At 46.1% G+C, this 99457-nt stretch carries 80 protein-coding genes and 2 rRNA genes (1 of these 82 only partly in view); 31 read left to right on the top strand and 51 right to left on the bottom strand.

The window, feature by feature from the left end; all coding sequences use genetic code 11:
- The 9 genes from traJ to NBH14_RS03555 all read left to right on the top strand — a co-directional run.
- Positions 1-117: the end of a conjugative transposon protein TraJ gene (gene traJ / locus NBH14_RS03515; protein ID WP_004308926.1), read on the top strand. 888 nt of this gene lie to the left of the window's left edge; only the last 117 of its 1005 coding nucleotides appear in the window; the start codon falls outside the window, past its left edge; it ends in the stop codon at positions 115-117.
- Between the two features lie 31 nt (positions 118-148).
- The gene (gene traK, locus NBH14_RS03520; protein ID WP_004308925.1) at positions 149-772 is read left to right on the top strand and encodes a conjugative transposon protein TraK; all 624 of its coding nucleotides are present in this window, start codon (positions 149-151) and stop codon (positions 770-772) included.
- 6 nt (positions 773-778) lie between these two features.
- Positions 779-1087, top strand: a complete 309-nt coding sequence (locus tag NBH14_RS03525; protein WP_004308924.1) for a TraL conjugative transposon family protein — start codon at positions 779-781, stop codon at positions 1085-1087.
- Positions 1068-2423 carry a conjugative transposon protein TraM gene (gene traM / locus NBH14_RS03530; protein ID WP_032595739.1) on the top strand — a complete coding sequence of 452 codons (1356 nt, stop codon included), beginning with the start codon at positions 1068-1070 and terminating at the stop codon, positions 2421-2423. The genes NBH14_RS03525 and traM overlap by 20 nt, the downstream gene beginning before the upstream one ends.
- 69 nt (positions 2424-2492) lie before the next feature.
- A complete protein-coding gene (gene traN / locus NBH14_RS03535; protein WP_032588475.1) occupies positions 2493-3551 on the top strand; it encodes a conjugative transposon protein TraN in 1059 nt (352 codons plus the stop codon).
- Between the two features lie 2 nt (positions 3552-3553).
- Positions 3554-4129 carry a conjugal transfer protein TraO gene (locus tag NBH14_RS03540; protein WP_032588474.1) on the top strand — a complete coding sequence of 192 codons (576 nt, stop codon included), beginning with the start codon at positions 3554-3556 and terminating at the stop codon, positions 4127-4129.
- Positions 4130-4137: 8 nt separating this feature from the next.
- On the top strand, positions 4138-5037 hold the full coding sequence (locus tag NBH14_RS03545) for a DUF8464 domain-containing protein (protein WP_004310298.1): 900 nt from the start codon (positions 4138-4140) through the stop codon (positions 5035-5037).
- Positions 5037-5543, top strand: a complete 507-nt coding sequence (locus tag NBH14_RS03550; RefSeq protein WP_032595742.1) for a DUF3872 domain-containing protein — start codon at positions 5037-5039, stop codon at positions 5541-5543. The genes NBH14_RS03545 and NBH14_RS03550 overlap by 1 nt, the downstream gene beginning before the upstream one ends.
- Complete coding sequence (locus NBH14_RS03555) at positions 5540-6067, top strand: glycoside hydrolase family protein (RefSeq protein ID WP_005827312.1); 528 nt, start codon at positions 5540-5542, stop codon at positions 6065-6067. Before NBH14_RS03550 ends, NBH14_RS03555 begins: the two co-directional genes overlap by 4 nt.
- 62 nt (positions 6068-6129) lie before the next feature.
- Here NBH14_RS03555 and NBH14_RS03560 read toward each other — a convergent pair whose 3' ends face one another.
- The 11 genes from NBH14_RS03560 to NBH14_RS03610 all read right to left on the bottom strand — a co-directional run bounded on the left by NBH14_RS03560 (position 6130) and on the right by NBH14_RS03610 (position 10576).
- Positions 6130-6351 (bottom strand): DUF7688 family protein, encoded by a 222-nt coding sequence (locus NBH14_RS03560; protein WP_004310300.1) that lies wholly within the window; start codon positions 6349-6351, stop codon positions 6130-6132.
- A 116-nt stretch (positions 6352-6467) separates the two neighbouring features.
- A complete protein-coding gene (locus NBH14_RS03565; protein WP_004310301.1) occupies positions 6468-6776 on the bottom strand; it encodes a hypothetical protein in 309 nt (102 codons plus the stop codon).
- Between the two features lie 53 nt (positions 6777-6829).
- The gene (locus tag NBH14_RS03570; RefSeq protein WP_004310302.1) at positions 6830-7135 is read right to left on the bottom strand and encodes a DUF6956 domain-containing protein; all 306 of its coding nucleotides are present in this window, start codon (positions 7133-7135) and stop codon (positions 6830-6832) included.
- The gene (locus NBH14_RS03575) at positions 7075-7293 is read right to left on the bottom strand and encodes a DUF3873 domain-containing protein (protein WP_008770680.1); all 219 of its coding nucleotides are present in this window, start codon (positions 7291-7293) and stop codon (positions 7075-7077) included. The genes NBH14_RS03570 and NBH14_RS03575 overlap by 61 nt, the downstream gene beginning before the upstream one ends.
- A 31-nt stretch (positions 7294-7324) precedes the next feature.
- Entirely contained in the window at positions 7325-7582 is a 258-nt protein-coding gene (locus NBH14_RS03580) for a DUF8466 domain-containing protein (protein ID WP_005827305.1), read from the bottom strand.
- 24 nt (positions 7583-7606) lie between these two features.
- On the bottom strand, positions 7607-8872 hold the full coding sequence (locus NBH14_RS03585) for a PcfJ domain-containing protein (RefSeq protein ID WP_004310303.1): 1266 nt from the start codon (positions 8870-8872) through the stop codon (positions 7607-7609).
- Positions 8869-9288 (bottom strand): PcfK-like family protein, encoded by a 420-nt coding sequence (locus NBH14_RS03590; protein ID WP_004310304.1) that lies wholly within the window; start codon positions 9286-9288, stop codon positions 8869-8871. Before NBH14_RS03590 ends, NBH14_RS03585 begins: the two co-directional genes overlap by 4 nt.
- Positions 9289-9311: 23 nt before the next feature.
- Positions 9312-9533 carry a hypothetical protein gene (locus tag NBH14_RS03595; RefSeq protein WP_008019901.1) on the bottom strand — a complete coding sequence of 74 codons (222 nt, stop codon included), beginning with the start codon at positions 9531-9533 and terminating at the stop codon, positions 9312-9314.
- A gap of 11 nt (positions 9534-9544) precedes the next feature.
- Positions 9545-9760 carry a hypothetical protein gene (locus NBH14_RS03600; RefSeq protein ID WP_005643957.1) on the bottom strand — a complete coding sequence of 72 codons (216 nt, stop codon included), beginning with the start codon at positions 9758-9760 and terminating at the stop codon, positions 9545-9547.
- A 7-nt stretch (positions 9761-9767) separates the two neighbouring features.
- Positions 9768-10103: a hypothetical protein gene (locus NBH14_RS03605; protein ID WP_004310306.1), complete on the bottom strand. Its 336-nt coding sequence runs from the start codon at positions 10101-10103 to the stop codon at positions 9768-9770.
- A 62-nt stretch (positions 10104-10165) separates the two neighbouring features.
- The gene (locus tag NBH14_RS03610; RefSeq protein WP_032588465.1) at positions 10166-10576 is read right to left on the bottom strand and encodes a hypothetical protein; all 411 of its coding nucleotides are present in this window, start codon (positions 10574-10576) and stop codon (positions 10166-10168) included.
- Positions 10577-10590: 14 nt separating this feature from the next.
- On the opposite strand from NBH14_RS03610, the gene NBH14_RS03615 reads away from it, so the two are divergent.
- Entirely contained in the window at positions 10591-10746 is a 156-nt protein-coding gene (locus NBH14_RS03615; protein WP_004314171.1) for a hypothetical protein, read from the top strand.
- A gap of 426 nt (positions 10747-11172) precedes the next feature.
- Here NBH14_RS03615 and NBH14_RS03620 read toward each other — a convergent pair whose 3' ends face one another.
- The 8 genes from NBH14_RS03620 to NBH14_RS03655 all read right to left on the bottom strand — a co-directional run bounded on the left by NBH14_RS03620 (position 11173) and on the right by NBH14_RS03655 (position 31890).
- The gene (locus NBH14_RS03620) at positions 11173-17604 is read right to left on the bottom strand and encodes a DUF8694 domain-containing protein (RefSeq protein WP_186958763.1); all 6432 of its coding nucleotides are present in this window, start codon (positions 17602-17604) and stop codon (positions 11173-11175) included.
- 15 nt (positions 17605-17619) lie between these two features.
- Entirely contained in the window at positions 17620-19563 is a 1944-nt protein-coding gene (locus tag NBH14_RS03625; RefSeq protein ID WP_186958762.1) for a fimbria major subunit, read from the bottom strand.
- Between the two features lie 96 nt (positions 19564-19659).
- Positions 19660-21339 (bottom strand): Mfa1 family fimbria major subunit, encoded by a 1680-nt coding sequence (locus NBH14_RS03630; RefSeq protein WP_186958761.1) that lies wholly within the window; start codon positions 21337-21339, stop codon positions 19660-19662.
- Positions 21340-21898: 559 nt separating this feature from the next.
- Positions 21899-23065, bottom strand: coding sequence for a SusF/SusE family carbohydrate-binding protein (locus NBH14_RS03635; protein WP_186958760.1), 1167 nt, complete (start codon positions 23063-23065; stop codon positions 21899-21901).
- Positions 23066-23087: 22 nt separating this feature from the next.
- Entirely contained in the window at positions 23088-24719 is a 1632-nt protein-coding gene (locus NBH14_RS03640; RefSeq protein WP_046146568.1) for a RagB/SusD family nutrient uptake outer membrane protein, read from the bottom strand.
- A 12-nt stretch (positions 24720-24731) separates the two neighbouring features.
- A complete protein-coding gene (locus NBH14_RS03645; protein WP_186958759.1) occupies positions 24732-27749 on the bottom strand; it encodes a SusC/RagA family TonB-linked outer membrane protein in 3018 nt (1005 codons plus the stop codon).
- 57 nt (positions 27750-27806) lie between these two features.
- Positions 27807-30017, bottom strand: a complete 2211-nt coding sequence (locus NBH14_RS03650) for a glycoside hydrolase family 97 protein (protein ID WP_186958758.1) — start codon at positions 30015-30017, stop codon at positions 27807-27809.
- A gap of 16 nt (positions 30018-30033) precedes the next feature.
- Positions 30034-31890 (bottom strand): glycoside hydrolase family 13 protein, encoded by a 1857-nt coding sequence (locus NBH14_RS03655; RefSeq protein WP_186958757.1) that lies wholly within the window; start codon positions 31888-31890, stop codon positions 30034-30036.
- Positions 31891-32096: 206 nt separating this feature from the next.
- Between NBH14_RS03655 and susR the strand changes: the two genes are divergently transcribed.
- Positions 32097-33689, top strand: coding sequence for a SusR family glycan utilization regulator (gene susR, locus NBH14_RS03660; RefSeq protein WP_186958756.1), 1593 nt, complete (start codon positions 32097-32099; stop codon positions 33687-33689).
- 12 nt (positions 33690-33701) lie between these two features.
- Here susR and NBH14_RS03665 read toward each other — a convergent pair whose 3' ends face one another.
- From NBH14_RS03665 to NBH14_RS03720, 12 genes are all read right to left on the bottom strand, one after another.
- Positions 33702-34859 carry a DUF3575 domain-containing protein gene (locus NBH14_RS03665; protein ID WP_186958755.1) on the bottom strand — a complete coding sequence of 386 codons (1158 nt, stop codon included), beginning with the start codon at positions 34857-34859 and terminating at the stop codon, positions 33702-33704.
- A 34-nt stretch (positions 34860-34893) separates the two neighbouring features.
- The gene (locus tag NBH14_RS03670) at positions 34894-35715 is read right to left on the bottom strand and encodes a hypothetical protein (protein WP_186958754.1); all 822 of its coding nucleotides are present in this window, start codon (positions 35713-35715) and stop codon (positions 34894-34896) included.
- 80 nt (positions 35716-35795) lie between these two features.
- Positions 35796-36077 carry an HU family DNA-binding protein gene (locus NBH14_RS03675; protein ID WP_186958753.1) on the bottom strand — a complete coding sequence of 94 codons (282 nt, stop codon included), beginning with the start codon at positions 36075-36077 and terminating at the stop codon, positions 35796-35798.
- A gap of 59 nt (positions 36078-36136) precedes the next feature.
- Complete coding sequence (locus NBH14_RS03680) at positions 36137-38725, bottom strand: leucine-rich repeat protein (RefSeq protein ID WP_186958752.1); 2589 nt, start codon at positions 38723-38725, stop codon at positions 36137-36139.
- A 3-nt stretch (positions 38726-38728) separates the two neighbouring features.
- Positions 38729-39007 carry an HU family DNA-binding protein gene (locus NBH14_RS03685; protein ID WP_186958751.1) on the bottom strand — a complete coding sequence of 93 codons (279 nt, stop codon included), beginning with the start codon at positions 39005-39007 and terminating at the stop codon, positions 38729-38731.
- A gap of 60 nt (positions 39008-39067) precedes the next feature.
- A complete protein-coding gene (locus NBH14_RS03690) occupies positions 39068-39712 on the bottom strand; it encodes an Lcl domain-containing protein (RefSeq protein WP_250817137.1) in 645 nt (214 codons plus the stop codon).
- A gap of 32 nt (positions 39713-39744) precedes the next feature.
- Positions 39745-41337 carry a DUF4906 domain-containing protein gene (locus NBH14_RS03695; RefSeq protein ID WP_250817139.1) on the bottom strand — a complete coding sequence of 531 codons (1593 nt, stop codon included), beginning with the start codon at positions 41335-41337 and terminating at the stop codon, positions 39745-39747.
- 10 nt (positions 41338-41347) lie between these two features.
- Positions 41348-42976 carry a fimbrillin family protein gene (locus NBH14_RS03700; RefSeq protein ID WP_186958748.1) on the bottom strand — a complete coding sequence of 543 codons (1629 nt, stop codon included), beginning with the start codon at positions 42974-42976 and terminating at the stop codon, positions 41348-41350.
- A gap of 26 nt (positions 42977-43002) precedes the next feature.
- Positions 43003-44760 carry an Lcl domain-containing protein gene (locus NBH14_RS03705; RefSeq protein WP_250817141.1) on the bottom strand — a complete coding sequence of 586 codons (1758 nt, stop codon included), beginning with the start codon at positions 44758-44760 and terminating at the stop codon, positions 43003-43005.
- Positions 44761-44802: 42 nt separating this feature from the next.
- Positions 44803-45720, bottom strand: a complete 918-nt coding sequence (locus tag NBH14_RS03710) for a FimB/Mfa2 family fimbrial subunit (protein ID WP_186958746.1) — start codon at positions 45718-45720, stop codon at positions 44803-44805.
- A 231-nt stretch (positions 45721-45951) separates the two neighbouring features.
- The gene (locus NBH14_RS03715; protein WP_186958745.1) at positions 45952-47142 is read right to left on the bottom strand and encodes a fimbrial protein; all 1191 of its coding nucleotides are present in this window, start codon (positions 47140-47142) and stop codon (positions 45952-45954) included.
- Between the two features lie 162 nt (positions 47143-47304).
- Positions 47305-48162 (bottom strand): DUF4469 domain-containing protein, encoded by an 858-nt coding sequence (locus tag NBH14_RS03720; protein ID WP_186958744.1) that lies wholly within the window; start codon positions 48160-48162, stop codon positions 47305-47307.
- 691 nt (positions 48163-48853) lie between these two features.
- Between NBH14_RS03720 and dnaG the strand changes: the two genes are divergently transcribed.
- From dnaG to NBH14_RS03740, 4 genes are read left to right on the top strand one after another with little or no spacing between them, the layout of a single operon-like run.
- Complete coding sequence (dnaG, locus tag NBH14_RS03725) at positions 48854-51019, top strand: DNA primase (protein ID WP_186958743.1); 2166 nt, start codon at positions 48854-48856, stop codon at positions 51017-51019.
- 13 nt (positions 51020-51032) lie between these two features.
- Positions 51033-51959 (top strand): ABC transporter ATP-binding protein, encoded by a 927-nt coding sequence (locus tag NBH14_RS03730; protein ID WP_186958742.1) that lies wholly within the window; start codon positions 51033-51035, stop codon positions 51957-51959.
- Entirely contained in the window at positions 51956-53266 is a 1311-nt protein-coding gene (locus NBH14_RS03735) for an ABC transporter permease (protein WP_186958741.1), read from the top strand. The genes NBH14_RS03730 and NBH14_RS03735 overlap by 4 nt, the downstream gene beginning before the upstream one ends.
- A 1-nt stretch (position 53267) precedes the next feature.
- Complete coding sequence (locus NBH14_RS03740; protein ID WP_186958740.1) at positions 53268-53792, top strand: histidine phosphatase family protein; 525 nt, start codon at positions 53268-53270, stop codon at positions 53790-53792.
- Positions 53793-53804: 12 nt separating this feature from the next.
- On the opposite strand, the gene NBH14_RS03745 is transcribed toward NBH14_RS03740, so the two are convergent.
- The 6 genes from NBH14_RS03745 to NBH14_RS03770 form a co-directional block, all read right to left on the bottom strand.
- Positions 53805-54218, bottom strand: a complete 414-nt coding sequence (locus NBH14_RS03745) for a PaaI family thioesterase (protein WP_007657632.1) — start codon at positions 54216-54218, stop codon at positions 53805-53807.
- 28 nt (positions 54219-54246) lie between these two features.
- Entirely contained in the window at positions 54247-54813 is a 567-nt protein-coding gene (xpt, locus tag NBH14_RS03750) for a xanthine phosphoribosyltransferase (RefSeq protein ID WP_007657631.1), read from the bottom strand.
- Positions 54814-54819: 6 nt separating this feature from the next.
- Entirely contained in the window at positions 54820-56199 is a 1380-nt protein-coding gene (locus NBH14_RS03755) for a nucleobase:cation symporter-2 family protein (RefSeq protein WP_128134959.1), read from the bottom strand.
- A 27-nt stretch (positions 56200-56226) separates the two neighbouring features.
- Positions 56227-58056, bottom strand: a complete 1830-nt coding sequence (locus tag NBH14_RS03760) for an endonuclease/exonuclease/phosphatase family protein (protein ID WP_186958863.1) — start codon at positions 58054-58056, stop codon at positions 56227-56229.
- Positions 58057-58282: 226 nt separating this feature from the next.
- Positions 58283-59308 carry a threonine aldolase family protein gene (locus NBH14_RS03765; RefSeq protein WP_128134960.1) on the bottom strand — a complete coding sequence of 342 codons (1026 nt, stop codon included), beginning with the start codon at positions 59306-59308 and terminating at the stop codon, positions 58283-58285.
- Positions 59309-59445: 137 nt separating this feature from the next.
- Positions 59446-59955, bottom strand: coding sequence for an RNA polymerase sigma factor (locus NBH14_RS03770; protein WP_128134961.1), 510 nt, complete (start codon positions 59953-59955; stop codon positions 59446-59448).
- 263 nt (positions 59956-60218) lie between these two features.
- Between NBH14_RS03770 and NBH14_RS03775 the strand changes: the two genes are divergently transcribed.
- A complete protein-coding gene (locus NBH14_RS03775; protein WP_186958739.1) occupies positions 60219-61604 on the top strand; it encodes an NfeD family protein in 1386 nt (461 codons plus the stop codon).
- Here NBH14_RS03775 and NBH14_RS03780 read toward each other — a convergent pair.
- Positions 61599-62255 carry an AlbA family DNA-binding domain-containing protein gene (locus tag NBH14_RS03780; RefSeq protein WP_186958738.1) on the bottom strand — a complete coding sequence of 219 codons (657 nt, stop codon included), beginning with the start codon at positions 62253-62255 and terminating at the stop codon, positions 61599-61601. The two genes, NBH14_RS03775 and NBH14_RS03780, sit on opposite strands and share 6 nt — an antisense overlap.
- Positions 62256-62325: 70 nt before the next feature.
- Between NBH14_RS03780 and NBH14_RS03785 the strand changes: the two genes are divergently transcribed.
- Complete coding sequence (locus NBH14_RS03785; protein ID WP_186958737.1) at positions 62326-64587, top strand: cation:proton antiporter domain-containing protein; 2262 nt, start codon at positions 62326-62328, stop codon at positions 64585-64587.
- A gap of 28 nt (positions 64588-64615) precedes the next feature.
- Positions 64616-65374: a 3-deoxy-manno-octulosonate cytidylyltransferase gene (gene kdsB / locus NBH14_RS03790; protein ID WP_186958736.1), complete on the top strand. Its 759-nt coding sequence runs from the start codon at positions 64616-64618 to the stop codon at positions 65372-65374.
- Here the strand turns inward: kdsB and NBH14_RS03795 are convergent.
- The 3 genes from NBH14_RS03795 to pyrG all read right to left on the bottom strand — a co-directional run bounded on the left by NBH14_RS03795 (position 65355) and on the right by pyrG (position 69983).
- Positions 65355-66188 (bottom strand): DUF6057 family protein, encoded by an 834-nt coding sequence (locus NBH14_RS03795; RefSeq protein WP_186958735.1) that lies wholly within the window; start codon positions 66186-66188, stop codon positions 65355-65357. The two genes, kdsB and NBH14_RS03795, sit on opposite strands and share 20 nt — an antisense overlap.
- Positions 66189-66468: 280 nt before the next feature.
- On the bottom strand, positions 66469-68367 hold the full coding sequence (yidC, locus tag NBH14_RS03800) for a membrane protein insertase YidC (RefSeq protein ID WP_128135247.1): 1899 nt from the start codon (positions 68365-68367) through the stop codon (positions 66469-66471).
- Between the two features lie 11 nt (positions 68368-68378).
- Positions 68379-69983 carry a CTP synthase gene (gene pyrG / locus NBH14_RS03805; RefSeq protein WP_007657611.1) on the bottom strand — a complete coding sequence of 535 codons (1605 nt, stop codon included), beginning with the start codon at positions 69981-69983 and terminating at the stop codon, positions 68379-68381.
- Positions 69984-70214: 231 nt separating this feature from the next.
- Here pyrG and NBH14_RS03810 point away from each other — a divergent pair, with 231 nt between their 5' ends.
- From NBH14_RS03810 to NBH14_RS03860, 11 genes are all read left to right on the top strand, one after another.
- Positions 70215-71753: a DUF3078 domain-containing protein gene (locus NBH14_RS03810; protein WP_186958734.1), complete on the top strand. Its 1539-nt coding sequence runs from the start codon at positions 70215-70217 to the stop codon at positions 71751-71753.
- Positions 71754-71854: 101 nt separating this feature from the next.
- Positions 71855-72274, top strand: a complete 420-nt coding sequence (locus NBH14_RS03815) for a SoxR reducing system RseC family protein (protein ID WP_128135250.1) — start codon at positions 71855-71857, stop codon at positions 72272-72274.
- 9 nt (positions 72275-72283) lie between these two features.
- Entirely contained in the window at positions 72284-73249 is a 966-nt protein-coding gene (locus NBH14_RS03820) for a Fe-S cluster domain-containing protein (protein WP_186958733.1), read from the top strand.
- Between the two features lie 12 nt (positions 73250-73261).
- Positions 73262-74593 carry an electron transport complex subunit RsxC gene (rsxC, locus tag NBH14_RS03825; RefSeq protein WP_186958732.1) on the top strand — a complete coding sequence of 444 codons (1332 nt, stop codon included), beginning with the start codon at positions 73262-73264 and terminating at the stop codon, positions 74591-74593.
- Positions 74594-74605: 12 nt separating this feature from the next.
- Positions 74606-75565 (top strand): RnfABCDGE type electron transport complex subunit D, encoded by a 960-nt coding sequence (locus NBH14_RS03830; RefSeq protein WP_128135252.1) that lies wholly within the window; start codon positions 74606-74608, stop codon positions 75563-75565.
- 2 nt (positions 75566-75567) lie between these two features.
- Positions 75568-76203, top strand: coding sequence for an RnfABCDGE type electron transport complex subunit G (locus tag NBH14_RS03835; RefSeq protein ID WP_128135253.1), 636 nt, complete (start codon positions 75568-75570; stop codon positions 76201-76203).
- A complete protein-coding gene (locus NBH14_RS03840) occupies positions 76196-76780 on the top strand; it encodes an RnfABCDGE type electron transport complex subunit E (protein ID WP_028728844.1) in 585 nt (194 codons plus the stop codon). Before NBH14_RS03835 ends, NBH14_RS03840 begins: the two co-directional genes overlap by 8 nt.
- Positions 76781-76798: 18 nt before the next feature.
- Positions 76799-77371 carry an electron transport complex subunit RsxA gene (gene rsxA, locus NBH14_RS03845; protein ID WP_007657600.1) on the top strand — a complete coding sequence of 191 codons (573 nt, stop codon included), beginning with the start codon at positions 76799-76801 and terminating at the stop codon, positions 77369-77371.
- 21 nt (positions 77372-77392) lie between these two features.
- Complete coding sequence (gene galE / locus NBH14_RS03850) at positions 77393-78433, top strand: UDP-glucose 4-epimerase GalE (RefSeq protein ID WP_007657598.1); 1041 nt, start codon at positions 77393-77395, stop codon at positions 78431-78433.
- A 298-nt stretch (positions 78434-78731) separates the two neighbouring features.
- Positions 78732-79094: an Hpt domain-containing protein gene (locus NBH14_RS03855; RefSeq protein ID WP_128135254.1), complete on the top strand. Its 363-nt coding sequence runs from the start codon at positions 78732-78734 to the stop codon at positions 79092-79094.
- 12 nt (positions 79095-79106) lie between these two features.
- Entirely contained in the window at positions 79107-81464 is a 2358-nt protein-coding gene (locus NBH14_RS03860) for a hybrid sensor histidine kinase/response regulator (protein WP_186958731.1), read from the top strand.
- A 15-nt stretch (positions 81465-81479) separates the two neighbouring features.
- On the opposite strand, the gene NBH14_RS03865 is transcribed toward NBH14_RS03860, so the two are convergent.
- From NBH14_RS03865 to NBH14_RS03875, 3 genes are all read right to left on the bottom strand, one after another.
- Complete coding sequence (locus tag NBH14_RS03865) at positions 81480-82106, bottom strand: HAD family hydrolase (RefSeq protein WP_186958730.1); 627 nt, start codon at positions 82104-82106, stop codon at positions 81480-81482.
- A gap of 110 nt (positions 82107-82216) precedes the next feature.
- Complete coding sequence (locus NBH14_RS03870) at positions 82217-82867, bottom strand: NAD(P)-dependent oxidoreductase (RefSeq protein ID WP_186958729.1); 651 nt, start codon at positions 82865-82867, stop codon at positions 82217-82219.
- A 69-nt stretch (positions 82868-82936) separates the two neighbouring features.
- Complete coding sequence (locus NBH14_RS03875) at positions 82937-83755, bottom strand: peptidylprolyl isomerase (RefSeq protein ID WP_186958728.1); 819 nt, start codon at positions 83753-83755, stop codon at positions 82937-82939.
- 492 nt (positions 83756-84247) lie between these two features.
- On the opposite strand from NBH14_RS03875, the gene NBH14_RS03880 reads away from it, so the two are divergent.
- Entirely contained in the window at positions 84248-84997 is a 750-nt protein-coding gene (locus NBH14_RS03880) for a DNA-binding domain-containing protein (RefSeq protein ID WP_186958727.1), read from the top strand.
- Between the two features lie 138 nt (positions 84998-85135).
- Positions 85136-88258 carry an InlB B-repeat-containing protein gene (locus NBH14_RS03885; protein ID WP_186958726.1) on the top strand — a complete coding sequence of 1041 codons (3123 nt, stop codon included), beginning with the start codon at positions 85136-85138 and terminating at the stop codon, positions 88256-88258.
- Positions 88259-88282: 24 nt separating this feature from the next.
- Here NBH14_RS03885 and NBH14_RS03890 read toward each other — a convergent pair whose 3' ends face one another.
- The 7 genes from NBH14_RS03890 to NBH14_RS03925 all read right to left on the bottom strand — a co-directional run.
- Positions 88283-90112 (bottom strand): peptidase U32 family protein, encoded by a 1830-nt coding sequence (locus tag NBH14_RS03890; protein ID WP_186958725.1) that lies wholly within the window; start codon positions 90110-90112, stop codon positions 88283-88285.
- Between the two features lie 33 nt (positions 90113-90145).
- Complete coding sequence (locus NBH14_RS03895; protein WP_186958724.1) at positions 90146-91891, bottom strand: PD-(D/E)XK nuclease domain-containing ATP-binding protein; 1746 nt, start codon at positions 91889-91891, stop codon at positions 90146-90148.
- Between the two features lie 48 nt (positions 91892-91939).
- Positions 91940-92872, bottom strand: a complete 933-nt coding sequence (gene metA / locus NBH14_RS03900; protein WP_186958723.1) for a homoserine O-acetyltransferase MetA — start codon at positions 92870-92872, stop codon at positions 91940-91942.
- A 144-nt stretch (positions 92873-93016) separates the two neighbouring features.
- Entirely contained in the window at positions 93017-97531 is a 4515-nt protein-coding gene (locus NBH14_RS03910; protein WP_186958722.1) for a multidrug efflux RND transporter permease subunit, read from the bottom strand.
- Complete coding sequence (locus NBH14_RS03915) at positions 97528-98694, bottom strand: efflux RND transporter periplasmic adaptor subunit (protein ID WP_186958721.1); 1167 nt, start codon at positions 98692-98694, stop codon at positions 97528-97530. The genes NBH14_RS03910 and NBH14_RS03915 overlap by 4 nt, the downstream gene beginning before the upstream one ends.
- Before the next feature lie 333 nt (positions 98695-99027).
- Positions 99028-99138, bottom strand: a 5S ribosomal RNA gene (gene rrf / locus NBH14_RS03920).
- A 102-nt stretch (positions 99139-99240) separates the two neighbouring features.
- Positions 99241-99457: ribosomal RNA gene (locus tag NBH14_RS03925) — 23S ribosomal RNA — on the bottom strand; the annotation flags it as partial.

Below are 99457 nucleotides of genomic sequence, written 5' to 3' on the forward strand. Positions count from 1 at the left end.
GGAAGCTACGGTCGCAACGTGAACCAGACGGCAGGACGAGCCGGAAGTATGGCGGGCAGCGTGGCGGGCGCAGCCGCAGGAAACGTGGTCGGACGTGTCGGGAAGCTGCTGAAATAATCAACTGACAATTAAAAACGAATAAACAACAATGGAATTTAAGTCACTTAAAAACATCGAATCATCGTTCAGGCAGATACGCCTGTTCGGTATCGTCTTCCTCTCGTTGTGTGCCGTAATAACGGTATGGAGCGTGTGGAGTTCCTACCGCTTCGCGGAGCGGCAACGGGAAAAGATTTACGTGCTGGACAACGGCAAGTCGCTGATGCTGGCTCTCTCGCAAGACTTGTCGCAGAACCGTCCGGCAGAAGCGAGGGAACACGTGCGCCGTTTCCACGAGCTGTTCTTCACGCTCTCACCCGAAAAGAGCGCGATAGAGCATAACGTGAAACGCGCCCTGCTATTAGCGGACAAAAGCGTGTACAACTACTATTCGGACTTTGCCGAGAAGGGGTACTACAACCGCATCATCGCCGGGAACATCAATCAGGTGTTGAAGGTGGACAGCGTGGTGTGCGATTTCAACGGCTATCCCTACCGTGCCGTGACCTACGCCACGCAGAAGATCATCCGGCAGAGCAACGTCACCGAGCGCAGCCTCGTGACTACGTGCCGCCTCTTGAACTCGTCCCGTTCGGACGACAATCCCAACGGTTTCACCATCGAGGGATTCACCATCATCGAGAACAAGGATTTACAAACCATCAAAAGGTAAACGGACATGAAGAAAATCAAAAAATCATTTTGGCGTGCGTACTGGAAGCTCCACGACAAAAAGAAAATGCTGGTGGCAAGGCTCAAAGGCTATCTGGACGGTTTGCCCCCGAAGACACGCAGGCGCATCGTGCTGGCGATGCTCGCCGCCTTTGCGGTGCTTGCCCTCTACACCTTCGGCAAAGCCGTCTATGAAATCGGCAGGAATGACGGCAGCCGGATGGTAACAGACCATGCCGGACAGGTGGAACTGTCCATAAAGCCGGACAACAATCATAATGTAATACCTTATTTATATGGAACAGACGAAGAATGAACCTAAAAACGAGAACAAGGCGGCTCCCGACAACGGGAAACCGAAGAAGGAGCGCAAGCCGCTGACCGAAGCCCAAAGGCTGAAACGTCAGAAAATGATAGTGCTGCCCGCTATAGTGCTGGTATTCATCGGTGCTATGTGGCTGATATTCGCCCCGTCTTCCGACAAGGAGCAGCAACCGGGAACGGGTGGTTACAACATCGAAATGCCCGACGCTGACAAGGCGAACCGCCAGATCATCGGCGACAAGGCGAAAGCCTACGAACAGGGAGCAATGGAGGAACGGCAGGAGAACCGCAGCCGCGCCATGCAGGAACTGGGCGATATGTTCGACCGCGAGGTGGCGGAAACGGACGGCGGCAGGGACTTCGACCTTGCTAATCCCGGAAATGCGGAAGATGCAACAGCAAAATCATCCGCTCCGAAAACCATCCAATCCTCCGCAGCTGCCTACCGCGACCTCAATACCACGCTCGGCAACTTCTATGAGCAGCCGAAGAACGACAACGCGGAAATGGACGAACTGTTAGAGCGTATCGCCTCGCTGGAATCGGAACTGGAAACCGAGAAAGGCAAGGCATCCGCTATGGATGACCAAGTGGCACTCATGGAGAAGTCCTATGAACTGGCGGCGAAGTACATGGGCGGGCAGAACGGCACACAGCCACCTGTCGGACAGGCGGCAGAGCCTTACCCCGTGCAGAAAGCCGGAAAGAACACGGCTGCACCTGTCAGGCAGGTAACGCATCAGGTGGTATCTTCGCTCTCACAGCCGATGAGCAACGCTGAGTTTGTCGCCTCCTTCTCGCAGGAGCGCAACCGCAGTTTCAATACGGCGGTGGGTGTCACGACTGTATCGGACAGGAACACCATATCGGCGTGTGTCTATGGGGCGCAGAGTGTGACTGACGGGCAGGCGGTAAGATTACGGCTGCTGGAGCCGATGGCAGTGGCGGACAAAATCATACCCCGCAATGCAGTGGTGGTAGGCACGGCAAAGATTCAGGGCGAACGACTCGATATTGAAATTACTTCGCTGGAGTACGCAGGTACGATTATCCCGGTAGAACTGGCGGTGTATGACACGGACGGACAGCCCGGCATCTTCATTCCAAACTCGATGGAGATGAACGCCGTCAGGGAGGTTGCCGCCAACATGGGCGGCTCGCTGGGCAGCAGCATTAATATCTCCACCAACGCAGGGGCGCAGCTCGCCTCCGACTTGGGCAAGGGGCTGATACAAGGCACGAGCCAGTATATCGCCAAGAAGATGCGTACCGTCAAGGTGCATCTGAAATCCGGATACAAGGTCATGCTATATCAGGACAGAGATTGAAAACAATAACAATCAACGACTAAAAAAACAACAACCAAATTTTTATTTACCACTAAAATCCAAAGTAGAATGAAAAAAGTAATCATCATGTTTGCCCTCGCTATGGGCATCATAACTGCCAACGCGCAGGAGAACGTAACCGTTGGAGAGAACAACGGAAGTGAACCGACGAACGAAGCGAGAGCAGAGACAAGCTCGCTTGACTATGCCTCGCAAGGAGGAGGAAGGCAAAGCCAACAACCGACCTTGACAAAGGAGGTCTATCCGCAGAAGGAGGCGGACGGCGATCTGTATCACGGGCTGACAAAGAAGCTGACCTTCGACCGCATGGTTCCCCCGCACGGATTGGAAGTGACCTACGACAAGACCGTCCACGTCATTTTCCCCTCGGAGGTGCGCTACGTCGATTTAGGCTCGCCCGACCTGATTGCGGGTAAAGCCGACGGAGCGGAGAACGTCATCCGCGTGAAAGCTACCGTGCGTAACTTCCCGAACGAAACCAATATGTCGGTAATCACGGAGGACGGGAGTTTCTATACTTTTAACGTGAAGTACGCCTCCGAACCGCTGCTTCTCAACGTGGAGATGTGCGACTTCATCCATGACGGCGAGAAGGTGAACCGCCCGAACAACGCGCAGGAAATCTACCTGAAGGAACTGGGCAGCGAAAGCCCGATGCTGGTGCGCCTTATCATGAAGTCCATCCACAAGCAGAACAAGCGTGAGGTGAAGCACATCGGCTGCAAGCGATTCGGCATCCAGTACCTGCTGAAAGGTATCTACACGCATAATGGGTTACTCTATTTCCACACGGAGATAAAGAACCAGAGCAACGTGCCTTTCGATGTGGACTACATCACATGGAAAATCGTGGACAAGAAGGTGGCGAAGCGTACCGCCGTGCAGGAGCAGATTATCCTGCCGCTCCGTGCGCAGAATTACGCCACACTCGTGCCGGGCAAGAAGAGCGAGCGCACGGTATTCACGATGGCGAAGTTCACCATTCCCGACGACAAATGCCTCGTGGTGGAACTCAACGAGAAGAACGGGGGGCGTCACCAGTCTTTCGTGATTGAAAACGAGGACTTGGTACGTGCCAATACCATCAACGAACTTCAAGTGCGCTGACCATGAGAAAGTACATCGCAATAATCATCGTGTCGCTTGCCCTGTTCACGGGGCAGGCGCACGCCCAGCGATGCCTGCCGAAGATGCAGGGCATCGAATTGAGAGCTAACCTTGTGGACGGTATGCGTTTAAGTGGCAACAATGGCGGTTACAGTTTCGGGGCGGCTCTCTCCACCTACACGAAGAACGGTAACAAGTGGGTGTTCGGTGGCGAATACCTCTTGAAGAACAACCCGTACAAGGATACCGCCATACCTGTGGCGCAGTTCACGGCGGAGGGCGGTTATTATTTCAAGATACTCTCCGACGCCCGTAAAATAGTGTTCGTCTATGCGGGGGCTTCGGCTCTCGCCGGATATGAGTCGGTGAATTGGGGCGAGAAAGTGCTGCATGACGGCTCCACGCTCCATGACCGGGACGCCTTCATCTACGGCGGTGCGCTGACGCTCGATGTGGAGTTTTACGTGGCTGACCGTATCGCCCTGCTCGCCAACCTCCGGGAGCGCCTGCTGTGGGGTGGCGACACACGGAAGTTCCATACGCAGTTCGGGGCGGGCGTCAAGATAATCATCAACTGACACGTCGCATGGAACGGACGGACATTGAGAATATGAGGCAGATACCCATTGCGGACTTTCTCGCACGGCTGGGACATGAGCCTGTCCGAAGGAGCGGAAACGAGCTGTGGTATCGTGCGCCATACCGCAGTGAACGCACGCCCTCCTTCCGTGTGAACGTGGCGAAACAGCTCTGGTACGACTTCGGCTTGGGCAAGGGCGGCGACATCTTCACGCTTGTCGGGGAGTTTACCCGAAGCGGGGATTTCATGGCGCAGGCGAGATTCATAGCGGAAACCGCCCGTATGCCGCTTGCCGCAGCAGAAAAGCCGTTGTACCTGCCGGAACCGTCCGAACCTGCCTTTGAGGGAGTGGAAGCCGTCCCGCTGCTCCGCTCTCCGCTGACGGAGTATTTGAAGGAAAGAGGCATCCCTTATGCCGTTGCATCCCGCCACTGCTGCCGCCTGAACTACGGCGTGCGTGGTAAGCGGTACTTTGCCGTCGGCTTTCCGAACGTGTCGGGCGGCTATGAAACCCGAAGCCGCCGTTTCAAGGGTTGCGTACCACCAAAGGACGTGTCGCTGGTCAAGGCGGGGGACATCCCGGCGGACGTGTGCAGCGTGTTCGAGGGCTTTATGGACTTCCTGTCCGCCGTCACGCTCGGTTTGGCAACGGGTGACTGCCTTGTGCTGAACTCCGTCGCCAACGTGGAAAAGGCTTTGAAACATCTGGACGGGTACGAGCGCATCGACTGTTACCTCGACCGAGACGAAGCCGGACGCAGGGCAATGGAAGCCCTGCGGACACGCTACGGAGGAAAGGTGACAGACCGTTCCGGCATCTATCAAGGCTGCAAGGACTTGAACGAGTACCTGCAACAAGTATCAAGAAAACAACAAAAGAACAACAATCTAAAAATCAAAGAATAATGAACATACTGAACAACAAGAACAAGAGAACATCAATCTTCAAGGCGTTGGCACTCTGCCTGTTCGCCGCAGTGTCATTCACATTCGTATCGTGCGACGACGATATGGACATCCAGCAATCCTATCCCTTCACGGTGGAAACCATGCCCGTGCCGAACAAGGTCACAAAGGGGCAGACGGTGGAAATCCGCTGTGAGCTGAAGAAAACGGGCGATTTCGCCAATACCCTCTATACCATCCGGTATTTCCAGTTCGAGGGTGAGGGCACACTGAAAATGGACAACGGCATCACTTTCCTGCCCAATGACCGCTACCTGCTCGAAAACGAGAAGTTCCGGCTGTACTACACGGCGCAAGGTGACGAGGCGCACAACTTCATCGTGGTAGTGGAGGACAATTTCGGCAACTCCTATGAGTTGGAATTTGACTTCAACAACCGAAACGTGAAGGATGACGGGGTTATCACTGTTGTCCCCATCGGGAACTTCAAGCCCTTTACACGATGATGCGTGTATTCATGGCTATCCTCTGTTCGCTTCTGGCGGTCTGTTCCGTGTCCGCACGGAACAGACGCCATGAGGGAACGGACGGGCAGGCGGCTATCTACCGGCTGCCACCATTTGAGAGGGCGGTGCGATGCACGAAGTATTTTGAGGGCTGGCATTCGGAAAAACATCACCCGTATGTAGGATATGGACATCGGTTGCAGCCGGGGGAAAGGTATTCGGCACGCACCATGACGAAGCGGCAGGCGGACGCGCTTCTGCGAAAAGACCTGCGGAAGTTCTGCGCGATGTTCCAGCAGTTCGGGAAGGATTCGCTTCTGCTTGCCACGCTCGCCTACAATGTCGGTCCGTACCGTCTTTTGGGGAGTGGGAAGATACCCAAAAGCACGCTAATCCGAAAGCTGGAGGCGGGTGACAGGAACATCTACCGGGAGTATATCGCTTTCTGTAACTATAAGGGGAAACGCCACGCCATGCTGCTCAAACGAAGGAAGGCTGAGTTTGCGCTGCTGTATGTACCATAAAGAATAAGTGTCTGACGAAAGAAACTCCGATGAAGCCGCCAACTTCATCGGAGTTTCAGTTTTCATACATTCGGGATTGTCCCTTTGCCTGCAACCTCACCGTCCCTGCAATGCTCTATGATACCGGGTGAAAATCCCATGCTGCCGATTGCGATATGCCGGATATAGTCTGTATATTCCTGACCTTGAAAATTCCTGCCCGTAAGGTTCTTGAAAACCATCTTTATGCTTATGCCGTCGTTGCTGTACAAGATGGTTTTTCCGTTCTGTCTGATTGTTTCCATGATTAAAACTTGTTTTTGTGAATACTATCGTAGATTGGTACAAAGGTTTCTTTGCCTACTTTCTTATCCGCCATCATGCTCATGAAAGAAAGTAGGCGGCTTTTGCCGCCCACCCCTCAAAAGCGGGTGTAAAGTCCCGTTACCATCGTGAACATTTCCTCCAGCATATCGCAATATATCCCCTCGTGCGTTTCAATGTCCTTCGTCCTGCTCTCGAATGTCTTTTTGCTGAACGTCTTGCGGTAGAAACGCATATTGTATAGGTCTGCCCCTCCGTCATAGATGATGTCAAGGCGGTTGGCACTGGTCTTGTTCCTCGCAAGGCTCATGCGCAAGCCGTTGCCCATGTCTGTGAAGTCTTTGCTTCCCGTCATGGCGGCAAAGCGTCTGCCGCCAATCTGCTCTAAAATTGTCTTTGCTATCATATCCGTTGTCTTTTAGGTTTATGGTTCGGGCGGTGCGGACACCGCCCCAATGTTCAAAATTCTGTTTTCTCGGTTATGGGTGTGCATTTTTCCAGCCACTCTTTCAGACATTCCATGCTATACTCGCTCGTGATGACTGCCGTATGGCTGTCAATGGCAGTGAAACGGCTGCTTTCATAGCTGTCTATCCACCCCTTTAGGGTATCAACTCCCCACGCTTCGGCATCGTCAAAGATGCCGTCCAATGCCGTAATGGGTTCGCTGAATTTGACTATCAGCGTTTGGTAGCCTGCTTCGTTCATCGCTTCTCCTCCTTCCTTTCCTTTGCCGTTAGCCACTTGTCCCGTGCGGCTCGACATTCGTCTAATGTGGGTTTGACACAAGAGAAAAGTTCCCCGTCCGTGTGGCGGTAGTCGTATTGCACAAGGGTGCGTTTGCGTCTGTCGATACCCGTTTGGAATTTCTCGTAGTTCTCCGTTCCTGCCGATTGGCAGGTGCTTACTCCGTTAATTGTCATTTTGTTGCCATAGTCGTTGTTATTTAGATGATTAGAAATGTACAGACAGCACTCTGTGTTGCATCACCATTTCGGGGTCGCTCGTGTAGCGTTGGTGCAGGTAGAAATGATGAGAGCCGAAGCCGTAAAGGAAGAACTTGTCAAGTTCGTGTTTCTCGGCAAAGTCCTTGACGCTCGCCCTTAATTGCTCCTCACTCTGACAAAGAGTGAGGAGGTTCATAAATTCAAGGAACATCGTGGGGATTTTATCATCCCATAGGAAAACCATGCTTTCAAATCTTACTTCCATAATGTTAGTTGTTAGATGTCGATATTATGCCGCTTTCATCCGCTGGCGGATAAGGTTGGCGTTCTTGTTCACAAGGGCGATGATGCGGTCGTGGTATTCGGAGTTCTCGTTGCATACGCCACGACACTGCACCACCTCAAAAGTTTTTAGTGACACCTCTATCGTTTCAATTCGTTTTCCGTCAATGGTGGCGGATAGGATAAGGGAGTCTTTTCGTTTGTGGTAACCGCCCACACAATGGTGCATCGTCCTTCCTTCCTCTGCCATTTCTTCCACGCTCTCTATGACTTTGACGCAAATAAGGCTGTCGGTAAAGGCAAGTCCGAAGAATATGCCCTTAGCTTTCAGATATTGTTTCTCGTCCTCAATCGCTTTCCTGCGTTGCTGTTCAGTCCGCTCATGTTTCCTTTGCAGGTTGCGCTTTGCCACCAACTTGTCGTGTTCAACTTTGAGGTCGGCAGGGCAAACGTATTTCGGGCTGTTTGTGTCCTTGCCGAAATGACGCAGGAGGTCTATGGTGTCACGCCACATTGAGCCGTCCTCAATAGTATAGCCGTTGCGGATACATATCTTGATTGAAGCCCAATACTCTCCAATATTGAAAGAGTGGTACAGATAGTAGCGCAACATGGGATATTGCCCTGCCTTCAACAGCGTTTCCGCACGGCTGTCCGACAATAATGCCGGTATTAGTTTGGTGGGTACAATGTCGTGGAAATTGCCGTTAAAGCCGTTTCTGCGGAGCGTCGGCAACACCTTATATCTTGGATATATCGGGGAATATGAGATATGGCGGTACGCTTCATTGTCATTGCGGATAGCAAAAGGAGAAGCGAATGAGAACGTGTCGATGTAGCATCCCAATGTGCGTGGAATGGCAACAACAGCCTTACGCCCTTGTTCATTCCACCAATACTGCCCGATTTCAAGGGCATAGGACTTGGCATTAACCCCTTTCTCCATACCCACGACAAGCAAGAACATTCGTAGCACTTGGTATTCTCCGCTTGTGGTAAGGGTTGTGAAATACTGCTTTTGTCTTACCTTGCGCTGATAGGTGAGGCAGACTTTCAAACTTGCTCCACATTCGGGACACGTACAATGCTCGGTCTGCTCCGTCATTACCCAACTATGACCGCAATCCATACAAGTGGTACGACCTTTCGGCAAGCGGTGTGCATAATGCTCCACGCAATTACGGAATGCCCAATTTATCTGTATCGGGGTTATCGGGCGTAGTTTCTTGCTTTGGGCAAGAACTGCTTTTTCAAATTTGTTTCTCGGTTTCATAAGCCAAAATCAAATAATGAGGGTTGAACTTGGGTTTCTGTTTTCGCCTTTGTCGGCTTGGTGCGGTTCTGCAACTTGCGGAGTTCCTCGTCTTGGTATCTGCGGACTGCCTGCTGACGTGCTTCTGCTTTTTCCTCTGCCGTGAGTTCCACAATGTGGTTCACCGCCACTTGGCATTGGATAGGCTTGCCCACCTCAATCTCGTTCTCGTCATAGTAGTGTACTGCTTGTCCGTATATCTCTCCGTCCGTGAAGCCGTTACAACCGCTTTTCTGCACATAGTTCAGAATGTAGGTTACGCAATCGTCAATGTTCTTGGCTGGATTGCGGTAGTTCTTCGCAAAGAGCGTGTCTTCCTCCGCACGTTGTTCCAAATACATCTGTATCGTTCTCTTGAAATGGTCTGTTCCTTTCATATCGCTGTCGTTTTTATGAGTTGTCAAATAGTATGTTTCAAAATCTCCCTCCAATAAATCGGCTCAACCTCGCTCAATAGGAAGTCTATAAAGTCCTTCCGTGCGTCCTTGTTCAGTTCGTGGTAGAGTCCACGGAACACGGACATATTGCCGTTGAGGTATGTTTCCACCATGTACTCGAAGATGTTGCCCACCTCGTAGTATCTGCATTGTTGCTCCACTGTCTTGCTTCTTCTCTTTGCCATGTCGGTAGGGATTAAAGGGTGAATAACCAAAGAATGAAGCCGAAGAACAGGATAACGGAAAGAATAGCCACGATTACCCCTATTGCCACTCGGAACACTCCGTTTATTATCTCTCTGACGATGTACCAAAGGATGCCGGACACCCAAAAGGCGGTGCGCATGATTAGGGTGCATATCGCAAGCCCTATGTATTGCGCCATTTGTCTGAAATTTACCGTTGCTGTCATAGCCGTATCATTTGTTAAGTTCCACGATGCTGTCTATCCTGCCGTATAGGAAACTGCGGAGTGCGGTCTTGTCGGTAGCCTTGTATTCCGCCCAATGTCCATACTGCTTTACAATGTAGGTTCGGAGAATGTCGGAAAAGTCAAACATCCAACCTTGCAAGGGTACTGCGCTCTTGAAATAGGTGTTGCTGTTCACGTTGCGTGTAAGCCAATCCTTTTCCTCTCGGCTCAATTTCTCACCATTGTTCAGTTTGGTGCGAAGTCCGTACACCTTGCTGCCTTGCAGGTTCTCCAAACTTGGTACTTCCCATGCCACGAATTTTGTTGCTATTGCCGTTCTCATATCCGTTTTGTTTTTGATTTTTTGTTTTTTAATGCGGATTCAAGAGCTGAGGGAGTTGAGTTTCAAACTATCTTATCTGCTTCTCGTTTATCCGACATTTTTTTTAATGCGTCTTTCTGTCGCATCGGTCGTTTTCGTTTCGGGTGCTTAAAAAGGTAGGGATTAGGGAATGCAAGGTTTTTCGGAAAAATACTACCCGAAAGGCTGGAGATTTTTCCAGAAAACAGGAGGCTTGACCTTGCTTTCCCGTACAATCCCGGAGTTACCTTTGCACCCAGCACGAAAATGACTGCCTGATGCGGCTCACTGAAAGGCGCGAAAATGGAGGTAAACGGAAGTGGAGGCAGATTAGACAGGAAAACTTCAAAAGAGAAATCCGTGAAAAAGACATCCCCAACAGAAAAGAACATAGCCGGTAGCGTGAAACCGAGCAAACCATCGGCAAGGAAGTATGTTTTTATCTGTTTGGCCAAACGTGTTTGGTCGGATGGATAAAATCATTCTTCCCGGTTTGTCTGCCGTGAGTGACGGCTTGTTCCATTTATGGAATGTGCGGTCATACACGGCTTTCCGCTTCCGGCTCAAAAGGACAACGAAAAAAGAAAAATCGTCAAAACCCCGTAAAAGCACCTCTTTGGCATAAGCACAAAAGAAAGGGGCCTTGTCTCATCAGTCTAAACTATTGTTTAGGCGTGAGGCAAAGCCCTTTTCTCCGCTTATGCGGCAGTCGGCACACGTTCGTTCAAAATCTTTTTGGGCGATGGTGTGCTGACGGATAAAATCGCTTTTACGGAAAAACTTGTGTGAGAAGAAAAAATCAGGAGATTCATTTCTAAATCTCCCGTTTTATTGTTACTTTTGCATACGAAGAGTTCTTTGAAGGTTACGCAACGCACAGAAGAATAATGCAGTAGATAACTAACTAATTCGTAACCTATTACTATTATGAGCGATTACCCAATGCTCATTTCCAATAAATTACACTCTTTTCGTAACTTCTTGAAGCAAATATAACAGTTACGACAGTTTCAGATATCACTTTAGCCAATTATTTTACAAAGAAACCCGCCTAACTTTTCAGTTTATAACGTATAATCACCTTTTCGGTTTTCTGCCGGTTGCGAGTGGTTACAGTAATCAGAACCACTCGTTCGGGGATGAATACATTGAGCGAAACCGAACTCTGCCGGATAGCTTGTTTGTTATATATCAATCTACCATTCAAAGCATATATTTTTACTGATTCAATTGGATCGTCAACAGAACTGCCCGCTATGACCCAACCATTGCTGGCAGTAATACGTATATCTGAATCAGGAATGTCATCCTCTTCTATTTCTCCTATTCGCAGGAATAGCCTTCCTTCCACAAGACCAGTCTGGTTATCGAATGTATACTCGGGATTTTCCCTCATATTCTGCAACGTTCCTGTGAAAGTATCCTGCAGATAAATATCCTGAGAAGTATCAATGGTTTCCATTCCGGATAGGCGAAGGGTCAACTTACCTTTGACAGCAGTACGGACACCCAGTTCGATGGGTTTCGATAAATCCCCCAATGTACGGATAGAAGTCGCTTTCCCATCCAGCAATGCATATAAAACAGCCGGTTCCGTATTTTCTTCCGAGAAAAGGGTCCACATATCTTTACGTGCGTTATACCGATTTTCTTCAAACGGGACATATTTCAGGCGAATATAGCTCTGAGCCACCTGATCCCGCAACACATCCATCTTTAATGTCGCCTCTTCCATACTCCGGGTGGAACGCAAGGTGATGTCAGAAGTTGTCATCGACATCGTGAAGTTGAATTGAAGGCTGGATATCTGTCCTTCCTTTTCTACAATAAAGGATTGCATAGGTGCAATGAGATAGGGATCACTTGAAAAGACTCCGGGATTATAGGCTTCAAACGTCTCATTGTCCGTCCATATATAGTAACCACCTGTTATGGCCTGATTGGCTGCTTTAAACTGCCTGAAATCCAGATGCGACATAAATGGATTGCCTAGCAAGGTTGTCGTATAACTGTTTTGATCGTCTTCTATAGTCACATCAAAGCCAGCAATATCCCTGTTTAACGGCAGGTTTCCATCCATATCTATACGCTGTTCATAAGTAAACCGCCCTATACCGGTACGATCCAGAGCCGGTGTTTCACCCAGGTAAACACCATGATAATTCCATATCGAATAAGTGGTACTATCTTTAGGGAAACGGAAAGACTGCAGTTTTGCTTCGATGTCTTCCCCTTCGTAAACTCCGATAGCATATCCAAGCCCCGGAGATAGCTCTTCGGTCAGTGTATTGAAAGGATTTGAAAAGTCGCCTGTCACTTCTGCCGGAGTATCTTTTGTCTGTGGATTGGTGGTATTATATTTCATCATATAGACTGCCGGATTCTGGCGTTTTATACTTCCTTCAACAAAATAATCTCCGGAATACATTGCACGCAGGGGAGCCGAGACAGTATACCAACGACCAGGTTTCACATCGAGATCCACTTCTGCAGATCTGTAGTTCAAATAATTAGTACGGGCCACTCCGCCTCCCATCTTGAAGGTAATTGTATCGCAAGCGGGACGGAGAGAAAAGATTCCATCATTCTGCTTTTCTTTCTGCAAATTCAGATTCAACTGATTTTGAGTATAATTATTTACTATATTTAATGAGTCTATCGTCGGCTTTATCAATAGAGGATAATGATCCAACAGGGTGGTTTGATCCACCGTGATCGACTCATTCGGTATGATTACATTGGTGCAATAACCCGGCACACCGTTGTCCCAGTTACGGAAATCGTTCCAGTTGTTTTCCTCACCATTACCGGTCCAGGTGGTTACCCTGGGGAACAACACAAACTCATGCATAGATGCTTCGGTACATCCCAGGGAATTGTTGGCTGCCAACGAAATGGTATAGAACCCCGGGGCATAGTCGTCCAACTTCAATTTCAGCGCTTTGGCTGTGGTATCGGAGACTACCGTCCCACCAACCATCCAGGTGTAACTTGCGTAAGGGTCATTTTCACTTACTCGCGTATCCTGATTGGTAATAGTTATGTACCCGTCTTTATCCACATCGGAATAACAGAAAGCTGTTTTATTGCCGGCCAGTGAAGGTGCTGGAAGTTCTTCCACGGAAGCGGCAAAAAGCAACTCACGAGGCTCTGATACGGCCATACAAGCATAATTCGGAGTCCCGTTAAAGGCTCCCGACTGGCCCACCACTAAACGATAATATCCATTATTGGCTGCAGTAAAAGGATAGATTTCGAATTTTGATTTATCGGTTGTAATCACTCCGGAAGTCACTTCTCCGATAACGCTGACAATGGGTTGCCATGGACCGTCCTTACCGGTAGGGCTGAACTCCCATCGATAATCAAGGTAATTGCCCAAGGTTCCGTCATCGGTATACGTTCCATGCAGGAAGAGCACTCCCTCATCTTTCCCACAAACATAACCGTCTACAGACGGTACGAGGGTGACGGGTGGGATAACCAGATAGATTTCAATATCATCCATCAATACATCATTTCCACCTGCTGTACCAAAGTTATTATTGACGACTTCGAGGGTTATACCGGTTACTTCGTCCGGTACAAGAAACCTGAATCCGAATTGTCTCCATAGGTTTCCTTCCCCATCGAGCATATTACCGGAAATAAATTCAGCTAACACATCTCCGGTATCCGTATTTGTCAATATAAATTTAAGATTTACTTTTTCCAGTCCGTTCCATTGTACAAAGCTGGTAAACCAACCAGTAATAACTAATTCAATATTACGGCATGCACCCAGGTTCTTTAATTGATGAGTATAGAAACGTCCGGGAGTTTCCGTTGCGTTCACAGCTACCAAATAACCAGGAGTCTCATTCGGTTGGTCTTTATAAATATGGTCCGTCATAGTTTTCCAGCCACCGGTTCCCCCCGGTGGACTCATCTTCGTGATCATATAACCACCTTCCGGCAAATGATCGTCATCTTCCGTATACAGTTCGTAGTCTATTGTAATATACTCTATCGGTTCTTGCTTTACATCCGGATCCCCGGGATTTGTTCCTCCAAAGTTCTCCCTGTGTATCCGGCGGGCATTTGCCGGAGAGATCACAGCATCAACGCTACCGCACAAATAACCGGGTTGCAAATAATATGCGACTCTTTCCTGACCAGAAAGGGGAACTCCGTTTATATCGCATATCTCTACCCAATATGTTCTTGCCTTAAATTGCCCGTCCGTATTTCTTTCATTCAGGACAGATATAGTATGTGTCTCTCCATCGGATATTAATATAGGATCCCTTACCTCTTGCGCAGAAGAATAAGTCTGTTCATAATCATAGTCGTCCAGATCAGGCAACAGATCTTCCGCCCCTCCGTTTTTACTGGTATACCATTTATACGTAATTCCTGATATTTCAGGCGCTTCCATATGGATCAGCGAAGGTAAATAGCCGGGCTCTCCCAAGCTCACCATTCCGGGAAGATATAGATTTCCGCTCCACCTGTATCCCCCAGCCTGCTCATCTACCATATTATCCGGACAGACAAAATAGGTTTTCGATTTAGATGCATCTTCCGATATGAATTTAACTGAATCGGAACAAGCAGAATCAGTATTACCTGTCACTATAAAGCGATAATAGACATTCTCATTTATAGGATTTGTAGTATAATTTGTTTTAAAATCTCCATTCTGAAAAGTCCCGGTAGCCCCGGTTCCACTACAATTGCTCCATATTCCGGTTTCAGTACGTTCCTGCCATTGATAAGTGAGTGTACCTGTTAAATTGCCACATGCATAAGAACCCGTAAGTGTCTCTTTCTGGCCTGATAATACAGTAATTTCAGTCTCTATAGGCACAGATATCTGTGCCGGACTTAACACCTTTATTTCAATATCATCCAACGCAAAAGCCTTACCCCAATCCCAGGCACCTTCCGCTAGTATGGAAAGAGTGGCTGAAGTTGCACCTTGCGGCACAAAAAAGTCAAACCCATATTGTATCCAGGGAGCACTACTTCCCCCACTGATATTTCCGGTTGTTTTTTCCTGTGTACTTCCATCGTCGAAGCTTACAAAAAATTTAAAATTCTGCCTGGTGTTAATGTTTTTCTCCAGATTGGCAATCCAGGCTTTAAACGACAGTTTCGAGCCGGCACATAAACCAGAAATCGTAGTTGTATAAAACTGCATAGTTTCGCCGTTTAATGCTTTCCTGGCATGAACCTGCAGAAAGTAACCGTCTTCGCAACCGGAATGATCCGTTACATCCGTATTCCAGTTTGTCGTCCTTCCTGTGCCACCCTCATCTGTCCAGTAATTCAGATATACCTGATTAGTAATTATATAGTTACCACTTCCTGGATTAGGTTTTACAGTTCCCTCCTCTGCCAAGGTATAATCATATCCGGGAATAACATATGAATTATCGGTTTTATATATAAAATCCTGTGCAGAACCACACCCGCCAAAGTCTTCTCTAATCAGGTAGTTGGCATCCCGAAACAGTTGCACAGGCGTTGAGGTCAGAGCTTCCGTAAAATCCGCACTATCATCACTACCCTTGATTGCCTGGACCCTGTAATAATAGCCGTCTACCACGGCAGATATATTCGTAGTGAAAGTTCCGCTATCACCTGTAGCCGAACTGTCCGATCCGGCAATATCTGTCCATCCGGTACTGCCGTTGGCACTTCTTTGCCACTTGTAATTGATGGAAGGACTGATATATTTATAATCCACAGTCAAGTTCACACTGTAACCGACAACACTTCCCGTTGCGGGAGATTTGATAGTTATATATGATTCATATCCGGTAAGGGAAATGTCATCCAGACCGAGCCATAAATTTTCTCCTACGGATGATATACGTATTTTAATAGAATCGCCCTGATAACTACGGGGGATGTAAAACAATAGTTTTCTTTCTTCCCATCCGTCGCTTACCTTAAATTTAGCAGAGTCTGTCACAGCACCTTTAGCATCTTCCACCTCTAGCTTAAATTGATAGGGTAGAATATCAACCCTTCCCCAAAGGGCTACCTGCCATGCACTGAGAGAAAAGGTTTGTCCTAACATTTCCGTCGTTACCGGAACAACGGTTTTATAAACAGTCTTCTCTGTACTTGTTCGGTTCGCGGCATACATAAAATAACCTTTTGAATTGTCACCAGGGACGCTGTGATCCTCAAAGCCACCTTTATCGTCTCCTTCTCCTTCCGCCCAATTCCATTTTACACCCGGAAAACCAGGAATAGGCAACTTCCATCCGGCCAGTTTTGTGATCGCATAGGTGGCTGCTCCTGCTACATCCAGTTTAATCGGCCTTTCCCCATAAGCTTGTTCAGCTTTGTCTCTGTTGTATCCTCTGTCATCAGGTTCCCCATATTTAAAATCCGTTGTTATGGTTGGTTGTGAACCTGTTGTCATCCACCAGTCGCCCGAAGCTCCTGCCTGATTTGTCGAATCGGTAGAAGGCCAACTTCCGCCAAAGTCCTCCTTAAACTGATATTCGGTCGCGGTGTACTCAACCGTTATTATATCCGAATACAAAGTTTTACTACCGGCAGTGACCTTAAGCCGGTAATAAACGGGACCATCCGCACTTTCTGCTGCCGGAGTAAACTCCGCTGTAAAAGATGTTGCAGTACCCCCTCCTGTCGCTCCCATACCGGTAGTCTCAATCCAGGAACTGCCGTTGTATTTCTGCCATACATAGGTATAAACTTCACTACCTAAAGGATTATTATATTTCGCCTGAAAAGAAGCTGCAACCGGTGTGTTAACTTTCGTATAAGTGTATAAAGAGGCTGGAGATATTATCTGTATTGCCTTCATGTTCACCGTAATGTCGTCCACCCCAAATTTGTGCTTCTTATTTTCATACCCATATTTATCAACAATACTGAAAGTAATCGCGCCATCCTGCGTAGCCGTAACAGAATGCGACCAGAGGATCCATCCACCATTCGAATTAGAATAGTTTGCCGAAGTATTTATCTGACCGCCAAGTCCTGTTCCGGTAGCTTGTATTTCAAAATTATATCCGCCGTCCACATCATCATAATAAACGCCAAATTTAACAATCTCTCCTTTCTTTACATAAGGAACCGTAGCGGCATATATTTTTTTCGGATCGGTACCTGCTTCCTTCACAGCAAAAAGATAATATCCTTCCCCTGTAGTATGGTCAGGATGAGTCCAATCCGGAGGAGTACCATGACCGACCAGGTTTGAATTTTTAGTGATGATGCATTTTCCGGCATCATCGGCCATAGGAACAGAAGTAGCATATGTGAAATTATAGAAAGTCCATATTCCCGGATCAGGATCTATATAATTACCGCTAAATCCGGCTCTCTCAAAATCTTCGCTGACAATATTTACTTTCGTTGCCTGTTGTGCTTTTGCCTGTCCGCCTATCAATAATAGTCCCAGGAATATGATGAGTTGTATCTGTTTAAAGCAGATTGTTTCTTTTGAAATATGTTTCATAACCCTTATACTTATTTAGAATATGATTGACTGATTTCTGATCAGAATATTCGAGTTGCTTTTTGTCTCCGGTGTAGCGGACCGGGTAGCAGTCTCTATAAACTCTGATTGGGGTACCGGTAAGACAGGTAATCCGATAGAGATCATTTTTTCTATATTCAGTTTATACCAGTTATTTCGCACCACACCAAAACGTCCGTATTTTCCAACACCTTGTGCTTCGGCAACAGAAAAATGTTCGATCGGCACCTCATAATACATTTCGCCACCTTTATAAAATGAAAGATTGGCGGACTCTGCCGGTCCTTCGTCTTTCCAATTAGAAAAATTAAATCCAGGATGATCCTTTTTAAACTGACTGATAGCTTCGAGAATACCGTCCCGAAGATATATATGAATATGTTCCGTTGTGGAGGCAGAGGCATAGATCGCCACATCTTCCGGACGGAGAATAAAAAACGTTGTATTATCTTTGTTATAGTTATTGTATTTATAGTTTTCGATATCCGTACTTCCTCCTTTGAATACGAAAAAGCCTTCGATCGGTTTTAACGGAAGTGTCGGATTCCCCTCTGTATCCTTCTCACCAAACTGCTCTCTTTTAAGAACCGCTTTAAAGATAACCCGGGTCACAACATCTTTCTTTTGTTCATTTTGAGTCATGGTGTTTTCAGGTATATACACCGGCTGAGTGTCACCATTGTTCCATGACCAATAGTTATAGTATTTGTAATCGGAGAGTTGTGGATACAATTTTTTAGCCGTGCTACCGGAAGTACCCGGAATTAATTCGTTGCGACTTGATATATAGCTGAAATTATTCTTAAGATTGGTCTCACCTGTCCCTGAAAAACCGGAGAAATTAGGGTCTTCTGCATAAAAATATTCCCGGTCGATATGTCCTTGTTCTTCCATTACAGTACCTCCGGCTTTATATGTAAGATGTCTGAGCCAATGACTTTTTTTATTGACAACATCGATCTCCCACGTAAGGTCAGTCGCAACCATATAACGTACCCGGTCGGAGACGAGTCCCAGGCCGTCATACGTATGAAGATAAGGTTTAGCGCTACACTGTTTCGTTTTCCGGTTAAATTTACCGGTACAACCTTGTACCGGACAATCAAGACAATCTTCCGGTATATCGTATCCTTCATCTCCCCAAGGAGCATCAAATTGGTTATTATAATCCAACAACATCACGAACCGCCCATAGGGAGTTACTGCTGTAGATCTGGTATTTGCAGTACCTGCATAATCACAAGTGACTTTAGCTGCGACACGCTCCAGATTAATGAAAGCCGGATTGTTCTCTGCTTTTTCTTTAGTGGCATAAAAGTTTCCCGGTACCAATTCGACAAGATTTTGGGAATTCAGCATCAGGAAATAAGCCGGTTCTTCGTGCATCCCCTCTCCTCCACTCACCATACGGGAACGATACATACCGGAAGTATTGAATGCAGCATCAAGTGCGGTGACGGATTGTCCTTTTTCCGTTTTTGCTTCGATCGAATCATTGGGATTGATCACGATAAGCATATCATAGTTCCCCCGTTCGAAGGTATGGGCTGTTGTCTGGATAAAAATTCTATTTCCATCAGTGGCCCAATTGTAGAGGTCGTTACCAGTGACTTTAAAATCATTGTTATCAGGTTGTACCTGTATATCCAGATCCAGACAATATTTGACAACGCCACCTTCATAGAAAACCATTCTTACTCCATCTATCAGAACCTCCGAAAGGCTTCCCCTGTCCACTCCTTCATAGGCTTTTGTATTCATATAATTATTGGGCAGAGGTATCCTCATTGCCAACGAAAAGATATTTCCGGTACCACTGGGAATATTTTCTTCGGGTATATCTCCGGGACCATCAAGAATGGTTTCCGTACCCGTACAAGAAGCAAGCCATAAGGCTAACCCCAGCATCAAAAAAATACGATCTACACACTGCTTCATTCTTCTTTCACTAAAATTAATCGCTAAACATGCCCCGGTATAATCAAAACGAACCGGGTTACTGCACTCACTACTTCAAACACTATCTATATTCTGTCAAAGTTCTATCCCCTGTCCCCTTTCCACCCAGGGTAGAATAGTAAATTCAACAGATAACCAAGACTTATCTTTGTCATCCGGTTCGGGTCTGTCTTTCGGTATTTCACCCGTACCATAATTCTTTATACTGGTCAGTAACAGATTATACCAGCTATTACGAACAACGCCATATCGACCATATGCCATAGACTCACTTTGAAGTTCGTCTCTGAAATGACGAATAGGCACATAGTAATAATTAGGTGCGCCTGCTGCAAAAAAACTTACTGTCCCATTCGATTTAACAACATCTTTCGATGTATCGGGAACGGCTGTATATCCATTAAAGTCCTCAGAACCTTTCATTCTTTCCAAAATACCGGGTAAAACAATTATACTGGCATTTGCAGCCTCTTCAGTAAGAACTTTCCATGTTTTACCAGCGCTGGTAATAATTGTTTCCGGATCATTATAAGCAGCATGAATCTGCTGTATATCCGTAAAAGTGAAAGCCATATTACGGAATAAAAAATATTGAGTACCCGGAGGCAGGGATGTTCCAAAATACGTTGTTTTAGGAGTAATAACCGCAGATATCAGGACACAGGTAGTCACATCCTCCCATTGCTCCGATGCAACCATTGTATTTTCTGTAACATACGCTTCAGTTGGCTCATCAGATGTTGAAGGAGTTAAGGGAAGAGCTATAGTTCCGGATTTATAAGTAAATTCATCTGTAAGCGGAGCGATAAGACTCGGATTGCGGTTATGGCTGATCCCATCCCAGTTAGGGTCTGTGGCATACATATATATACGATTCGTAGAAATTGCTATTTCTGGGATTGTTTGGGTAACAATACCGGATGAAATAGAGTTTTTATCAAGCATGGGAGCCGCGTTTCTCATCCAGAATGTTTTCCTGTTAACAACATCAACATCCCATTTAATTTCACCAATATTCGCACCCAGTGTCGCTGAAGCTGTTTTAAGATTATCTGCCACACTCAAAGTCACTTTAGCCACCGCACGTTCAACGTCTAATTTTACCGGTGCAGCCTCAGCCTTGGCTTCGGTATCATAAATATCGTCCTTTGCCACATTAACTAACCCTGCAAAGTTGCTCATCAAAAAGTTGTCTCTTATCTTTTCACCCATAGTAAGCTGGTCGACAGAAACTTCAGCAGCAGCAGTCATTATTCCTAATTTTTCACCTTCGGTCGTTAAGTCCTTCAATGCTGCAGGAGGATTAATAAATACCGCAAGCTTATAATTATCTTTTATAACTTCCTTTGCTTTTGTTCTGTATGTAGTGGTATTCGTCCCCTGTAATATACTGTGGATATCACTACCCGGTGAAGCCGGAGTACCTATATCTGCCAATACAAACCGATATTTCACTTCACTAGTAACAGGATCATCACCATTATACAAAACAATCAGGACAGACTTCACTTTATTCTCATCCGCAGTTCCATAATGCAGAGAGTCCAGAGCTTTTGTCTCCGTACCGCGAACACTGCTGTTGCTCAATATAAGGGATATATAGCCAACCGGACCATCTTTATCTCCTGTTTTACCCTGGTCGCTCATTTCATTAGAGCAGGAAGTAAAGATTGCCCAAGCCGTCAAAATAGCCAAAGCTATTTTTTTGATATATATAGTTTTTAGAAGAATCTTCTTAAATACCAAAGTCATCATATAGTTTTTACTCAATCCAACCGTTCATGGTTATAAATAATCATCGCTCACAGACATGGGAGGTATTTCTCCAGGCGTTCGATAATAAAACTAAAGTCAGGCATATTATGCCCGTACAAATACGCCCCGATACTCTTTCGACTTTTTTAAAATTCTATTAGTGGACTAAAAACAATATTCATTAATGTGGTCTCCACTCCATGTCGCATCCATCAAACACTCATTTCAAATTCTCAACCGAATAACAAATCTCCTCTTTATTTTGTTGAGTTCCAGACAAACTTAGATTTAAAACGTACCTTATGAAAAAAAGAGGTTAATTTATCCTTGTTTGCAATAATGATTAAGACTACTGTCTTAATGTATGCAAAGATAATATATACACATGTAAATAATAGATATATTGAACTTAAAAAAGGCAGAAATTCGGCAATTTAATATCCATTTACTTTTGTTAGGTAAAGCCCTTCCTGTTATTATAAACAAAATTGTCAGTAGCTTTCAGTAATGTTACTGAAAGCTACCGACAATTGATTTATATCATGTAGTATAAAGTTTTTTATTTAATACCCCCTGTCCCGTCCAGGAAGTTCAGATAAGCCTTCTGGCCTGCCGATACGCTTACAGCTTCAGGATCACCTCCGTTCTTCCGGTATTCTATTTTATTGTTCAGGACAATAAACTCACTGCGCCACCAGTCGGTAGACGGCAACTTAACACACATACGTAATGTGCCACCGGCAACAAAAGCAGGTGAAACAAATTCACCTTCCCCGGAAGGTACCATAAATTTACGGGCTTCATCAAACGTATCCCAACCGCCGGATGGATCACCGGTCACATAGACATCGGGAGTAAGGAATTCAAGCGTATAAACCAGATTCTTTCCATCTACAACAGTTGTCACTACCAAAATATACCAGCCGGCATTTTTAACACCGATATTCTGTCCGCCACTGCCGTCATCTACACCGGACACTCCGGCTAAAGAGGCCGATGCAGCCGGAACAAGACCTTCGGAATAAGCGACCTGATTGCCGTCCCACAAAGGCTGCGCATTGAACTTCATTACGTTATTACCGCCAAAATACTGCATGGACCAGAATTTACCCGGAGTATCCGTTACCGGGATCATTTCAACCCATTTACCCCAACTGCTTCCAGAGGCAAAATCACCTACCAGGTACATCTGTCCCGGCAAAGTGACAGGAGGTTCCACATTATAACCCAATACTTTCGGAAGTTCGATAACATTGGACGTGATTTGTCCTGCTCCATTATTCGTAAGGGAAGCGTTCAGACGAATATAAACCGGCATGGGGGTCTCCGGCAATTCGGCATTATCGTTCGAAGCCTTCCACAAATCCAGCAAAGCCATGGCAAAGTCAACGGCGTCTATATTCAGTTCAGGTAGTGGGTAAGCCGGGGATAAGGTGGCATAATTTGCTTTTGTACCGGCTGCCTCATCGGCCTCCTTAAAAGTTTCTTCCAGGGAGAGTTGTACTTTATAGGTGGTAGAAGCCACGTATCCGTAATTAGGTTGCGTACAGGTCAGTTCAATGGAAGAAAGATTCTTCAGATCATATACTTCATTTGCCTGTGCCGGTGTATTCAGGTTGAATTCGGTTGGTTCCTGAAAAACCGGATTATCGTCTCTGTCTTCTCCGCAACCGGTCCAGAATAATGAACCGGCTAAAAGGAGCATATATATATTCAGTTTCTTCATTTGTTTACAGATTTGGAAGTTATTATTTTAATGATTCATATCCCGGGTTTTGCACCAGGTTCGGATTGGCAGTCAGGTCGCGGTCGCTGATCGGATAGATATTAAAGCGACTGTCAATGTTTGCAACGCCTTCCAATGTACCCCCTTTATATGCCCAGGCATAATCCTTGGTAAATTTTCCGAAACGTACGAGGTCGGAACGACGCTGTCCTTCCCAATATAATTCACGGGCACGTTCATCGAGAATAAAATCAAGAGACAGGTCAGAGGCTGTAATATTGGCACTCTTATCACCGTTAGCACGTTCACGCAGTTGGTTTACATACTCAACGGCCTGTTCCTTATTGGTTCCGGCAGCATTGCGTACGGCACATTCCGCATAAATCAGATAGATGTCTGCCAGACGGAACAACGGGAAGTCGGTGTTCGGATCGGGTGTCGGAGTTACCGCTGCGCCGTCCCAGCCCAGGTTCGTAAATTTATGGCACAGATAACCGGTGTTCCAGTCCTGCATTTTCGATTCCGGAGTACGTGTTCCGGCACCATCATAGAAAGCATAACGTTTATCTTTCTTAACCAGGCTACCGTGGCTGTCGGTTCCCGCATCCGGACTTTCGTTGAAGAATCCGATCATCTGCTGTGTCGGCTTCAGGCAAGTCCACGAAGAAGACATTCCAAACCAGGTTTGGTCCATATCACCACCATAGGCAGCGGCTGTCAGCATAATTGTACTGCCATAGCTTTTTGCATTGACATTATCGAAAGGGATCGCGTAGATAATTTCATTCTTATGCATACCCGTCAGATGGTTTTCACCACAGAAGAGGTTGGCATAATTATCTTCCAGGCCGAACCCGGCGTCAATCACTTTCTGGGCATATACAGCAGCCTTGTCATACATCGGTTTGCCTGTATAAACTTCTGCATTCAGATACATTTTGGCAAGAAGCGTGTTAATGACCGGTCTGGTTACACGACCGTACGTTGCCATAGAAGGCGTTTCGTCCAGATTACCGTTTTCGGAAAGATCGATCAATTCGGCAACAATCTTGTCAAACAATGCCTCCGCCCCTATCTGTGACGGTTTCCACGACTTATCGTCTGTCGGGCTGTCATCCCAAACAACACCCGGATTGCGATAAAGGTCGATCAGGTAATAATAATTCATTGCCCGGAGTCCGCGCACCTGGTCACGATATTTCTGAATATCCGGAATATCGCTGTCTGCCGCATAAACGTCCAGGAATTCCTTGCAGTAACGAACATTCAGCATGGCACGCTGGTAGAATGAATAAGCATAAGGCAAGGTATAATCCCAGTTCAGCTGGCATAACTCCACAATACCTTCGTCCGCCCAGTTCCAGATCGCTTCATCGGAAGGGAACAACTGCAAGGAGAGTAATCCGCGGAGAAAAACCAGCGAACCCTGGTCGCCACCCTGCAAGTCCGGTTCGACATTAGTATCGGAAGAGTTTCCCGACAAGCCGAAACCGGAATAGATTTTAGCCAGGAAGGACTGGCAGTCGGCTTCATTATGGATAGAACTGCTGGATTTATCCAGTATCGGCTCCTGATCGAGGTCACCCAGACAGGAAGTGGCCCATACACAACATAAAGAGGCAAGGCCCAATGATATATATTTTTTCAGTTTCATGATAGATGCATTTTAGAAATTGATGTTAACTCCGAATAATACTGTTATCGGACGCGGATATACGTTGTTATCCATACCGTCGTTCACTTCAGGATCGAGACCGTCATACTTGGTTATGATGATCGGGTTCTGCACGGTTGCATAGAAACGGGCATTCCAGCTACTTTTGATAAACTTGTCGACATTATATCCCAATGTAATATTGTCGATCTTCAGGAACGAAGCATTCTGGATATAGTAATCCGACAAACGCTGGCGTGACTGGAATCCGGTTTTCAAAGCTGATGTAGGTTTATTGCTCAACGCATTGTTCCCAAACAATTCGTTGACGCCCAATGCAGCATTGGCGGCCGTCGAGTTGAAATTGTAATTGCCCAGGCTGACACGTCCGTTGAAGCCTAAATCCCACTGCTTATACGTGAATTTGGAATTGAAGCCCATCAACACGTCTGCGGTCGGTTTCTTATAACGATAAAGGTCGTTGTCGGTAATTACACCGTCGCCGTTACGGTCCACATACTCACCTTCGATCGGGTTTCCGTCGGCATCATACACTTGCTGGAAAACATAGAATGTACCCGGAGCATAACCAACGCTATGGATCTTCAGACGCAAACCACCGTCACCACCTGTCGATTCGAAACGTTTACCCGGTGAGTCGGAATTATCGTTATAAGTCAGTTCCGTAATCTTTGTCTTATTGTAAGCGATATTGAAACCCAGGTCCCAACTAAAGTCACGGCTTACTATCGGACGGGTATTGATAGAAAACTCAACCCCTTTGTTTTCGAGCGAACCGATATTCGAAACAACATATTCGGCAAAGTCGGTTCCGGCCGGCACATTCACTTCCGCATTGATAAGGTCTTTTGTCTTACGGATATAACCATCCAAAGAACCGGTAATACGACCGTTCAGGAATCCGTAATCGATACCGACATTATAGGTAGTCGTTGTTTCCCATTTCAGATTCGGGTTGGCGGCTGTCGGTGCCAATACATTTATCCAGGTCACATTTCCGGCAGCATCATAAACAGGATACATGGCTCCCCCTTTTCCTTCCCGGTAAAATGAAAGATACGGATAATCGCCCTGGTTAATATCCTGCTGCCCGGTAACACCCCAGCCTAAACGCAACTTCAATTCATCCAGGCTGCTGAAATCTTTCATAAAGCCTTCTTCATTCATCTTCCATCCCAAAGCCAGCGAAGGGAAGAGTCCCCAGCGTTTATCTTTGGCAAAACGGGAAGAGGCATCATCACGTAAAGTGAATGTCAACAAATATTTATCCATCAGCGAGTAATTCATACGTCCATAGAAAGAGGCCAGTACATATTTGGTATCTGTTTCCTTATATTCGTTGCTTACGGTCGTATTCTGTCCGAACGTTTCCGGCTTGCGCGACAAATAATAGGTCACATTATCCGTCTGCGTCTGGTAACTCTGATAAGAATAACCTGCCATGACGTCGAAGCGGCTGGCTACCGACGGTAGTTCTTTGGAATACTGTGCATAGAAATCAAACAGTTTGTTTTTATGTGTACTATTATAGATACGGTTACTTCCGGTTGCGTCATCGTCCGGCTGATAAGAACCGGGAGCATTCGGGCCTACATATTTCTTTCCTTCCACAGATGTATAATCGATACCCATATTCATATTAAAGCGTAAATCTGGCAAGAAGTGCAGTTTGTAATCGAACTGCGCATTTCCGATAAACGACTTGGCTGTCGAACGGTCATCGACCATTTCCAGCATAGAAACAGGGTTGACTCCGGCTGAGGTCGCTCTGGTGCCGTCCGGTGTGTAATCGCCGGTCCAGGTAAAATAACCTCCGTATTTACTGCCGTTTGTTACCGGCTTGGTCGGGTCGAAGCTAACCGCGCTTCCCAAAGCACCCGTATCGGCAAAACGGTTTTTGATATAAACGCCTTTACCATTCAGGTTTACATTCAGGTGGTCCTGAAAGAAGGAAGGAGTCAATGAAACGCTTCCGGTATATCGCTGGAAATTAGATGTTTTCAGAATACCGTTCTGATCGGTATAACCGAAAGAGACACGGTAAGGCATAAATTCTTTGACAGAGCCGTAAGCACTGATATTATGGTCGGTCGAAATTGCCGTACGCAACACTTCATCCTGCCAGTCTGTGCTGACATTCGGGAAGAGATTCAACGCATTCAACATACCCTCCGTCGTGTTCGGAGCATTTGTGATATAATCACGGTATTCATCCCCGCTCATTACATCTACTTTATTACGTTTCGTGCTGACAGACACATTACCGCTGTAATTGATCTTCACACTGCCGCTCTTTCCTTTTTTCGTCGTAATGATGATAACACCATTCGAGGCACGAGAACCGTAGATTGCAGTAGCCGATGCATCTTTCAGGACTGTAAAAGACTCGATATCAGAAGGGTTTATCGTACTCAGCGGATTGCTTAACCCGTCCGGGGCACTGTTACCCATAATCACACCGTCGATAACCACCAACGGATCGTTTTTAGCAGACAAGGAAGAACCGCCACGGATACGGATCGAAGAAGAGGAACCCGGCTGTCCGGTTGAAGAGGCAACGGATACACCGGCCACTTTACCCATCAACATATCCTGGGGACTGACCTGCAAGCCGCGGTTCTTTTCATCCGGCTTGATGGCGATAACAGAACCGGTAGCATCATTCTTCTTAACCGTACCATATCCGATCACGACAACATTCTCCAACATCTGGGAATCTTCTGCCAGAATGATATTCATATCAGAGGTAGCAGGCAACTCCTGCATCTTATATCCGATAAATGAAACAGAGATAATATCGCCTTTAGAGGCAGACAACAGAAACTTACCGTCTATATCGGTAACGGTCCCGTTCGTTGTCCCCTTTATAATAACATTCGCCCCGATAACCGGTTCTCCTGTAGGATCTTTCACAACTCCGGTCACTGTCATTTGCTGGGCAAAAACAGAAACGGACATACACAAGCCTGCGATCAGCATCAACAGTGCTTTAAACCTTAAACGTTTCATGTGCTTAAATTTAAGTTCTTTACAAGTTTACTTAATAACCTTAACAATCCTTTTACCTTATAGATTTTTTAACCCTTTTATTTCTTTCGGGTCGCTCACTTCCTGAATGCTGATGGCAAAGCCGCCGCCACTGGCTGCGTTCAAATTCAATTTGCTTTTGCTTGTCAACACACCTTTCTTTATAGTATATGCCTGCGGATTATTTTTCCAGTCGGCATCTTTTGCATCGGCATAAACTACGGCCACATATTTCTTTCCCGGATCGAGGAAGTCGAAAGAAAGACGGGATTCGTGTCCGTTCTCATCGGCCGTACAGCCAACGAACCAGTTACCTGTTCCTTTTGCTTTGCGGGCAATCGTGATATAGTCGCCCGGCTCTGCTTCCAGATAAAGAGATTTGTCCCAATCGAGAGCAACGTCTTTAATAAACTGGAAGGCATCGGCATATTGTTCGTAATGTTCGGGAACATCGGCTGCCATCTGGAGTGGGCTATACATCGTTACATAAAGTGCCAACTGGCGTGCCAATGTAGAACGAACCTGTGAAGTGTTCGACGGATTCATCGCGCTGCAATGTGTTTCGAAGATACCCGGCGTATAATCCATCGGGCCACCGATCAGACGAGTGAAAGGAAGAATCGTTGTATGGTCGACATTGTTACCACCAAATGATTCATATTCTGTTCCGCGAGCCGATTCGTTACCGATCAGGTTCGGATAGGTACGGCACAGGCCGGTCGGACGTGTTGCTTCGTGAGCATTTACCATGATCTTGTAGTCGGCTGCTTTCTTTACGGCATACAGATAATGGTTACACATCCACTGTCCGTAATGATGTTCACCGCGAGGAATGATATCGCCTACGTAACCGCTCTTTACACTGGTATAGCCGTTGTTTACCATAAACTGATAGGCTTGATCCATATGACGTTCGTAATTACGGACGGAAGCGGATGTTTCGTGGTGCATCATCATCTTGATACCTTTGCTTGCTGCATAACGATGGATTTCCTGTACATCGAAGTCCGGATAGGGAGTAACAAAGTCGAATACATAATCTTTACTCTTGCCGAACCAGTCTTCCCAACCTTCGTTCCAACCTTCCACCAGGACGGCATCGAAACCGTTGGCGGCAGCAAAGTCGATATACCGTTTTACGTTCGTTGTATTGGCAGAGTGACGGCCGTTAGGTTTTGTTTTTGAATAATCGGTTTCACCTAATTTGACACTGCTCAATTCGTCGGTATAAGCCCATGTTCCTTTGTTGGTAATCATATCCCACCATACACCGATATATTTAGTCGGCTTGATCCAGGATACATCGTCCAGCTTACACGGTTCGTTTAGGTTCAAGGTGATGCGTGAAGCCAGGATATTACGGGCATCATCACTTACGATAACCGTTCTCCACGGTGACTGGCAAGGTGTCTGCATATATCCTTTATCGCCTTTTGCATCCGGTGTCAACCAGGACTCGAACGTCATCGTTTTATCATCCAGATTCAGATGCATGCAGGAATAATCAACTAAAGCGGCCTCATGCAGGTTGATATACAAACCGTCATCCGATTTCATCATTAACGGAGTCTGCACGCCGGTCTGTGAAAAAGGTGTTTGTGATGAGTTGGGAGTAACAGCTTCTTTCATCAAACCACGGATCTCGCTCAGGCGAGAGGTCATGGTACTGTATTCCTGTGTATCGTAATCGCCCGGTAACCAGAATGTCTTATGGTCGCCTGCCATAGCGAACTGAGACTTTTCTTCCTTGATCACGAAGTAGTTCAACTCTTTCTGTTGCGGGAATTCATAACGGAAACCCAGTCCGTCATTGAACAGGCGGAAACGAACCACGATAGAACGGTCGTTGGAAGGTTGTTCCAAGGTAACTGCCAGTTCGTTGTAGTTGTTCCGGATTTCTTTTTCTTCGCCCCAGACCGGTTGCCAGGTTTCATTGAAGCTGGAAGTACGGGTGTCCTTTATCCGGAAACCGTCATACAGATTCGTTTTCTTATCCAGTGCATCCACGTCCTTGCGTTGCTTGAACTCAAAGTCGACGGCGGCATCCGCATCTTCTTTCTTCAATTCCAAGCCCAAATGGCTGGGTTTGATCACTTCTTTCTGTTTATAACTCAGGTCATAAACCGGTGAGCCCTTTTCATCCAACCGGAAATTCATTTCCAGGTTTCCGTCAGGCGACAATAATTGCTGTGCATAACTGATCGCGCTGCATCCGAGCAGGGCGATCCATATTAATACTTTACTTCTCATGGTGTTATTATATGATTTAATTAACTTTTCCGAATTCAAGGATCAGTACGCCTTTACCTTTCAGCGGTAAAGAGGTCTGCAAATCGATCTGCCGGTCGTTCAACAGGTCGTAAGCCCGACGGGCGGGAAGAACTTCCTGATAAGGAGCCAGGTCGACCGTCCGGTCGGCATCAGAACCGTTCAGGAAAACAACAACGGAATGATTTCCGTACTTACGTTCGTAAACGTATACTTCATTCTGCGTAATAAAATGTTTGAACGAACCTTTGGCTATCGCATCATTGCCTTTTCGCCAGTTGAGTAGCTTACTTATATATGTATAGGCTTCGTTCTGCTGAGGGGTGCGACCGGCCGGAGTAAATGCGCTTTGCTTGTCACCTGCCCATCCACCCGGGAAGTCACGACGCAGAACACCATCGCCTTCGGCTTTATCGGCAGCCATCAGTATTTCAGTGCCATAATAAATCTGCGGGATACCACGAACGGTCAGCAGGAAAGCCAAAGCCTGTTTGTAGCGGTTCAGGTCGCCTGTGGGCGGTAATTTATAGAAACGGGAAGTATCGTGGTTGTCAAGGAACACCAACAGATTCATCGGGTCGGCATACACGATATCCTGTGTCAGGTAATCATAGATACGTGCCAGTCCCCTATCCCAGCTATTCGTCTCTTCATCGAATGCCGACGACATGATATTCATCAAAGGGAAATCCATTACCGAAGGCAGGTAAGAGTTCCGGGGATAAGCCACTTTGCTGTCCTTCTGCCAGAAAGAGACACCTACATTATTTCCGATCCACGTCTCTCCTACGATATTAAAATCAGGATATTCAGCATTGACAGCCCTGCACCAGCGTGCCATCATATCGAAATCGGCATACGGATGCGTGTCTTGTCGGATACCGTTGATCCCGGCATATTCAATCCACCAGATACTGTTCTGGATCAGGTAAGAGGCCACGTGCCGGTTGCGTTGATTCAGGTCGGGCATCGACTGGGTGAACCAGCCGTCTATATTTTTCACTTTGTCGTAATCAGAACGGTAGGTGTCGGCCTGCGGCATCGTCTGGTAACCGGTCTGCACGAAATTATCCTGGAAGTTGAACCAGTTATCAGACGGCTTATCGGTAAAGAAGAAATGTTCGCTTCCGCAGTGGTTAAAGATCATATCCATTACGATCTTCAAACCTTTATCATGGGCGGCACTAACCAGTTGGCGAAACTCTTCATTATCACCGAAGCGAGGATCGACTTCATAATAATCCGTAATGGCATACCCGTGATAGGAACCTTCGGCCATATCGTTCTTCAGGATAGGATTCAGCCAGATGGCGGTAACGCCCAGGTCGGAAAAATAATCCAGATGATCGGCTATCCCTTTCAGGTCACCTCCGTGGCGGGCATACATATCCGTACGATCCACTTTCGACTCGCGCATTCCCGGAACGACATCATTCTTCGGATCACCATTGGCGAAACGGTCGGGCATAATCAGGTATAAAACGTCTGAAGCATGGAAACCTTCCCGGGCAGACGAGTCCTTCTCGCGCCCTTTTATCTGATAAGGGATGATTGTTTGTTCCCCGTTCTTTGTCAGTTGAATGTCGAATTGCTGCGGAGCAGTTTCCGACAGATCCAGATAAAGCAGTAAGTAATTCGGATTTTGTAGCTTCACGATCTCTTTCACGCGAATATCGGAAGCTGTTATCGATACACTATCGGTTGCGATATCCGTACCATATAATAGGATTTGCAGTTCGGGATTCTTCATTCCCGACCACCAGAAAGCAGGTTCCACTTTCTGTATTTTTACGCCTGACAAAACAGGCAGGCAAAAGCCAAGACATAATACAAAGGTTACAATTATCTTTTTCATGGAATGATTTGTTGGTGAACGATGCAAATGTAGCGGGAAGGACTACCGGGAAAACGCTTTAGAAAAAAAATCAAAACGCATAAAACATCTTTTCACCTGTAATACAATACCATAGCATATTTCAACCAGGCAAAAAATCAAAACGTATTAGAAGGTATTTCAAATGTATTTCACTATCTTTGCGCTAGATGAATCAAATCAACAACATGAAAAACACGATATATTCTCTTTTTCTACTCCTTTTGTCGATATTGCCGGCACATGCATCCGGCGATGAGCCGACGATCAAATCCCTGCTCAAAGAGCTGGATCGTACTATCGCAATGAAAGCCGACTTTCACAAACAGCGGGAACACGAGATAGACAGTATCCGGAAACTGGCACATACCACTTCTTCGCCGGAGGAAAAATATCACCTGTACAGTTCCCTGTACGGAATCTACCTACATTACCAGGCCGACTCGGCTTTGCATTATCTGGAAAAAAGGAAAGCACTCCTTCCGTCCCTCCAAAATCCACAGTACGAGAACGATTTATGGATCGCAAGAGCCGAAGTGCTGGGAATCATGGGACTTTACAATGAGGTGGCCGCACAACTGGAACAGGTACGCCGGGATCAACTAGACAACCAGACCCTGCTTTACTATTATTATACCTGTCGTACTTACTATGGTTGGATAGCAGACTACACCCGTACCGACGAACGGCACAAGTATATCGAGAAAACGAATGCCTACCGCGACTCCATCTTATCCCTCACACCTAATCAGCTCGACCACAGTGTGGTACTGGCCGACAAAATGATCGTAGACGGACAAGCGGATAAAGCAATCGAACTGATAAATAAAGAGTTGGAAGGTTTGGACAACCAGGAGTCACTGGTCTATCTGTTATATAACCTGTCGCAGGCTTATGCCCAAAAAGGCGACACCGAAAAACAAATCTATTACCTGGCCCAAACCGCCATAGCCGACCTGAAAGAAGCTAAACGTGAATATATATCCCTGCAAAAACTGGCCTTGCTGATGTTTGAAAAGGGAGATATCGAACGGGCCTACAAATACCTGAGTTGCTCGATGGAAGATGCCGTTGCCTGTAATGCCCGTCTCCGTTCTGTAGAAGTAACAGAGTTTTTCCCGATCGTGGATAAAGTGTATAAACTGAAAATCGAGAAAGAGAAACAGATATCGCGCACGTTACTGATTAGTGTGAGCTTTTTATCTTTCTTATTATTGGTAACGATCATCTACCTGTACCGGCAGATGAAGAAACTGTCCCTCATGCGAAAAGCAGTCAGTGCCTCCAATGAGCAGTTACAGGAAATCAATAAAGAGTTGAGCCAAGCCAGTAAAATAAAGGAAGAGTACATTGCCCTTTACCTGAACCAATGTGTCATTTATCTGGACAAACTGGATACGTATCGCCGTTCGCTGGCAAAGCTGGCTATGGCCTCCAAACTGGATGACTTATTCAAAACAATCAAGTCCGAACAATTCATACGCGATGAACGGAAGAATTTCTACAATGAGTTCGATAAATCGTTCCTGAAGCTATTCCCCCATTTCATCAAATCGTTTAACGCCCTGATGACGGAAGAAGGAAAACTAAGCCCTAAATCCGGTGAAATATTATCCACCGAGTTACGCATCTTCGCCCTGATCCGCCTGGGAATCAGCGACAGCAGCAATATCGCCCATTTCCTGGGTTATTCGCTGGCTACCGTTTATTCGTACCGCAGCAAAGTAAGAAGCAAAGCGCTCGACAAAGAACAGTTTGAAGAGCTAGTTGCTTTGCTTTAAGTTTGAAATGATTTAAAACCTATACCCCACCGACAAATTCACCCCCTGCAGAGTAAAGCTGTTAAGGGCATAGGTTGCCAGTTTCCGGGTGCCGCTGCCGGGTGTTAATTCGTAGACATCGACGGTATCGCTACGATAACCCGCCTGCAGCCCTGCTTCGACAAAGAAACCCCGCCAAACCGGTTGAAGCCAACCTACAGAGATCCCGCCACCATAGAACAAACCGGTACTGTTGTCCTCCAACTTCTCTTTTATACGCACATTAAAAGTCCCATACTGCCCGTACACCCCGGCATACAGCCCACGGAAACGATTGTCGCCCCACAACCACCAGCGCGGTTCTACCTCCAGGCAAGTCATGCTGAACAGATTATACTGATCCCCTTTATTGTAAGGCGTTGCATAAGCAAACGACACCTGCGCAGAGAAACGATCCATAAAATACACCTCTACCGCCGCATTTACCACTGGCGAATACATCGCCCCGTCCGGCAACAGTCCGGCAAACAGCAGCGCATTCGTCTTTATCCCCAGCCCGACAGATCCCAGGAGGAAACGGTTGGCTGGTGCGGTTGTTTTCTCAGGTACAGACTTCAGTGCAGGTTTCGACGCTGGTTCCGGTACAGGTTCAGCCACAGTCTTCACCTTCTTCGTTCGGGCTTGCTCCGTTGCAGCCTTCTGTTTGACGGATGGCTTCATATCCTTTTCGGAAGACTTTGAAACAACCGGCTGTTTTTGGGTTACGACCGACTGTTTTTGGGCTACGACCGGATGTTTCCACAATTCCACGATCACGCGGTTATCCAAGTCGGTACGGGCATCGACATCGAGTTCGAACAGGTCCGGATCATCCAGGCAGCAACTCCCCGTCAGATACTCCTGCAGAAAGGTTGCTTGACTCATCGCCAGCTCGCGGGCGGCGGGATCGTAGCGTTTTGACACACTCTGAAGCGCCGTCAATGAGACGGTATATTCGCCCGTTGCCAGTTGGTGGCGGCAGTCCGACAGCAGCACCGTCAGCTCTTCCAGGTTATTGGCTGTTTGAAGCCGCTGGTGGTTAATACGTTCCGTTCCTTTGATAAAATGGATGGTGTAGCTCTGTCCGGCAGCTGTGACGGCCAACAAACAGAGTATGGCCAGCAGGCCGGAAAATCGTGTACGTTGTTTCATTTCCGAATGTTATTTGATTGATTGTTGTTTCTTTTCATTGTTTCGCCAGGCTTTTCGCCATTTGGCAGGCCCGCTGCAGCGATGTAGGTTCAGTGGCATCTATCCCGTAGTCGGACGGACGGGGCAGTTCCAGCTCGATACCTGACGGAAGCGTATCCAACGACGACAATACTCTTATATTCCGATCGTAGATATAGACCCAAAACACTTCGCTGCCGTAGTAAAGCCGCGCCAGTGATCGCAAGGTCATTTCCGGGCGTGTAATGATATGGGTCGGAATACTCGTCACCGTCTTCTTACGAACGGGCTGCACAGCTGTTTTGACAGTCCTTGCCGCTGTCGGACGGGGGGCTATCGGACGGGGGGATGCCGGACTAACAATGGCGGGTACTGTTGCAGGTACAACAGCAGGTACAGACGTCGAAGGATATTCGGTTTGCGTCGGATATTCGTTGGTGTCATCGGTGTTGTCCGTGTCGTCTACATTGTTTGTGTCATCCATATTGTCCGTGTTATCTGTCTCGTCCATATTGTCCATGTTATCCGTGTAGTCCGTGTAGTCCATGTAGTCCGCATCATCCGTGCTGCTCATGCTATCCGATACGTCATCGGCTATCCAGATGCTGCTATCCTCTTCGGCAGGCATAGCAGGCATGGGGTACTGGAAGGCAGTTTCTGCCGGTACAGACTGTTTTATACTCACCTCAAACAACCACAGGATGACAACCGGAAACAACAGGCAGGCACACAGCAGCACACCGCCTAAGATCCTTACTATCCGTCGCTCTTTCCGGATATCACTCAGTTCCTTGTTTACTTTCCGGATGATATCCGGATTACTATTTTCTTCCCCCATCTTTTCAGTCTATTTTGTTATTAATCTTTTTATTTCGGGTTTAATTGTTGTCAGCAGTGAGCTATCTAAAGCCACATCACCTAACCCCGTTTATTGAGAGCATCCAACAACAGTTTTCCGGGACGGAATTTGACACTGGTACGGGCCTGGATGGTGACGGCTTTACCGGTGTTAGGGTTACGGGCCCGGCGGGAAGTCTGATGCCAGGGTTTTAAGACACCGAAACCTTGCAGGTTGATGGAGTTTTCATTTGCCAGTTGTTCCGTGAATACCTCCATAAACATATTCAGTAACCCTTTTGCTTCTGTCATTGTACAACCCCGCGCCTTTCGTATGGCGCAAGACAATTCATACTTATTCATAGTCTATTCCTTTATCTGTATATATCCTTTTCTTCATGCAAATTATTAGAATTCAATCGTTATCTGATATCCTCGATCGTCCATACGATACTACCTCCTGTCAACGGTGTTGCCTGCATCCATGACGAATTTTTTTTGTAGACTTCTATTGATTGAGGATATATCTTTAGTGTGCGCTGGCTTGTATTAACCTCTACTCCACCGAATGTTTCCGCCGGATAGTCGGCATCCAGCATCGGCGGCACCGTACGACGGCAGGTCACGGTCGACAGCTTGCGGCAATTATACAAAGCCCTTCGCCCTATCTCCGCCAGTGTAGCAGGCAGATCAACTTCCGTAAAGCCCGTATCTTCAAAGGCGCTGACAGCGATAAGCGCTACCCCCTGAGGAACCGTCAGCTTACCGGAGACAGATGACAGACTCTCTTTGAATACCTCCGCACCGATCACCGTCAAACGGCTGGCCGACAGATCCAGGCCCTCCAGCGCCGCACACCTCATAAAGGCACGCTCACCCAACTCTCTGAGTGACCCCGGCAGCGCCAGCGTTCCCGTCAGGTTCTTACAATTATAAAAAGCCTCCGCACCGATCGTTATCAGCGACGTAGGTAAGGTCAGCGCACCCGCCAGATTATAACATTCGCTGAAAGCCCCTTCGCCAATCTCTGTGAGATTCATCGGCAATACTAGTTGTGTGAGCGTATTACATGCCCGGAAGGCATCCTTACCAATCGTCCGCAGAGCGGGAACACTCGACAAATTCAGAGAACTCGACTCGCTCTCGGTAAAGGCACCGGCAAAGGCACGATCACCGATCGACTGCAGACTGGAAGGGAAAAGACTGTTTATCTTCAAGCCGGAACACCCCTCGAAAGCCCGGTCGCCGACGGCGGTCAGCATCGGTCTATCGGCTAACACAAGCTCCTGCAGGCGGCTACCGGCAAACGCTGCGTTCCCTATCGACTTCAGTCCCTCGGGCAACACTATCTTCAGCAGTGTCCGGTTTCCTTTGAACGCTTCTTCCGGCATATTCATAAGAGCAACACCGGCCAGATTTATATCCTCGATCGCCAGCGTCGCATTGCGCAACGTATTGATATCATCCGCATTGATCCCATTCCCGGCGACCAGACGGATATGTTTATATCGCTCTTTCCTGGAAAAATCGATGAACGAAGCCAATGTTCCCGGCGTCTCCAATTCGATATAGGCCCCTTCCGTACCGCTCTGGTTGATCCGGATTTCCACCGGCCCCTTATCCTCGGGTGTCAGGTGGATCACGGCACTGCGTTTGCCGTCCGCTCCATTGTCTTCCAGGCGGAAATGAAGTTTTCCGGCGCTGGAATAAATATCTTTTACCCACCCCGAAGGCTCATTGGCATCATAATCGACCGTTGCCCGGAAAGCGCCCAGGTTCACCGGGATGGTTTCTATCACCACTCCCACCTCCGGCAGGTTATACAGCCGCGGGATACGCTCCGTGTCCGTCACTCTGGCAGCCGCCTGTGTAATGGTGACGGTCGCTTCGACAGGGATGTCGCTCTGCAAACGCAGGGTGATCACGGCCGTACGCGGTTCCGGTCGCGTGTTCTCTTCTACTTTGAACCGCAATGTGCCGCCCAATTGTATGCCAGTCGACCCACTCAGCCAGAGAGCATCCTCCGGCAACACTACTTCAAACGGTCCACTAGCAGTCACCGGGATATCGAACATTTCACCCGCCACGGCAGCTTCATACGACTTTATTCCGGGAAGAAGCACATTCTCCCGCCCCCGCTGTACCAGCGTAAAGGTATCAGTCAGCAGGATACCCGTGCTATTATCCCTTATCACCAGGCGTGCCTTGCGCGACTCCGTCTTCGTATTCGGTTGAAGCGACAACTGTAGACGTTCCTCCGCCGGCATTGCTTTGCTACCGGACGGCAGGCTGATCCATGGTGCATAATCGATCACACGCAGACCGTTCAACACTGTATTCTTCATCAACGCCAGTTCATACCGCGTATTGGCAGCATCCACCGTATCGCGACTGATTACGAAATACAGGGCTCCGCGTCCCCCCTGCGTCACCGTCACCTCCGAAGAGAGCGAGCCATTACTGACGGTTACTTTCGCGGTACGTGTATCGTAGGTTTTATTCTCTTCATACACCAGCACCAGCGTCTCTTCCTCCATTGACTTCAGCGCGGAAGGTTGTAGCCATTCGGCATCGCTCGTGACTTCATAGTCCGTCACATTGGTGGTAAGGGTGAACTCTACGGAGCCTGCGGACCAGGGCACCACGGCCGAGTTGCGGTCCAGTCCCAGCGCATCCCGCTGTGCCTGCGACACTTTGATCGTACTGATCTTATGGCCCACCTGTATATCCACCTGTGCCGTTCGTGCCGTCGTTGTGGTATTGGCAGCTGCCGTCAGCGTCAGTTCGTAGGTGCCCGCTCCGCCTTTATCCGGCGATACGGTCAGCCAGCCACCCGACGACACAGCGGTCCAGGCATGGCTTGCCTTGACCTCCACTGTCTGCGTACCGCTGACCTGCGTAAATGACAGATTCTCCTTCCCCGCTTCGATCTGTGCAAATTTAGGTAACTCCTCCTGACACCCTGCCAGCGACAAGGCAGTCAAAAGGATCGTTATTAGCTGTTTTATCATGTTTCATTTCCGATTTATTGTTGCGAAAAGATCTTTACCGGGTTTAAAGCGAACTGTGGTGCGCTCGTCGAGCATGACCGGGGCACCCGTTTTAGGGTTACGCACCGGGCGGGCAAATTGCTTGCGGGGATAAAAACGTCCGAAACGTAAAAATAGAATTTCTTCTTCACGTGCCAGTACTTCAGTGGTAAGTGCAAAAAAGTCATCTACAAATCTGCGTACTTCCGTAACCGGACGGCCCGTACGCACTGCTAACTCGGTAATAAATGTTCCCTTATTCATAAATATTCTGTTTTATTAGTTGCTGATTATTTATTTGCTTATTCTATATAATCGTTGAGATTAATAGTCTCTTACACATCTGTATTTGTAAGTGGAGGTCTTCCTCGAAGCCGTTGATTCCGGTGCCGTTTCTGTGAAATCCAGAGACCAGGCATCACCGGCATCCATCTCTGTTGCACTCCAATACTGGTCCGACAATGCTCCAGCCGGATAAATCGTATTAATCCCTTCCCTGAATAACCACATAAGCATCATCTCCCGTTGAGTGGGAAGCCGCCAGCCGGAAGGGAATTCAGTCGTTGTGTAGTCGGCACATCCGGTTGTCGCTCCTACTCCGTCGGGAGTAAGATTACTATTCGCTGATGTATTAAGACCCATGGCTGCCGCCCAAGTGGACGTTGCACCACTACCACCATCTGCCGGAGCAATGATAAAGCGAAAGGGGACTTTGTCATTTACATTTATATTACTTCCGATTGCATCCAACGAAGTATGGCGTATGGTGCTACCGTTTACCGACAGTTCCATTCCCAGGGGCCAGATGGCACTTTCGGGCATACCTGTGGAGTAGAATACCGCATAAGTGCTTCCAAGATTAGAAGCGTTAGTCCCTTTCAACTGCTCTTTTTTTAATTGCTGGCCGAAAGTGACCGAAGCCGGAAGCAGACATAAAACGATGGCTGTTATAAATAATTTATTTATCATATGTGCTGTTTTTTTAGTGTATACAGGCATTTTTAGTGTATTACGTTTGAACCCTCTAAATCTTTAATACATCTCAGTGTGCTCACACTCGTTGGACCTCCCCCTATGCTTTGACCAGTCCAGACTTTTGTTCCCCATGCGTTTGTTCCGTCGGTGGAAGATGTCCAGTAAGTTCCGCTCGACAATGATTTGAGCGTGTTTGAACCGGCTACATAGATACCGAGCGACTGACCGTAAGAGGGCATATACCATACCAGGCTTTCCTCAGTTAACGGCGTACTGTTTAGCCCGATACACTCCTTTACTGCCGGATATTGCTCTATACCGGCTTGATTCAGTGCCCATGTATTCGCCCGTCCGTCTATAAAGCTGTTTCCTCCTCCGGGCATGCTAGCACCGCCAGCGGAACTCAGCCATACTTTAGGCCCCAGGTCCTTTACATAAACTTCAATCCGCTTCTCATATCTCCAGGTGACAGCTTTAGTCTGGTTGGTTACCGGAGTACCATCCTGACCATACGTTTTCAGGTCACCGCCAAAGTAGCCGGGGATGAATTTGACAACACGCGAGTCGTCGTCGTTTTCGCCTGTTATCCTGATGGTATATTTGTATGTATAATTGGGAGAAACACTGTAATCGTTGGCGAAGTTACTACCCAGGTGGACTTGGTAGACCACAGATTTACTGATTGTGCCATTTGTCACCTCAACTCCCATGATCTGGAGATAGGTAGCACCCGCGGGAGCATTCGTTCCTCGCTTCTCCGGCGTCGTAAACGGAACCGGGTGCTGCAGATTGACCGGTAAGTATTTCTCGATGTTTAAAGAAAATGCAGGAATCACATCCGACTTATAATTAGCATATCCTACATTAGCCACGGGAAAAACAGCTGTATGACCTATCGAATGATAAAAGCTCTTTTTAGGGATATTCATAAACTGACAAGTCCAGTTTGTATACCCTTTATTTTGCATATCAGTTACAATAAAAAGGTCTATTCTCACCCGGGCTACCGTGCGATACAGCATGATATCGGCCTGTTTATTAGCCGATACGATCATGTCTGTACTGCCGGCGAACATAATACGTCCGGAAGGAGCCACATTGAACAAAGGGAAGTGACCAGGGCTTTCCTCGTTGTAGGTAATTCCCAGTTTATTAAAATCATCCAGGGTACTACCCACAGTAATAGTAGCAAAAGTTTCCTGGCTGGCATTTGCTATTACGATAATCCTGTTCTTCACTACTGAATTGTTTAGTTGGACATTTTCTACGGAAGAATTGCTATAATAGTCTTTACGAACCAATGTACTCTCAAGCGTGGTACCGTTAAACTGAAAGACCATGAAATTCTTTATTTCGTCCTCAATGCTTGCACGTGTTACCGGGATTTCTTCCAGACTTATTTCCATTCCCTTGCAGACCTGTGTGGAGCTAACGGCATGTCCGCTGCCCGCTTTTGTGCCGGAAGATAAAGGGGATTGCATCGGTTGTATGCTCCATGTCAGTTTTACGGGCACAGGGGCACCGGGTTCGCTTCCTCCGGATAGCGGGCCGGTATAACTCTCGTCCGTGCAGGCGCCCAATAGGAGTATCAGGCTTAGTATATGTATGATCTGTTTCATATCTGTATTATTATATTGCGGGGTTAAGTTTGTCTGAGTCTCTTACGCAACGTACATAAAGACTCAGGCTTTTGAGAGCTTGGTCAGGAATTATATTTTTATTAACAACATGTATAGAATGACTTGTATTTGCGTCGTATTCCGTTCCACTCCAATATTCTTTAGTCTTATCAAAGTTTGCACTCGTTGGACTATCATAAATAAGCATAATAAACTCACTTATCCGGGGTAAACGCCAGTCTCTATATCCTCCTTCCCTAAGCTCCACACAAGCCTGCTTGGCTGTAAGGGCCCCTGTTTTTTCATCCTTCCATGGAACCGGGGACCCACCTGCTGCTAAACTTCGGGATACATGTAAGTCCGTATATAATGGTTCTACCTTTAAAATTGGTTTCCATTCGGCATCAAATCCTTCTGTTCCACTTGAGATTGCTACATACTTTCCGTTATTGTTTTCTGCGACTTCTCCCAGGTAGGTATGGTTTGTGTGGTCACCCTTTGATAACTTTATTAATTTCTTATCTCCTATATACTCTTGACTCGATGTAAGACTTACTTTAAACGGCGTCACCCCCGCCGTCCCTTCTCCCAGCTTAAGTTCCTCAATAGCAACTTCCTGCCAATTGGATAATGAGAGGACCATTTCTGCGTTGTTATATACGATATTGTATGTGTTGTGCTTACCTTTCTCAAAGCCATGCAAATTCGAACCTGTACCGTTCAGGTGTGTTTTGTTAAAAGGAAATGAGAGGACTTCGACAGGTGCGGTTCCATCCAGACTAGTGGTCGTGATACGGACTAGCACATCGGAGTCCTCAACATCCGGATACATAAATGAGGGTACGAGGAAGTTGAATTCGAAAGGAGTTCCACTCCCGTTAGTCGGTAGATTTTCAATATCTGCACAGTTTATCACAAGCGGACCGGAATTGCCGGAAACCAGATCGCCTGTAGCCGGATCGATATCTCCCTTATTTACGATCCTGTCTTGCATGCCGCTGTAGCGATTATCGAGACTGACGGATTTAACGTAAACATTGCTCCTGCTTGTCAGTTTCGAGAGCTTGATCGTCACCCAGCAGAAGGCGTGGGAGAATGTCAGTGCAATAGGGTTTCCATCGGCTACCTGCAGTGTTCCGGTGGGAGATGATAAATAAAGCAGGTCTTTCCAGGTTGTTATATCACCGGTCAGGTCGAAAGGTACGGCAGAAGTGGTGGCATCAGATACCCATGGATAATAGCCCGTTATATTAATAGTTTGCCCTTGTTTTGCTTTCAGGGAAAGAGGGAGATCGTTGTTATCAGTATAGCTCCACGCATCCGCTCCCCCATTCCGTGTAAGGATCGATTTCATATTATCATCCGAACCGGTAACCAGGGAAGCCCCGGTATCATCGGTGATGAACATGCCGAATGTATGTGTACCGTTGGCGAAGTCCGCCCCTTGCATGACACCCGGACTGTAATTTGTCCGGGTGGATGGGACATCAGAAATGGAAACGGCAAAGCGAAGATCGATATTTGCCGGGGGCTCTTCATCTCCGGGAAACGCTCCGCTATCGCAGGCGGTGGTGTATATTCCTAAAGAGAATACACTGATAATCGTCCATATCTGTTTCGATTTTTTTCTTATGAGCATATCTGTGTGTGTATTATCAATTGTTATTATTTAATTTCGCGGACGCATCTTATCATAAACTTGCTTGTTTTTAGGTTCTGAGTTACCTTTCCTGCCGAATTTACGGCATAAGCTTTATCATTCGGAGCTTCCGAAGCGCTCCAATAGGCAACTGACGTTTCGCCGAGCGAGGTAAACCCTTTGGATTGATTGATCGTTGCCCTATTCAGCCATATAAGGTATAACTCCGACAGCCGGGGCAAGCGCCAGTCGGTATGTCCTTGTCCACGGTAATCCCAGCAGACTTTTTTGGCATCCAATACACGATCCCGCTTGGGGGCATCCTTCTCTGTGCTTCTCCATACGATATTCTCTCCGGCGTTATCGGGTGCGATAACCAGTTTTTTATAGGGACCTTCTCTGTTGAGAGCATCCTGGGCACTCTTGTACACGCCGCCATTGCCCGTTCCATTATAGACGTTGTCGGGTGCTTCTCCCAGTAAGCTGTTATAATAAAGCACAGCCCTCGTATTACCATCATCTGCTACAAATCCGTCTTTATTTTTCTCTTTGACAGTCAATCCACCACCTGTCACCTGAATGATCGCACCATTTACCCCACCATAATCCATACGTACCAACATATCCGGATCAGGTGATCCTTTGGCTCCCGATACCCAGTCGGTAATGCTGGTCGTGAAACTCAGCTCTACCGGTTTGCCGCCATAGGCTGCTTCGGCTGTTGTGTATCCGGGGACGCTTACGCCGGTGATGGAAAAGCGGTAGATGCGATTGCGCAAGACGTCTTGTAATTGATCTCCTTCCGCATCGGTCGGCTGGTTCGTGAAGTCGATACGGTAGTAGTTGGTTCTACCGTTATATACGCCACCAATAACAAGGGCCATACGGTTCTCGTGATTTTCATCATAGACGGTACCATTGCCAAAATCGACTTCGGGGATGTATATTGTCGCTTTACAATAGGTGTTTTTTGTTATAGCAGTAGTTCCAGTGTATTCAAAAGAACCGTCGATCGCTGTTCCTGCCGGCGAAGGAGCGGTGACGGAGGGAGTGCCTTCCGGGGCGTATTCAAGATTGTCTATAAGCGGTATGAGCGTATACTTATTTTGAGGTTTGAATACGTAAATCTCTGTCAGGTCGAAATTTACACTCCCTTTGTCCCATACACCAGTTCCTGTATTATAAGTACCTACCCCGACATCCACCCGGGCCACGGCACGCAGGAGTTTGGCGGAGAGTGTCATTCCTTCTGTTATTTGCAGCGGTTCGTTGGGGCTGTCACCGGCAAAGCCGAACATCGGTATCCCGGTGTCGGCAAATGCCGGTCCAGCCGTCAACTTCGCACTAGTTAAAGCTGTTTGCACCCCCTCGTATGTCATGCCTGTGTTTATCAGTGGATAAGGGTTTTGGTTAGCGACCAGTAGCAGCTTTGTATCGGCAACTCCTGATACGCTACGGCGGAGAGAAAAGCTAAACAGTCCGCCACCGGCTCCCGGTTTCCCGGTTGCATAGTATTTTAGTTTATAATCTCCATTATCTAATTGAAAAGCAAGTGTATACAGATCATATATGGCATTTTCCTCCGTATCGGACAACCCCTTGGAGGTGAGGTTTTGCTCGTTTGCTGCAGGACCTACCTTCAGGGTGACTGTCGTGAGTTCGCCGCCCTGTCCTCCGCTATCGTCGTCATCCGGTATTCTTTCATAACTGCAGGCACATAAGAGAACGGCAGCGTACAGAGTGGCAGCGGCTGATCTTATTTTCAATAGATGTAAATGTTTCATGTGCATATCTTGTCTGTTTTTATCTGAATTATTCTTGTACTGTTATTTGTAAACCACATCGATATCGTTGGGTTTCCATCCGGGTGGCCTAACTTCGGCATCGCCGTCGGGGCTGAAAACGATCAGCAATGTCAACTCCTCGCCTGCCTTGGGAAGGATGGGCTGCCGATCGCTTGTCTGCGTGATGTCTTTCAACAGTTTCCCGTTGTGGAAAACGGCTATCTTTATCCCTTTGCCGGTGGCCGGAGGGAAAAGACGGAAAGGCGGAATGATGTATTCTTTTTGGGTATTGAAGGAGCCTGTCAGGCGATGGCTGGCCGTGCCCGCGGGGAGCCCTTCAAAGTCGATGCGGGTAGCCGGACGGTTTACTTCGATAGAGTAATTACCGGCCATCGTGCCGGTGATTTCCGGCAGTCCGCTGATCGTTATATGTATCGACGCCGTAGCCGGGAGCATCTCCATGTTGAAGGCGAGCTGGGAGCCGGTCGTCGTGTTGTTGTCAAGTTGGATGGCTCCCCTATACAGATCGGGGGGCGTGTTGAGGAATTGCGTTTCGGCCTGTGCAGACGAAAGCGGCGTAAGGGCAAGGTATGCTTTATCGAGAGGATCGCCCGATTGCAGCATCGAAAATTCAAGGCTGTTGTCTTTGCTGTTTCCCCATGCTATGCAATGGAGGGTTGGGGTTTGCGGGCAGTCGAGGGAGAGTGTCCCGCCGATCGCGCCGGTGGCGCGGCTAATCAGCCGCAGTTGGTCGTCGAATATAAATACTTCTATCTCGCGGATAGCGTCGGGACCGGCCTGTGAAGCACTGTGGAAGCTGAGCCTCAACTGCTTTTCGCCGGGCAGAGCCTCCTTCCTGCAACCTGCGGCCGTAAGCAGGAGCACGGCAGAGAGCAGCGGCAACAGGTGTTGCAACCGCCACAGGGAGGAGCCGGGATATGTATATTTGTTTTCGTTCATTTCTTATTTTATTGCAGATAATGTACCGGCAGCGATGCCGGCTTATTCCGCCCGGAGCAGATGGTAGCCCGGACCGGGATAGAGAGGAAGATCTGTCAAAAGTCACCATCCTGCCATCCCGGGGCAACTCCGGGATCGCATACTACACTGATGTACAATGTTTAGGATGAGATGGCAGATCGAGTCTGCCGTGACAGCATGTACTTTTGACAGATTTTCTTTCAGATCAGATTATTCAAATGGTTTAGGAGTAGATGTATTTGTCCATTCCGCCGGAGTTACCGTGATACCCACATTCGCGCTGATGTTCGGCTTATCCGGATTATCATCACCACCACCACCGTTACCACCCTCACTTTCCGGACGGAAGTCACCGTTGAAAGTAAGGTCCACATTGTAAGCTTTTCCTGCTTCAATTACACCCTTATCACCGGGTGCGAAGATAACGTTGAACATTTTCTTTACTTTTTCATCTGCTATATCATCGCCGTTACCCTTTACTTTTCTCCATTCAACCTCTATCACAAGGGTTGTCGGCTTATCTACCGGAACAACCGAAGCCGGGTCATTCTCGAAAACATACCAATGGGCAATGTCTGTTTTGGGAGCATCCATATCAGAAAAGCTAAGCGCTTGGTTGAAGTCGGCAACAACAGGATGCCCAGGATCGGTTCCCCAGCTAGCCTCCCATGCTACTCCGTTTGCATACGCTTTCGGATCAGGTATATAGCTGTTAGTAGTAGGGAAATAGTGAGATTTGGTCTGCACATTCAACAAAAAGGCGCGTGTGAATTTGAAATCCGTATTATATACTCCTTGCACATCATCTCCTAATGCGATCTTTGTTAATGTGATTTTAGCCGGGATGAAGTTCAAAGTAGCTGATGCGTCTGCGGTCGAAGCTCCTCCTTCCTGGGGTGTCATATTATTAACCGCTCCTTCGCCTGACATAAGAACATCTCCTTTTACTTGAACCGGAAGCAGAGCCGGTGATCCTACTGCCAGGTCTTGCACCACCTTGACAAGCTGGGCTCTGGTAGCTACGTCGAGAGTTCCCCCAGTTCCGACGCGACTTTCTCCGATATTTGCTATCACCATCATATTAACGGCCGTACTTCTTGTTTCTATGGTTGCCGTTTTTGCTGCCGGATCAGTCTCATCATTCGTTAAGCCGGTACTATTAACATAATGTTTGGAAACGATCTGGTCCGTAGCATTCAGGAAGAAGACGGTGACATTGTCGATAGTCTTATCTTCAGCCGCTGTTGCAGCTCCTGCCGCCTTTGTTTTTTTACCACTACTCAGGGTGATATCTACCAACATTTTTTCTCCCTGCGGTACCGGGGGATCAACATTAAAATTTTCTTTTGTACAACTTGCCAATGCCGCTATCGCCAGCATAGACAGAAAAATAGATTTCATTCTCATTTGTTTTACTTAAATATTAATAATAGTGTTACTAAAAAAATACCTGTGCATTTATTTCGAATATCGCGTAGGATGCGCGATCCCGTTCGCGCGAGGTCCGTGATCCCCATCGCGCGCTTCGCGCGATTACTATCACGTGAGGTGCGCGATTTCTTTCTATTCTATCTCCGGCCTGTCACCTCCACCACTGCCACCACCACTACCAGGGGCATCGGTCACATCACCTACGACAAAGTTGCCGAGCATCGTTGCCGTGCGGGGTTCTTTCAGCAGGACAGCACCGTTGCTGCCGAGCTGTGTGCAAAGCGTAACGCTCCATACTGAGCCGTCGGCGGCTGTGGAGGGCAGAACAAAACCTACCTGCGTAGGCGTGTTGGGATAGAGTTTCGATGAAGGGAAGAAGAAGGTTTCTCCCGAGTCGCCGTCGGTACGCTTGATGGTGACACCGATCTGCTCGCCTGTACCACCCACCTTGATGTGCTTGCCTTTAATGATACAGGTTTGTCCTGCACTGACAGGCATTCCTTCGCCACGAGCTGCGGCTGCGGGATTTTGTGCATCCTGCGCGCTAACCACAGTAAACAGTTGCGGGCCATTGACCGACATCTGTATATCGACATCGATCTCGGCATCGGTCAAGGCCTGACGCATTTGCTGGCTCATGGAGTAGGCTACACCGAGCTTCAGGCGTTTGCGGTCGGGGGCCGACGTGAGTTCACTTTCGAGGAAAACGCCTTGTGAAGTGGGGCGAAAATAACCCAACAAGGTGCTGATACTGTAACCGGAGGAGATATACCACATCATGCGTTCCATGATCAGGTTGCCCGTGCGGGCGATTTCATTTACATCTTCCTGACGAGTGCTAAGGGCAGCCACTTCGCGGGCAAGATCGTACATATTCAGACATTTCTGCAATTTGGGTTGCAGATATCGGTCATTTGTGATGTCCTGGGTAAAAGCAAGGTCGAGGGCTTTGAGCGTGAGCTTCGCCTTTTGAGTCGGGTCTTTTGCCATAATTGTCTGTTTTTTAGTTACTGATATATTGTTTATGTTTCAAGTTTACAAATTAGCCGGAATTCGGTGGAAAATGTATTTATATCAGTAGCTCCCGAGTAGAAAAAAGGGGGTAAAATAACCGGATTCTTTCCTTTTTTTGCTATCAGGATGGTCTGACGTAAAACGTAACCACGTGTGCCCTAGTGCTTGCATTTTTGTATAACAAAATGACTAAGTCCATTAGAAACTATGATATAAAGACTAAAAATCAAGGCTTGTAAACAATCCTATATTGTTAGCCAGTGATAAGTTAGATCGAAAACCGGAAGGTAGGCTATGATTAAGAGTACTCTCTTTTGGTACCCGGTTAGTATGAAAAAAATGAACGAATAAGGTCATATTTGTTCATTTTTACTCTCATGCGATGAATTTTAACCGCCATTTATTATGATATCCAGATAATTTGTATATCTTTGCACAATCTTGACATAGTTTCTAATGTACTACGTCAACTCCTCTCCATTAAAAGAAAATCAAAGATTTTTTATTTTGTGATGTTATTGCCGACCAAGAGTATGGCAGCAACAAAGTTTCCGTTCCATCAACTCCTTTGATAATTATTATTTTCGTTTCCTGCATGTCAAAGAGTCTTGTTTTGGAGACAAAATATCACTACATTTGTCACCCATTATATTAAGGAAGGAAATAAATGATCGATCAACCTACCATAGACCGGATACTTGACGCTGCAAACATTGTGGATGTTGTTTCAGAATTCGTTACCCTGCGCAAGCGAGGGATCAACTATGTAGGATTATGTCCTTTTCATACTGATAAAACGCCCTCGTTCTACGTCTCTCCGGCTAAAAATATATGTAAGTGTTTTGCCTGTGGCGAAGGTGGTACAGCCGTTCATTTCATTATGAAGCATGAACAACTGAACTATTTCGATGCCTTGCGTTATCTTGCCAAGAAATATAACATCGAGATACAGGAACGGGAGCTGACCGACAAAGAGAAGCAAAAGAAAAGCGACCGCGAGAGTATGCTGATCGTCAATAGCTGGGCACAGCAATACTTCACCACCCAGTTATACGAACACGTAGAAGGAAAAACAGTCGGACTCCGTTACTTTGCCGAACGCGGATTCCGCGAAGACACCATCCGCAAATTCCAGTTGGGCTACAGTCTCGACAAGCGCGATGCTTTATACAAGGAAGCGACCAAAAACGGTTATAAGAAAGAGTTTCTGGAAAAGACCGGTTTGGTTATTGCCTACGACAACGGAGGGGTCAATGACCGTTTTCGTGGCCGTGTGATATTTCCGGTACATACGTTAAGCGGAAAAGTCGTAGCCTTTGGCGGCCGTGTGCTCAAAAAAGACGAGAAAACAGCCAAATATGTCAACTCTCCGGAAAGTGAGATTTACCATAAGAGTAATGAGCTTTACGGTATCTATTTCGCCAAACAGGCGATTGTCAAGGAAGACCGTTGTTTCCTGGTGGAAGGTTATACCGATGTAATCTCCATGCACCAGGCAGGAATAGAGAATGTGGTCGCCTCCTCCGGTACGGCTCTTACACAGGGACAGATACGACTTATACATCGTTTCACCAGTAATATAACCGTATTGTATGACGGTGATGCGGCCGGTATCAAAGCGGCCCTGCGCGGTATCGACCTGCTGCTGGAAGACGGGATGAATGTCAAAGTGGTTCTCTTGCCGGACGGTGAAGACCCCGACTCGTTTGCCCGTAAACATAATGCCAGCCAGTTTTCCGAATTTATCAAACAGAGCGAAACGGACTTTATCCGTTTCAAAACCCGTTTATTATTGGATGATGCGGGAACCGACCCGATCAAGCGCTCGTCGCTGATTACGGATATTATCCGTACGGTAGCCATCATCCCCGATAATATTGCCCGTTCCATCTATATCCGCGAATGCAGCGCCATGATGGAGATAGACGAACAGGTCTTGCTGAACGAAGTCAATAAAATCCGGTTAAGCAAGGAAGAAAGGCAGAACATGCAGGGACAGGCAACTCCCCCGGTATCCAATACGATGAGTATGATACCGGAATATCCGGACCTGCCCGGTTACCAGCCGGTTGCCGGGGACAGTTTTCTGCCACCGGATGATACTGTGCCATTGCCGGACGACAACATGCCCCCTCCTCCACCTCCGATGGAAGAATATCCGATGGAAGAAACCGGGCCTATGGAGGTTCCGCCTCCCGATTATCCGCCAGCTGAACCGCCACAGACGGTTCAACCGGTACAGCCGGTACAAACATTTCAGCCGAAACGTTCGCCTTACGAAGTGTACGAACTGACGTTGCTGAAATATATCGTGCGGTATGGTGAACAAATCCTTTTTGATTATGTGGATGAGGAGACAAACGAACATATCGTGATGCGTGTGGCCGAATATATCCGTTACGACCTGGAACGTGACGACCTGACTTTCTATACCCCGATCATTAAAAGCATGCTCGACGAAGCCGCAGACAAATGCAAGACCGAGGGGTTTATTGCCAGCCGTTATTTCCTGGCCCATCCGGACCCGAACGTAAGCCGACTGGCCGCCAACCTGATCAGCGAAAAGTATCAACTGAGCAAGTATCACAGCAAATACCGCGAGTTGGAACAGGAACAGGACAAACTGGACCAGTTAGTCACCCGCGAAATATATGCGATGAAAGATGCCTATATCCTCCGGCAGATAAAGGAGACACAATTGGGCATCAAAGAGGCGCATGCCCAAGGAAATGAAGATAAAGTGTTTGAGCTGATGAAGCAACTCACACACCTGAATGAAATAAAAAACGTATTGAGTAAGGAATTGGGAGAACGTATCGTATTAAAAATGTAACAACTTATAGCCTATGAACTTTTTGGAAACGGAAGATGTGGTTAAACAATATGCCAGCCATCTAGCCCTGAACAAAGTCAGCATACAGGTTCCCGAAGGGAAAATATTCGGGTTACTCGGACCGAACGGTGCCGGAAAAACCACGCTGATTCGTATCATCAACCGCATCACCGCCCCCGACAGCGGCACCGTCCGTTTCAACGGACGCGAATCGAGACCGGAGGATATTTACCAGATCGGTTATCTCCCGGAAGAACGGGGATTGTATAAAAAGATGAAAGTAGGCGAACAGGCCATCTACCTCGCCCAACTGAAAGGGTTGTCTTATCCCGAAGCCCGGACCCGTCTGACCCGTTGGTTTGAAAAGTTCGACATCATGCCCTGGTGGAATAAAAAGCTGGAAGAGTTATCGAAAGGGATGCAACAGAAAGTGCAGTTCATCATTACCGTCATCCACGAACCGTCACTGCTTATCTTCGACGAACCGTTCAGCGGTTTCGATCCGGTGAATGCAGAAAGGCTGAAACAGGAAATCCTGGAACTGAAAGAGAAAGGACATACGATCATTTTCTCTACCCACAATATGGCTTCGGTGGAAGAGATATGCGATAACATAGCCCTGATTAATAAATCGCAAGTGGTATTATCGGGAAATGTGGCGGAAGTCAGAAATCGTTTCCGGAACAATACATTTACATTACGTATCTCATCCGATAGTGTCCTTTCAAACACTCCGGCGGATACCTTCACGCTGCTTTCCGAAAAAGAACAAAGCGGAATACGCGAACTGCAAATCCATAAAGCCGACGGGATCAGTAATTCCACTTTACTGTCTACTCTGTCCGAGCAGGTCGAAATCCTGTCGTTTACCGAGGAACTTCCCTCCATGAATGATATATTTATTAACACCGTATCGGGCACAAACACCACACAGGCATGAATAAAATAGGACTTATTATCAAAAGAGAATATCTGCGCCGGGTAAGCAAAAAGTCGTTTATCCTGCTTACGCTTCTGACTCCGTTTTTGTTTGCCGCATTGGTATTCGTACCGTTATGGCTATCGACTATCAAAGGGGATGAAGTACGTAATGTTGCCATCATCGATACGACCGGGAAATATGCCTCGTTGTTCGAGAATAACGAAAGTTTTCATTTCATCCACAGCGATAAAACATTAGACGAATATCGTCAGGGGGGAGATAAGGAGGTATTCGCCTTCCTGAGTATCACAGACGACTTGCTGAACAATCCTAAAGCAGCAACCCTATATTCGGAGAAACAGGTACCGGCCGAACTGAGCCGTTTGGTCAACCAGACACTCAGCAAGCAGTTGGAAAGCGAAAAACTCGTCTCTTTCAATATTCCTAACCTGAAAGAGATCATTCGGGAAAGTAAAATCAATTTCAACGTACAGACCATAAAATGGAGTGAAGACGGAAAAGAAAGTGCTTCATCGGCAACCGTCGCATCCGTCATCGGGATGGTGTTCACGTTCATTATCTATATGTTTATTATGATGTATGGTGCAATGGTGATGCAGGGGGTTATGGAAGAAAAGACCAACCGTATCATTGAGGTGATGATCTCGTCCGTTCGTCCGTTCGACCTGATGATGGGGAAGATCATCGGGATAGGCTTCGTCGGACTGACACAAGTGTTCCTATGGGGTATTATCACGACCATACTGGTCAGCGTAGGAGGTTTTATGTTCTCCGGTGGAGTTGATGTGGCATCCCTACAAGCCGGACCTCAAATGGGAATGATGGATGCAAATGCCCTGGCCTCTTCTTCCGGGAATGAAATCATGGGAATCATCAATTCAATCAATATTGCGGAAATAGGTATCTCTTTTATTATCTATTTCATAGGAGGTTATATGTTGTATGCATCCATATTTGCAGCTATCGGCTCGGCGGTAGACAGCCAGGAAGATACCCAGCAGTTTATGGCTCCGGTCACGATCTTTATGATCTTTGCATTATATGCCGGTATTTACAGCATGGAGAATCCGGACGGACCGCTGGCATTCTGGTGTTCGATGGTTCCGTTCACTTCGCCGATCGTCATGATGGTACGTATTCCGTTTGAAATACCTTTATGGGAGAAGTTGTTATCCGTTTCCTTATTATATACTTCTGCCATCGGTATTGTCTGGCTATCCGCCAAAATATACCGGGTAGGTATCCTGATGTATGGTAAGAAACCAAGTATCAAAGAAATGGTGAAATGGATTAAATATAAATAAGATGGAAGCGACAATATCACTTATATTAAGCCGTCATGGAGAGACGGAAGAGAATAAATTGCATATTATGCAGGGACAGATGCCCGGTCATCTGTCTGAACTAGGTAAACAGCAGGCGGAACAGTTGGCCGAACTGCTGGAAGAGGAAGAAATAGATGTAATTGTCAGCAGCGACCTGGCCCGGAGTTACGACACCGCTATGGCTGTTGCCCGTCGCAAAGGGTTGGAGCCTGTCCGGACACCGCTGCTCAGGGAAATGGATTGGGGTATCTATACCGGAAAAGTGGCTAATGAAATGGACTTCAAGAATCTGCCGGAAAGCGTGGAAAGTGTGGAGGCTTTATATAAAAGAGCTGGAGAGTTTCTGCAATTCCTGCAAACGAACTTTCCGGGAAAACGTATCCTGGCCATCGGGCACGGAGGTTTCAACCGTGCCATTATCGTCCGTATAGAAAAAAGGCAGCAAGAGGAAATCCTGAAGCTGCCAATCATGAAAAACACAGCTTGCCTGCGTTTTTCGCTCTAAATGATATTTACTTTACACCTGGGGCTGCACGACACTGAATGTACCGGATGCTTTGCTGACCAGTTTATCGTCGCAATAAATCTCACATTCACTGAAATGAACGTGCCGTCCCGGTTTGATAACCGTTCCTCTCGCGATCAGTTCCTTTCCCCAGGCAGCCCTTAAAAAGGAAACTTTCAATTCGGCTGTCAATACGTCTTTATCGAGCGGCGTCATCGTATAAGCAGCAAAACCGGCTATCGTATCTGCCAAAGCCGCCAACACACCTCCATGAATAACGCCGCTATATTGGCGTTGTTCATCATGCAAAGGCATACGCGCCTCAACGATCCCGTCTTCAACAGTAGTGAACTGTACCCCCAAATGATTTACATAAGGGTTTGTCTTCACCCTGTCGAGTAATCTTTCTTTTACTTCTGCATTCATTATTTTTACTCAATTAGTTGGTTTCTTTCTAGCGGATAGTAATCTTACAATCATCCAGATTGTCGATAATGGCCAGGCTTTCCACATGGATACCCGACTCACGCAAGGCTTTTCCTCCATCCTGGAAGGCTTTTTCTATAATAAAGCCCATACCGGAAATGGTTGCACCGGCCTGCTCTGCCAGATCGATCATTCCCAGGGCGGCATTACCGAAAGCCAGGAAATCGTCTATAAAAAGAATATGATCGTCTGCCGTCAGGAAGTTATTACTGATACAAACCGTATAATCACGGTCTTTCGTAAAAGAATGGACTACCGTACTCAGCATGTTCTCCATCGTCTTCGGTTGCTTCTTCTTTACAAATACGACCGGCAACTGCAAAATATATCCCACCATAATAGCCGGAGCAATACCGCTGGCTTCGATCGTTACAATCTTATTAATATGTTCGCCTTTAAAACGATTGATAAATTCTTCGGCAACCTTGTACAGAAGCATCGGGTCCATCTGATGGTTAATAAAACTATCTACTTTCAGGATACCTCCCGGATAACATCTGCCATCTTGCAGAATACGCTGTTTAAGTAATTCCATGTGTTTTTATTCTGTTTTATCTACTTGATCTTCCTTTACTCTTATCAAAACATTTGCTATGATAGCCGTCAATCCGCCGGTTGTTATACCTGAGGAAAAGATACCTTTAATCGCTTCGGGAGCCGTTTTCAGAATATCGGGCATCAACTCGACACCAAGTCCCAACGACAAACTGACTGCCAGCACCAGTGTAGCCTTCCGATTGATTTCCTGTGCGGCAATAATACGGATACCGGCCGCAGCCACCGTACCGAACATCAATAAAGTCGCTCCCCCAAGGACCGGATCGGGCATCAAAGAAAAAATAACCCCGACAACCGGAAATAACCCCAACAGGATCAACATTCCGGCAATATAATAACCAACATACCGGCTGGCAACACCTGTCAACTGGATAATCCCGTTATTTTGTGCAAAGATAGAGTTTGGAAACGAATTAAAGACACCTGCGACGAAAGAATTCACGCCATCAGCCAACACACCGCCGGATACACGCTTCAGATACCCCTCTCCTTCAATCGATTTACCGGAAATCAGGGAATTGGCAGTAACATCGCCGGTCGCCTCGATCGCAGTAATCAGGTAGACCAGCCCAATGGCAATAAAGGAAGATATATTAAAATCCAACCCATACTTAAAGGGCACCGGAATATTGAATCCGCTCAGATTTTGTGAAGCGGCAGCGCTCATGTCCACCATTCCCAAAGCAAAGGAAAGTCCGTAACCGATACACAGCCCAAGAACAATCGAGCTCATCCGCAAGTATTTATTCTTACAACGGTTGAAGAACAGGACGCTCAACAACACCGTCGCCGCCACTCCCAGATTCTCCAAACTACCGAACGTTCCGTTATCCATCGCTGCAAAGCCACCTCCGCAGGAGACAACCCCCACTTTAATCAAGCTCAAACCAATCAACAAGACAACGATACCGGAAACCAACGGTGTAATGATGGAACGCATATACTTAAATGTACGGCTGATAATCATCTCGACCGGAGCGGCAGCCATACAAACACCAAAGATAAGCGGCAATCCGCCAGCCAGGCCGGCAGAGATGATCGGTCCGATAAAAGAAAAACTCGTCCCCTGTATACAGAGCAACCCTGCCCCTACCGGACCGATCCGCTTACATTGTATGAAGGTCGACACACCGGAAGCAAAAAGAGCCATCGACACCAAAAAACCGGTTGTTTCGAGATCCAGCTTCAATGCCCCCGCAATAATCAAAGGCGGAGTAATGATTGCGACAAAGATGGCTAATAAATGCTGCAAAGCGGCAAATAACGTTTCCTTTAAAGGCGGACGGTCATCGATGCCATAAATCAAATCTGTTTCTTTTACCGGGATAATAGTCTCTTCTAACTCCTCTGTGTTAATCTTCATCTTTACTTTATATATTGATATATTCTATTACAGTTTCAAATCCTGCAAGGTTTCGCCTTTGGCATTCAATACACGCAATGTCATTTCCTTTCCTTTCTTCTGAAGGACCATCACAGTGGCACCGTCCATCCGGTATCCTCCTCCCACCATAACGGGGAAGTTATTACCGTTGGCAGTACCTTTCGGATAATAGGCATGGCGATGGGTATGTGCATTGATACAAATATTGAACGGTGCTTTTGCCAGCAGACCTCCCCATAACTCCAAACACGGATTATAACGATCCACATCTTTACCATAAATAGGAACATGATGAATCAAAACACGTTTTGCAGCCTGTTTGAAAGGTTTCGAGGCCAGTTCTTCTTTCAGGAAACCGACCTGTGCTTCGCGCAAAGCCGAAAAATCATTCAAGCCATAATATACCCAGTGGTCATCCGGTTTGTCTTCGCCACAGTCGAGCATAACGATACGGGTATCACCCCAGTTGAATGCTCCATATGTTTTATCACCTACATAATCGAACAAGCTGCGCAGCCCGATTGAATAAGCATTTCTAATCTCGTGGTTACCACGCAGATAAAAAACGGGAACATCAGCAGCACCGACAGTCTCGTTCAGTTCCGAAAGAAAATGAGTCGCTTCGTCATGATCTTTCGGGTCATCGATGCAGTCACCGTTAAAGATCACGAAATCATAGTCTACATCCTTCACTTGTTTATATAGGGCTTGTAATGTCTCTGAATGTTTGTGCAGGTCGTTGAAGATAACAGTTGTAAAATCAGCATCGGAAGAAGCCGGTAAGGTGAATGAATGGAAATCGGAAACAGCCGTTTCGCCGAATACTTTCTTATAGGCCTGATAAAGCATGATTTCCTGTGAGCAAACACGATAATAATACGTCTTGCCCGGTTCCAGATCGTTCAGTCTTACTTTATTTTGCAAGCCATTGCAAATAACTTGTCCGTCCACGATCGTACGTGCTTTTTTCAACTGGTTCTTATCGGTTCCGTATTCTACCCAGCTATAAGCAGGCACTGTTGTCTGCCACATAACCGTGATACCGTTTCCTACCGGGTTCTGCAAATAAGGTTCCGTACGGAATATCTGCGCGGCAGGCTGCATAAAAGCAATCTCCGCCACAATCGGACGATGATCGGAGGCAGCCGGCTCATTCACAACATAAGCTGAAAGGCGGGTAAATGCCGTTGTGTCCTTGGCATAAGCAGCGATATAATCGATTGTTTCCGTAGGTTCGTCGGCCGGGAAAGTCGGTTGCTTGGTGTTTGTCAGGATAACGAAATCCTTTTGAACCTCCTGTATGACTTCCGAATCAGGATGAGCATTGAAATCGCCGGCAATGAATAAAGGCTTATTGGCTTTTGCCGCTTCCTTACGGATGATATCCAAGGAGGCCAGACGATCTTCCCCTGTCAGCGACAGGTGGGTACAGCAATAAATATATTTCTCAAATTCAACAATCAGCAAAGCACGTTCTTCCTCTCTTCCCGGAAGAGCCAGATAACGGTAACTAAGCGGTTTCTCTTTACTCAGCATCCCAATGCCGTATTTACCGCCGTCATAATTTATTGCGGGAGCATAAACGGGAAACATAAGCGTCTTATCAGCCAATACACGCAAGATGTCGGTCTGGCCGCTTCTCCCCGTTACACTGTCCACTTCCTGAACAGCGACAACATTCGGACGCACCTTATTGATTACATCAGCCGTACGTTGAATATTGGAGACATTATCCAATCCTCTCCCGTTACGGATATTATAACTCATGATACGCAAGGTGTTATCCTCCCTTGCCTCTTTCTCCTGTGAATAAAGATTACATAATGGCAGTAACATAAAAAGTATCGCCATGAACCTACTCCCGTGTCTCATCTGTTTATTATTTAGTGATTAACAGAGGACAAAAGTAAGAAAAAGGAATGATTTTCCCTTTAGAGGTAGGTCTAATTTCATTTAGAGGTAGGTGTAAATCGATTTAGACGTACCTCTAAATTCATTTACACCTACCTCTTTTCTCTAAAGGGATGGTAGAAAAAACGAAAATGTTCTAAATATCCCGAAATTATTCTCCCATTATTTCTTTCAAGTCCTGTTCGAACTGTGCAATATCTTCACCGGTCGTATCCCACGAAGTAACCAGGCGGGCCTCGTTATTATCTTCGTTCCACATATAGAAAAAATAACGGTCCTGCAATTTCTTCAGCGGTTCTGCCGGGATGGTGAAGAATATCTGATTGGTTTCAACCTTTTGCGTAAACTGTATCTGCGGATATTGTTTGAGTGCTTCAGCCAGTTTAGCTGCACTGATATTGGCTTTCATCGCATTTTCAAGCCAGAGGTTGTTTTCAAGATAAGGAATAAACTGTGCAGACAGATAACGCAACTTGGAGGCCAACTGAGCCGATTGCTTCCGGTAATACTGCAAATTCTCCGTGATCTCAGGACGGAAGGAAACGACAGCCTCCCCCATCATCATTCCGTTTTTGGTTCCACCGAAGCTCAGGATATCCACGCCGGCATCTACCGTCACCTGTTTCATGGAACAATTCAGATATGCACAGGCATTTGCCAGACGGGCACCGTCCATGTGCAGATACATATTGTGAGCATGCAACAAATCGGCAATGGCTTTTACTTCTTCTACCGTATAGACCGTTCCCAATTCAGAAACCTGGGAGATATAAACAGCTTTCGGCTGGGAATGATGGCAAACGCCGAAGTTATGCAAACGCGGTTTTATTAATTCGGGAGTAAGTTTGCCGTCGGTTGTCGGAATAGTAACAACCGCACAGCCTGTCATCCGGGCCGGAGCTCCGCATTCGTCTACATTAATATGTGCCGTTTCAGCACACAAAATACTGTTGAAAGGACGCGTCACAGCCTGTAAAGCCACCGAATTAGCACCGGTGCCGTTAAAAACAAAGAACGGAGAGGCCTCTTCACCAAATATACTTTTAATCTTTGCCACTGCGGCACTTGTCCAGGGGTCGTCGCCATATCCGATTGCGTGATCCTCATTTGCTTTTATCACAGCCTCCATTACTAATGGATGGACGCCCGAATTGTTATCGCTTGCAAAACTTCTCATTGTGTTTTAGTATTTTGCGGCAAAAGTACGGATTTATTCATTAATATGTCATTTTTATCATCTATATATTAAAAAAGAAGAGGCCTCCAACCGGAAGCCTCTTCTTTTTATTAACTTGTTTATTAGAATATTAACCACTAACTCAGGCGAAAATCCTTCAAAACTTTTTGCAACTCCTGGCGGGCAAAGAAGATACGGCTCTTTACCGTTCCCAGTGGTACATTCAATTTTTCAGCGATCTCATTATATTTATAGCCACTTAAAAACATGGAAAAAGGAACTTTCAATTCATCATTCAATCCATTAATGGCTTTTGTGATTTCCTGAATCTGATAAGCTCCGTCCGGAGAATCAAATCCCGAATCATTCACGACGTCCAAATTATACAAATCAACACCCTGATCAACAACGGTTTGCGTACGAACAATTTTATGATAATTGTTTATAAAGATATTACGCATTACGGTCAAGACCCAGCCTTTAAAATTAATATTGTCAACAAACTTTTCCTGATTGTCTAAAACCTTCAGCGTTGTGTCTTGCATCAAATCCTGGGCGTCATCCCGATTTGCGGTGAGCATCAGTGCAAAATTCATCATGTTTTCTTGCATGCTCAATAATTTTTTCTGAAATTGCAACGCATTCATATTACTTACTATTTATAAAAGGTTAATACCGGTTAAGTATAGCCCCTCACTATTGAGAGACAATACAAATATAGGAAATATTATTGATACTGGATGGCGCTTTGAGAAATATTAATATTAAAAATCGTAACTTAATATATTTATAACAAATTCAGCTGAAAATGAACAGCTTTTACAAGTTTACAACTTGAAGAATTTCAAAATTTACAAGTTGTATGTTACAATTTTCAATTAAGTATAAAAAGTATAGCTAATTAGACAAAATGATGAAAAATTCAGGATTCTTATTATTACTGTTATTTATAGCGATAACAACCTTTAAATCAACAGCTAAAGAACAAAAACTAGTCTATCAAATCGACATAAAGAAAGAGATTGATAATACTACCCGCTTATACCTTCGTAACGGATTGGAAGAAGCGAAATCATTGGGAGCCGATGCCGTTCTTCTTCATATGAACACCTATGGAGGATTGCTCGAAGCAGCGGATTCAATGCGTACCGCAATCTTGTACAACCCTGTTCCCGTCTACGTTTTTATCGATAACAATGCCGCTTCGGCCGGAGCGCTGATATCGATTGCGTGTAAAAAAATCTTTATGAGGAAAGGCGCCAACATCGGTGCCGCGACTGTCGTTAACCAAACCGGAGCCGCTTTGCCTGATAAATATCAATCATACATGCGTTCGATGATTCGATCGACAGCCGAAGCACACGGAAAAGATACGATCATCCAAGGGACAGATACTACATACAGATGGAAAAGGGATCCGCTGATAGCCGAAGCCATGGTAGACGAACGTGTCATTGTTCCGAATCTGATCGACTCGGGCAAAGTGCTCACCTTCACTGCCGACGAGGCGCTGGAATGGGGCTATTGCGACGGTATTGCGGAAACACCCGGTGAAGTGATCACAAAGTATCTGGGATACAACGATTATGAACTGAAGACATACGAACCGTCCTGGTATGACGACCTGAAAGGTTTCCTGATGAATCCGATGTTGCAATCGCTTCTTATCATTATTATTATAGGAGGTATCTATTTCGAAATGCAGACGCCGGGGCTCGGCTTCCCGTCGGCTGCAGCCATCGTCGCCGCGATTCTTTATTTCGCACCTTTATATATGGACGGACTGGCACAGAACTGGGAAATACTGGTCTTTATCATCGGATTACTGTTAATTGCAGCGGAGATATTTATCATCCCGGGATTCGGTATAGCGGGCATCAGCGGCATCATCTTTCTGGTTACCGGGTTGACACTCAGCCTGCTGAATAATACGGATTTCAACTTCGAAGCAGTTTCTTCCAAAGAAATCGGAGAAGCGGCATTGACTGTCCTGATCGGACTGGGGCTGGGCTTTATACTGATGATCTGGTTATCCAACAAAATCGGGACAAAAGGTATGTTCCGGAAAGTAGCGCTCCACAAAGACCTTGAAGACGCCCACTCCTCCCCTTCATTGACTCCGCTGATCGGGAAGGAAGGAACAGCCTTCACCGTACTCCGTCCTTCAGGTAAAGTAATGATCGACAACGAACTCTACGATGGTATATCGGATTCCGGCTTCATTGAAAAAGGGACAAAAGTGAAAGTGGTCCGTTTTGAGAATGCACAGGTATATGTGGAAACCTCCGGCCTATAACGCCAGCTTATCGTTGCCGGGCACCCGTTGATAAAAAATACGTTTATCAACGACCACATATTCCAGGGCATCGATCGCCAGCAAATCGCTCAGAATATTTTTGGCCGTGTAATAATTTACATGGCCAATACGGCAAAGCTGACCCGCATTGATATAAGGATATTGCTCCAGGTAAGAGAACAGCCGCTCTACCGGCTTACTGATCTTCACCAGTGTCCCGTCTTTCCGGCGCTTCTTCTCCCACGAAAGAACCAGAATCTCATTTGCCAGGATATTCTCGTCGGCTACGCGGATATAGGCTTTATACTTATCCTCTTTATCAGGCGCCAGGTGAGGTTTGTCCGCACTGGGCGCTATATAGATTTCCAAAACGGTTTTCCCGCTTATTTCCCAGCGGGTAGCCTCGAAAGGGACTTCCGGCTGAGTGTACATTTTAGATGCAGCCTCAATCATATAATACTCTTCCTCACTGCGGACACCGGAGATATTCCCGTTGTCTTTCACCCCAATCAGCAACCGACCGCCATCGGTATTGGCAAAAGCAGACAAGGTACGGGCAATCTTCTTACTGTCGCTCACTTCGAACTTAAAATCGAGTTGTTGATGCTCGCCCTGTTCAATCAATGCTTCTATCGGATGTTTCTTCTTCATTTTGGCTCATTATTTGACCTGCAAAATTAAAATAAATGTCTAACTTTGCCAACCGAAAAAGAGTGAAAGCATGTCACAGATCCCTTCATTAATTTCAGACCTGGCAGTAATACTGATTTCTGCGGGGCTTGTTACTTTGCTTTTCAAGAAATTAAAGCAACCGGTCGTACTTGGCTATATTGTTGCCGGAATTCTGGCAGGACCAGCCATTAAAGAAATCCCTACCGTTACAGACGTAGAAAGTATCCGTATCTGGGCCGACATCGGTGTCGTGTTCCTGCTTTTTGCCCTGGGACTGGATTTCAGTTTTAAGAAACTGATGAAAGTCGGAGGCACCGCCGTTATCGGAGCAGTCACTGTCGTTATCGGGATGATGACGTTCGGCTATATCACCGGATTGTCGCTCGGCTGGGGGCACATGAACAGTCTTTTCCTGGGCGGAATGCTTTCCATGTCATCCACGACAATCATATTCAAGGCTTTCGACGATATGGGACTGCGCAACCAACGGTTTGCCGGAGTGGTGTTCGGGATATTGGTGGTGGAAGACTTATTTGCCGTCCTGCTGATGGTTTTGCTTTCCACACTTGCCGTCAGTAAGCATGTCGAAGGGATGGAGTTGCTCGACAGCGTGATAAAACTGGGGGTATTCCTGCTCTTCTGTTTTGTAGTCGGTATTTACCTTATTCCTTCTTTCCTGAAAAGAGCACGGACTTTCCTCAATGACGAAACCCTGCTGATCGTCAGTATCGGCCTATGCCTGGGGATGGTCATGATCGCGACTAAAGCCGGATTTTCTTCTGCACTTGGCGCTTTCGTGATGGGGTCTATCCTTGCTGAGACAATCGATGCGGAACATATAGAACATATCGTAAAACCGGTAAAAGACTTGTTCGGAGCCATTTTCTTCGTTTCCGTCGGCATGCTGATCGACCCGGTATTACTTTGGGAATACAAAATACCGATCCTGATACTGACACTGGTCGTCATGGTCGGACAGATACTTTTTGCCACCTTCGGCGTATTATTATCGGGACAGACAGTCAAAGTCGCCATCCAGTCCGGTTTCTCGCTGGCACAGATCGGTGAGTTCGCCTTTATCATCGCCTCTTTGGGACTGACGCTCAAAGTAACAGATAATTTCCTTTACCCGATCGTTGTGGCCGTATCTGTCATAACAACCTTTTTTACACCCTATATGATACGTATGGCCGAACCGGCTTATAAAATAGCTGAACGAGTCATCCCGGCAAGCTGGATGAGTTTTCTGGAACGTTATTCTTCTGGCTCCAACACGATCCGGCAGAAAAGTGCCTGGGACAAACTGCTGAAAGCGCTGGTACGTATCGTAGGCACCTATACGGCTGTCACGCTGGTACTGATCTTTATCTGGTTGCAATTCGTCGCTCCGTTCATTATCGACCAGCTACCGGGACTGCAAGGACAGATCATTTCCCTGGTTCTGATCCTTCTCCTGATCTCACCGATGCTGCGTGCCATCATGATGAAAAAGAACCATTCCGTAGAATACCAGCAATTGTGGCACGACAGCAAATATAACCGTGGTCCGTTGGTTTCCCTGATTGTGCTCCGTATTATATTATGTATAGGGCTCGTCATGCTACCAATCGCACGCTTGCTGAACACAGCTGTCGGAATAGGGCTCGCCATCGCAGCTACCGTCATAGCCCTGGTTATCTTCTCTAAGCGGTTGAAGAAGCAGTCGATCCTGATGGAACGCCATTTCTTCACAAACCTGACGGCACGTGAACTGGAGAACGAACGGAACGCTCCCATCAACCAACGGTTCGCCAGCCACCTGCTGGAACGCGACCTTCACCTGGCTGATTTTGAAGTGAAGCAAAACTCCCCCAGTATGGGCAAGACACTCAAAGAACTTAATTTCAGGCAGAAATGCAATGTAAACATCGTTACTATTATCCGGGGAAGCAAGCGTATCAACATACCGGGAGGAAACGAACGGCTTTATCCGTTTGATAAGCTGGTCGTAGTCGGTGCGGATGACGACCTGGCCCATTTCCGCCAATATATAGAGGAGCGTTATAAAGAATCGCTGAATAACCTCCAGGAGACTAAAGAGGTGAATATGGAACAATTCTTTATCAGTGAAGGCTCCGGACTTATCGGCCGGACCATCCTTGAATCCGGAATACGCGATAACTCCGGCTGTCTGGTGATCGGCATCGAACGGGATGCCCGTTCAATCAAAAACCCGCCTCCCACAACCGTATTCGAGCAGGGAGACATTGTATGGATCGTCGGCGAACATGAGAAAGTGCTTCGTCTCAGCGAAGGTAAAACAGTAAAATAATTAACTAACGAATAAAAACAACCGGAGTATGAAGTTTATAGGAATAATACCGGCAAGATATGCCTCCACCCGCTTCCCGGGGAAACCTCTGGCCGACATGGCCGGCAAACCCATGATACAGCGTGTGTATGAACAAGTGAAGGATGTGCTGGATGCCGCATGTGTAGCCACCGATGACAGCCGTATCGAAGCTGCCGTGAAAGCCTTCGGCGGAAATGTCGTTATGACTTCCGACCAGCACCGGAGTGGTACCGACCGTGTTTACGAAGCCTACGCCAAGGTAGGACAAGGATACGATGTCGTTGTCAATATCCAGGGAGACGAACCTTTCATCCATCCGGAACAGATCGAGACGTTAAAAGCATGTTTTACTGATGCCGGCACACAGATTGCCACACTAGTAAAACCATTCCGTCCGGATGATGACTTCGAAACGACATTATTCAATGCAAACTCACCGAAAGTAGTTATCAACAAGAATAACGAAGCAATGTATTTCAGCCGTTCCATCATTCCTTATATGCGCGGCAAAAATTACCAGGAGTGGTTACCCAACCATACGTATTACAAACATATCGGTTTGTATGCTTACCGGGCCGATACGCTGAAAGAAATCACCCAACTGCCCCAATCGTCGCTGGAGCTTGCCGAAAGCCTGGAACAACTCAGATGGCTCGAAAACGGCTATAAGATAAAAGTCGGCATCACCCAGCAGGAGACAATCGGCATCGACACGCCTGAAGACATGGAGAAAGCACTTGCTTTTCTTAGCCAACAGCATGGCTGAACGCAGTAAGCGACAGCAATACCAGTAAAAGTCCGGAAGTGACAGATACAGACCATACACTGATCTGCATATACCGGACTTTCTTAAACTGCGTAGCCACCAACACACAAGCCAGCATGATAGCCGGGAAAAATGCCGGAAGCCATGCCTGTGGATATTGATATGCCTGTTCTTCTGAAAGTGAATACAGTTCTTTCAGGAATTCAGGCAGCACAGTACCCGTTATCAATAGCAAAGCCCAGTACACCCAATGCTTCTCTCCTATTTCCGCTTCGTACAACAGCACAAGGATTACAAAAATAAACAACCGGCTCCCCACCATACAATAAACCACAAACAACAAAACAAACCCCGTCACCCAGGAGAGCCATTTTTCCTTTATCTGTATATAACCACAAAATATATACAAAACAATAACTAAAGAAAGAATAGAATTCAAATGATAATAAGGACTACAATAGGTTCCCCACTCCATAACAACCGGAAACAGAGCATACAAAGGAGCCATATTCCCGACATTGAATTTCCGCAGAATAAATAAAGAAGCCCACCATTCCAGCATCAACACGGCCGTAATCAAAACAGCCCCGCCACCGACAGGAACAAACAAAGATGTAAGTACTTTCGCCATTGAACAAGCCAGCCATGCAGGTTTCCCCCAATAGCCGACCAACACTTCCGGCAAACTCGCAACACTTACCATCTCTTCCTTCAGGAACAAATGATCCGAATCAAAAAACTGGAAAAAGATAACGCATAGCAATGCAAAGAGTCCAGCTACCCTCTTTTGCAAAAGCTTTTCTTTCTTATCCATCAGTGAACTATTTTTAGACCTATTAAATTCAAAACGTAAAGTCGGCACTTGCTATTCCGACAGGATAAGTCGTCAACGTAAGCATAATCATCAATAGTTGACTTATATATCAATAGTGCAAATATATAAATATTTTAATACAACGCACGCCACATTTCTTCAAATTCAAGCGATTGTACAAAATATACAACTTATTGCATAATCCGGACACAAAAAAGGCGTGCCTAAGTCTTTTCCGGACCGGCACGCCTCTCTTTTATTTATCTTGCAGAAAAAGCTGTTATCTTTTCTTTTTCTGATCCTGTTGTTTCTTCAACTGGTCCTGCTGCATACGCTGCGCTTCTTCCAGACGTTTCATGAAACCTGATTTCTTCTGAGGCTTCTTCTTGTTGGCTTCCAGCTTGGCCAGCAGCTTATCTTCATTAATCGTATAACGGAACACCAATGTCTGAACAATCGTGATCAGCGTAGAAATGAAGTAATAGTAAGTCAGACCCGACGCATACTGGTTAAAGAATACCAGGAACATCAGCGGCATCATATACATCATCGCCTTCATACCCGGCATCTGTTGCTGTCCGGTATTGGTCATTTCCATATTATACTTGGTATAGATAACGTTGGTGATTGTCATCAGCAGACAGAACAAACTGATGTGGTTACCAAAATACGGAGTAATAATAGGAATATATTTGTTCCAACTGAAAATAGCATCGTATGTTGATAAGTCGTGCGCCCAAAGGAAACTCTGGTGACGCAGTTCGATTGCCGACGGGAAGAACATGAACAGGGCGATCAAAATCGGCATCTGCAACAGCATCGGGATACAACCCGCCATCGGGCTTGCCCCAGCTCGGCTATACAGTTCCATAGTTGCACGCTGGCGTTCCACCGCTTTCTCCTGTCCCGGATACTTGGCATTAAGCTCTTCCACCTGCGGACGAAGCACACGCATCTTCGCAGACGACATATATGATTTATATGTCAACGGGAATAAAATCAATTTCACGATAATCGTCATCAACAGGATGATCAGACCGTAACTCTTGATATATTTACCCAGGAAGTCAAACATCGGAATGACGAAATACTGGTTCACCCAACGGAAGACACTGGCACCCAGCGGAACCAAGCGTTCCAGATCCAACTGCTGGTCCGAAGCAATCCCTTTGTCATACGATTTTAGCAACGGATAGCTGTTCGGCCCGAAGAAATAACGGAAAGTCGTTGCCTCATTGCCTCTCAGGTCGAAAGGAACGGCTGTTGTAGTCTTAAACTCTTTAACGATGCCGTCTGCCTCAACCATCTTTGAATCGAAAGTGGCGCTTTCAAAACCTTCATCGGCAATCATCACCGTCGAGAAGAATTTATCTTTATAAGCAATCCATTTCAAACGGCCTGACACCTTCTTGTCTTCACTCTTACTTTCGCTCAGTTGCTCCACATCATCGGACAGGAACTTATAATATAAAGCAGTATATCTGTTTTCATATTTGATACCCTGTTCCTGCTGGCGGATCTTCTGACGCCATACCATATCCAAAGCAGTCGTACTCGGAGCCAGGACACCGTTCAGACCAGTTCCTTTAATATCGAACTGAACCATATAATCGTCCGGCTTAACCGTATAGATAAAGTCCAGCGAACTACCTTCACCTGTATTTAACCGCATCACCAACTGGTTCGGGTCCTGTGTTTTCACCGGAGTGAAATACAGGTCGGCCGTGTTCAATACGCGGTTGGTTGCTGTTACCAGGGTAAAGTCAAGCGAAGCCTCTTTTCCTTCAAACAGGATGACCGGCTTATCATCATAGGTTGTATAATCCTTCAGGCGGGCATATGAAATACGTCCTCCTTTATTACTGATATGCAGTTCGATCAGGTCATTCGCCAATACAGTTACATCGTCTGTTCCTGTCATTGCTTCAGCGAATACACCGAAACTGCTCTTCAGCCGGGCATCTCTCGCAGAATCCGGCAAGCTATCAAAAGAATTATCGGCAGTGCTTTTGCTGTCTTCGCGTTGTAACTCCGCCTGTTTAGTCAGTTCGATCTGAGCGATCGAGTCCTGATAACGGCGCTGGGCTTCCAACTGCTCAGGCGTCGGTTTGTTAAACCAGCTGAATGCAAATAAAACAATACCAATAAGCAGAAAACCAATTAATGTGTTTTTATCCATCTATAACGTTGTTATTTATTATCAATAGCGGCTTTCACAAAGCTCACGAAAAGTGGGTTCGGATTAACTACCGTACTGTTGTATTCCGGATGGAACTGAACACCAACGAACCATTTCAACGCAGGAATTTCTACCACTTCCACCAGACCGGTTTCCGGGTTCTCGCCTGCACATTTCATGCCGGCTTCTTCAAACTGTTCGCGATACTGGCTGTTGAATTCGAAACGGTGGCGGTGACGTTCCTGAATATGTTCTTTTCCATAAGCCTCATAGGCTTTGGAACCTTTCTTCAGGATACAGTCGTAAGCTCCCAGACGCATAGAACCTCCCATATTGGTAATGTTCTTCTGTTCTTCCATCAGGTCGATCACCTTAAACGGCGTATTCGGCTCCATCTCGGTCGAATTGGCATCCGTCATACCCAAAACGTCGCGGGCAAATTCAATCACCATACATTGCATACCCAGACAGATACCCAGGCAAGGCACATCGTTTTCGCGGGCATATTTCAAGGCAGCGAACTTTCCCTCGATACCGCGCTGTCCGAATCCCGGAGCAATCAGGATACCATCCATGTCCTTCAACTGTTCAGCCGCATTGGCTTCAGTCAGTTTTTCCGAATGAAACAAATGAAGATCCAGTTTGCGGTCGTTGTAGATAGCAGCTTGCAACAATGATTCGTCGATTGACTTATAAGCATCCTGTAATTCCACATATTTACCAACCAGACCGATCTTAACTGTTTCGGTAGCATCTGTCTTTTTCTTCAGGAACTCTTTCCATGGTTTCATTTCCGGAGTCGGCCCTACTTCCAATCCCATCTTTTTCAGGATAGTTACATCCATGTTCTGACGCTGCAATACCAGCGGAACTTCGTAAATAGTAGGAACGTCGACCGACTGCACTACAGCGTCGGCGTCTACGTTACAGAACAAAGCAACCTTGCGGGTAATATCATTACTCAGCAAATGTTCGGTTCTCAAGACCAGTACATCCGGCTGGATACCCAGTTCCTGCAACTGTTTTACAGAATGCTGTGTAGGTTTCGTTTTAAATTCTTTCGCAGCTGCGATATAAGGTACATAAGTAAGATGTACACACATACAATTCTTACCTAATTCCCATTTCAGCTGACGAACGCTTTCGATGAAAGGCAGCGATTCAATATCGCCTACTGTTCCACCGATTTCCGTGATCACAAAGTCAAACTTGTACTTCGATCCCAGCAGCTTCACATTTCTCTTGATCTCGTCGGTGATATGAGGAACAACCTGCACAGTCTTGCCCAGATAATCGCCCTTGCGTTCCTTATTTATCACACTCTGATAAATACGACCTGTCGTAATATTGTTCGAGCGTGTAGTCGGAACATTCAGGAAACGTTCATAATGTCCCAGGTCCAGGTCCGCTTCATGTCCGTCTACGGTTACATAACATTCACCGTGCTCATAAGGGTTCAATGTACCCGGATCGATATTAATGTAGGGGTCAAACTTTTGGATAGTAACCTTGTAGCCTCTCGCCTGAAGGAGTTTACCCAATGATGCAGCAATAATTCCCTTACCTAAAGAAGAGACTACGCCGCCCGTAACGAAGATGTACTTTGTATCTGCCACGATAGTAATATTTTAATTGTCTTTAATTGCTCACTCGCATTTCAAAACTGCAAAGTTAGTCATTTTCATTCAGACAGCAAGTGTCTCGGATATTTTTTCAAAACACATTCATCCGCGTTCCGGTTTCCCTATTAGTTCAGATTGTTATATGATGTGAAAGATTAGTAGATTTCATACTTTTTATCTAATTTCGCACCGTAGATACTTATAGATTGTAAATAAAAAGGAATTATGGTTATCAAGAGATACTTCATTCTATTTTCTATACTTTCATTATTGGCAAACCTGGCAAATGCACAGGAAGTGACAACTATTACCGGAACCAATCTTAAAGATACAGCGCAGAACAATGCGGCTGATACTATCCCAATGATTGAAATCGAAGATCCGGACCTGGATAATATTATAAGCCTGCGGGCACAATTCGAGAAACAAAACCAGTCATATTCTGCACCGGTCACACCGAATGAAAATCTGCTTCGCTTCCTGAAAAAAGACGAAGTGGAACTGTCGGACGAAGCCATGTACTGGGCACGTCTGGTGCGCGATGCTTCCACTATATTCGACGCGAATATGACATTCCAGGATACAGTTATAGCAGACCCGTTGTTTTTACCGCTCATATTCAAAGGGAAACTCCTTCCGAAAGATCTTTCCTTCTACGATGAAGATGCATGGAAAAATAAAATCGATATCCCGCAACCTTTTATTCAGGACACCATATTTAAAGAAGAGGTGTTCAGACAGCAGTTCCGCGAGAAAGCACAAAGAAATATAGAAGCCAATCATCCTGAATATTTCCGTTATTCAATGAGGGATCTACCTCAGGACAAAGTAGTTGCCAAAGTGATCAGAAAGCCGACCTACCAACCGGACCTGATCAAGGTGGAAAGCGAAGCAGACTTCAGCGACGTGGATGCACCGGTAAAATTCATTCCCGAAAGACGTTACTGGACGTCACATTTCGAAAGTTCTTTACAGTTTGCTCAGAATTACATCTCTCCAAACTGGCATAAAGGGGGTGTAAGTACGCTGAACCTGACCAACCGCGAACTGTTTACATATAATTATAATAAGGATAAGATAAAGTTCGACAATTCACTGGAAATAAAGAACAACCTGTATACCGCCCCAAAAGATACTTTGCGCGATTACAAAGTCGGAGACGACGTGTTCCGTATCTACAGCAACTTTGGTTACAAGGCATTCAACCAATGGTACTACACACTGGATCTGGACTTCAAGACACAGCTATTCAGCAGTTATGCAGAAAACCAGAATGTTAAACTGGCCGGACTGCTCTCACCTTTCAGTATCAATTTCGGTCTCGGTATGAAATACGACCTGGATAAAACATTCGCGTCGTCCAAACACAAAAAAGTAACGTTAAGTGCCAACCTTGCACCGTTATCTTATACGTACGTTCGTACATTAGATAAAGACATCGACCTGAGCCGGCATTTCCAGAAGAAAAAAGGAGAAGAAGAGTTCCCTTACAAACAAAGCCTGTTCGGTTCTACCGTCAACGCTACTATGACATTCCAGTTCAGCCGGAATATCATCTGGTATTCCCGCTTGTATTATATGACAGACTATAAACGTATCCAGGGTGAGTTCGAAAACCGTCTGAATATGGCAATAAGTCGATTCTTCTCGACTATCATCTCGCTGAACTTACGTTATGATGATGGTATCGCCAAGCATGAAGACTTCGACAGCTACTTACAGATTAACGAGTTGTTGAGCTTTGGCTTTAATTACAAATGGTAAGCTGAACACGATTATTTCTGTAATAAACTTTGTTAATCGTGACATAATATCCAAATAATCCTTACTTTTGCCCCTGATTTTGCAATGTCGAGATTACAAACATGAGTGAAAGTATCAGTCACAACGGAATAATAGAGAAGATCGATGGCAATGCGGTCTTTGTCAGGATCATTCAACAATCGGCCTGCTCCGGTTGCCACGCACAAAGCATGTGCAGCGCATCTGAAAAGAAGGAAAAGATCATTGAAGTGAACGACAATAACCCCGGTAGATTCCATGTGAACGAAAAAGTAACCCTATGCGGCCAGAGTTCGCTCGGCCTGCAAGCGGTTTTTCTGGCTTTTGTGCTTCCTCTGATTGTTGTAGTTGCGGCGATTGTAGCAGGAAGCTGTTTGCAATGGGACGAAACAACCAGCGGGTTAACCGGTCTATTACTACTAGTTCCCTACTACAGTATATTATACTTTTTACGCGAGAAACTGAAAAGAAAATTTATATTTACCTTGAAAAAACTTAATTGATCAAATATCATGATTTTAATTGCCGTTATTTCATTAGGAGCCATTGGAGCCATCGGCGCAGTATTCCTCTACGCTGCCTCCAAGAAGTTTGAAGTATACGAAGATCCTCGTATCGCAGAGGTCCAGGAGGCATTGCCCGGAGCCAATTGCGGAGGTTGCGGTTATCCCGGTTGCGGCGGTTTTGCGGCAGCCTGTGTAAAGGCCGATTCACTGGAAGGACTGCTTTGTCCGGTCGGTGGCGCCGAAACAATGGGTAAGGTCGCATCCATCCTCGGTATGGAAGCTGCTACTGCCGAACCAATGGTAGCAGTTGTCCGTTGCAACGGAACCTGCCAGGCCCGTCCGCGCACCAACCAGTATGATGGCGTAAAAAGCTGTGCCATAGCATCCTCTTTGTACGGAGGCGAAACGAACTGTACGTTCGGTTGCCTGGGTTACGGCGACTGCGAAAGTGCCTGTACCTTCGACGCCATCCACATCAATCTAACGACCGGACTGCCGGAAGTGGACGAGGACAAATGTACTTCATGCGGAGCCTGCGTCAAAGCTTGTCCGAAAAACATTATCGAACTGCGCAAAAAGGGACCGAAATCACGCCGTATCTTCGTCAGCTGTGTAAACAAAGACAAAGGAGCTGCTGCCCGTAAAGCATGTGCGAACGCTTGTATCGGTTGTGGTAAATGTGTGAAAGAATGTCCGTTCGAAGCAATCACGCTCGAAAACAACGTGGCTTATATCGACTACCGCAAATGCCGCCTGTGCCGTAAATGCGTCGCTGTATGTCCGACCGGAGCAATTCACGAATTGAACTTCCCGCCCCGTAAAGAAGCCGCCCCTGCTGTGGACGCCGACAAAGTAAAGCCAGTAACGCCAAAAGCTGCACCGGCCCCTAAAGCCGAAGCAACGACAAAAGTCGAAGCTGCACCGGCGACAGCGCCTGAAACAAGAACAAAAGAAGAAACAACTCAAAAATAAAAATCTAATAGTATGCTAAGGACATTTCGAATCGGAGGTATACATCCACCCGAAAATAAATTGTCTGCCGGGAAGAAAATCACCGGACTGGCTATACCCAAGCAGGTTATTATACCGCTGAGCCAGCATATCGGGGCTCCTGCCCAGGCTGTGGTAAAGAAGGGTGATACGGTTAAAGTAGGTACACTTCTCGCCAAAGCCGGAGGTTTTGTATCGGCGAATATCCACTCGTCGGTATCCGGTAAAGTAAACAAGATAGATAACGCTCTCGACGCAAGCGGATACAAACGTCCCGCTATCTATATTGATGTGGAAGGTGACGAATGGGAAGAGTCGATCGACCGCAGCGAAACGCTCGTGAAAGAGTGTCCGCTTCCTTCCAAAGAAATCGTAGACAAGATCGCCGCAGCCGGTATCGTCGGTCTGGGTGGTGCGACATTCCCCACACAGGTCAAACTGATGCCACCTCCCGGAAGCAAAGCCGAGATCATCATTATCAACGCTGTAGAATGTGAGCCGTATCTGACTTCCGACCATTCGTTGATGATGGAGAAGGCAGAGCAGATCCTGGTCGGCGTTACGCTGTTGATGAAAGCTGTAAATGTAACAAAAGCTGTGATCGGTATCGAAAACAACAAGCCCGATGCCATCGCTCATCTGAGTAAACTAGCTACAGCCTATAAAGGTATCGAGATTATGCCGCTGAAAGTACAATATCCGCAAGGAGGTGAAAAGCAATTAATCGACGCTGTGATTCGCCGTCAGGTAAAGAGCGGTGCACTGCCTATTTCCGCCGGAGCTGTAGTACAAAATGTAGGAACTGCTTTTGCAGTGTATGAAGCGGTAATGAAAAACAAACCTTTGTTTGAACGCGTCGTTACCGTGACAGGTAAAGCGGTAGCCAATCCTTCCAACTTCCTGGTCCGTATGGGTACACCAATCAGTGCACTGATTGAAGCAGCCGGTGGCGTTCCTGAAAATACAGGAAAGATAATCGGTGGCGGCCCGATGATGGGAAAAGCCCTGATTACTCCGGAAGTACCGGTAACGAAAGGTAGTTCAGGCGTATTGCTCCTAACGAAAGAAGAGTCTGTCCGCAAACCGATGCGCGACTGTATCCGCTGTGCCAAATGTGTCAGCGTTTGTCCGATGGGCCTCAACCCTACCCTGCTGATGAATGCAACAGAATTTGCAGAATGGGATTTGGCCGAGAAGAATTATATCACCGACTGTATCGAGTGCGGTTCTTGTAGTTATACCTGCCCGGCCAACCGTCCGTTGCTGGATTATATCCGTTCGGGTAAAGGAAAGGTAATGGGTATCATACGGGCACGAAAGTCATAAAAACAGAGCAATATGGAAAATAATTTAATAGTATCTCCTTCGCCCCATATCCACGGCGGCGATAGCATAAGCAAAAATATGTATGGTGTACTGATTGCCCTTGTTCCGGCTTTCCTGGTATCCCTCTACTACTTCGGACTGGGTGCACTGATCGTTACTGCAACATCGGTCGTAGCCTGTGTCCTCTTTGAATATCTGATCCAGAAGTTCCTGATGAAAAAGGAACCGACCGTATGTGACGGTTCGGCTATCCTGACCGGTGTGCTGCTGGCATTCAACCTGCCGTCGAACCTGCCTGTATGGATCATCCTGATCGGTGCACTGGCGGCTATCGGTATCGGTAAGATGTCGTTCGGCGGACTGGGTAACAATATCTTTAACCCGGCATTGGTCGGACGTGTATTCCTGCTGATCTCTTTCCCGGCACAGATGACGACGTGGCCGGAAGTCGGACAGCTGACAGCCTACACCGACGCAACCACCGGTGCAACTGTTTTATCACTGATGAACGAAGGGGCACTCGACAAGTTGCCTACCCTGGTAGATATGTTGTTAGGTAAAATGGGCGGTAGCCTCGGTGAAGTAAGTGCACTGGCATTGTTGCTGGGACTTGTCTTTATGTTATGGAAAAAGATTATTACCTGGCAGATTCCGGTTTCTATCCTGCTGACCGTATTTGTATTCACTGGTATTATGCACCTGGTTAATCCGGTACAATACGCAAGTCCGTTCGTTCACCTGCTGTCGGGAGGTCTGATGCTGGGAGCCATCTTTATGGCAACCGACTATGTGACTTCGCCCATGAGTAAGAACGGTATGCTGGTTTACGGTGTCGGTATCGGTATTCTGACCACCGTTATCCGTCTGTTTGGTTCTTATCCGGAAGGTATGTCGTTTGCTATTCTTATTATGAATGCATTTACCCCGCTGATCAACAGTTATATCAAACCTAAACATTTTGGAGGGAAATAAGCATGGCAAAACTAAAATCAACATTACCCAATATGCTCTTGTCGCTTACCATCATCTGTTTGGTTGCGGGAGCGATATTAGCCGGAGTAAATATGTACACCACCGGCCCGATAGCAGCCTCTAAAGCTGCAGCGCTGGAAGCTGCTATCAAAGCTGTAACTCCTGAATTCGATAACAAACCATCGGAGGATGCTTATATGGCAGTTACGGCCGACGGCGATTCCCTGAAAATCTATCCGGCTTCCAAAGGCGGAGAGTTCGTAGGTGCAGCTGTCGAAAGTAATACAAAGAAAGGATTCAGCGGCGAGATCAAAGTAATCGTCGGATTCGATAAGGAAGGCAAGTTATTGAATTATTCCGTATTACAACATGCGGAAACTCCCGGCTTGGGAGCTAAGATGCAGGAATGGTTCAGTACGGACAAGAATAAACAAAGCGTGCTGGGCCGCAGCCTCTCCGCCGGACCATTAAAAGTAACTAAAGACGGTGGCGACGTGGATGCTATCACAGCAGCAACCATCACCAGCCGTGCATTTCTGGATGCGGTGAACCGTGCTTACAGCGCATTCGCCGGAACTGACGGAGTAACCGGTGCAACAACCGCTAACACTAACGAGGGAGGAAACGACAATGAGTAATATGAAAGTATTGATGAACGGTATCATCAAAGAGAACCCGACATTTGTCTTGTTGCTGGGTATGTGTCCAACTCTGGGAACAACTTCTTCAGCACTGAACGGTATGAGTATGGGACTGGCCACCATGTTCGTTCTGATCTGTTCCAATATGGTTATTTCAGCCTTGAAGAACCTGATCCCCGACATGGTACGTATTCCTGCCTTTATTGTCGTAATCGCTACATTCGTAACCGTCGTGCAGATGTGTATGGAAGCATTCGTTCCGGCTCTTTACGCCAGCCTGGGATTGTTCATCCCGTTGATCGTTGTAAACTGTATCGTGTTGGGACGTGCGGAAGCATTTGCCGCTAAAAACGGAGTGATCCCTTCCGCATTCGACGGATTAGGTATGGGACTCGGCTTTACGCTGGCACTTACCTTGCTGGGAGCAACCCGTGAACTGTTGGGAACAGGTAAACTGTTCGGCCTGACACTGATGCCCGAACAATATGGTTCGCTGATCTTTGTATTGGCTCCGGGTGCCTTCATCGCGCTGGGTTACCTGATTGCTATTGTTAATAAATTGCGTAAAGCCTGATATTAAAAAACGAAAGATATGGAATATATACTAATATTTATCGCAGCCGTATTCGTCAACAACGTAGTGTTGGCGCAGTTCCTGGGTATCTGTCCGTTCCTGGGCGTATCGAAGAAGGTGGAAACGGCAGCCGGTATGGGTGCAGCAGTAACATTCGTGTTGACGATCGCAACCATCGTTACTTTCCTGGTGCAGAAATATATCCTGGATAAGTTCGGATTGGGCTTTATGCAGACCATCAGCTTTATCCTGATCATCGCCGCACTGGTTCAGATGGTCGAGATCATACTGAAAAAGGTTTCTCCGGCTCTTTACCAGGCACTTGGCGTGTTCCTTCCGTTGATTACCACCAACTGCTGTATCCTGGGTGTCGCCATCCTCGTAATACAAAAAGAATATAATTTATTGGAATCTGTTGTATATGCAATATCAACAGCTATTGGATTTGCGCTAGCTTTAGTTATCTTTGCAGGGATAAGAGAACAGTTGGCTTTGACACGTGTTCCCGAAGGTATGAAAGGTACCCCTATTGCGCTGATAACAGCCGGTTTGCTGGCAATGGCGTTTATGGGATTCTCCGGAATCGTATAATTAATCTAAATAGAGACTAGCATGAAAAAGAAAATCTTAGTAGCAGGTGGAACCGGATATATTGGCTCACACACTACAGTTGAGTTGCAGAATGCAGGTTATGATGTAGTTATCATCGACGACCTGTCAAACTCCAATATTGAAGTGTTGGATGGCATTGAAAAGATCACAGGTATCCGTCCTGAATTCATCAAACTGGATTTAAAAGATAAAGAAGGAACCCGCGAAGCACTGAAGGCTCATCCGGGTATCAATGGTATCATCCTTTTCGCAGCAAGCAAAGCTGTTGGCGAATCGGTTCAGCAGCCACTGAAGTACTACCGTAACAATGTTGTTACGCTGGTAAACCTGCTGGAATTGATGCCGGAATTTAATATCGAAGGAATCGTATTCTCTTCTTCCTGTACCGTTTACGGACAGCCTGATCCCGAAAACCTGCCTGTAACAGAAGATGCCCCGATCAAACCGGCAACATCTCCTTATGGCAACACCAAACAGATCAACGAAGAGATCATCCGCGATACTATTCACGCAAACGCTCCGTTCAAGAGCATTATCCTGCGTTACTTCAACCCGATCGGTGCTCACCCGAGTGCAGAAATCGGCGAATTGCCTAACGGCGTTCCCCAGAACCTGATCCCGTATCTGACACAGACTGCAATCGGTATCCGCAAGGAACTGAGCGTATTCGGTGACGACTATGATACACCTGACGGCTCTTGTATCCGCGACTATATCAATGTAGTCGACCTGGCAAAAGCACACGTAATCGCTATGGACCGTATGCTGGGTGGTAAAACAGAAGAGAATGTTGAATATTTCAACCTGGGAACCGGTAATGGTGTAACAGTGTTGGAACTGATCAATACATTCGAAAAAGCTACCGGTGTAAAAGTTCCTCACAAAATCGTAGGCCGCCGCGAAGGTGATATCGAAAAAGTTTGGGCTAACCCGGAACGTGCCAACAAAGTATTGGGCTGGACTGCTAAAGAAACGTTGTCCGATACATTGGCTTCTGCCTGGAAATGGCAGGAAAAACTACGCGAACGCGGTATCCAATAAAAGAAAAGTCTTTTTAAATAAGCATGCCGGAAGATTCTCCAGAGATTTCTTCCGGCATTTTTCTTGCCCCCCTGCATGTAACCGGAACTTATCAATGAAACGTTGACTGAGCTTCAAAACCAACATCAGACATCAAAACAGACTCATCGGAGGACTGGATTCGTCAATTAGCAGAAAAAAACATACATTCCTATTGAATTATAACGCTTTTTCCATCTCCATACATATTTTTTATCTACTTTTGGGGATTCCTTTCGTAACAGACAGATGATTTGTTATATAAATGGTGATAAAAAACATGACAAGCGAATATAAAGAGAAGTTACAAGCGTACGGAGTTAACCTGGACAGTGCATTAAACCGTTTCATGGATAATGAACAGTTTTATGAAAGAATACTTTCCAAATTCCCTATGGATGAAAACTTCATCCTGATGGAAAGAAGCCTCAATGAGAATAACATTTCCCTGGCTTTCAGATATGCCCATACATTAAAAGGACTGGTGGCTACGCTTGACCTGACAAATATATCGGACATATTGATCCCGATGACAGAAAAACTCAGAACCGGAGATACTGAAGGTATGCAAGACCTGTTTGATCAGCTGAAAGTACAGTACAAACTAATCTGCGACCTGATTACCGAACACAAAGCAAGATAATAAACAAACTGCATGAATAAGAGGCTTAAATCAAATGAATCATTGGCTAACTACCAATATCTCATGGATACTATCTGGACTATCTATCTGGAAGATGGAAGTGTCGAAATACAAAAAGACTCCATGATTCCGGAGTTGGAAAATACGAAACATGATTACGTCATTCTCAATAACACGATAAAGAATGATGTCTATCCGCCTGACCATACTCTATGGGACGAAACGGTTTCGCTTGAAGCCTTCCGTAAAATGATAGCCGAAGGATGTTTCCACAAAAAATTCGACATGCGTTTCTGTAACGACCATTTCGGTTTTGAATGGCACGAAGCCTTTATAGATATCTTGACTAACAAAGAAGGCATACCCGACAGGGTTGTCTTCTCCAGCCACAATGTTAATGATTTCAGGAAATCACAAATCATTGAAACAGCCGTAAAAGCTGAATACGACTATGTGATTTATATCGAAGCCTCTAAAAACAGTTATGTCATGTACACTTCCGGTACGGAAAGCGAAACACCTCCCCCGGTAGCCAGCAGCAACTATGAAGCGGTAGTTGCAGAGTACAACCGACAATATATGGAGCCGGAGTTTTGCGACACAATGACCGAGAAGATGAGTATCGCCCACGTCGATCCGATACTGCGACAACATGGAGAGTATATTTTATACGGTACCATGATAGAAAACGGTGAAAACCGTGAAAAGAAAATACGGTTCAGCTACTTCGACAGGGAACAAAACATCTGGCTGATGACCAGGACCGACATAACGGAAATCAAGGAAGAAAGAAAACAGAAACTATTGTTGCAGGAAGCCCTACAGAGCGCAACAGCCGCCAACCGTGCCAAGTCAGACTTCCTGTCACGAATGAGCCATGACGTACGTACTCCCATAAATGCAATCGTGGGTATGACGGCAATAGCCGGCCTTCATATGAACGACCAGAACCGCATAGCCGACTGCCTGAAGAAGATAACCATATCTTCCAAACTCCTGCTCAACCTGATAAACGAAGTATTAGATATGTCGAAGCTCGAAAGCGGTAAGATCATGCTGACGGAAGAGACATTCAAACTCGACGAACTGCTGGAAAGTTTATTCATCATGGTGCAGTCGGCCTTTGAAGCAAAAAAGCAAAAGTTAGTAATACACAGCAAAGTAAAGCACGAATGCCTGATCGGTGACGTACAACGCATACAACAGGCACTGTTGAATATGCTGACAAATGCAATCAAATATACCCCGGACAAAGGACTAATACAAATTTCAGTCGAGGAGAAACCTTCCGTTTATAACGGTTATGGGCAATTTGAAATAGCCGTCACGGACAATGGCATAGGAATGAAACCTGAATTCTTAAGCAAAGTATTCGAGCCGTTCGAACGGTCGGACGATAAAGCCATCCGCAATATCCAGGGGACCGGACTCGGTATGGCGATCAGTCGTCATATCGCTCAGATGATGAACGGGGATATCCTGGTAGAAAGCGAGTATGGAAAAGGTTCCAAATTCACCATGAGATTCCATGTCAAACTGGGAGGCATGGATGAATACGACAACAATCTATTAATAGACCTGCCGGTATTAGTTGTGGATGATGATGATGTATCCTGCGAAATAGCCTATGAAAACCTGCAAGAATTAGGAATGAAACCGGAATGGGTTCTTTCCGGTCAGGATGCGGTACAGAAAGTAAACGAAGGAAACAATTATTTTGCAATCATCATAGACTTGATGATGCCCAATATGAATGGCATTGAAACAACCTACAAAATACGGGAATGCGTAGGACCGGATATTCCTATTATCATCATTTCGGCTTACGACTATTCCGGCTACGAAATCGAAGCCCTGAAAGCAGGAGTCAACGGTTTCATCTGTAAGCCTATCATGAAGTCCAAACTGTTTCACCTGATGAAAAAGTTTGCCACAAACAAAAAAGAGGAAGAACAGGCAACTGTCGTACCATCTATCGTCTCCTCTTTTCCGGACAAACGGATACTCGTTGTGGAAGACAACGACCTGAACCGTGAGATCGCTTATGAGTTGCTACAGGAAACCGGTGCTGAAATTGAAACAGCCAGCGACGGACTGGAAGCAGTCAACAAGGTTTCCGCTTCCCCCGAAGGATATTACGATTTCATAATCATGGATATACAAATGCCTGTCATGGACGGTCTTGAAGCCACTCGGCAAATCCGTCTTCTCGACCGGCAAGACATCAAGGACTTACCGATCGTAGCCATGTCGGCCAATGCTTTTGCCGAAGACGTACGGCTAAGCCTGGAAGCCGGGATGAACGAACATATCGCCAAACCCATAGAAATAGACAGGCTTTACAGTGTTATGGGAAAGTGGTTCCGTTGAATACCCCCAACCGGTTTATTTCAACAGTGCATCGATAGCTTCACGCCAATCTTCCCCGTTTTGGGGTTGGTAGGTGATGAAGCCCTGTGTGCGTCCTACTTCAATATTGCTTTTACCATCATCCACAAAGAGCGTCTCTGCCGGAATCAGTCCGCTGTCTTTGATCATATAGTCAAAGATCCGCCGGTCGGGCTTAGTTACGCCAACTTCATACGAGGTGTACATTTTATCAAAATAGGCACCGATCGGACGACCTGCCGAAGTAAACTCGTTTGTCCTTGCCCACCCTTCCTGGATGATGGGATTGGTATTGCTCAACAGATAAACATTGTAGCGCTCGCGAAGTTTCAACACATAATCAAGCTTATATTGAGGCGTATCGGCGATAAATCCCAGCCAACCGGATTTTATATCTTCATACGTCAGGTCTTTCCCCGTATGCTCCCGAAGCTTTTGGCAAAACTCGTCAGCACTGATCGTACCGTTTTCCACTTCCAGAAAGATCCCTTTCTGCTCATAAGGATCCAGCAACTGTTCCGCATCCTCCACTCCGATCTCTTTAAAGCGACGAACTGCCTGATCATGGTCCAGGTCTATAAAAACTCCTCCTAAATCAAATACAATGTTTTTAATCTTTGTCATAATTATCTCTTTTTACATCTATCTTTATCTCTACTACCAGACAAAGATAAGCATAATAAGTGTAAAGCAAGAACTATTCGAATACCTGCAACTGTTTTTGCCAAAGACACTTAGTACCCGAGTGTAAACCGCTCCTGATGATGCTTTTCCTGTTCCAGTTCATCAATCATGGCAACAGCGAAATCTTCTACGGAGATGTTGCTATCCCCACTTTCATCGACAATCAGTTCATCTTTTCCCAGACGGAACTTTCCGGTACGCTCTCCCGGTGCCATATTAGCCGCAGGACTCAGGAAAACCCAATCCACCGACTTTTCCGGCAACAACAAATCGGTATAAACCTTTGCCATCCCTCGTATTCCCGGTAAAAGTTTCTTGGGAACGTCCGGTTCATCCATCAGCTGACGACCGGGAGCCACCAACAAACTGCCTGCTCCGCCAACCATCAGGAAACGATGCACACCGGAGTTGCGAACGGCACAAAGGATAGAGCCATAGCCTTCCAGTGTCTCTTCATAAATATGGGGATTCGACCAGCCCGGATTGAAAGCACTGATCACCGCATCCGATTTTGCCAGTTCACGGGATAAAAAGTCCGTATCGGTCACATTCCCTCCCACTACTTTCAGATGCGGATGGATTAAAGTCAGTTTCGACGGATCTCTGACGATGGCTTTTACCTGATGCCCCCTGCCTAATGCTTCTTTCAGAATAGCGGACCCGACATAGCCGGTCGCGCCTATGATAACCATTTTCTTCATGACTGTATGTTGTTTGATTACTTTCTATAGAACAACATCAGGTAGCCATCTTGTTTTGGAAAAGCGAATTTACTTTTGAAATACTTTCGTCGATTTGATCATAACATCCCGGATAGGCCGGTCATTCTTATCTGTTTTCACCAGCGACATTTTCTCTACGATATCGAAACCGTCCACCACTTCTCCGAAGATCGTCACGGAACTATCCAGATGGGGCACTCCGCCAACCGTCTTATATACTTCGCGGTGTTCGGCGGGAATAACATACGGGCCCAGGTCAGCCAATGTATCCTCCACCATAACCAAAGCACGGTTTGTCAATTCCGTTTCCAAAGAGTCGGCAGCCAGTGCCGGGTCTTCTTTCTTCAACTGATCCAGGAATTTATAATATAACCAGTTACGGCGAATCTGGTTGATCCGTACCTCTTTCTCATCCAGTTCAGCATCAGTATGTTTCTTTCCCTGCACGAAACAAAACTGGGTTCCGGCCGATGCACGTTCAGGATTTACATCATCACTTTCCTTGGCATCGATCAGAGCACCTCGTTTATTGAAATGGTTGGGAAGTATCTCGGCCGGAACGGTATAACCACCATCACCGTCTCCATACAAAACACCCGGTTCATGAGCTTTGCTGGTCGGATCACCACCTTGCACTACAAAATCTTTAATGATACGGTGAAATAGCATCCCCTCATATTCACCCGACTGGCACAACCGGATGAAGTTATCACGGTGCAAAGGAGTGTCATCATACAACAGGACAGTAACATCTCCCATAGTCGTTTTCACTGTCACATAAACGGGTTTCGAAGGGGCCAGCGGTTTATCGCCACAAGAAACCAAAGTAAACAAGACGACTAAAAAGGCGAATAGTTGTTGTTTCATTTCGATTAGAATTTAATAAAAAACTTACAGCAAAGATAAGTATTTATACATCTGTGGGAATAATCCTTATCATACTTTTATTATTAGATATCCTGATAAGGTTAATAAGTAGGCAAAACTAACTTAGTCTGTGTAGAACTACGTTATTATTGGTGACAAAGATATAAATTAATCGTCATAGCCAAAGCTTTATATTCAATTAATTCATGATATATTAAAAAATATCGTTTATCCTAAAAGTTTTAGCTTGATTCTAAGAAATTAATTATAATCCACGAAGTATATAAGACGATTATCGTCCAGTTTGTCTCTAGTTCTACACAGACTAAAACATTACTGGCAATGAAGTTCAAGGATTTAAATATCATACTCTATCTTTTTAGAAAGGTGCTGACTTTTAGCTTAAAAAAGGGAAATAAAGAGATAATTTCTACTCATATTCTACCCAACTATATACAATTATTTTCTTATTAACAACATAAATTTAACAGTATGCAAAACACATTAAAAGGTTGGTTAGCCAATAATACGGTTACCACAGACAACAAAGACGACAAAATCCTTTTGCTCGAATCATCCGGCAACATCGGACTTGAACAAATTTATAACGAGATGAAAGAGGAAGATACGGGACTTCGAATGGAAACAATCGTACACGTTGTTACCCTCTTCCTTCGCGTCGTTATGCGCCTGATATTAAACGGATACAGTGTAAACACCGGCCTTTTCCGTGCTGTGGCACAATTTGTCGGAGTGATTGATAAAGGACAATGGGATCCGAAAACGAACTCAGTCTACGTATCATTTATCCAGGAAAAATTGCTACGCGAAGCGATTGCTAAAACTAAAGTAGAAATACTCGGTACGAAAGCAAACGTAATGTATATCCTCGAAGTAGAAGATCGCAAAACCGGTTTGAAAGACGGGACAGCAACTCCGGGACGTAACTTCTTCGTTCGTGGCTCGCACCTGAAAGTAGTCGGTTCAAACGAATCAGTCGGTGTAACTCTAACTGATAGTAAAGGTGTTGTCAGAAAATTGGAAGATGACGAAGTAAGCATCAACAAACCGTCAGAGCTTACCCTCTTGCTACCGGCCGACCTAGCAGATGATACATATACACTAACAGTATGCACACAATACAGTCAAAGTGCACAGCTACTGAAAGAACCCCGCAGCGTAAGTACGACTATTGTAGTGGGTAACAGTGGTGGAGGCGGAGACCGTCCTGAGATAGAATAGCCTGGTCGCCTTTGCCTTATCACGCAAAGACCCTTTGCGCGGTAAGGCAAAGACCTTTTGCGTGAACGGGCAAAGCCTGTTGCTTACTCAAACCCTTAAATTCATTTAAAACAGATATAACAATAATAGATAATCATTATGCAGAAAATTTTCATTTTACTTTTTACCTTCCTGCTTATACCAGTTATGGCATCGAGCGAAATAGAGCAACTTACTACTCGACTTGACTTCAGAGATACTGAAACAACTGATCAACTGGATCAATATGGATATAAATGGGATAAAGAGAATTTGACTCTTACTTTAAAGGGACTGAACATACTCATTGAACCCATAGAAAATAATAATAATAATTCAGCTATTACGTTACCGGATAAAGCGATAGTTAAATTGATCGGAGAAAATACAATTACACATAATGGTAATTTTCCGGAACAGAATTATCCTTATTCTTCCATAAGGCAACTATTTACCAATAATACTCTTAATATAACAGGCGAAAACAATGGATCACTAATATTAAAAGGAAATGCTACCAATGCTAGCAATGCAGGCTATCTAATTGAAAGCGACTATATAAATATTAGTAATGTGACAATAACCGCCAAAGAAGGCTTAAGCTATAAAAACGCTATCCACAGTTACAAATCAATGCAAATTAATGATAGTAAAATTACGATAGAAGATTGTGGTGAAACGGCCTTTTATGGCAATGATGCTAACAAAGCCTCTACAATCAAAAATAGCACCATAAAGGTTCTTAAATCAGGGAAAGCCGCTATCAGAATGAATTATGGAGATCTTACGATTGAAAACAGTAGTATTGAGATCGGGGAAACAGCACGATCTAGCCATGCCATCTCCGCAAACAAAATTACAATTTCCAATAATAGCAAAGTGACTGTGGATAAAGCCGGATATACAGGAATTTACGCCACCAAAGATATTTCTATTAATAACTGCGACATAACTATTAATAAGACGGGGTATGCCGGGCTTTTCGCCGGAGAAAATATTTCCATATCCAACGAGAGCATGGTAGCAATAAAAGAAAAAACACCTCATCATGCAGTAGTAGTTAAAGCCGAAAATGATCAAGCCGGAACAATAACGGTTGACGGGAGTACACTTCTCATTAACGATTCTGAATTAGGCGGAATTACTGTACAGACTAACAATGCAAGCAATAAAATTACTGTTAGTAATAGTTATATAGACGTACATTGCAGTAGTAGTACCTACAAATGTTTCAATGTAAATGACGGACAGGAATCAAAACCAACCATCACCAATTCATTCGTATGGGAGAAAGATGGTGATGTTGACGCTAAAAAGACCGGCACCATTTACGGAGAATATACTTTAAATGAAGATCTGACTATCCAACAAGATGAAGTTCTTGTAATATCCCAAAATGCCCAACTAACAACCAATCACGCACTAACCAACAATGGAGAAATGCAAATCAGGGAAAATTCGACTTTCAAAGGTAGTGGGACATTCATCGAGAATAATGAGGGTACACAAATTGTTGAAACACTAACAGAAGATATGATTTCAGTTCCACAGGATCTGAAGTATACCGGAGAAGATCTTTCAACGGTAACTAATTCAGCCATCAGTCTTTCAATGTCTATTCTCGGAGAAACAGTTCCGTTAGAAGCAAACGGCTGGAAGTCTACAATTGAGCCGACAGAGGTAAAAAATGCCGGAACATATACCATAAAATATACGAAAGAGGAAAAAACGGTATCAAAAACGTTTGAGGTTGCAAAAGCTGACAAGACTGAATTTGCTACTCCAGAACTTGCAGGTTCCGTTACTTACGGAGTTCAATTATCTACTATCGATTTGCCTGAAGGATGGAAATGGGAAAAAGAAACAGATATTCCAACAGTGACTAATAGCGGTTATTCTGCCATTTATACAGTCAAAGATTATAACAATTATAACTGGACAAAAATTGAAGGTTACCAAGAAGATAAACAGGAAGTAACACGAAACATCACGATTAGTGTAACAAAAGCAACAGGGGATACAGCAACCGATTATACCGAACCATCCGGCTTATCTGCCATCTATGGCCAGACACTGGCTGATGTAATATTACCCGAAGGTTGGATATGGGATGCCCCGGAGACATCCGTAGGTAATGTTATTACAAATCCAAACTCATTTGTTGCAACATTTACCCCGGACGATCTGGGTAATTATGAGGTATTCAAAAAAGAACTTCCCGTAACTGTAAACAAAACAGATTTATCAGTAACTGATTTTCAATTTGAAGCACCGAGCCCGGAAGAGCTGGTTTATGATAGGAATAAAAAAGCAGCGAGCATAACTACTTCACTTATCGACAACGATAAAATCACAATTAAATATAAAGAAAATGCCAGTGATAATATAACATCAGAAGCACCGACAGAAGCTGGTACCTATACCGTCATAATCGATGTTGCCGAGAGTGACAACTACAACAAGGTTACCGACATGACAAACGAAGACTGGACATTCACCATCATCCCCGTCTATACAATCACCATCGATCCGTCAATTACTAACGGTACAATCAAAGCTGACAAGGAAACAGCACAGGCAGGCGAAACTGTCACATTAACAGTGAGTCCTGCTACAAATCACCAATTGTCCACTTTATCTTATAGCTGGATAGAAGGTTCGGTCATTCTCACGGAAACCACCATCATAATGCCAGCCGGAGATGTAACAGTAACAGCCACATTTAGTGCAATACCTGTTACACCTCCTGTTTATCCTGTTCCTACCTATTATACTGTTACTCTCCCTGCTATAGAGGGTGTCACCACCGATCCGGCAGCAGGCAGTTACGAGATAGAGAGTTGGGATAGCTTCGGTTTCTTCCTTACGCTCGCCGAAGGATACCAAAAAGACTCTCAGCCGGTAGTAACCGCCGACGGCAAAATGATCCCCCCGCGTATTTCAGACGGCAAATACATCATTCATAATGTATTAAGAGATACCGACATCGAAATCACCGGCATCATTAAGGACATTGCTACCGGCAACGAGCCGCTCCCATCCGGCTTCCATATCACGACGTCCGATGGTCTACTACTGGTTACCGTCCCCTACGCCACCCGCCTATATCTCAACGAAATCTCCGGTCGTCTGATCCTCACGCGTCTCCTTTCGCCCGGCGATAATCGCTTCGAAGGGCTGGCTGCCGGTGTCTATATCCTGACAATAGACGGCAGGCCGGGACAGAAGGTTCTATTGAAATAGAGGGAATAAGCCAAATATGCTTATTTATTCTGCATACACCAACATCCGGCACCGCTTGCAATCGAAATGCAGGCGGAGCCGGGTGTCTTTATATAATAGATAATAAGGTTCCTTATAAGGTGATTTCTCTTTCTGGTAAGTTGGGCACCATCCCATACTATACCGTAGGCAATGCTTGCTAAACATCAACGGAACATCTTTCTCCGGCTTTAATTCGAAAGCATCTGCAATCGTCTCTACCCCATGTGCTTTATAAAAAGCTTCCGCCCGGCTGTTAGAGACATTCCCCAGATAAGTCAACTGGCGTTCCGGGAAAGAAACCTCTTTCGCAGGTTCAACCTTACGCGAGAGTTCACGCTGGTAACGGATCATACGGTCTGACTGCAACTTCTCTACGGCCTTGCGACGCATATCTGCCAGGAGAGACGACGGGACGAACCAGTTTTCACCCATTCCTATATGTACTTCCGATGCTTCAAACGGCGTGTTTCCCAATTTTGAAAGTTGTGTACGGATATTATCCTGCTGGTCACGGCGTGCCAGTTCCTTATCGAACGGCTCAGTCAGCATCACACGTGCTCCCGTTTCATCTTCCATAACCAATGTAAAACCGAAAGGATTATCCAAGAATTCGATCTTTACAGCCAGCTTACGTTCGGCAGAAGGTTTCGCCAACTGCTTTTCAAAAACCTGGTCAAAGTTACGATACAAAAGTGTCTTGGGCTTTATATCCGGCATATCCAACGGAAAGACACGGTTCGCCTCTACTCTGTTGACGCGAAATCCTTCCAACTCACCGCGGCTATTGAAGAATACCAAGCCATCCCCATTATTCAGTTGCTTCACTCCGGCGATGGTAAACGAATTGCCTTTCAGTTCCTTGACGGTTCCGACAGGTTCACCCAATGATTTCGGAGTATTGAAAGCTGTTATATCTTTTGTACGTTCATGCAGGAAGAAAGGAGTAAATCCCCGGTTGAAACTTTTCTCGGCTACAGGCTCAAACTCATAGGTACTTTTTCCTGCTGAGGCACGGATATATTCGGGTCGGCGCGTCAATATAGCATCCAGTTTCTTCCGGTAATAAGCCGTTATATTCTTTACATAAGTGACATCTTTCAAGCGCCCTTCTATTTTAAAAGAAGAAGCACCCGCATCCAGCAGGGCTTCCAGTTGGTCGGAACGGTTCATATCCTTGAGTGATAACAAATGTTTGTTATGAACGATCTCCGTCCCATTCGCATCCACCATCGAATAAGGCAACCGGCAATATTGCGCACACTCTCCTCTGTTAGCGCTCCGCCCGCTCAAAGCCGCACTCAGATAGCACTGCCCGCTGTAACTCACACATAATGCGCCATGTACGAAAACCTCCAGCGGGACAGAAACCTGTTCCGATATGCAGCGAATCTCATTCAACGACAATTCACGTGCCAGAACCACCTGTGTAAAACCGGCTGCCTCCAGGAACTTCACCTTTTCAGGCGTACGGTTATCCGTTTGTGTGCTGGCATGCAGCGGGATAGGCGGCAGATTCAGGCGAGTGATCCCCATGTCCTGTACAATCAGAGCATCGGCTCCTGCCTGATAGAGTTGCCGGATCAGTTGCTCCGCTTCCGACAATTCTTCTTCCCGCAGAATGGTATTTAACGCCACATAGATACGGGCATTATATAAATGAGCATATTCACAAAGAGCACGAATATCCTCCAACGTATTTCCGGCAGCAGCACGGGCTCCAAACTTCGGCGCACCGATATACACGGCATCAGCCCCATGATTAATGGCTTCAATACCACAGTTCAGATCTTTAGCCGGGGATAGTAATTCTATGCGGCGGGGTTTTATTGGCATATTGTTATTTCAGATTTATCAAAAAAGTACAACTCACAAAACAAATTCGCGCATTGCCTCCGGTTGCCAGCCACGGTAAACAGCGGCTAGCAGGCGTAAGCGGGTGTTACCGGTGCTACTGAGTATCTTCTCGTCAGCAGCGTAACGGCGCAATTGGTTTTCGGCTTCCTGCAATAAGGCTTCCACATCGGTTGTCGTATCATCCCGTTTCAGGAATTTCAACTCTACCAGATAGGAATATTGCATATCCGGATAGTTTGCCAGGTTGGGCATCAGGTAAAGATCGGAGAAACCACGGCCCGCTTCAAACTCAGGCCAGATAATAAAGTAATCCGTCAACCCCATATAAGCAACCATCAGTGTTTTAATAGTCGACTCCTGATAGATCGCATCACGAAGAACCGCTTTCTTATCAACCTGACAGGCAAAAAAGTCCAAAGCAGTTTCCCATTCCCCGAAATAAGCCATACGACGCATCCGGTCGGACAAGTCCATAAAAGGGAAAACAACCGACTCGCGTTCTTTCATCGCTTCCACCAGATAACTGTAAATCTGTTCGCGGACGGCCAGATTGGGTACTTTCATGATCGTTTCGCCATATTCCATCCGGTCGTAAGTCAGCAAACCGAAATAGTATAGCAGTGAGGTAAAGTTACCCGGATCGGCCAGGTTCTCTGCTGGAAAACTGTCTTTTATCACGTTTCCGTTCACTTCGCCGGTATCGATCAACTTTGTAATGACCGAACAACCTTCTTCCTGCATCCTGTCGATACGGATAAAGTAGCGCAATTTGCTGTAATCCGTCCGGATATTACGGTCGACCATTTCGGAAGGCGGACGTTTCCTCTGCAAATAATTATTCAGGAAATAGAGCACCATATCCGAATTATACATTGTTTGCCCGATACATTCTTTGGCAAAACAGTAATTATCGTACCAGGGTTTCATCATCCGGACAATATCATCGATAGAATCGGCCAGCATGCCTTCCGACTGGTAATAAGATAACATCTCATGCAGTTCCGATTCGCTGAAACCGACCATCGAATTAAACTGTTCATTTGTCGTTATATTCGTCCCGATATTGAAACCACTCGTCACGTCATCCAGTGTAACAGGCGACACACCAGTAATGAACATTCGTTTCACAGGGGCTTCCGCTCCGGTGGTAACACCTTTTACCACATTAAAGAATGAACTATAGAAACCTGAATCGTGCGTCAAAGAATGATACACATCATTTCCTTTAGAGGATAATATCGTATTGGTAAAATTATCGTATTCGTCGATCAGCAAGTAGATAGACAGTCCTTGTTCTTTGGCACACAGGCAAATATATTCCAAACGTCCGGCAGCCTCCGGAATCAATTTTAGCTGTTCCTGGAAATCAGGTTTAAAATAAGAAGCATATACGCTGGCAAAATACGCTGTTTCCAGACTGATATGCCGGTTGAAGGCAGCTTCCAGTTTATCGTCCGTAGCCCTTACCATGCTGAAATTAAAACGTAAAACCAGGTATTTACCCTGTTCAGCAGTCGGATGCTTGCCGATGTATTGATTACCGAACAGTTCCTCAAAACGGTCGGCATATTTCACATCGTAATAGCAGTTAAGCATATTCAGGAACAACGATTTCCCCAAACGGCGCGGACGGATCAGAAACAGGAAACGTCCGGTCTGCTCCAACAGGTCAATATACTGGGTTTTATCTACATAGTAATAATTATCAGTCATTACTAATACATAATCCGTCAATCCGTAAGGTATTTTCTTTGCCATATATACTCTTTATTTAATCGTTTCGTCAGCTCCTTTCGGTAGCGATATTTACAAACTCCCCAAATTCTTTATATCCTCAATATTGAACGGAGTTGCCTGGTAAACGTAATAGTTCAGCCAGTTTGTAAACAACAGGTTCGCATGGCCGCGCCAACGGACTACAGGGCCCTGGGCCGGGTCGTTGTTGCGGTAATAGTTGTGGGGAACGGAAATAGGAAGGCCCTTATTCAGGTCGCGGATATATTCATCGCTTAACGTATAAGGCGAATATTCGGAATGGCCTGTAATATAAAACTCACGGCCGCCGCGCGACATCGCCATATAAACGCCCGACTCCTCACTCTCCGAAAGAAGCGTCAATTCCGGTACCTTCCGGATATCTTCGCGGCGTATTTCCGTATGACGGCTGTGAGGCACATAAAACTCATCATCGAACCCGCGGAATATCGGCAGATAAGGCTCACGCAACGTATGCCGGAAAACACCGAACATCTTTGCCGGCAAATCATATTTAGGCACACCATAGAAATGATACAATCCCGCCTGCGCCGCCCAACAGATATATAACGTAGAGGTTACATGCGTACGCGCCCATTCGAAGATCGTCGTCACCTCTTCCCAGTAACTGACTTCTTCAAAAGGCATCTGTTCTACCGGAGCACCGGTAATGATCATTCCATCGTAATAATCTTTCTCTATATCGTCGAAGTCTTTATAAAACTCCTGCATATGTTCGATCGGAGTATTCTTTGGGGTATGGCCCTTTATCTTCATAAAGTCCAGCTCCACCTGCAAAGGGGTATTACTCAACAGACGGATCAGGTCTGTCTCTGTCGTGATCTTCAACGGCATCAGGTTCAGTACCACCACACGCAGCGGACGGATATCCTGGGATGATGCACGCAAGGAATCCATCACAAAGATGTGTTCCTTTTTAAGGAGTTCGATAGCGGGTAAATTCTTTTGTAAATTTAATGGCATGGCAATTCCTCTCTTTATTGTTTTTAGGAATACAAAGATAGAAATAAGTTAGCAGTTAACGTTTTTCCTACTGAAAAAAGTACCTATAGGCTCTTTAGTAAATAGCCCATAGGTACGCAAATATATCAGAGTATTTCTATTTAACTACTGTATTTCTTCTGAGGCAGATGTATATCCTCCTCCCAGCGCTTTATACAGATAAACCACCGACAGCAGTTCATCCAGTACCGCCTTATTCAAACTGATCTGGGCATCCAGATAACCACGCTGGGCATCCAATACATCTATATAATTGGTTACACCATTGATATACTGCAATTCCGCCAACTTTAAATATTTTCTCGAGGCTGCTTCCAGTTTTTCCTGCGAGCGACGGATATCCTTCGCCATATGGATCGTAACAATCGCATCGTTCACCTCCTTGAAAGCACCGATCACGCTCTTCTGGTAACTGTACACCTCCTGCTCATAACGGGCTTTGGACGCTTTCAGCTTTGCCTTATTTTTCCCCATTGCGAAAAGAGGCTGAAGCAGATCCCCTGCCAGGAACCATGCCGGACTTTTCAACAGGTCGCCCAACTCTTCACTCTCGAGACCGAAATTACCGGTCAGGCTGATCTTCGGAAACAGATCGGTATAGGCTACTCCTACTTTTGCATTCGCTTCGCGCAACTTCAACTCGGCCTGACGCATATCCGGACGGCGTTCCAACAGAGCCGAGGGTAATCCTACCGGCAAAGCATCCGGCAAATGTTGCTGGTCGAGAGACAGGCCGCGGGGGATATATCCCGGATATTCGCCTAACAACAGGGACAGGTCATTTTCCTTGATCTTTACCTGGCGCTCCAACGAAGGGACAAGCGTCTCGGTACGGGCAAGCTCCACCAAAGCCTGGTTATAAGAAGTCTCGGAAGTCAGACCACCATCATAGCGGAGTTTAGCCAGGCGAACCCCTTCACGACGGGCTTCCAATGTCTGGCGGACTATAGCCAACTGACGGTCGAGAGCACACAGTTGATAATAAGCGGCCGCCACTTCAGCAACCAGTGTCAGCTGTAATCCCCGGCGGGCCTCTACCGATTGCAGGTAGGCAGCAACGCCGGCTTCGTTTGCCCAACGGAGGTTACCCCACAAATCCAACTCCCACGAAAGAGTCAGCTTCGCCCCGTATTCTGGATCGGGTTTAGGATTATCGCCTCCATAATTCAACCGTTCTTTCTGGCTGTAAATGCGCGCACCTATTTCCGGGAACTGGTCAGCAAATGTGATACGTTTGGCTGCGATCATTTCCTTGATCTTGGCGGCTGCTATCTTCATATCTTTATTATTCTCCAGGGCAGTCGTAATAAGCCGTTGCAAAGTGGTATCGGCATACAGGCTTTCCCAGGGAATATTATCCACGGAAAGACTGTCGGCACCGGCCTCCAGTTCAGCCGGAAGGTTCAACTCCGGACGGGCATATTTCTCTCCTAACTTACAGGAAGAAAAAGAGAAGGTAATAGCCGACACAGCAACCATAAAAAAGAGCATCTTCTTTTTAGGTATTATCCGCGCAGCACGATCCATCCGCAGCGTTCGTTTAATCTTATAAATCAGAACAAAGAAGAACGGTACCAATACAATACCTACCGTAATGGCCACCAACATACCAAAGAACACCCCTGTACCGATGCTATGGCGTGAGGCTGATCCCGGCCCGCTAGCCAATACCATCGGAAGCATACCCAAAACGAATGCCAAAGAGGTCATCAGGATCGGACGGAAACGCATCCGCGCCGCATGGATAGCAGCCTGAACAACGTCTACTCCGGTATCGACCTGTACTTTGGCAAATTCGACGATCAGGATCGCATTCTTCGCCGCCAATCCGATCAGCGTGACAAGCCCGATCTGGAAATAGACATCGTTATGTAATCCGGTAGCCCAAATTCCCAGATAAGCACCCAAAGCGGCAACCGGCAAAGATAAGATAACAGCGATCGGAACGATCCAACTTTCATACTGTGCAGCCAGGAACAAGAACACAAAAAGGAATACGAGTGCAAGCACCATGCCTGTCTGTCCGCCGGCCTTCTTTTCCTGATAAGACAGACCGCTCCATTCCAAACCTATATTATCGGGTAGATGTTCGCGTGCAATCCGTTGCATGGCAGCCATGGCTTCACCGGAACTATAGCCGGGGGCAGCCACTGCACTGATGGCAGCTGTCGAGAACATATTGAACTTCTTGATCGTACCCGGTCCGGTCGTATAGTTCGTCGTACCCAAAGCGGTTAACGGAACCATCGAACCGTTTTGTGCACGGACAAAGAACAGTCCAATATTATCACGAGTGGCGCGATAAGGGGCTTCTGCCTGGATATATACCTTATATATACGGTTGAACATATTGAAGTCATTCACGTAGACGGAGCCCAGATAGGCTTTCATCGTCGAGAAGATATCCGTCAGAGGAATACCCAGGAACTTTGCCCGGTCACGGTCTACGTCAAAGTATAGTTGCGGAATCTCCGGTTGCAGGGCGGAAGATACACCGGTCAGTTCGGGAGCTTTCGACGCATATAGCATAAATGTATCGGTGGCACTCACCAGATTTTCCCAACTGGCTTCACCGCGGGCTTCCAACTGCATTTCCAAACCTCCGCTTTCTCCCAGACCAGGTATTACCGGCGGACGATTCAGATAAGCGAGTATCTCCGGATAATATTCAAATTCTTTACGGGCCACAGCCATCACATCTTCTACACCCATACCGGAAGACTTACGTTCTTCCCAGGGTTTCAGAATAACGGTAAGTGTGGAGCGGCTTTGCGAAGTTCCCACACGAGTACTGCTTCCTGTCACGTTCTGGACGTAGGCGACAGCCGGTTGTTTTTCCAGAAATTCTATCGCTCTGTCGGTTACTTTACGGGTACGCTCCAATGTCGCACCTTCGGGCATAACTAATTCCACCGTAAAAAATCCCTGGTCTTCTTCCGGGATAAAACTGGTAGGAATAATCCGGTTCAGTACAAAGATAAAAACAAGTACCATACCGAATCCGGCCAGGATTCTTTTGGGATTAGTGATCGCACGGGTCAGCAAATGGATATATTTATTATTTCCTTTATGCAGCCATATATTGATCTTGCGGAAGACGAAGTTTTTCTTCCCTACAGTCGGACGTAATATCAGGGCACACATCGCCGGACTTAATGTCAAAGCAACGACAGTCGACAACAATACGGAAACCACTATCGTAATAGAGAACTGACGGTATAATGCTCCGGTAATTCCACTCAGAAAACTCACCGGAACGAATACGGCTGCCAATACCATCGATGTTGCAATCAAAGCTCCCGATAATTCGCGCATCGCTTTATGGGTGGCTTCGCGGGCTGTAAGCCGTTCTTCATGCATAATACGTTCCACATTCTCCACTACGACAATCGCATCGTCGACCACAATACCAATCGCCAGGATCAGTCCGAGCAAGGTCAGCATATTCAGGGAGAATCCCATGATAAGCATAAATCCGAATGTCCCGATCAATGATATGGGAACAGCGATAGTCGGGATTAAAGCGGCACGCCAGTTCTGTAATGACAGGAATACAACCAGTATAACCAGGAACAAAGCCTCAAACAAGGTTTTATAAACTTCGTGGATAGACTGTGATATATATTCAGTCATATCAAAGGGAAACTTATATTCCAGTCCTTCCGGGAAGTTCTGGCTGATCTCTTTCATAGCTTCTTTTACATTGGTTGCCACTTCCAGAGCATTGGCACCCGGTAGCATATAAATACCCAGGATAGCCGCATTCTTTCCGTTTATTCCACTTTCCGTAGAATAGGAAGAGGCTTCCAAAGATATTCTCGCAACATCGCGCAAACGGACAATCGATCCGTCAGGATTGGCACGGACAACGATATCTTCAAATTCTTTTACCGTAGACAGACGTCCGCGGGCAGTGATCGGCAAAGTGATATCCACGTCGATAACCGGCTGTTTACCCAATTCTCCGGCAGCGGACTCACTGTTCTGTTCTTTCAGGGCAGCCTGAATATCTTTTACCGTCAGTCCCATATTTGCCAGGCGATCCGGATATACCCATATCTGCATACCATAGTAACGGCTACCGATATTGGAGACACGTCCCACACCCGGAATACGGCGAAGCACGTCGAGCACATTGATCGTAGCGAAGTTACTCAGATAGATTTCATCAAAACGCGGGTCATCCGAACTCAGGCTTAACGTCATCAACTGGCTGGCCGATTGTTTTTCCACGGTGATACCATTCTGAACAACATCGGAAGGCAGGCGCGATTCAGCCAGCTTCACACGGTTCTGTATTTCCACAGCTGCAAGGTCAGCATCGGCAGATACATCGAAAGTGACTGTTATAGTCAAACCTCCGGAGTTCGTACTGCTGCTCTGCATATAGATCATACCCGGAGTACCATTCAGTTCCTGTTCGATCGGTGTTGCAACAGCCTGCGACACCGTCAAGGCACTGGCTCCCGGATAAGAGGCACTGATCTTCACAACCGGAGGCGTGATCTGAGGATACTGGTCCACCGGTAACATCATCAATCCTATAACCCCGACAATAACGATCAATAAAGATAGTACGGTCGAGAATACGGGACGGTCTATAAAGAATCCCGGCTTCATTCTCCTGCCTCCTCTCTATATGCTTCGATGGCTTTGTCATCCCCTGCCTGAACCGGACGCACCAGCATACCAGGAACTAATTTATGATAGCCTTCGATAACTACTGCTTCATTTTCTCCCAGACCGCGTTCAATAACAATGTTATTTCCGATTTCAGGTCCTGTTTGTACAAAACGCTTTTCCGCTACATTATCACGCCGGATAATATAGATGAAGACACCGCCTTGTTCTATGGAAATAGCCTTTCGGGGAACAACGATTGCCCGTTCACGTACATCTAATAATAGTTTTACGCGGGTAAACTGTCCGGGAAGTAATTTCTGATTCGGATTAGCCAATTCTGCACGTACACCGAATGTTCCTGTTTGAGGATCTACAATCGGATCAGCAAAGTCGACTACACCCTTGACCGGATATTCGGAATTATCGGCTAGTGTCACGGTTACAGTCGGCTGCCAGGAACGGGTCGTATCCTGCTCACCGAACTTAATGTTACGGCGTTCGGCACGCAGATAATCCAATGCGGTCATTTTGAAGTCGACCAATACCGTATCACTTTTTACCACGGCCGCTAATTTGGAGTTGACACCGGGACCAACCAGGGCGCCGACATCGACAAAACGCTCACTGATATATCCGGCAATCGGTGAAGTGACCGTTGTATAACCCAGCTCCAGTTGTGCCTGGTCCAGGTCAGCTTTACTCATTGCGATATTAGCTTCCGAATCATCCAGGGAAGCTAATGCGTTATCAAGATCCAACTGGCTGGCTGCATGCTGTTCGTACAACGGCTGTAAACGCTCTACATCTCTTTTGGCTTTTGCCGCCTGAGCTTCGTTCTTCTTTAACTGTGCTTTCGCTTTCTCTACGCGTGCCTTATAAAGTGCTGAATTTATTATAAACAAAGGTTCATTTTGTTTCACCTGTTTACCTTCTACAAACAGCATCCTTTCCAGATAACCTTCTACGCGTGCATGTATCTCTACATAACTTGCGGCACGAATACGGCCTACATATTCACCAAAAATTTGCACATCTTCTTTCTGAGGCTTGTCAACTATGACAAGGGGACGCAACGGCTCTTCTTTTTTTCGACATCCTGTTGCCAACATTAAAAGGGCGACTAATACGATACCTCCTTTTACTAATCTTTCTCCTACCATTACTAATATCTATAAATGACATTTAAATTTTCTATTGTTCTATCTCTATATTGTAAGAATGAAATAATCGTACCATTGTTCAATACAATCTGTTAAAAAACGCTATACCCCTAAATATTAACCATATAAATAAACAACCAAATAGAATAACTTCTTTATTAAAAATGGGGTTCGTAGAATTATTCCACAGACAAATGCTACATAATCCACAAAACAAATATAAACCAAATACAAATAATGTATTTATGGATAGTCAGAGTCATCAGCTATAAACACAAAAAGGAACCAACCTTACGATTGATTCCTTTCATTTGTTTGGAGTCTGTGACTCTAAAACGGCGGCTATCTACTCTCCCACTTTTACGCAGTACCATCGACGTGGTTGGGCTTAACTTCTCTGTTCGGAATGGGAAGAGGTGGATCCCCAACGCTATAACCACCTTAATACCTTTAAGATGTTTGACCTTGGACAACGTTACTCTAACGTAACTTTTGCTTTGTTAGTATCTCTACTAACCCTGCTGATATATCAATCCTTCCTTACGGAAATAGAAAGTCTCGGGCTATTAGTACTACTCGGCTTCGACATTACTGCCCTTACACCTGTAGCCTATCTACGTCGTAGTCTACAACGACCCTCAGGGAGATCTTATCTTGAGGCTGGCTTCGTACTTAGATGCTTTCAGCACTTATCCAATCCAGACTTAGATACCCGGCGGTGCACCTGGCGGTACAACCGGTAAACCAGAGGTCTGTCCAACAC

The sequence above is a fragment of the Parabacteroides caecihominis genome (genome assembly GCF_023656785.1).
In the GTDB taxonomy this organism is placed as follows: domain Bacteria; phylum Bacteroidota; class Bacteroidia; order Bacteroidales; family Tannerellaceae; genus Parabacteroides; species Parabacteroides segnis.

What these genes read in the sequence shown, in the direction of transcription:
- traK (WP_004308925.1), top strand. Translation starts at nt 149, where the DNA reads ATGGAATTTAAGTCACTTAAAAACATCGAATCATCGTTCAGGCAGATA.
- NBH14_RS03525 (WP_004308924.1), top strand. Translation starts at nt 779, where the DNA reads ATGAAGAAAATCAAAAAATCATTTTGGCGTGCGTACTGGAAGCTCCAC.
- traM (WP_032595739.1), top strand. Translation starts at nt 1,068, where the DNA reads ATGGAACAGACGAAGAATGAACCTAAAAACGAGAACAAGGCGGCTCCC.
- traN (WP_032588475.1), top strand. Translation starts at nt 2,493, where the DNA reads ATGAAAAAAGTAATCATCATGTTTGCCCTCGCTATGGGCATCATAACT.
- NBH14_RS03540 (WP_032588474.1), top strand. Translation starts at nt 3,554, where the DNA reads ATGAGAAAGTACATCGCAATAATCATCGTGTCGCTTGCCCTGTTCACG.
- NBH14_RS03545 (WP_004310298.1), top strand. Translation starts at nt 4,138, where the DNA reads ATGGAACGGACGGACATTGAGAATATGAGGCAGATACCCATTGCGGAC.
- NBH14_RS03550 (WP_032595742.1), top strand. Translation starts at nt 5,037, where the DNA reads ATGAACATACTGAACAACAAGAACAAGAGAACATCAATCTTCAAGGCG.
- NBH14_RS03555 (WP_005827312.1), top strand. Translation starts at nt 5,540, where the DNA reads ATGATGCGTGTATTCATGGCTATCCTCTGTTCGCTTCTGGCGGTCTGT.
- NBH14_RS03560 (WP_004310300.1), bottom strand. Translation starts at nt 6,351, where the DNA reads ATGGAAACAATCAGACAGAACGGAAAAACCATCTTGTACAGCAACGAC.
- NBH14_RS03565 (WP_004310301.1), bottom strand. Translation starts at nt 6,776, where the DNA reads ATGATAGCAAAGACAATTTTAGAGCAGATTGGCGGCAGACGCTTTGCC.
- NBH14_RS03570 (WP_004310302.1), bottom strand. Translation starts at nt 7,135, where the DNA reads ATGTCGAGCCGCACGGGACAAGTGGCTAACGGCAAAGGAAAGGAAGGA.
- NBH14_RS03575 (WP_008770680.1), bottom strand. Translation starts at nt 7,293, where the DNA reads ATGACAATTAACGGAGTAAGCACCTGCCAATCGGCAGGAACGGAGAAC.
- NBH14_RS03580 (WP_005827305.1), bottom strand. Translation starts at nt 7,582, where the DNA reads ATGGAAGTAAGATTTGAAAGCATGGTTTTCCTATGGGATGATAAAATC.
- NBH14_RS03585 (WP_004310303.1), bottom strand. Translation starts at nt 8,872, where the DNA reads ATGAAACCGAGAAACAAATTTGAAAAAGCAGTTCTTGCCCAAAGCAAG.
- NBH14_RS03590 (WP_004310304.1), bottom strand. Translation starts at nt 9,288, where the DNA reads ATGAAAGGAACAGACCATTTCAAGAGAACGATACAGATGTATTTGGAA.
- NBH14_RS03595 (WP_008019901.1), bottom strand. Translation starts at nt 9,533, where the DNA reads ATGGCAAAGAGAAGAAGCAAGACAGTGGAGCAACAATGCAGATACTAC.
- NBH14_RS03600 (WP_005643957.1), bottom strand. Translation starts at nt 9,760, where the DNA reads ATGACAGCAACGGTAAATTTCAGACAAATGGCGCAATACATAGGGCTT.
- NBH14_RS03605 (WP_004310306.1), bottom strand. Translation starts at nt 10,103, where the DNA reads ATGAGAACGGCAATAGCAACAAAATTCGTGGCATGGGAAGTACCAAGT.
- NBH14_RS03615 (WP_004314171.1), top strand. Translation starts at nt 10,591, where the DNA reads ATGGATAAAATCATTCTTCCCGGTTTGTCTGCCGTGAGTGACGGCTTG.
- NBH14_RS03620 (WP_186958763.1), bottom strand. Translation starts at nt 17,604, where the DNA reads ATGAAACATATTTCAAAAGAAACAATCTGCTTTAAACAGATACAACTC.
- NBH14_RS03625 (WP_186958762.1), bottom strand. Translation starts at nt 19,563, where the DNA reads ATGAAGCAGTGTGTAGATCGTATTTTTTTGATGCTGGGGTTAGCCTTA.
- NBH14_RS03630 (WP_186958761.1), bottom strand. Translation starts at nt 21,339, where the DNA reads ATGATGACTTTGGTATTTAAGAAGATTCTTCTAAAAACTATATATATC.
- NBH14_RS03635 (WP_186958760.1), bottom strand. Translation starts at nt 23,065, where the DNA reads ATGAAGAAACTGAATATATATATGCTCCTTTTAGCCGGTTCATTATTC.
- NBH14_RS03640 (WP_046146568.1), bottom strand. Translation starts at nt 24,719, where the DNA reads ATGAAACTGAAAAAATATATATCATTGGGCCTTGCCTCTTTATGTTGT.
- NBH14_RS03645 (WP_186958759.1), bottom strand. Translation starts at nt 27,749, where the DNA reads ATGAAACGTTTAAGGTTTAAAGCACTGTTGATGCTGATCGCAGGCTTG.
- NBH14_RS03650 (WP_186958758.1), bottom strand. Translation starts at nt 30,017, where the DNA reads ATGAGAAGTAAAGTATTAATATGGATCGCCCTGCTCGGATGCAGCGCG.
- NBH14_RS03655 (WP_186958757.1), bottom strand. Translation starts at nt 31,890, where the DNA reads ATGAAAAAGATAATTGTAACCTTTGTATTATGTCTTGGCTTTTGCCTG.
- susR (WP_186958756.1), top strand. Translation starts at nt 32,097, where the DNA reads ATGAAAAACACGATATATTCTCTTTTTCTACTCCTTTTGTCGATATTG.
- NBH14_RS03665 (WP_186958755.1), bottom strand. Translation starts at nt 34,859, where the DNA reads ATGAAACAACGTACACGATTTTCCGGCCTGCTGGCCATACTCTGTTTG.
- NBH14_RS03670 (WP_186958754.1), bottom strand. Translation starts at nt 35,715, where the DNA reads ATGGGGGAAGAAAATAGTAATCCGGATATCATCCGGAAAGTAAACAAG.
- NBH14_RS03675 (WP_186958753.1), bottom strand. Translation starts at nt 36,077, where the DNA reads ATGAATAAGTATGAATTGTCTTGCGCCATACGAAAGGCGCGGGGTTGT.
- NBH14_RS03680 (WP_186958752.1), bottom strand. Translation starts at nt 38,725, where the DNA reads ATGATAAAACAGCTAATAACGATCCTTTTGACTGCCTTGTCGCTGGCA.
- NBH14_RS03685 (WP_186958751.1), bottom strand. Translation starts at nt 39,007, where the DNA reads ATGAATAAGGGAACATTTATTACCGAGTTAGCAGTGCGTACGGGCCGT.
- NBH14_RS03690 (WP_250817137.1), bottom strand. Translation starts at nt 39,712, where the DNA reads ATGATAAATAAATTATTTATAACAGCCATCGTTTTATGTCTGCTTCCG.
- NBH14_RS03695 (WP_250817139.1), bottom strand. Translation starts at nt 41,337, where the DNA reads ATGAAACAGATCATACATATACTAAGCCTGATACTCCTATTGGGCGCC.
- NBH14_RS03700 (WP_186958748.1), bottom strand. Translation starts at nt 42,976, where the DNA reads ATGCTCATAAGAAAAAAATCGAAACAGATATGGACGATTATCAGTGTA.
- NBH14_RS03705 (WP_250817141.1), bottom strand. Translation starts at nt 44,760, where the DNA reads ATGAAACATTTACATCTATTGAAAATAAGATCAGCCGCTGCCACTCTG.
- NBH14_RS03710 (WP_186958746.1), bottom strand. Translation starts at nt 45,720, where the DNA reads ATGAACGAAAACAAATATACATATCCCGGCTCCTCCCTGTGGCGGTTG.
- NBH14_RS03715 (WP_186958745.1), bottom strand. Translation starts at nt 47,142, where the DNA reads ATGAAATCTATTTTTCTGTCTATGCTGGCGATAGCGGCATTGGCAAGT.
- NBH14_RS03720 (WP_186958744.1), bottom strand. Translation starts at nt 48,162, where the DNA reads ATGGCAAAAGACCCGACTCAAAAGGCGAAGCTCACGCTCAAAGCCCTC.
- dnaG (WP_186958743.1), top strand. Translation starts at nt 48,854, where the DNA reads ATGATCGATCAACCTACCATAGACCGGATACTTGACGCTGCAAACATT.
- NBH14_RS03730 (WP_186958742.1), top strand. Translation starts at nt 51,033, where the DNA reads ATGAACTTTTTGGAAACGGAAGATGTGGTTAAACAATATGCCAGCCAT.
- NBH14_RS03735 (WP_186958741.1), top strand. Translation starts at nt 51,956, where the DNA reads ATGAATAAAATAGGACTTATTATCAAAAGAGAATATCTGCGCCGGGTA.
- NBH14_RS03740 (WP_186958740.1), top strand. Translation starts at nt 53,268, where the DNA reads ATGGAAGCGACAATATCACTTATATTAAGCCGTCATGGAGAGACGGAA.
- NBH14_RS03745 (WP_007657632.1), bottom strand. Translation starts at nt 54,218, where the DNA reads ATGAATGCAGAAGTAAAAGAAAGATTACTCGACAGGGTGAAGACAAAC.
- xpt (WP_007657631.1), bottom strand. Translation starts at nt 54,813, where the DNA reads ATGGAATTACTTAAACAGCGTATTCTGCAAGATGGCAGATGTTATCCG.
- NBH14_RS03755 (WP_128134959.1), bottom strand. Translation starts at nt 56,199, where the DNA reads ATGAAGATTAACACAGAGGAGTTAGAAGAGACTATTATCCCGGTAAAA.
- NBH14_RS03760 (WP_186958863.1), bottom strand. Translation starts at nt 58,056, where the DNA reads ATGTTACTGCCATTATGTAATCTTTATTCACAGGAGAAAGAGGCAAGG.
- NBH14_RS03765 (WP_128134960.1), bottom strand. Translation starts at nt 59,308, where the DNA reads ATGAGAAGTTTTGCAAGCGATAACAATTCGGGCGTCCATCCATTAGTA.
- NBH14_RS03770 (WP_128134961.1), bottom strand. Translation starts at nt 59,955, where the DNA reads ATGAATGCGTTGCAATTTCAGAAAAAATTATTGAGCATGCAAGAAAAC.
- NBH14_RS03775 (WP_186958739.1), top strand. Translation starts at nt 60,219, where the DNA reads ATGATGAAAAATTCAGGATTCTTATTATTACTGTTATTTATAGCGATA.
- NBH14_RS03780 (WP_186958738.1), bottom strand. Translation starts at nt 62,255, where the DNA reads ATGAAGAAGAAACATCCGATAGAAGCATTGATTGAACAGGGCGAGCAT.
- NBH14_RS03785 (WP_186958737.1), top strand. Translation starts at nt 62,326, where the DNA reads ATGTCACAGATCCCTTCATTAATTTCAGACCTGGCAGTAATACTGATT.
- kdsB (WP_186958736.1), top strand. Translation starts at nt 64,616, where the DNA reads ATGAAGTTTATAGGAATAATACCGGCAAGATATGCCTCCACCCGCTTC.
- NBH14_RS03795 (WP_186958735.1), bottom strand. Translation starts at nt 66,188, where the DNA reads ATGGATAAGAAAGAAAAGCTTTTGCAAAAGAGGGTAGCTGGACTCTTT.
- yidC (WP_128135247.1), bottom strand. Translation starts at nt 68,367, where the DNA reads ATGGATAAAAACACATTAATTGGTTTTCTGCTTATTGGTATTGTTTTA.
- NBH14_RS03810 (WP_186958734.1), top strand. Translation starts at nt 70,215, where the DNA reads ATGGTTATCAAGAGATACTTCATTCTATTTTCTATACTTTCATTATTG.
- NBH14_RS03815 (WP_128135250.1), top strand. Translation starts at nt 71,855, where the DNA reads ATGAGTGAAAGTATCAGTCACAACGGAATAATAGAGAAGATCGATGGC.
- NBH14_RS03820 (WP_186958733.1), top strand. Translation starts at nt 72,284, where the DNA reads ATGATTTTAATTGCCGTTATTTCATTAGGAGCCATTGGAGCCATCGGC.
- rsxC (WP_186958732.1), top strand. Translation starts at nt 73,262, where the DNA reads ATGCTAAGGACATTTCGAATCGGAGGTATACATCCACCCGAAAATAAA.
- NBH14_RS03830 (WP_128135252.1), top strand. Translation starts at nt 74,606, where the DNA reads ATGGAAAATAATTTAATAGTATCTCCTTCGCCCCATATCCACGGCGGC.
- NBH14_RS03835 (WP_128135253.1), top strand. Translation starts at nt 75,568, where the DNA reads ATGGCAAAACTAAAATCAACATTACCCAATATGCTCTTGTCGCTTACC.
- NBH14_RS03840 (WP_028728844.1), top strand. Translation starts at nt 76,196, where the DNA reads ATGAGTAATATGAAAGTATTGATGAACGGTATCATCAAAGAGAACCCG.
- rsxA (WP_007657600.1), top strand. Translation starts at nt 76,799, where the DNA reads ATGGAATATATACTAATATTTATCGCAGCCGTATTCGTCAACAACGTA.
- galE (WP_007657598.1), top strand. Translation starts at nt 77,393, where the DNA reads ATGAAAAAGAAAATCTTAGTAGCAGGTGGAACCGGATATATTGGCTCA.
- NBH14_RS03855 (WP_128135254.1), top strand. Translation starts at nt 78,732, where the DNA reads ATGACAAGCGAATATAAAGAGAAGTTACAAGCGTACGGAGTTAACCTG.
- NBH14_RS03860 (WP_186958731.1), top strand. Translation starts at nt 79,107, where the DNA reads ATGAATAAGAGGCTTAAATCAAATGAATCATTGGCTAACTACCAATAT.
- NBH14_RS03865 (WP_186958730.1), bottom strand. Translation starts at nt 82,106, where the DNA reads ATGACAAAGATTAAAAACATTGTATTTGATTTAGGAGGAGTTTTTATA.
- NBH14_RS03870 (WP_186958729.1), bottom strand. Translation starts at nt 82,867, where the DNA reads ATGAAGAAAATGGTTATCATAGGCGCGACCGGCTATGTCGGGTCCGCT.
- NBH14_RS03875 (WP_186958728.1), bottom strand. Translation starts at nt 83,755, where the DNA reads ATGAAACAACAACTATTCGCCTTTTTAGTCGTCTTGTTTACTTTGGTT.
- NBH14_RS03880 (WP_186958727.1), top strand. Translation starts at nt 84,248, where the DNA reads ATGCAAAACACATTAAAAGGTTGGTTAGCCAATAATACGGTTACCACA.
- NBH14_RS03885 (WP_186958726.1), top strand. Translation starts at nt 85,136, where the DNA reads ATGCAGAAAATTTTCATTTTACTTTTTACCTTCCTGCTTATACCAGTT.
- NBH14_RS03890 (WP_186958725.1), bottom strand. Translation starts at nt 90,112, where the DNA reads ATGCCAATAAAACCCCGCCGCATAGAATTACTATCCCCGGCTAAAGAT.
- NBH14_RS03895 (WP_186958724.1), bottom strand. Translation starts at nt 91,891, where the DNA reads ATGGCAAAGAAAATACCTTACGGATTGACGGATTATGTATTAGTAATG.
- metA (WP_186958723.1), bottom strand. Translation starts at nt 92,872, where the DNA reads ATGCCATTAAATTTACAAAAGAATTTACCCGCTATCGAACTCCTTAAA.
- NBH14_RS03910 (WP_186958722.1), bottom strand. Translation starts at nt 97,531, where the DNA reads ATGAAGCCGGGATTCTTTATAGACCGTCCCGTATTCTCGACCGTACTA.
- NBH14_RS03915 (WP_186958721.1), bottom strand. Translation starts at nt 98,694, where the DNA reads ATGGTAGGAGAAAGATTAGTAAAAGGAGGTATCGTATTAGTCGCCCTT.